Annotated in this window: 103 protein-coding genes, 1 tRNA gene, 1 other RNA gene and 2 pseudogenes (2 of these 107 running past the window's edge); 48 read left to right on the plus strand and 59 right to left on the minus strand. The window is 60.9% G+C overall.

Annotated features, from left to right (window positions below):
* Positions 1-1,834: the 5' portion of an HWE histidine kinase domain-containing protein gene (locus tag ABDX79_RS02910; RefSeq protein WP_346218743.1), read on the minus strand. The gene continues 455 nt to the left of window position 1, outside the view; only the first 1,834 of its 2,289 coding nucleotides appear in the window; its start codon is at positions 1,832-1,834; its stop codon lies beyond the left edge, outside the window.
* A gap of 43 nt (positions 1,835-1,877) precedes the next feature.
* Complete coding sequence (locus ABDX79_RS02915; protein WP_346218892.1) at positions 1,878-2,333, minus strand: response regulator; 456 nt, start codon at positions 2,331-2,333, stop codon at positions 1,878-1,880.
* Between the two features lie 411 nt (positions 2,334-2,744).
* On the opposite strand from ABDX79_RS02915, the gene ABDX79_RS02920 reads away from it, so the two are divergent.
* Together ABDX79_RS02920 and mfd are read left to right on the plus strand one after the other, a co-directional pair.
* Positions 2,745-3,065, plus strand: coding sequence for an FAD assembly factor SdhE (locus tag ABDX79_RS02920; RefSeq protein ID WP_346218744.1), 321 nt, complete (start codon positions 2,745-2,747; stop codon positions 3,063-3,065).
* Positions 3,066-3,301: 236 nt separating this feature from the next.
* Positions 3,302-6,820: a transcription-repair coupling factor gene (gene mfd, locus ABDX79_RS02925; RefSeq protein ID WP_346218745.1), complete on the plus strand. Its 3,519-nt coding sequence runs from the start codon at positions 3,302-3,304 to the stop codon at positions 6,818-6,820.
* A 147-nt stretch (positions 6,821-6,967) separates the two neighbouring features.
* Here mfd and ABDX79_RS02930 read toward each other — a convergent pair whose 3' ends face one another.
* Positions 6,968-8,524, minus strand: coding sequence for an ABC transporter substrate-binding protein (locus tag ABDX79_RS02930; protein ID WP_346218746.1), 1,557 nt, complete (start codon positions 8,522-8,524; stop codon positions 6,968-6,970).
* 169 nt (positions 8,525-8,693) lie between these two features.
* Between ABDX79_RS02930 and ABDX79_RS02935 the strand changes: the two genes are divergently transcribed.
* The 3 genes from ABDX79_RS02935 to ABDX79_RS02945 all read left to right on the plus strand — a co-directional run bounded on the left by ABDX79_RS02935 (position 8,694) and on the right by ABDX79_RS02945 (position 11,552).
* Complete coding sequence (locus ABDX79_RS02935) at positions 8,694-9,941, plus strand: allantoate amidohydrolase (RefSeq protein WP_463671097.1); 1,248 nt, start codon at positions 8,694-8,696, stop codon at positions 9,939-9,941.
* A 159-nt stretch (positions 9,942-10,100) separates the two neighbouring features.
* Complete coding sequence (locus tag ABDX79_RS02940; RefSeq protein WP_346218747.1) at positions 10,101-11,012, plus strand: class I fructose-bisphosphate aldolase; 912 nt, start codon at positions 10,101-10,103, stop codon at positions 11,010-11,012.
* A gap of 144 nt (positions 11,013-11,156) precedes the next feature.
* A complete protein-coding gene (locus tag ABDX79_RS02945) occupies positions 11,157-11,552 on the plus strand; it encodes a thioredoxin fold domain-containing protein (RefSeq protein ID WP_346218748.1) in 396 nt (131 codons plus the stop codon).
* 89 nt (positions 11,553-11,641) lie between these two features.
* On the opposite strand, the gene ABDX79_RS02950 is transcribed toward ABDX79_RS02945, so the two are convergent.
* The 3 genes from ABDX79_RS02950 to ABDX79_RS02960 form a co-directional block, all read right to left on the minus strand.
* Complete coding sequence (locus ABDX79_RS02950; protein WP_346218749.1) at positions 11,642-12,046, minus strand: c-type cytochrome; 405 nt, start codon at positions 12,044-12,046, stop codon at positions 11,642-11,644.
* A 150-nt stretch (positions 12,047-12,196) separates the two neighbouring features.
* Entirely contained in the window at positions 12,197-13,147 is a 951-nt protein-coding gene (locus ABDX79_RS02955) for a carbohydrate kinase family protein (RefSeq protein WP_346218750.1), read from the minus strand.
* 137 nt (positions 13,148-13,284) lie between these two features.
* Positions 13,285-14,025, minus strand: a complete 741-nt coding sequence (locus tag ABDX79_RS02960) for a DUF3750 domain-containing protein (protein ID WP_346218751.1) — start codon at positions 14,023-14,025, stop codon at positions 13,285-13,287.
* Between the two features lie 189 nt (positions 14,026-14,214).
* Here ABDX79_RS02960 and ABDX79_RS02965 point away from each other — a divergent pair, with 189 nt between their 5' ends.
* Both ABDX79_RS02965 and hisN read left to right on the plus strand, forming a co-directional pair.
* Positions 14,215-15,222, plus strand: coding sequence for an asparaginase (locus ABDX79_RS02965; protein WP_346218752.1), 1,008 nt, complete (start codon positions 14,215-14,217; stop codon positions 15,220-15,222).
* A gap of 69 nt (positions 15,223-15,291) precedes the next feature.
* Positions 15,292-16,071 (plus strand): histidinol-phosphatase, encoded by a 780-nt coding sequence (hisN, locus tag ABDX79_RS02970; RefSeq protein ID WP_346218753.1) that lies wholly within the window; start codon positions 15,292-15,294, stop codon positions 16,069-16,071.
* A gap of 196 nt (positions 16,072-16,267) precedes the next feature.
* On the opposite strand, the gene secA is transcribed toward hisN, so the two are convergent.
* Positions 16,268-19,006, minus strand: a complete 2,739-nt coding sequence (secA, locus tag ABDX79_RS02975) for a preprotein translocase subunit SecA (protein ID WP_346218754.1) — start codon at positions 19,004-19,006, stop codon at positions 16,268-16,270.
* 313 nt (positions 19,007-19,319) lie between these two features.
* Between secA and ABDX79_RS02980 the strand changes: the two genes are divergently transcribed.
* The 6 genes from ABDX79_RS02980 to ABDX79_RS03005 all read left to right on the plus strand — a co-directional run bounded on the left by ABDX79_RS02980 (position 19,320) and on the right by ABDX79_RS03005 (position 23,581).
* Positions 19,320-20,207, plus strand: a complete 888-nt coding sequence (locus ABDX79_RS02980) for a peptidylprolyl isomerase (RefSeq protein WP_346218755.1) — start codon at positions 19,320-19,322, stop codon at positions 20,205-20,207.
* A 118-nt stretch (positions 20,208-20,325) separates the two neighbouring features.
* Entirely contained in the window at positions 20,326-21,591 is a 1,266-nt protein-coding gene (argJ, locus tag ABDX79_RS02985) for a bifunctional glutamate N-acetyltransferase/amino-acid acetyltransferase ArgJ (protein ID WP_346218756.1), read from the plus strand.
* Positions 21,572-22,360 carry a GNAT family N-acetyltransferase gene (locus tag ABDX79_RS02990; protein ID WP_346218757.1) on the plus strand — a complete coding sequence of 263 codons (789 nt, stop codon included), beginning with the start codon at positions 21,572-21,574 and terminating at the stop codon, positions 22,358-22,360. The genes argJ and ABDX79_RS02990 overlap by 20 nt, the downstream gene beginning before the upstream one ends.
* Positions 22,357-22,776, plus strand: a complete 420-nt coding sequence (mutT, locus tag ABDX79_RS02995; protein WP_346218758.1) for an 8-oxo-dGTP diphosphatase MutT — start codon at positions 22,357-22,359, stop codon at positions 22,774-22,776. The genes ABDX79_RS02990 and mutT overlap by 4 nt, the downstream gene beginning before the upstream one ends.
* A gap of 269 nt (positions 22,777-23,045) precedes the next feature.
* Positions 23,046-23,372: a hypothetical protein gene (locus ABDX79_RS03000; RefSeq protein WP_346218759.1), complete on the plus strand. Its 327-nt coding sequence runs from the start codon at positions 23,046-23,048 to the stop codon at positions 23,370-23,372.
* 17 nt (positions 23,373-23,389) lie between these two features.
* Entirely contained in the window at positions 23,390-23,581 is a 192-nt protein-coding gene (locus tag ABDX79_RS03005) for a Flp family type IVb pilin (RefSeq protein WP_346218760.1), read from the plus strand.
* Between the two features lie 108 nt (positions 23,582-23,689).
* Here the strand turns inward: ABDX79_RS03005 and ABDX79_RS03010 are convergent, their stop codons facing one another.
* On the minus strand, positions 23,690-24,583 hold the full coding sequence (locus ABDX79_RS03010) for a methyltransferase domain-containing protein (RefSeq protein WP_346218894.1): 894 nt from the start codon (positions 24,581-24,583) through the stop codon (positions 23,690-23,692).
* A 130-nt stretch (positions 24,584-24,713) separates the two neighbouring features.
* Here ABDX79_RS03010 and ABDX79_RS03015 point away from each other — a divergent pair, with 130 nt between their 5' ends.
* The 5 genes from ABDX79_RS03015 to ABDX79_RS03035 are packed head-to-tail and all read left to right on the plus strand — an operon-like array spanning position 24,714 to position 27,689.
* The gene (locus tag ABDX79_RS03015; protein ID WP_346218761.1) at positions 24,714-25,463 is read left to right on the plus strand and encodes a ComF family protein; all 750 of its coding nucleotides are present in this window, start codon (positions 24,714-24,716) and stop codon (positions 25,461-25,463) included.
* Positions 25,464-25,511: 48 nt separating this feature from the next.
* The gene (gene grxC / locus ABDX79_RS03020; protein ID WP_346218762.1) at positions 25,512-25,769 is read left to right on the plus strand and encodes a glutaredoxin 3; all 258 of its coding nucleotides are present in this window, start codon (positions 25,512-25,514) and stop codon (positions 25,767-25,769) included.
* Positions 25,770-25,805: 36 nt separating this feature from the next.
* The gene (locus tag ABDX79_RS03025; protein WP_346218763.1) at positions 25,806-26,723 is read left to right on the plus strand and encodes a carbon-nitrogen hydrolase family protein; all 918 of its coding nucleotides are present in this window, start codon (positions 25,806-25,808) and stop codon (positions 26,721-26,723) included.
* On the plus strand, positions 26,720-27,205 hold the full coding sequence (locus ABDX79_RS03030; RefSeq protein WP_346218764.1) for a DUF1178 family protein: 486 nt from the start codon (positions 26,720-26,722) through the stop codon (positions 27,203-27,205). Before ABDX79_RS03025 ends, ABDX79_RS03030 begins: the two co-directional genes overlap by 4 nt.
* A gap of 43 nt (positions 27,206-27,248) precedes the next feature.
* Entirely contained in the window at positions 27,249-27,689 is a 441-nt protein-coding gene (locus ABDX79_RS03035; RefSeq protein WP_346218765.1) for a hypothetical protein, read from the plus strand.
* A gap of 254 nt (positions 27,690-27,943) precedes the next feature.
* On the opposite strand, the gene ubiG is transcribed toward ABDX79_RS03035, so the two are convergent.
* On the minus strand, positions 27,944-28,693 hold the full coding sequence (gene ubiG / locus ABDX79_RS03040) for a bifunctional 2-polyprenyl-6-hydroxyphenol methylase/3-demethylubiquinol 3-O-methyltransferase UbiG (RefSeq protein ID WP_346218766.1): 750 nt from the start codon (positions 28,691-28,693) through the stop codon (positions 27,944-27,946).
* A 289-nt stretch (positions 28,694-28,982) separates the two neighbouring features.
* Between ubiG and ABDX79_RS03045 the strand changes: the two genes are divergently transcribed.
* The 13 genes and pseudogenes from ABDX79_RS03045 to ABDX79_RS03105 all read left to right on the plus strand — a co-directional run bounded on the left by ABDX79_RS03045 (position 28,983) and on the right by ABDX79_RS03105 (position 43,683).
* Complete coding sequence (locus ABDX79_RS03045) at positions 28,983-30,236, plus strand: aspartate kinase (RefSeq protein WP_346218767.1); 1,254 nt, start codon at positions 28,983-28,985, stop codon at positions 30,234-30,236.
* 350 nt (positions 30,237-30,586) lie between these two features.
* Entirely contained in the window at positions 30,587-32,794 is a 2,208-nt protein-coding gene (gene ptsP / locus ABDX79_RS03050; RefSeq protein WP_346218768.1) for a phosphoenolpyruvate--protein phosphotransferase, read from the plus strand.
* A gap of 175 nt (positions 32,795-32,969) precedes the next feature.
* Positions 32,970-34,049, plus strand: a complete 1,080-nt coding sequence (gene prfA, locus ABDX79_RS03055; protein WP_346218769.1) for a peptide chain release factor 1 — start codon at positions 32,970-32,972, stop codon at positions 34,047-34,049.
* On the plus strand, positions 34,042-34,908 hold the full coding sequence (gene prmC, locus ABDX79_RS03060; protein ID WP_346218770.1) for a peptide chain release factor N(5)-glutamine methyltransferase: 867 nt from the start codon (positions 34,042-34,044) through the stop codon (positions 34,906-34,908). Before prfA ends, prmC begins: the two co-directional genes overlap by 8 nt.
* Positions 34,909-35,300: 392 nt before the next feature.
* Positions 35,301-35,456 (plus strand): annotated as a pseudogene (locus tag ABDX79_RS03065) (DUF4167 domain-containing protein); the annotation flags it as partial.
* Positions 35,457-35,640: 184 nt separating this feature from the next.
* Complete coding sequence (locus ABDX79_RS03070; protein ID WP_346218899.1) at positions 35,641-35,877, plus strand: hypothetical protein; 237 nt, start codon at positions 35,641-35,643, stop codon at positions 35,875-35,877.
* Positions 35,878-35,942: 65 nt separating this feature from the next.
* Positions 35,943-36,266, plus strand: a complete 324-nt coding sequence (locus ABDX79_RS03075) for a hypothetical protein (protein WP_346218900.1) — start codon at positions 35,943-35,945, stop codon at positions 36,264-36,266.
* Positions 36,267-36,686: 420 nt separating this feature from the next.
* Positions 36,687-37,064: a hypothetical protein gene (locus ABDX79_RS03080; RefSeq protein WP_346218771.1), complete on the plus strand. Its 378-nt coding sequence runs from the start codon at positions 36,687-36,689 to the stop codon at positions 37,062-37,064.
* A gap of 207 nt (positions 37,065-37,271) precedes the next feature.
* Complete coding sequence (gene clpB, locus ABDX79_RS03085) at positions 37,272-39,890, plus strand: ATP-dependent chaperone ClpB (protein WP_346218895.1); 2,619 nt, start codon at positions 37,272-37,274, stop codon at positions 39,888-39,890.
* A gap of 142 nt (positions 39,891-40,032) precedes the next feature.
* Positions 40,033-40,869 (plus strand): aldo/keto reductase, encoded by an 837-nt coding sequence (locus ABDX79_RS03090; RefSeq protein WP_346218772.1) that lies wholly within the window; start codon positions 40,033-40,035, stop codon positions 40,867-40,869.
* Positions 40,870-41,102: 233 nt separating this feature from the next.
* Positions 41,103-41,720, plus strand: coding sequence for a 30S ribosomal protein S4 (rpsD, locus tag ABDX79_RS03095; protein ID WP_346218773.1), 618 nt, complete (start codon positions 41,103-41,105; stop codon positions 41,718-41,720).
* Between the two features lie 220 nt (positions 41,721-41,940).
* A complete protein-coding gene (gene ttcA, locus ABDX79_RS03100) occupies positions 41,941-42,822 on the plus strand; it encodes a tRNA 2-thiocytidine(32) synthetase TtcA (protein WP_346218774.1) in 882 nt (293 codons plus the stop codon).
* A gap of 18 nt (positions 42,823-42,840) precedes the next feature.
* Complete coding sequence (locus ABDX79_RS03105) at positions 42,841-43,683, plus strand: inositol monophosphatase family protein (RefSeq protein WP_346218775.1); 843 nt, start codon at positions 42,841-42,843, stop codon at positions 43,681-43,683.
* A 222-nt stretch (positions 43,684-43,905) separates the two neighbouring features.
* On the opposite strand, the gene ABDX79_RS03110 is transcribed toward ABDX79_RS03105, so the two are convergent.
* From ABDX79_RS03110 to ABDX79_RS03160, 11 genes are all read right to left on the minus strand, one after another.
* Positions 43,906-46,584: an MGH1-like glycoside hydrolase domain-containing protein gene (locus ABDX79_RS03110; RefSeq protein ID WP_346218776.1), complete on the minus strand. Its 2,679-nt coding sequence runs from the start codon at positions 46,582-46,584 to the stop codon at positions 43,906-43,908.
* 77 nt (positions 46,585-46,661) lie between these two features.
* Positions 46,662-47,492 (minus strand): VOC family protein, encoded by an 831-nt coding sequence (locus ABDX79_RS03115; protein ID WP_346218777.1) that lies wholly within the window; start codon positions 47,490-47,492, stop codon positions 46,662-46,664.
* Entirely contained in the window at positions 47,489-48,415 is a 927-nt protein-coding gene (locus tag ABDX79_RS03120; RefSeq protein WP_346218778.1) for an SMP-30/gluconolactonase/LRE family protein, read from the minus strand. The genes ABDX79_RS03115 and ABDX79_RS03120 overlap by 4 nt, the downstream gene beginning before the upstream one ends.
* A 16-nt stretch (positions 48,416-48,431) precedes the next feature.
* Complete coding sequence (locus ABDX79_RS03125) at positions 48,432-48,881, minus strand: cupin domain-containing protein (protein WP_346218779.1); 450 nt, start codon at positions 48,879-48,881, stop codon at positions 48,432-48,434.
* Positions 48,878-49,336 (minus strand): DoxX family membrane protein, encoded by a 459-nt coding sequence (locus tag ABDX79_RS03130; protein ID WP_346218780.1) that lies wholly within the window; start codon positions 49,334-49,336, stop codon positions 48,878-48,880. Before ABDX79_RS03130 ends, ABDX79_RS03125 begins: the two co-directional genes overlap by 4 nt.
* Positions 49,337-49,561: 225 nt before the next feature.
* Positions 49,562-50,527, minus strand: coding sequence for a Gfo/Idh/MocA family protein (locus ABDX79_RS03135; RefSeq protein WP_346218781.1), 966 nt, complete (start codon positions 50,525-50,527; stop codon positions 49,562-49,564).
* 41 nt (positions 50,528-50,568) lie between these two features.
* Entirely contained in the window at positions 50,569-51,372 is an 804-nt protein-coding gene (locus ABDX79_RS03140; protein ID WP_346218782.1) for a HesA/MoeB/ThiF family protein, read from the minus strand.
* 4 nt (positions 51,373-51,376) lie between these two features.
* The gene (gene recF / locus ABDX79_RS03145) at positions 51,377-52,534 is read right to left on the minus strand and encodes a DNA replication/repair protein RecF (protein ID WP_346218783.1); all 1,158 of its coding nucleotides are present in this window, start codon (positions 52,532-52,534) and stop codon (positions 51,377-51,379) included.
* Between the two features lie 31 nt (positions 52,535-52,565).
* Positions 52,566-53,690 (minus strand): DNA polymerase III subunit beta, encoded by a 1,125-nt coding sequence (dnaN, locus tag ABDX79_RS03150; protein ID WP_346218784.1) that lies wholly within the window; start codon positions 53,688-53,690, stop codon positions 52,566-52,568.
* Between the two features lie 164 nt (positions 53,691-53,854).
* Complete coding sequence (dnaA, locus tag ABDX79_RS03155; RefSeq protein WP_346218785.1) at positions 53,855-55,432, minus strand: chromosomal replication initiator protein DnaA; 1,578 nt, start codon at positions 55,430-55,432, stop codon at positions 53,855-53,857.
* A gap of 25 nt (positions 55,433-55,457) precedes the next feature.
* The gene (locus tag ABDX79_RS03160; RefSeq protein WP_346218786.1) at positions 55,458-55,892 is read right to left on the minus strand and encodes a rhodanese-like domain-containing protein; all 435 of its coding nucleotides are present in this window, start codon (positions 55,890-55,892) and stop codon (positions 55,458-55,460) included.
* 1,138 nt (positions 55,893-57,030) lie between these two features.
* Here ABDX79_RS03160 and ABDX79_RS19665 point away from each other — a divergent pair.
* From ABDX79_RS19665 to ABDX79_RS03185, 5 genes are all read left to right on the plus strand, one after another.
* Positions 57,031-58,560 carry a glycoside hydrolase family 25 protein gene (locus ABDX79_RS19665; protein ID WP_463671098.1) on the plus strand — a complete coding sequence of 510 codons (1,530 nt, stop codon included), beginning with the start codon at positions 57,031-57,033 and terminating at the stop codon, positions 58,558-58,560.
* A gap of 105 nt (positions 58,561-58,665) precedes the next feature.
* The gene (locus tag ABDX79_RS03170; protein WP_346218787.1) at positions 58,666-58,938 is read left to right on the plus strand and encodes a hypothetical protein; all 273 of its coding nucleotides are present in this window, start codon (positions 58,666-58,668) and stop codon (positions 58,936-58,938) included.
* 94 nt (positions 58,939-59,032) lie between these two features.
* Complete coding sequence (locus tag ABDX79_RS03175; protein WP_346218788.1) at positions 59,033-60,013, plus strand: L-threonylcarbamoyladenylate synthase; 981 nt, start codon at positions 59,033-59,035, stop codon at positions 60,011-60,013.
* Positions 60,014-60,090: 77 nt separating this feature from the next.
* Positions 60,091-61,524: an FAD-binding oxidoreductase gene (locus ABDX79_RS03180; protein WP_346218789.1), complete on the plus strand. Its 1,434-nt coding sequence runs from the start codon at positions 60,091-60,093 to the stop codon at positions 61,522-61,524.
* 162 nt (positions 61,525-61,686) lie between these two features.
* Entirely contained in the window at positions 61,687-62,274 is a 588-nt protein-coding gene (locus ABDX79_RS03185) for a DUF6101 family protein (protein WP_346218790.1), read from the plus strand.
* 15 nt (positions 62,275-62,289) lie between these two features.
* Here the strand turns inward: ABDX79_RS03185 and radC are convergent, their stop codons facing one another.
* Genes radC through sfsA form a run of 3 tightly spaced genes read right to left on the minus strand, consistent with a single transcriptional unit; the run spans position 62,290 to position 64,665 of the window.
* Positions 62,290-63,054, minus strand: a complete 765-nt coding sequence (gene radC, locus ABDX79_RS03190; RefSeq protein ID WP_346218791.1) for a RadC family protein — start codon at positions 63,052-63,054, stop codon at positions 62,290-62,292.
* A gap of 13 nt (positions 63,055-63,067) precedes the next feature.
* Positions 63,068-63,916, minus strand: coding sequence for a type I methionyl aminopeptidase (gene map / locus ABDX79_RS03195; protein ID WP_346218792.1), 849 nt, complete (start codon positions 63,914-63,916; stop codon positions 63,068-63,070).
* Positions 63,913-64,665 (minus strand): DNA/RNA nuclease SfsA, encoded by a 753-nt coding sequence (gene sfsA, locus ABDX79_RS03200; protein WP_346218793.1) that lies wholly within the window; start codon positions 64,663-64,665, stop codon positions 63,913-63,915. The genes map and sfsA overlap by 4 nt, the downstream gene beginning before the upstream one ends.
* 210 nt (positions 64,666-64,875) lie before the next feature.
* On the opposite strand from sfsA, the gene ABDX79_RS03205 reads away from it, so the two are divergent.
* Positions 64,876-65,691, plus strand: a complete 816-nt coding sequence (locus ABDX79_RS03205) for a quinoprotein dehydrogenase-associated SoxYZ-like carrier (RefSeq protein ID WP_346218794.1) — start codon at positions 64,876-64,878, stop codon at positions 65,689-65,691.
* Positions 65,692-66,122: 431 nt separating this feature from the next.
* Here the strand turns inward: ABDX79_RS03205 and ABDX79_RS19670 are convergent.
* The 14 genes and pseudogenes from ABDX79_RS19670 to ABDX79_RS03280 all read right to left on the minus strand — a co-directional run.
* Positions 66,123-66,760, minus strand: a pseudogene (locus ABDX79_RS19670) (IS5 family transposase); the annotation flags it as partial.
* A 67-nt stretch (positions 66,761-66,827) separates the two neighbouring features.
* Positions 66,828-67,292, minus strand: a complete 465-nt coding sequence (locus ABDX79_RS03220; RefSeq protein WP_346218797.1) for a hypothetical protein — start codon at positions 67,290-67,292, stop codon at positions 66,828-66,830.
* A gap of 160 nt (positions 67,293-67,452) precedes the next feature.
* Entirely contained in the window at positions 67,453-67,698 is a 246-nt protein-coding gene (locus ABDX79_RS03225; protein WP_346218798.1) for a hypothetical protein, read from the minus strand.
* Between the two features lie 136 nt (positions 67,699-67,834).
* Positions 67,835-67,910, minus strand: a tRNA-Lys gene (locus tag ABDX79_RS03230).
* A 101-nt stretch (positions 67,911-68,011) separates the two neighbouring features.
* Positions 68,012-68,470: a PilZ domain-containing protein gene (locus ABDX79_RS03235; protein WP_346218799.1), complete on the minus strand. Its 459-nt coding sequence runs from the start codon at positions 68,468-68,470 to the stop codon at positions 68,012-68,014.
* Positions 68,471-68,745: 275 nt separating this feature from the next.
* A complete protein-coding gene (ilvC, locus tag ABDX79_RS03240; RefSeq protein ID WP_346218800.1) occupies positions 68,746-69,765 on the minus strand; it encodes a ketol-acid reductoisomerase in 1,020 nt (339 codons plus the stop codon).
* 51 nt (positions 69,766-69,816) lie between these two features.
* Positions 69,817-70,461 (minus strand): TetR/AcrR family transcriptional regulator, encoded by a 645-nt coding sequence (locus ABDX79_RS03245; protein WP_346218801.1) that lies wholly within the window; start codon positions 70,459-70,461, stop codon positions 69,817-69,819.
* Positions 70,462-70,779: 318 nt separating this feature from the next.
* Positions 70,780-71,694, minus strand: a complete 915-nt coding sequence (gene mazG / locus ABDX79_RS03250) for a nucleoside triphosphate pyrophosphohydrolase (RefSeq protein ID WP_346218896.1) — start codon at positions 71,692-71,694, stop codon at positions 70,780-70,782.
* Positions 71,695-72,236: 542 nt separating this feature from the next.
* On the minus strand, positions 72,237-73,064 hold the full coding sequence (locus tag ABDX79_RS03255; RefSeq protein WP_346218802.1) for an MBL fold metallo-hydrolase: 828 nt from the start codon (positions 73,062-73,064) through the stop codon (positions 72,237-72,239).
* A 6-nt stretch (positions 73,065-73,070) separates the two neighbouring features.
* A complete protein-coding gene (locus ABDX79_RS03260) occupies positions 73,071-73,868 on the minus strand; it encodes a TatD family hydrolase (protein WP_346218803.1) in 798 nt (265 codons plus the stop codon).
* A complete protein-coding gene (metG, locus tag ABDX79_RS03265; RefSeq protein ID WP_346218804.1) occupies positions 73,868-75,424 on the minus strand; it encodes a methionine--tRNA ligase in 1,557 nt (518 codons plus the stop codon). The genes ABDX79_RS03260 and metG overlap by 1 nt, the downstream gene beginning before the upstream one ends.
* Positions 75,425-75,528: 104 nt before the next feature.
* Positions 75,529-76,584, minus strand: a complete 1,056-nt coding sequence (locus ABDX79_RS03270) for a DNA polymerase III subunit delta' (protein WP_346218805.1) — start codon at positions 76,582-76,584, stop codon at positions 75,529-75,531.
* Between the two features lie 2 nt (positions 76,585-76,586).
* Positions 76,587-77,267, minus strand: a complete 681-nt coding sequence (gene tmk, locus ABDX79_RS03275) for a dTMP kinase (RefSeq protein ID WP_346218806.1) — start codon at positions 77,265-77,267, stop codon at positions 76,587-76,589.
* Positions 77,268-77,291: 24 nt separating this feature from the next.
* Complete coding sequence (locus ABDX79_RS03280) at positions 77,292-78,443, minus strand: D-alanyl-D-alanine carboxypeptidase family protein (RefSeq protein ID WP_346218897.1); 1,152 nt, start codon at positions 78,441-78,443, stop codon at positions 77,292-77,294.
* Between ABDX79_RS03280 and ABDX79_RS03285 the strand changes: the two genes are divergently transcribed.
* Entirely contained in the window at positions 78,328-78,630 is a 303-nt protein-coding gene (locus ABDX79_RS03285; protein WP_346218901.1) for a hypothetical protein, read from the plus strand. The genes ABDX79_RS03280 and ABDX79_RS03285 overlap by 116 nt on opposite strands.
* A 94-nt stretch (positions 78,631-78,724) precedes the next feature.
* Here ABDX79_RS03285 and ABDX79_RS19675 read toward each other — a convergent pair whose 3' ends face one another.
* From ABDX79_RS19675 to ABDX79_RS03360, 15 genes are all read right to left on the minus strand, one after another.
* On the minus strand, positions 78,725-79,813 hold the full coding sequence (locus tag ABDX79_RS19675) for a septal ring lytic transglycosylase RlpA family protein (protein ID WP_463671099.1): 1,089 nt from the start codon (positions 79,811-79,813) through the stop codon (positions 78,725-78,727).
* Positions 79,814-80,562: 749 nt separating this feature from the next.
* Positions 80,563-80,970: a universal stress protein gene (locus tag ABDX79_RS03295; protein ID WP_346218807.1), complete on the minus strand. Its 408-nt coding sequence runs from the start codon at positions 80,968-80,970 to the stop codon at positions 80,563-80,565.
* Between the two features lie 52 nt (positions 80,971-81,022).
* Positions 81,023-81,205, minus strand: coding sequence for a hypothetical protein (locus ABDX79_RS03300; RefSeq protein ID WP_346218808.1), 183 nt, complete (start codon positions 81,203-81,205; stop codon positions 81,023-81,025).
* An 832-nt stretch (positions 81,206-82,037) separates the two neighbouring features.
* Positions 82,038-83,327 (minus strand): UDP-N-acetylglucosamine 1-carboxyvinyltransferase, encoded by a 1,290-nt coding sequence (gene murA, locus ABDX79_RS03305; RefSeq protein WP_346218809.1) that lies wholly within the window; start codon positions 83,325-83,327, stop codon positions 82,038-82,040.
* Positions 83,328-83,422: 95 nt separating this feature from the next.
* Complete coding sequence (locus ABDX79_RS03310) at positions 83,423-83,578, minus strand: hypothetical protein (protein ID WP_346218810.1); 156 nt, start codon at positions 83,576-83,578, stop codon at positions 83,423-83,425.
* An 11-nt stretch (positions 83,579-83,589) separates the two neighbouring features.
* Positions 83,590-84,924 (minus strand): bifunctional folylpolyglutamate synthase/dihydrofolate synthase, encoded by a 1,335-nt coding sequence (locus tag ABDX79_RS03315; protein WP_346218811.1) that lies wholly within the window; start codon positions 84,922-84,924, stop codon positions 83,590-83,592.
* 126 nt (positions 84,925-85,050) lie between these two features.
* Positions 85,051-86,007, minus strand: coding sequence for an acetyl-CoA carboxylase, carboxyltransferase subunit beta (gene accD / locus ABDX79_RS03320; RefSeq protein ID WP_346218812.1), 957 nt, complete (start codon positions 86,005-86,007; stop codon positions 85,051-85,053).
* A 64-nt stretch (positions 86,008-86,071) separates the two neighbouring features.
* Positions 86,072-86,896 carry a tryptophan synthase subunit alpha gene (trpA, locus tag ABDX79_RS03325; protein WP_346218813.1) on the minus strand — a complete coding sequence of 275 codons (825 nt, stop codon included), beginning with the start codon at positions 86,894-86,896 and terminating at the stop codon, positions 86,072-86,074.
* 150 nt (positions 86,897-87,046) lie between these two features.
* Positions 87,047-87,370, minus strand: coding sequence for a divalent-cation tolerance protein CutA (gene cutA, locus ABDX79_RS03330; protein ID WP_346218814.1), 324 nt, complete (start codon positions 87,368-87,370; stop codon positions 87,047-87,049).
* Between the two features lie 391 nt (positions 87,371-87,761).
* Positions 87,762-88,982: a tryptophan synthase subunit beta gene (gene trpB / locus ABDX79_RS03335; RefSeq protein ID WP_346218815.1), complete on the minus strand. Its 1,221-nt coding sequence runs from the start codon at positions 88,980-88,982 to the stop codon at positions 87,762-87,764.
* Between the two features lie 2 nt (positions 88,983-88,984).
* Entirely contained in the window at positions 88,985-89,656 is a 672-nt protein-coding gene (locus tag ABDX79_RS03340; protein WP_463671100.1) for a phosphoribosylanthranilate isomerase, read from the minus strand.
* A 95-nt stretch (positions 89,657-89,751) separates the two neighbouring features.
* On the minus strand, positions 89,752-92,214 hold the full coding sequence (hrpB, locus tag ABDX79_RS03345) for an ATP-dependent helicase HrpB (protein ID WP_346218817.1): 2,463 nt from the start codon (positions 92,212-92,214) through the stop codon (positions 89,752-89,754).
* A 5-nt stretch (positions 92,215-92,219) separates the two neighbouring features.
* A complete protein-coding gene (locus ABDX79_RS03350) occupies positions 92,220-92,885 on the minus strand; it encodes an ATP-binding cassette domain-containing protein (protein WP_346218818.1) in 666 nt (221 codons plus the stop codon).
* Complete coding sequence (locus tag ABDX79_RS03355; protein WP_346218819.1) at positions 92,882-94,582, minus strand: ABC transporter permease; 1,701 nt, start codon at positions 94,580-94,582, stop codon at positions 92,882-92,884. The genes ABDX79_RS03350 and ABDX79_RS03355 overlap by 4 nt, the downstream gene beginning before the upstream one ends.
* Positions 94,583-94,895: 313 nt before the next feature.
* Positions 94,896-96,116: an ABC transporter substrate-binding protein gene (locus tag ABDX79_RS03360; RefSeq protein ID WP_346218820.1), complete on the minus strand. Its 1,221-nt coding sequence runs from the start codon at positions 96,114-96,116 to the stop codon at positions 94,896-94,898.
* Positions 96,117-96,353: 237 nt separating this feature from the next.
* Between ABDX79_RS03360 and ABDX79_RS03365 the strand changes: the two genes are divergently transcribed.
* Complete coding sequence (locus ABDX79_RS03365) at positions 96,354-97,109, plus strand: SDR family NAD(P)-dependent oxidoreductase (RefSeq protein WP_346218821.1); 756 nt, start codon at positions 96,354-96,356, stop codon at positions 97,107-97,109.
* Positions 97,110-97,207: 98 nt separating this feature from the next.
* On the opposite strand, the gene ABDX79_RS03370 is transcribed toward ABDX79_RS03365, so the two are convergent.
* The 5 genes from ABDX79_RS03370 to ffs form a co-directional block, all read right to left on the minus strand.
* On the minus strand, positions 97,208-97,852 hold the full coding sequence (locus tag ABDX79_RS03370; RefSeq protein ID WP_346218822.1) for a nucleoside/nucleotide kinase family protein: 645 nt from the start codon (positions 97,850-97,852) through the stop codon (positions 97,208-97,210).
* A gap of 15 nt (positions 97,853-97,867) precedes the next feature.
* The gene (gene recR / locus ABDX79_RS03375) at positions 97,868-98,473 is read right to left on the minus strand and encodes a recombination mediator RecR (protein ID WP_346218823.1); all 606 of its coding nucleotides are present in this window, start codon (positions 98,471-98,473) and stop codon (positions 97,868-97,870) included.
* A gap of 50 nt (positions 98,474-98,523) precedes the next feature.
* A complete protein-coding gene (locus ABDX79_RS03380) occupies positions 98,524-98,847 on the minus strand; it encodes a YbaB/EbfC family nucleoid-associated protein (RefSeq protein ID WP_346218824.1) in 324 nt (107 codons plus the stop codon).
* Positions 98,848-98,853: 6 nt separating this feature from the next.
* Positions 98,854-100,890: a DNA polymerase III subunit gamma/tau gene (locus tag ABDX79_RS03385; RefSeq protein WP_346218825.1), complete on the minus strand. Its 2,037-nt coding sequence runs from the start codon at positions 100,888-100,890 to the stop codon at positions 98,854-98,856.
* A gap of 478 nt (positions 100,891-101,368) precedes the next feature.
* Positions 101,369-101,466: signal recognition particle sRNA small type (ffs, locus tag ABDX79_RS03390), an RNA gene on the minus strand.
* 75 nt (positions 101,467-101,541) lie between these two features.
* Here ffs and ABDX79_RS03395 point away from each other — a divergent pair.
* Both ABDX79_RS03395 and nudC read left to right on the plus strand, forming a co-directional pair.
* The gene (locus tag ABDX79_RS03395) at positions 101,542-101,964 is read left to right on the plus strand and encodes an HIT family protein (protein WP_346218826.1); all 423 of its coding nucleotides are present in this window, start codon (positions 101,542-101,544) and stop codon (positions 101,962-101,964) included.
* Positions 101,961-102,908 (plus strand): NAD(+) diphosphatase, encoded by a 948-nt coding sequence (gene nudC, locus ABDX79_RS03400; protein ID WP_346218827.1) that lies wholly within the window; start codon positions 101,961-101,963, stop codon positions 102,906-102,908. Before ABDX79_RS03395 ends, nudC begins: the two co-directional genes overlap by 4 nt.
* Positions 102,909-102,920: 12 nt before the next feature.
* Here nudC and ABDX79_RS03405 read toward each other — a convergent pair whose 3' ends face one another.
* Both ABDX79_RS03405 and ABDX79_RS03410 read right to left on the minus strand, forming a co-directional pair.
* Positions 102,921-103,859 carry a prephenate dehydratase gene (locus tag ABDX79_RS03405; protein WP_346218828.1) on the minus strand — a complete coding sequence of 313 codons (939 nt, stop codon included), beginning with the start codon at positions 103,857-103,859 and terminating at the stop codon, positions 102,921-102,923.
* Entirely contained in the window at positions 103,856-104,590 is a 735-nt protein-coding gene (locus ABDX79_RS03410; protein WP_346218829.1) for a 3-deoxy-manno-octulosonate cytidylyltransferase, read from the minus strand. Before ABDX79_RS03410 ends, ABDX79_RS03405 begins: the two co-directional genes overlap by 4 nt.
* A 205-nt stretch (positions 104,591-104,795) precedes the next feature.
* On the opposite strand from ABDX79_RS03410, the gene ABDX79_RS03415 reads away from it, so the two are divergent.
* From ABDX79_RS03415 to ABDX79_RS03445, 7 genes are all read left to right on the plus strand, one after another.
* The gene (locus tag ABDX79_RS03415; protein WP_346218830.1) at positions 104,796-106,076 is read left to right on the plus strand and encodes a c-type cytochrome; all 1,281 of its coding nucleotides are present in this window, start codon (positions 104,796-104,798) and stop codon (positions 106,074-106,076) included.
* Positions 106,077-106,350: 274 nt separating this feature from the next.
* Positions 106,351-108,366 (plus strand): extracellular solute-binding protein, encoded by a 2,016-nt coding sequence (locus ABDX79_RS03420; RefSeq protein ID WP_346218831.1) that lies wholly within the window; start codon positions 106,351-106,353, stop codon positions 108,364-108,366.
* Complete coding sequence (locus tag ABDX79_RS03425; RefSeq protein ID WP_346218832.1) at positions 108,366-110,249, plus strand: extracellular solute-binding protein; 1,884 nt, start codon at positions 108,366-108,368, stop codon at positions 110,247-110,249. The genes ABDX79_RS03420 and ABDX79_RS03425 overlap by 1 nt, the downstream gene beginning before the upstream one ends.
* Positions 110,250-110,413: 164 nt before the next feature.
* On the plus strand, positions 110,414-111,547 hold the full coding sequence (locus tag ABDX79_RS03430) for a microcin C ABC transporter permease YejB (protein WP_346218833.1): 1,134 nt from the start codon (positions 110,414-110,416) through the stop codon (positions 111,545-111,547).
* 114 nt (positions 111,548-111,661) lie between these two features.
* On the plus strand, positions 111,662-112,786 hold the full coding sequence (locus ABDX79_RS03435; protein ID WP_346218898.1) for an ABC transporter permease: 1,125 nt from the start codon (positions 111,662-111,664) through the stop codon (positions 112,784-112,786).
* Positions 112,786-113,820: a cation diffusion facilitator family transporter gene (locus tag ABDX79_RS03440; protein WP_346218834.1), complete on the plus strand. Its 1,035-nt coding sequence runs from the start codon at positions 112,786-112,788 to the stop codon at positions 113,818-113,820. The genes ABDX79_RS03435 and ABDX79_RS03440 overlap by 1 nt, the downstream gene beginning before the upstream one ends.
* A gap of 31 nt (positions 113,821-113,851) precedes the next feature.
* Positions 113,852-114,697, plus strand: partial view of an ABC transporter ATP-binding protein gene (locus ABDX79_RS03445; protein ID WP_346218835.1) — the 5' portion only. 810 nt of this gene lie beyond the right edge of the window; only the first 846 of its 1,656 coding nucleotides appear in the window; its start codon is at positions 113,852-113,854; its stop codon lies beyond the right edge, outside the window.

Raw genomic sequence — 114,697 nt, forward strand, 5'->3', positions numbered from 1 at the left:
GCATTCCCTCCGTCAGGATCGTATGTGTGGCGGCGAGTGAGGACAGGCGATTGACGAACGTCTCCGTAAAGGACGAGACATCCGAGGCCGAGCGTGAGGAGAGTTTCAGCACCGCCTTGATTGTCGCGAGCATATTCTTCACGCGGTGATTGAGCTCGTCGATCAGGACGCGTTGTTCGCTTTCCGCTGCTTGGCGCGCGGCGATCTCGTTCTGGGCTTCCTCAAAGAGTGCGGCATTGTCGAGGGCGATGGCGCCCTGGGCGGTAAGGCCGCGGATCAGATCCTCATGTCGCTGGCTGAAGCGACCGATCTCGGGGTGACCGAGAAGCACCGCGCCATGCGCCTTACCTTCCCAATTGACGACGGGGACGCTCAGATAGCTGCGCACCGGCAGGTGGCCGGGCGGCATGCCGCCGGGATAATCGGCGCTCCGCGCCCCGCCAGCCGGATCTCGGTCGCCGTCGTCGACACCGCGCCCATAGCGCGGATCTTTAGTGATGTCGTCCGAGCGAATGACGCGATGGTCAGCGAATGTCGGAGCGAAAACGGCCGTCTCCCGGGGATCGGCGAAGCGGGCGAAGTCGTCTTTCTTCGCTCCCGAGAGAACATGAAGGCGCAGACGTTCGCCGCCCGGCTGGCTCTTCAGATAGAAGAACGCGCCATAGCGAGCGCCCGACAGCGCGGTGGCCGTATCGATGACCATCTGCACGATGCCAGCCTGATCGAGCTTGGCGCTGAGCGACAGGCCGGATTGGTTGAGAGTGTCGAGAAGCCGTGTTTCGGCGCGCAACTCCGATGTGCGTTTGCGCACTTCATCGTCGAGCTGCCGTCGGGTTCCCTCGGCAGACAGCGCCATACGCCATGCGACAGCCATCAGCGCGAGAAGAGCCAGAAGGCCGAGACCGGCAAACAGGACAAGCGGGCGAAACCGCTCCCAGAACTCTCTGGACAGCGCGTCAACGGACTGCGTGACCCGCACGTAGACCGGCAGGTCGCCGACCCGTTGATAAGCACCGAACCGCAGATCGTCGGCTTCGGCGAACTGCAGTTCGCCGGCTCTGTCGAATTCGCGCATGTCTTCGGAGAAGGATTGCAGCTTGGCCGCGCTCGGCGCCATCTCGGGCCAGGAGGTCAGAATATCCCGGTTCTCGGCGCGGAAAATTGACAGCCGCATCCCCTCGGAAAGCGTCAGTTGTTGCCAATACTCGTTGAAATAGCCAAGATCAACCGTAGCGATCGCCGTGCCGGCAAATTCGCCCGCCGCGTTCGTAATCCGGAGCGAAACCAGGAATGTGCCTTTCGAGGTGACGCGGCCGGTGATGAGTTCTCCGACATAAAGACCGGCATCGCTTTCGATCTGCGCCTCGAACGCGTCCCGATCGGCAGCTGTACTTTGCGGCGTCGGATATTTGAAGCTGGTCAGCCGCAGTGCGCCATTGGCGTCGTTAAGCCACAAATCGTCGATATAGGCGATCTCGTTTCGAAGGCCGACGAGCTTCTCATAGGCTGAACGTGAGTTGCCGACAGCATCCCAGTTGCCCTGGTCGGCGATCTCGACGGCCTCGTGCAAGGCGAGATCGGTGACGGTGAAAAGCTGATCGGCATGCTCCGACAGAAAAAACGCTGTCCTTCTCGCCTCGGCGTTTGCCCGGTCGATCGCCTGATCCCACTGGCTGCGCCAGATCTCGGCCCCAAGGCCTACCACGATGACAATGCCCAGGACGCTTGCGAGGAGGATCGAGCGGGCAAGCGACAGATCCCAGACATGCCGGGGTGGTTGACCTTCCGGTTGCGGTTTCTCCTCGGGCAGACCAGGCTCTCCCTGCATTTCCATATGCGACTATCTGGTCCCGGGTAGCTGCCGGCCCGACGCCATGTCAGTTCTGCGTCCTCATGACCGAGCGAAGTGCTTCATGAAGCTCCTCCGCGCGAAACGGCTTGGAAAGCATGGCGATCGGTTCGAGGTCGACAAGGCGTTCGCGGGTTGCCTTGTCGAGATTGCCGCTGATGAAGATCGACCGAACACCGAAGCGCTGGAGAATTTCTCGGGCCGCATCGCTGCCGTACGAACCGTCTGCGAGCTTCAGGTCCATCAGAACAACGTCGGGACGGCGTGCCTCGACAGCTTTGACCGCAGACCCCGCGGTCGTCTCGATACCCACGACGCGGTGTCCGGCGTCCTCAACCGACTGTTCGACATCCATGGCGATAAGAACCTCGTCTTCGACGATGAGGATATCAAGCGGACGGGGCTCGGCTCTGGTGGAATGGTCGCGCGCGCCTGCGACAAGCGGTGCGGTGTCGCCGTTCTCTCGATGGGCTGCGATAGTCATCTGCAATCATTCACATCTGTTAAGATAGGCAAGCTTATCTCGATTTTGGCAGCGCACGTAAAGACGCGTTCGAAACCACCGACTGGCATCGCATCGATCGCTTCCCGACGGAACGGGAAGCAGTTACTCCGAATGAGGCCGCGATACCATCACGGCTCGCCTTGTGCTTGCCGAAGCGTGTAACGTTCACGTGAGTTCCATAGTTGGGCTGGTCCGCATTTTTGTCCATCGCAAAGCCGGAGATGGTCGTCTGTTCGGAAAACATCTCACCGCATCCGCAGCGAGACGCGGGAGCACTGCTCGGATGTAGAGGTCCGGAAAATCTTGGACCGCGGCGGTATGCAGATTTGTGCTGGTCTTCGATCCTCTCTATCTGGATAGCCAGCGATACGAAGACGAAGGCAACCCTTTATGAAGACCGGTTCCAAACGCTCGTCCGAGGACCTCGATACGCGCCGGAAGAGGGCACTGTTTCGATCTTGGCACAGAGGCACGCGGGAAATGGACCTCGTGTTCGGCCGCTTCGCCGATGCGGAGATCGCCACGCTCTCCGACGACGATATGGACAGCTACGAGGCGCTGATGCTTGCGCCGGACCCTGACATTTTCAAGTGGGTCTCCGGCGAACGGCCAGTGCCGGACAATTACGACACGGCGGTTTTTCGGCGGATCAAGGAATTCTATACAAGCTTCGATGTGGAAGACCTGACGCCGGCCGAAAAGGGCGCATAGCTCGCGCTGTCAGGTTTGGTATTCGCCGCCATCAAGCCGGGAGCTTCCTTGGATATCATCGCCCATAAGCTCTAAGACGCGGTCGCGTTCCTGTGGAAGATGACGAATAAGGGGCGGCCCTTTCGGAAGCGTTGATGCACCGCATGGCCTCCGCCCTTGAACCGCGCGGCGCGAAGGGCCATTGAAGCGGCACGCATAAAAGCTTCCCTTAAGATCCGCTATAAAGACGCCAGCCGATGAACCTTCCCGAACCATTGAAGCGCGCCCTGAAAAAGGGTGGCGGGCTTGAAGTCGGCAATGTGCTCGACGGAACCGAGGCATTTCTCCTCGCTGATATCGCGCGCGACCGGGGTGGCAAGAAGCCGGTCGTCTTCGTGATGCGAGACGGAACGCGCATGGGCGAGGTGGAAGAAGCGCTGCGGTTCGTGCAGCCAGAGCTTCCGGTGCTGACCCTGCCAGCCTGGGATTGCCTACCGTACGACCGTGTCGGCCCCTCCGGTGAAGCTGCGGCGCGGCGGCTTTCGGCGATGGCTTCGCTCAACGCGCTCCGCCAGAACCCGCATCGCGCGGTGATCCTGACGACGGCAAACGCGCTTCTCCAGAAGATGCCGCCCGCTGATGTTCTGGCGCGCGAGGCGATCAAGGCCGAAGCCGGCGGCACGGCACGGATGGACGACATCGTCGAAGCGCTTTCGCGGGGCGGTTTCGAGCGGGTGGCCACCGTTCGCGAACGCGGCGAGTTCGCGGTGCGCGGCGGCATTCTCGATCTTTTCGCGCCGGGCTCGGAAGAGCCGGTGCGGCTCGACTTCTTCGGCGATACGCTTGAGACGATCCGGGCCTTCGATCCGGCGACCCAGCGAACGACCGAGCAGCGGAAGAGCTTCGAGCTCGCGCCGGTTTCGGAAGTGTCTCTGACCAAGGAGACGATCAGCCGGTTCCGCTCCAACTACGTCAAGCGCTTCGGCGCGGCCCAGCCGAGCGACGCGCTCTATGCCTCGATCTCCGAAGGCAAGCGTTTCGCGGGAATGGAGCATTGGCTGCCGTTCTTCTACGAGCGCGTGAACACCCTTTTCGACTACTGTGACGGCTTCCCGATCGTTCTCGACCACCTGACGCTGGAAAGCGTTGCCGAGCGCCGCACGGTGATCGAGGATCATTACGAGGCACGCAAGCGAACCAGCGGAGAGAACGCGGCTAAGAGTGCCGAGGGCATCGTCTACAATCCCGTCGAACCCGGTGAGCTCTATCTGACAGAGGATGAACTGAACGGCGCTCTCGCGATCACCGACCCGATCCGCTTTTCGGCCTATGGCGCAGCGGAGACCGGGGCCCGCGAGGTCTACAATCTCGATGTCTCGCGCGGGCGCAATTTTTCAGCCGAACGGCAGTCGGAGAACGCCAATGTCTTCCAGGCTGCGGTCGACCACATCTCCCACGAGCGCGCGAACGGCAAACGCGTCGTTCTCGCGGCCTGGACGGAGGGCTCCCGCGATCGCCTGACACAGGTTCTGGAAGAGCATGGCCTTGGCCAGATCAAGCCGGTTCAGAACCTGAAACAGGTGCGCGAAGCACCGAAGAATTTCGTCGTGACGGTGATTCTCGGCATCGAGGCCGGTTTCAAGACGCCGGACATGGTCGTGGTCGGCGAGCAGGATATTCTCGGCGATCGGTTGGTGCGGCGCTCCAAGCGCAAGCGGCGGGGCTCGGACTTCATCTCGGAAGTCTCGGGGCTCGACGAAGGCGATATCGTCGTCCACGTCGACCACGGGATCGGGCGCTTCGTCGGCCTGAAGCAGATCGAGGCGGCCGGGGCGCCTCATGATTGTCTGGAACTGCATTATGCAGGCGATGATCGACTGTTTCTGCCCGTCGAAAACATCGAGCTTCTCTCACGCTATGGCGGAGAGGGCACGGAAACCACGCTCGACAGGCTGGGCGGAGGAGCCTGGCAGGCGCGCAAGGCCAAGCTCAAGAAGCGCCTTCTTGATATGGCGGACGGGCTTATACGGGTCGCTGCCGAGCGGGCGATGCGAGGCGCACCGAAGCTGATCCCGCCCGAGGGTCTTTTCGACGAATTCGCCGCACGTTTTCCCTACGAAGAGACAGACGATCAGGCGAGCGCGATCGATGCGGTCGTGGACGATCTTGGCGCGGGCCGCCCAATGGACCGCCTGATCTGCGGCGATGTCGGCTTCGGCAAGACCGAGGTCGCGCTTCGCGCGGCCTTTGTCGCGGCCATGAGCGGCTTGCAGGTGGCGGTCGTCGTCCCGACGACATTGCTCGCGCGCCAACACTTCAAGACCTTCTCGGAGCGCTTTCGCGGCCTGCCGCTGAACGTCGCCCAGGCCTCCCGCCTCGTGACCGGCAAGGAGCTGGCTGCGACGAAGAAAGGCATCAAGGAGGGCACGGTCGATATCGTCGTCGGCACCCACGCGCTGCTCGGCAAAGGCGTCGACTTCAAAAGCCTCGGCCTCCTCATCATCGACGAGGAGCAGCATTTCGGCGTCAAGCACAAGGAGCGGCTGAAGGAGCTGAAGTCGGATGTTCACGTGCTGACCCTGTCGGCGACGCCCATCCCGCGCACCTTGCAGCTGGCGCTCACCGGTGTGCGCGAGCTTTCGCTGATTACCACGCCGCCGGTGGATCGCATGGCGGTGCGAACTTTCGTCGCGCCGTTCGATGCTCTGGTGGTGCGCGAGACCCTGCTGCGCGAGCGCTATCGCGGTGGCCAGAGCTTCTATGTCTGCCCGCGCGTGTCCGACATCGCCGGGGTGAAGGCATTCCTCGACGATCAGGTGCCCGAGCTGAAGGTCGCCGTCGCCCATGGTCAGATGCCCGCGAGCGAGCTCGACGACATCATGAATGCCTTCTACGAGGGGCAATACGACGTTCTGCTGTCGACGACGATCGTCGAGTCCGGTCTCGACGTGCCGACGGCGAACACGATGATCGTTCATCGCGCCGATATGTTCGGCCTTTCTCAGCTGTATCAGATCCGTGGACGCGTAGGACGCTCGAAACAGCGCGCCTATGCCCTGATGACGATCCCGGCGAACAAGACGCCGACAAAGGGCGCGGATCGGCGCCTCAAGGTTCTTCAGTCACTCGATACCCTCGGTGCAGGGTTCCAGCTTGCGACCCACGATCTCGACCAGCGCGGGGCGGGCAATCTTCTCGGCGACGAGCAGTCCGGCCATGTGAAGGAGGTCGGCTACGAGCTTTACCAGCAGATGCTGGAGGAAGCCGTCGCGGAAATGAAGGGAGCCGAACCGGAGACGGCTGGGCACTGGTCGCCGCAGATCGCGATCGGCACCGCGGTTATGATTCCGGAACGCTATGTGCCCGATCTTCAGCTGCGCATGACGCTCTATCGCCGTCTTGCCGAACTGACGGAGATCCGCGAGATCGACGCCTTCGGTGCCGAACTCATCGACCGGTTTGGGCCGATGCCCGACGAGGTGGAGCATCTCCTCAAGGTGATGGTCATCAAGGCGATGTGCCGCAAGGCGAATATCGAGAAGCTTGATGCCGGGCCGAAGGGTCTCGTCGTCCAGTTCCGCGAGAAGAACTTCGCTAATCCGGCCGCGCTCATCCGCTATATTTCGGAGCAGGGTGCAAGCGCCAAGATAAGGGCGGATCAGTCCATCGTGCTGATCCGTGACTGGCCGACGCCGCAGAAGCGGCTCAACGGCACCGCCACGATTGCCAGCCAGTTGGCGAAGATGGTGGACGAGGGCCAGAAGCAGGCGGCTTGACCGATACCCGATGCGCTTGACGTCATACGTGTTGTTTCAAAAGCGCTTCCTGACCTCGGCTCGCTCCCGAGGTCAGGAATTTCGAGACCGCGCCTCGGCCCGCAGGCTCTCGGCGCGCAGCCTCTTTCCAAGCGAATGAGCGCCAGATCACCCCTTGCTGACATCCTTGAGGATCAGCAGGAAGCTCGGCTCCAGTGAGAAGTTCTGAACGTCCGCACGGGTGACGGCATTCTGCTTCCAGTTCGCGACGAAGGCCCAGGGCGCATCGTCGTGCACGATCTGCTGGACCTGATTGTAATACTCGGCGCGCTCGTCCTGATCGGTCGTGCGGCGAGCCGCGTCCAGCAGCTTGTCGACCTTCGGATTGGAGTAATAGCCGGAGTTGAAGCCGCCTTCGGAGGGCAGTGCGTCGGAGCGCAGGGCGAGGAAGGGCAGGGTGTCCGGATCGTTCGTCATCCAGGCCATTTCAGCCATGTCGGCCTTGCCTTCGAGGCCCGGGTTCACGTTGGAGAGGAAGGTGTTCCACTCGTAGGTCTCGATATTGGCCTTGAGGCCAACCTCGGCGAGATCAGCCTGGATCGCCGTCGCCATCGCGACGGGATCGAGCATGCCGGAGCCGCCTTCCGCGACATAGAAGGTCAGCTCGGCGCCGTCAGCACCGGCTTCTGCGATCAGCTGCTTGGCTTTTTCCGGATCGTGCGGATAGGGCTCGACCGAGCCGTCGTTCGCCCATGCGAAGGCTGGTGGAATTGGTCCTGCGGCAACTTCCGCCGTGCCCTGAAGCACGTTCTCGACGATCGCTTCCTTGTCGATGGCGTAGTTCACCGCCTGTCGGACCTTCTTGTCGGCGAACGGCCCTTCCTTTGTATTGAGGATCAGGAACCAGAGGTGCGGGCCGGCTTCTTCATAAACCTTGAAGTTCGGATCGTCCTCGAAGGTCCGCAGGCTGTCGGGCGGAACCTCGACCATCAGATCGAGACCGCCGGAAAGCATTTCGGCAACCCGAGTATTGGCGTCTCCGACCGGGCGGAAGACCACGACTTCAAGGTCCGGCGCGCCTTCCCAGAAGTCAGGGAATTTGCTGACGACGACCCGCTGGTTCGCCTGCCATTCCTCGAACTTGAACGCGCCCGTGCCGACCGGATGCCGTCCGAAATCAGCGCCATACTGTTGGACGGCTGCCGGCGAAACGATGAGGCCGGTCGGATAGGCGAGATTGGAGAGGAACGGCGCGAAGGGCTCCTTCAGCTTGAATTCCACCGTGGTGTCGTCGATCGCGGTAACGGTGTCGACCGAGGAGAAGAAGAAGGCGAGGGGGAACGGGCCGGTGTCGTGAAAGGGGTGATCGTCCTTCAGCATCCGGTCGAAGGTGAACTTCACGGCCTCCGCGTTGAACGGCGTACCGTCCTGAAAGGTGACGCCTTCGCGCAGGTTGAACGTGTAGGTCGTTCCATCCGCGGAGATGGTCCAGTCTGTCGCGAGCGCCGGTTCGACTTCGAGCGTTCCCTTCTTGAAGCGAACGAGCCCATCATAGATGTTGACCAGAATCCGGAAATCGTTGACCGCCGTGACGGCTTGCGGATCAAGGGATTTCGGCTCGGCGATCTGACCGACGAGCAAGACGTTCGGATCGCTCTGCGCGTTGGCCGGTGCTGTCGTCATCAATCCGATTGCCGCTATGGCGGCAGCCAAGAGCCGTTTCATGGTCACTCCTCATTATGTCTGACGGGCAGTAGACAGGCTCGCCCGTGGGCTGACAACCGGTCGACACATTAAATCGCCCGGTCTTCACCCTTCGCCCTGAAGACGGCGCTGGCGTGACATTGGCTTCGCGAACAGGTTTTTCTAAGGGCGACCAATCGTGGAGGTGGTTTTGAAACCGGATATACGGATCAACGAAGAGCGTCTGAAAAGCCTTCTCGACGGCATCAACGGGTTCGGTCAAAATCCGGCGACCGGCGGCTATGATCGCATTGGGTTTTCCGATGCGGACATGGCCGTCCGCAAATGGTTCGCCGATCGCATGCGCTCGGAGGGATTGGTCGTTCGGATGGACGGCGCGGCCAATGTCTGGGGACGGCTTGGTCCGTGCGATGGAGCAGCGGTCGTCGCGGGCTCGCACCTCGATACCGTTCCCTCTGGCGGTGCGTACGACGGCGCGCTCGGCGTCGCCGCCGCGCTGGAGGCCGTGCTATCGCTTCGCGACTCTGGTTTCGTGCCTCGCCGTGCGATCGAAGTCCTCGCAACCTCGGAGGAAGAGGGGCGCTTCGGCGGCATGCTCGGTTCACAGGCGATTGCTGGGCTGTTGAATGAAGAATGGCTGGAAAACGCGCGGGATTCCGAGGGTGTCCTGCTGGCCGACGCCATGAGGCTGCTAGAGCTCGAGCCGCGCAAAGCGCTTGGCGCACGCCGAACGAAAGACGATATCGCCGCCTTCATCGAGCTTCACATCGAGCAGGGGCCGGTTTTGGAAGCCGGGGGCCTCGATATCGGTATCGTGCACACGATCTCGGGGATGGCGTCGCTGTCCGGCCAGCTGATCGGGCGCGCCAACCATTCCGGTACGACACCTATGGACATGCGGGCCGATGCCTTCGCGGGGCTCGCTGATTTCGCCGCCACCCTGCCGGCGCTCATTTCTTCTTTGGGCACCGAAGCCACCCGCATCACGATCGGCCATGTGGAACTAGAGCCCAACTTTCCGCACACCATTCCAGGTTCGGCGGGCTTCACGATCATCCTGCGCGATGCGGATGCGGCGTCCATGCAGCGGCTGGCGAGCGCGCTCGAAACTTCTCTATGCGAATCGGCCGCGCGGCATCGGCTAAAGCATCGTCTGGATGCCATCACCTGGCTCGATCCGGTCCGGCTCGATGCCGGGCTCGCCGATATTGTCCAGGCTGCCGCCGTGCGGCTATCCCTGTCCTATCGGCTGATGGAGTCTGGAGCCGGACATGACGCGCAGACCATGCAAACGCTCTGTCCGTCTGCCCTGATTTTCGTGCCGAGCGTCGACGGCATCTCCCATGCGCCGGAAGAACAGACCGAATGGCAGGCAATCATTAAAGGCGCAAATCTTTTGGCAGCGGCTCTTTTCGAGCTTTCCGGTGCACCGACTTAACGATCACCAAAGTTTTTCGGATAAGCTTCCCCGGTTTAACCGATTTATATTGGATAAGATCACGGCCGATGACTGGACCTCGTTGCGATCTATCGGCATGAAGGCCGGGACCGCTGGTGCAATGGCCTGCGTAGTGACCTGTTTTGAGGAGAGCATTTCATGCTGAGAACGGATACCGTCCGCAACATCCTATCCTGGTATGAGGGCGAGACGCCTGGGCTGAAAGCCAATCTTTCACGCCTCCTTATGCATGGACGGCTTGCCGGCACCGGCCGCCTCGTGATCCTCCCAGTCGACCAGGGTTTCGAGCATGGCCCCGCGCGCAGTTTTGCGCCGAACCCGGTCGCCTACGATCCACACTATCTCTACGAGCTGGCGATCGAATCGCAGGTTTCGGGCTATGCGGCCCCGCTCGGTCTTCTTGAGCAGGGCGCCGACACGTTCGCTGGCGAGGTTCCCCTGATCCTCAAGCTCAATTCCGGTAATTCGCTGGTTTCGGGCAACGATCAGGCCCTGACAGGCAAGGTGGAAGACGCAATGCGCCTCGGCTGTGTGGGCGTTGGCTTCACCATCTATCCGGGCTCGGAATCTTCCTACGAGATGCTCGAGGAATTGCGCGAGCTGAGCCTTCAGGCGAAGTCGCGCGGCCTGATGACGGTTGTGTGGTCCTATCCGCGTGGCGGCAAGGTGACGAAGGACGGCGAGACCGGCCTCGACATCATCGCCTATGCCGCTCACATGGCCGCGTTGATGGGCGCGACCATCATCAAGGTGAAGCTGCCGTCCGATCACATCGATCTCGATGCTGCGAAGTCGACCTATGAGAAATATCCCGTCGATACGAGCAATCCGGCCGAACGGGTCAAGCACGTGATGCAGTCGGCCTTCAACGGCAAGCGTCTCGTTGTGTTCTCGGGCGGTGGCCATAAGAATGAGGCCGAGCTTCTGGACGAGGTTCGCGCGATCCGCGACGGCGGCGGCAACGGCTCGATCATCGGCCGCAACTCCTTCCAGCGTTCGAAGGAAGAGGCGATCAAGCTTCTGAACAATGTGATGGACGTCTACGCCTGACGCTCACCCGTCGAATTGACGTGAGATCGAACGGTCGGCCCTCCCGGGCCGGCCGTTTTTCTTTGTGCCGTTACGGGGGCATTGGCCAGCGCGTCCCGCCGGTCGATCCGTGATAGTCTCCATATCGGAAGCGGAGGAGCGGAGATGAATTTCAGTGCGGCACTATCGGGGTTTGCCGGCGTGGCAGCGCTCTGCGCGGCAAGTTGGGTGTCACCCTCCCCGGCCGCCGAACTCCTGATGTTCGAACGGGACGGCTGCCCATACTGTGCGAGGTTCGACGCCGAGATCGCCCCGGATTATCCGCATAGCGAGGCGGGCCGCATTGCGCCTCTCAAGCGCGTCGACATCACGGACGATCGAAGAGGTGGCTACGAGGACATCGCGCCAGCAGTGTTCACGCCGACCTTTGTCCTGATGAACGATGCGGGCAAGGAGGTCGGTCGTCTCAAGGGGTATCCGGGCAAGAAATATTTCTACAGCGAAATCGAGCCGATGCTTGAAAAGCTGCGCCAGGACCATCCGCTTCGAAATTCGCAGTAGGCCACAAACCGGGCCTTGATTCGCTTAAACGCAACAAGGCGCGGGCATGAACCCGCGCCTTGTTGCATGTCATGCTTTGTCAAACGCGCTTACTGCGCGGTCGAGCCGTCCTCGTTGAAGGTCTTGAGGTAGGCGATGACGTTGTCGATGTCTTCCTGCTTCTTCAGACCGGCAAAAGCCATCTTCGTGCCTTTGACCGTTCCGCGCGGATCGGAAAGCCAGGTCGTCATCAGCTCTGGGGTCCACTCTTCCTTGTCGGCTGCCCACTTTTCGAAAGCAGACGAGAACTTGTACCCCTCGACGACGCCGGGCTTCTCGCCCATTACGCCGTTCAGTTCGGGTCCGATCCCGTTCTTTGCGCCTTCGCCGACCTTGTGGCAGGCCTGACAACGCTTGAAGATATTAGCTCCAGCTTCCGCATCCTGAGCCTGCGCCGGTGCGCCAAGCGCCAAGGCAAGTCCCGCGCTCGCGGCAAAAAGGGTAAGATAACGCATAATGTCCTCCCGATAGTGGTGGTGTGGTGCCCGCCGAAGCCAGTCATATGTGACAAGGCGGTCCGTTTACAATTGTTCCAGAGTAGAACCTAAGGAATTGTCACGGCAGCTGGCAACAGCATGCCATGCGGTGCCTTTCTGGCCTTGGTTTCAGAGAGGCGCGAGACCGAGATCGGACCTGCGCGGCAAATCAGCTCCCTGCCGGGAGCAGGTGACGGCCGCGGCCTTCATGGCAAAGCTGAGCATCGCATGCAGCTCTCCTTCGGAGCAGCCTGCAAGGCCTTCGCGTGAAAGCCGGTCATTCTCCATGAGCCAGACAATCAGCCCAGCCTGGAACGTGTCGCCCGCGCCGACCGTATCGACGACCGTGATCCGCTGGCTCTCCTCGAATGACTGAAGACCCGAGCGAGACGCGGCCTTGGCGCCTTTTCCACCGAGTGTGATCACGACGAGTTCCGGCCCCATGGTCAGCCAATCGGCTTGCACGTCCTCTATCGAGCGTCCGGGATAAAGCATTTCGAGGTCCTCCTCGCTTGCCTTCACCAGCGTAGCATGGGGAACGAGCTGCCGAACCTTCTCACGCCAGACCTCCACATCCGGTTCGATCGATAGCCGGATATTCGGATCGTAGGAAATGAATTTCGTCGTGCTTTCGCGTTCCGCGAGCGTGGAGAGAGCGGATGCGGTCGGCTCCGTGACGGTCGCATAGGACGCCAGGTGTATCCCGACGACATCGTCCAGGTTTTCAGGAAGTTCGGTCGGCTCGATCGAGCGATCCGCCGTGCCTTCGATATAGAAGTCGTAGACGGCCGTGCCGGTCACGTCGAGCGACACGATGGCGAGCGTCGTATGGCGATCCGTCGGGATCGAATAGCGCCGGTCGATCTTCTCCTGATCCATGAAGCCGGCAAGCCGCTTGCCGAAGACGTCGCTCGAGATCTTGGTGAAGAAGCCGGCGGAATGTCCGAGCCGCGCAATGCCGAGAGCAACGTTGAGAGGCGAGCCGCCCACCCGGCCGGAAAGATCGATCGCGGCAATATCTTCGCTTTCCTTCGCACCGAAGAGATCGAACAACGCGTCTCCGCAGGACAGGTACATCATGCCATTTCTCCCAACTCCGAACGCACATTATCTCAGCCGGCGCGATAGGCCAGACCGAGCGCCATGAAAAGACGGGGATTTCGAAAGACTTTCACTCTTCCCAAGCCAGGTCAGGATTTCCTCCGCACCCCGGTAGATCAGGAAAGCGAGTAGGTCCCGAAGGCCGGAATGGTGATCGCGTAATCGAGCGGGTTTAGTCCCGCAACGAGGCCGAAAAGATTGATTTCGAGGCCTGCCTCCGGCCCGACGACGAGTCCTGCGTAGCCGAAAAGCGAAACGCGAAATTCCGAACGATCCGCATCGAAGGAGGCGAGCGATCCGTCCACGGGAAAGTCACGTCCGACGGCCGCCGGCGGCAGCACCACGGGGAAGGACGGAACGTCCCGCAGCACGGTCGCGACGAAGGTATTCGAGTTGGGGCCCGGAAAAATCGTGTAATCGCCGCGATTGGAGAAACGATAGGCGCTGATCGCCTTGCGAAGCTGGGGGATCAACGCGGCCGCCTCGTCGCCATGAACTTCGGCCACGATCCGGGGGACATTCGAATACCAGCGTCCATCGGCATCATAAGCGTTCTGTCGGACGGGATTTCCCCACCCGACGACATCCCACCGTTCATAGCGTGATGCACCCGCATCCTTCAGCACGAGCCAGGAATGCTCCGAGACTGCGCCTTTCAGCCCGCCTGTCCGCGCGGCCATGACATAGACCGCTGCTTCGGCCGTTTCGGTCGCGACCGGCAGGATGCGGGCCGAGGACCAGTCCGCTTCCCGCCACGAGCGCGGATTGTCGCCCGCCCACCAGATCAGTGCAGAGAGGGCGGAAGGAAGGATGAAGACGATGAGGAACAGGAGGAAGAGGGCTCTGAGAATCTTCATGTCGCCGTGGAAGTGGCGGCGCAGGCGAGCGAAGTCGCCGGGCAGCCAGGAATATACGCGATGGAGCTCTTTCTGCTAGCTGAGGAGTGAGTTGCAAATAGGGCGTCGCGCACGCTAACGCATCGCGCATGTAAGGTGAGATGCGTGCAAAAAGCGCCAACGAGCCAGAAATGAAGGACGAAGAGACCCGTGACCAATCCCGTTCTCGTCGAAGCCACACGCGGCTCGCTGGCCGAATGCCTCTATCGTGGCGCTTTCGCTCTCGTCGACGGCGATGGCCGGGTCGTCCGCAGTGAGGGCGATATCGAACGCCTGGTCTTTCCGCGCTCGGCCATCAAGGTGTTTCAGGCCATTCCATTGATCGAGACCGGGGCGGCGGATCGGTTCGCCCTGAGTGATGCGGAACTGGCTCTCGCCTGCGCGTCCCATTCGGGCGAGCCGGGCCACGTCGTACGTGCCGAAGGGATGCTCGCAAAGGCCGGGCTCGATAGCTCGCGGCTCGAATGCGGTTGCCACTGGCCCTTCGACTTTCCCGTCGCTATCGATCTTGCCAAGACAGGTGAGAACCCGACGCCGCTTCACAACAACTGCTCGGGCAAGCACGCCGGCTTTCTCTGTACGGCCATCCACGAGGGCGAGGACCAGGCGGGCTATGTTGCGGCGGACCATCCGGTACAGCGAAGAGGTCGGCAGGTGATCGAAGACCTGACGGAAACCGAACTCGGTGCCGATGTGTGCGGCACGGATGGTTGTTCGATCCCGACCTATGCGGCGCCGCTCCGATCCTTCGCGCACGGCTTTGCCAAACTCCTGTCCGGCAAGGGCGTCGATGCGAACCGGGCGAAAGCCGGCCAGCGGCTGATCGCCGCCTGCATGGCACATCCCTGGGAGATGTCCGGCACCAAGCGCGCCTGCCTCCGGCTGATGGAAGCAGCGCCCGCCCGGGTCTTTGCCAAGACCGGTGCGGACGGCGTCTATTGCGGCGCAATCCCCGAACTCGGCCTGGGCTTTGCCCTCAAGATCGACGATGGCGCGACACGTGCGGCCGAGTCGCTGGCCGCAGCCGTGATCGCTGAGGCATTCCGTGCCTCGGACCCAGCCCTCGCGAAGGTCTATGACGGGCTCGCCCGCACGATTCTCAAGAACTGGGAGAAGATCGAGGTCGGCGAGGTTCGCCCTGTTGTTTCTGGGCGATGATCGGCCGGAAACTGAAAACGGCGGACCCGGATTCTCAATCCACGCCTAATGCACACGAAAGCTGACCTGATGACGACTGTCTCCGATCGCGATTTTCTTCTGGCCCTCGCCGATGCCGCCGATGCGGTGACGTTACCGCTGTTTCGGCGTCAGATCGGCATTGAAAACAAGCTCGAATCCGATTTTGATCCGGTAACGGAGGCCGATCGCGGCGCCGAGCGCGCGATCCGCGATCTGATCCAGCACACCTTTCCGGACGACGGGATTCTCGGGGAGGAATATGGCGAGGACCGCAGCGACGGCCGACGAAAATGGGTGATCGATCCCATCGACGGTACACGCCTCTTCATTACCGGCGTGCCGCTCTGGGGAACGCTGATCGGCCTCACTGAGAATGGCCGTGCGACAGCCGGTATCATGTCGCAGCCCTATACGGGCGAGCGCTATCTCGCGGGAGCCTGGGGTGCCCAGCACCTGAGAGGCGGCGGAACCACTTCGCTTGCCGTCAGGCAGACGCAGCGGATCGAAGACGCCGTGATGTTCTCGACGACGCCCCGTCATTTCACCGGAGACATCAAGGAGCGATACGAGGCACTGGAGGCTCGAACCAAGCTCACGCGTTTCGGCACCGATTGCTACGGCTTCTGCATGCTTGCGGCGGGTCACGCCGATCTCGTCGTCGAACGCGATCTGAAGCCATACGATATCGTCGCGCTGATCCCGATCATCGAGCGCGCAGGCGGGATCGTGACGAACTGGAGCGGTGGACGCATGGAGGAGGGCGGCGATCTCCTCGCCGCTGCCACGCCGGAACTCCATGCAGCGACGCTGGCCATGCTCAACGGCTAAGGGCGCTGAGCAAGCGAAGACAATCGCGTGCTGTTCGGCTGCCATGGCGATCTGAGCGGCCGCAATCGATCGGCAATCAGAAAAAAAGCACCGGGCGATCCATGGAGATCGCCCGGTGCTTTTTTATGTCTTGATGATGCGTGACATTCGCGGCCCGATGGCCGGGAATGACGACGGCTCGTCTGAAGTCGAAGCCTCAGGCGTAGGCGCCGTGGCAGTGCTTGAACTTCTTGCCCGAACCGCAGGGGCAAAGCTCGTTGCGGCCGACCCGGCCCCATTCGTCCGGATTTTCCGGATCGACCTGCAGGCCGTCGGCCTCCGTCGGCGTGAAATTCGCAGTCAGGAGATCGTCGCCATTGCCGAACTCGTCCTCGCCGGTGGTGGCATCGACGTGATGCGGTGCCATTTCTTGCGGCGGCTGAAGATTGCGCTCCGCCTCGTCCCGCTGGACAAGCTCGACCTGCATGACCTGGGTCGTGACACGCTCGCGCATGGTGGCAAGCATCTTCTGGAAGAGCTCGAACGCCTCCGATTTGTATTCGATCAGCGGGTCGCGTTGGGCATAGCCACGGAAGCCGACGACATTGCGCAGGTGATCCAGATTGACGAGGTGCTCACGCCAGAGACCGTCGATCGTCTGGAGAACCAGTGAACGCTGGACATAGGCCATCGTATCGACCCCGAAGCGCTCGGTCTTTTCGGCAATGTGCCGGTCGGCAGCTTCCACCATGCGCTCGCGAATATCGTCTTCCGCGACGCCTTCTTCCTGAGCCCACTCGACGACGGGCAGATCGAGGTTGAGGATCTCGCGGGTCTCGTCGCGAAGCTCCGTCATCGTCCACTGCTCCGGATAGCTCTTTTCCGGGATATGCAGTTTGACGAGACCTTCGACCGTCTCGTGGCGCATGTCGGTGGTCGTCTCGGCGACCTCCTCTGGGCTCGCCTCCATCAGCTCGACGCGCTGATCGAACACCACGCGGCGCTGATCGTTCATCACGTCATCGTATTTCAGGAGGTTCTTGCGGATATCGAAGTTGCGCGCCTCGACCTTCTTCTGGGCGCGCTCCAGCGCCTTGTTGATCCATGGATGGACGATCGACTCGCCCTCCTTGAGACCAAGCTTCTGCAGCATCCCGTCCATGCGATCGGAACCGAAGATCCGCATCAGATCATCCTGAAGGGACAGGTAGAACTTCGAGCGGCCGGGGTCGCCCTGACGACCGGAACGGCCACGCAGCTGGTTGTCGATGCGGCGAGATTCGTGGCGTTCCGTAGCGAGAACGTAGAGCCCGCCATTTTCGATCGCCTGCTTCTTGAGCAGAGCCACTTCGGCGCGGATCGCGGCTTCCGCCTTCTGGCGTTCCGGGCCGTCCGGCATGTCTCCAAGCTCGTTGTCGATGCGCATCTGCGGATTGCCGCCGAGCTGAATGTCAGTACCGCGACCGGCCATATTGGTCGCGATCGTCACCGCCCCCGGAACACCCGCCTGGGCGACGATGCCCGCTTCTTCCTCGTGATGGCGTGCGTTCAGAACCTTGAAGTTCTTGAGGCCGTCCCGCTTGAGGATCTCCGCGAGGTGCTCCGATTTCTCGATCGAGACCGTGCCGACCAGGATGGGCTGGCCCCGCGAATGGGCGTCCTGGATTTCCTGACTGATCGCCTTGAACTTTTCCTCGAACGTCCGGTAGACCTCGTCGTCTTCGTCGATACGCGCGATCGGGAGGTTCGTCGGGACTTCGATGACGTCGAGCCCGTAGATGTCGCCGAACTCTGCCGCTTCCGTCTGGGCGGTGCCGGTCATGCCGGACAGCTTGTCATACATACGGAAGTAGTTCTGGAAGGTGATGGACGCCAGCGTCTGATTCTCGGGCTGGATCGTCACGCCTTCCTTGGCTTCCAGCGCTTGGTGAAGACCTTCCGAGAAGCGCCGCCCCGGCATCATGCGGCCGGTGAACTCGTCGATGATGACGACGTCGTCACCGCGAACGATATAGTCCTTGTCGCGCTGGAAGAGCTGGTGGGCCTTGAGCGCGTTGTTCACGTGATGGACGATCGCGACATTCTCGATGTCGTAGAGCGAAGCGCCCTGAAGATGACCGGCTTCCTCGAGGAGCCGCTCAAGCTTCTCGGTTCCGTCCTCGGTAAATGTCGCGGTGCGCTGTTTCTCGTCGAGATCGTAATCCTCAGAGGTCAGCTGCGGGATGAAGGCGTCGATCGTCTTGTAGAGCTCGGAGCGGTCGTCGAGCGGGCCGGAGATGATCAGCGGGGTCCGCGCCTCGTCGATCAGGATCGAGTCGACCTCGTCGACGATGGCGTAATGATGCCCGCGCTGAACCATCTGCGCGCGCTCATACTTCATGTTGTCGCGAAGATAATCGAAGCCGAGTTCGTTGTTGGTGCCATAGGTCACGTCGCAGGCATAGGCATCGCGCCTCTGCGTATCGCTCATGCCGTGGACGATCACGCCGGTGGTCAGGCCGAGGAAGCCATAGAGCCGGCCCATCTCGGCGGCATCGCGGCTGGCAAGGTAGTCGTTCACCGTGACGACGTGGACGCCCTTGCCATCGAGTGCGTTCAGATAGACCGCCAGCGTCGCGACGAGGGTCTTGCCCTCACCGGTCTTCATCTCCGCGATATTGCCCTTGTGAAGAACGATACCGCCGATGAGCTGTACGTCGAAATGGCGCATGCCAAGAGTGCGCTTCGACGCCTCCCTGACGACCGCGAAGGCGGGGACGAGCAGGTCGTCGACCGTCTTTCCCTCGCCGATCTGCGCCTTGAACTCATCCGTCTTGGCACGCAATTCGGCGTCGCTAAGCTGGGAGTATTCGTCCTCCAGCGCGTTGATCGCATCGATTTGGTGCCGGTATCTTTTAACGAGCCTGTCGTTCGACGAACCAAGCAGTTTGCGGGCGATTCCGCCGAAACCCAGCATGAACCAGTCCTTCTCGACCTGTTGCGATTGACCGGCATGTCGCGCCGGACCGAGCCCGGCCGCCGCGCTCTCGTATCGACCCGCAAATGGCCACGGGGAGCCTTGGTAAAACTTAATCCGAAGGCGGCTGGACTTTCGGGACGGGCGAGAGATAAGAGGGCCCCCAACCGTTGTCAACGGCGCTCAGGCCTGCAATTTCAGAGCGTAGAGGCATCGAATGGCCATGTTTTTCCCGATCTTTCCAAGGTCGAGCGATGGAATCTGGCCCTCAGCGTTTCATCGAACCATCACATCTGCAAGGACGCTTTCCATCATGCTCTCCAGCAAACGTCTCGGCTTGATTTCCGCAACGACCGCCATCGCCCTCATGGTTGCAGGGCCGGCCCTTGCCCAATCGCCTGTCATCGCGACTGTCGGCGACGATGAGATCACCGAAGCCGATCTCAACGCCGCACAGCAGGAGATTGGCAGCGATTTCCAGCGTCTTCCCGCGGACCAGCAACGGATCGCGGTTCTCGCAGCGCTCATCGACATCAAGGCCCTCTCTCAGGAAGCCGATGCCGCCTCCATGCAGGATGACGCGGCGACCGCCGCAACGATCGGCTTCCTGCGCGACCGGACGCTTCACAACGCCTATTTCGCGAAGGAAGGCGTCGATAAGGTCACCGACGACGAACTTAAAGCGCGTTACGACAAGGAAATCGCAGCGATGGAGCCTGAAGAGGAGGTCCACGCCCGCCACATCCTTCTGGAGACCGAAGACGAAGCCAAGGCCGTCATCCAGGAACTTCAGAATGGCGCCGACTTCGTCGAACTCGCCAAGGAAAAGTCGACGGGGCCGACGGGGCCGAATGGCGGCGATCTCGGTTTCTTCGCAAAGGGTCAGATGGTGCCTCCCTTCGCAGAAGCCGCGTTCGCGCTCGAACCGGGCAGCATTACGACCGAGCCGGTGAAGACCGATTACGGTTGGCACGTGATCAAGGTCGAAGAGAAGCGTCAGGCCGAACCGCCGACGTTCGAACAGGTCAAGGACCAGATTCGCCGTGCGGTGCTTCAGGAAAAATATGTCGCCCTCGTTGGCGATGCGCGCCAGAAACTCGGCGTCACCTATGTCGATCCAGCCGTCAAACAGCAGATGGACGCGCTGAAGGCCAAGGCAGACGAAGCTGCCTCGCAGTTACGCGGCGGGTCCGAGAACTGACGGGTTGCTCTTTGCGTTGACCGAGATTTGAAAGCGCAATTGGCCGTCTTCGAAGGAGGCGGCCATTTTGTTATAGGAGACGGCACGCCTGTTTCCGGCCCTCTACGAGACTAAGACCATGTCGCATAATCCCAAGCCGAAAACGGCACCCCATGTTTCGCCGCTCGCTCCTGCCTCCATCCCGGACGTGCCGCCGATCGACGGACTGCGCATCGCGACGGCCGCGGCGGGCATCAAATATGCCGGCCGAACCGATCTGATGTTGATGGTCTTCGACGAGCCGGCAGCGGTCGCGGGCGTCTTCACGACATCGCGCTGCGCCTCGGCTCCGGTCGACGTTTGCCGACGCAATCTGGCGTTCGGCCGGGCAAGGGCGCTCGTCGTGAATTCCGGCAACGCCAACGCCTTCACCGGCAAGAAGGGCGAGGAGTCGACGCGGCTGACGAGCGAGGCTGCGGCCAAGGCTGTTGGCTGCGCGCCGGAAGAGATCTTTCTCGCCTCTACCGGCGTCATCGGTGAACCGCTCGATCAGACGAAGTTCGTCGGTCTTCTCGACGATCTTGCGGAAGAGGCAAAATCCGATCGCTGGAGGCAAGCCGCCGAAGCGATCATGACCACGGACACCTATCCCAAGCTCCTGTCGCGAACGGTATCGATCGATGGCGTGCCGGTGACGATCAACGGCATCGCGAAGGGTGCCGGCATGATCGCGCCCGACATGGCGACGATGCTGTCCTTCATCGCCACGGATGCGCCCATCTCCGCGCCTGCCTTGCAGTCGATGCTCGTCGATGCGGTCGCGCCGAGCTTCAACTCGACGACGGTCGACGGCGACACGTCCACATCCGATACGCTGCTTCTCTTTGCGACCGGTGCCGCCCAGGCAAGGGGCTGCACGCCCATCGCTGATGCGCTCGATCCCCGACTTGCCGAATTCAAGGACGCCCTCAGCGGTCTCTGCCTCGATCTTGCGCGCCAGATCGCGCGGGACGGGGAGGGCGCAAGAAAAGAGATTGTGGTGAACGTGACAGGTGCTGTCAGCGATCTGTCGGCCAAGCGCATCGCCATGTCGATTGCCAATTCGCCACTCGTCAAAACGGCGATCGCGGGCGAGGACGCCAATTGGGGGCGCGTCGTCATGGCCGTCGGAAAAGCCGGAGAGGAAGCGGACCGGGACCGATTGAAGATTTCATTTGGTGATGTGCAGGTCGCGGTCGACGGCGAACGCGATCCGAACTACGAGGAAAGCGTTGCCGCTGCCGTCATGAAGCACGATACGATCGAGCTTGGTGTGGATATTGGTCTGGGCGATGGCCGTTGGACGGTCTACACCTGCGATCTGACGAAGGAATATGTCGCGATCAATGGCGACTACAGAAGCTGATACCAGCAGCCGGCTCGCGAAGATCAGGCGCCTCGAAGCGCTTGGCTTTCGCGCGTTTCCTGCGACCTCGACCGAATTCGATGGTACATGGGCGATCCGGTTGACGCCGGCCTACCCGGCCAAACGCCTGAATTCCGTCAATCCGCTGGATCCGGGCGACAATGCGCGGATTGCCGAACGTATCGAACGGGCCTCGAAACGCTTCAGGGATGCGGGGAGACCGCTCACATTTCGCCTGTCGCCGCTTGCGCCGAAGGCTCTCATCGATCACCTCGATGGCGAGGGCTGGAAGCGCTTCGACGAAAGCTGCGTCCTGACCGCGGATTTGTCTGCGATCGACCTGTCGGGTTCGATCGACCGTCTGCCGTTCAAGGACGTCGAACGATACGTGGAGGCGAGCCTGGCTGTTCATGAGCGCTCGCCGAAACTCGCAAATGGCTTGAAACGCATCATCGAGGACATCGCGCCAGTCAAGACGATGTTCATCCGTGAAGATGCCGACGGCAGGCCGCTCGGTTGCGCGCTGGCCATCCACGAACGGGACATTTCCGGCGTTCTCGACGTCGCGGTTTCGAGCGCACGGCGGCGCGAGGGATTCGGGCGAGATCTCGTCAGCTCGGTCTTGAACCATGTCCGGCATCGGGGTGCCAAGACCGCCTGGGTGCAGGTCGAAGCGACGAACGATGCCGGTATCGCGCTCTACCGTAACTTCGGTTTTCAGGAAGCCTATCGCTATGAATACCGCGCTTTGAATGAGCCCGCATCATGAGCGAGGCAAAGGATAAACCCATCCTGCTCGTTGTCGCCTGTGCCCTGATCGACGCGGACGGGAGGGTTCTTCTGGCGCAGCGTCCCGAAGGAAAGAACCTCGCCGGCCTCTGGGAGTTTCCCGGCGGGAAGCTCGAACAGGGCGAAACGCCCGAGGAAACGCTCATCCGGGAACTTCGCGAGGAGCTCGGGATCGAGACCCAGTCTGCCTGTCTCGCGCCCCTGACCTTCGCCAGCCACACCTATGACGCGTTTCATCTTCTGATGCCGCTCTACGTCTGTCGGCGATATGAAGGAATTGCCCGAGGGCAGGAGGGGCAGGCCGTGAAGTGGGTTCGCGCGCGGGACCTCAGATCCTATCCCATGCCACCAGCGGACGAGCCGCTCATCGCGCCATTGATCGACCTCCTCGGATAGAGGCCTCTTCAAAAGCGATCAGGGCGACATACTTACTTAAAGTCATGAGCGTTCTTACTTCCTCAGGATATCCGTTCGATCGCTGGGCGATGACGGATTTCGAAAAGGGTCGTATGCCGCGCGAACATTGATACGCAGCCCGGCTGAACAGGCTCGGCATCGTATCAAGGGGATGATTTTCGTTTCGTTGGAAAAATGATTTTAAGCGAAAATTTATCTGTTTGGAGCAATGATTAACGCCTGTGCTTGAGGGCAGGAGCGGAAAATCGATGACCGAATTTGAAATCAGAAGTAAAGACATCGACGATTACGATCTGATTTCGCCCCTGAGCCGCTTCAGATCGGTCCTCATCCGGGGTTCAATTCTCTTCGGTCTCGCCGTCGGAGCCGTGACGATGATCGTGGCTCCGGCCATGAAAGACGGGCACAACAGCACATTGGCCTCCATGAACGGCGCGAATATAGATCCGATCATGACAGGCTCGACCGGCTCGCAGGGACAGTCGACGACCTATCGCGTCCAGCGCAGTATCCTTCAATCCGGTTCTGGCCCCTGTCTGATGTGGCCGGATGGCCGCCAGCAGGGTGCGTGTTGATGGAAGAAGAACCTGACGTGAATCCGGTCCCCGGCGGCAAAAACGCGAGGTCCCTCCTTGTCGATCGAAACGGAGCGACCGCGATCGAGTATTCAATCATTGCGGGCATTATCGGCGTGGGGTTGATCGCAGGTCTCGCAGCTCTCGACCTGCCAGCTGCCTATGCCGTCGTGTCGCAGAAGGTCGCCGATGCGCTCGGAAGCAGCTGACGAGCTCTTCGGTCTTCAATTCGGACAGCCAGTTTCGGTTCACGGCTGGCCCAGAAGGGGTTGAACCGAAAACGCTCATTACCTCCGATCTTCGAGCGTGACGGAAACCTATGATCCCCGCCGCTCCAATGCCTCTTTCATGCTGACCTTTGCGCTGCCACGACGCGCCGGTTTCTGCTGGCTTTCATGCGGCACCCATCCCGAGAGATAGACATAGTCGAAGGTCGCGCGGATGCGCCCGTCCGGGTCAGAGAACCGCTCAGCGTAGATTTCGGCAGCCCGAATGAAGAACGAGCGTGTCGTCGGTCGACGCGATCGTTGGACAAGGCTGTTCGAAAGTCCCATGGCGCGAAGATCCCGCATCAGATCGAACATCGTATCGTAGCGGACGGTCAGCCGATCCTGATCGGTGACCGGAAGAGAGAAACCGGCGCGCTGCAGAAGGCTGCCAAGGTCGCGTATATCGGGAAAGGGAACGACGCGGGGCGAGACGCCGCCTGCGGATTCAGCTTCTGCGGCAAGCAGGGATTGGCGCAATTCCGTCAGCGTATCCCCGCCGAACAGCGCGGCCGAGAACAGCCCGTCCGGCTTCAGGGCACGCCTGATCTGAACGAGCGTACCGGGTGTGTCGTTGGTCAGATGCAGCGTCAGGTTGGACAGGACGAGATCAAGCGTTCCCGCGGCGAAGGGCAGCGTTTCCTCATCCGCGACGACGCCGATGGGCGCATGCTTGAGAAGCGCGGCGTGGGGAGCGCTCGATATGAGGTTTTTGACGTTGGAGAGTCCGACGATTCGCTGTCGCAAAGCAGCATAGGCATCATCGATAAGAAGACAGTGTTCGAAGTCACGCTTGGTGACGCCGAGGCGCTCGGACAGTTCGTCCGCCGAAACCTCGTGGAGAAAGCTGGGTTGCTCCGCCGCCTCTTCTGCCGCGCGGCGGACGCGCCGCCGCGTCGTCAGGTCTCGATCGACGACCGTTCCGACGGATGTTTCCGGTGCAATCGACATGTCTGCCTTTCGATCTGGTGTCTTCCGTTCGCACGGGGATATAGTCGTGATTGTTCGGCAAGAAGCGGGGCATGCCGGAGCAAGTCTAGCATCCAAGCCCATTCGCACCGCGAGGTTTCGGAAATTGCACGCTCTCAAGCGCTGCGGCAATTCTCTGGCTAAGACGTTCGGGAATGTTCTGTTCCCACCGATCTGTGCCGGTTGCGGTATCGGCGTTGCTCAGCCCTCAGCCCTGTGCCCAGCCTGCTGGTCCAGTCTGCGCTTCATCGAACGGCCTTATTGCGACATTCTTTGTCTGCCGTTTTCGTATGATCAAGGCGCGGGCATCGTTTCGGTAGAAGCGATCGCCGACCCGCCACCCTTCGAGAAACTGCGTGCCGTCGCTCTATACGACGACATTGCCCGGCGTCTCGTGTCATCGCTGAAATATCGCGATCGGCTCGACCTCGTTCCGTTGATGGCGGCCTGGATGATGCGCGCCGGACGGGAAATCGTCGCTGAGAGCGAAATCGTCATTCCGGTCCCGCTTCACAGGAGACGGCTCTGGCAGCGGCAGTTCAACCAGTCCGCCGAAATCGCACGGTCGATCGCGAAAGCATCCGGGCTTCAATTCGCCCCGGCTGCGCTCGACCGGATCAAGCCGACGAAAAAGCAGGTCGGCCTCGGCCGCAACCAGCGGCGCGACAATGTTCGCGGCGCCTTCAAGGTGCGACCGGAACGACGCGATCAGGTGCTGGGGAAGACCGTTCTCCTCATCGACGACGTTTTCACCACCGGGTCGACCGTATCGAGCGCGACGAAAGCGCTGAAGCGGGCGGGCGCCGAAGCGGTGAACGTGCTCACCTTCGCGCGGGTTGCGGCATTTGATATGTGAGGCCATATCCTCGTGAAATTCGAACCGTTCCAGCCGCAAGAAGGTCCCATGCCCGATATCACCATCTACACTCGCCAGCTCTGCGGTTTTTGCGCGAGGGCCAAGCGGCTGCTCGACGAAAAGGGCGTTGCCTATGAAGAGAAGGATGCGACCGCATCGCCGGATCTGCGCCAGGAAATGCGCGAGCGCGCGAACGGCGGCTCGACCTTTCCGCAAATCTTCATCGGCGAGACCCATGTCGGCGGCTGCGACGATCTTTTTGCCTTGGAACGGGCGGGCAAGCTCGATCCGATGCTCAACGCCTGACAGGTAGCGGGCGACCACAGAAGGAAATTTGCAGGAATGACCGTTTTTCGCGCGGCTGTTCTCCAGATGCGGTCCGGGATCGAGCCCGCGAAGAACGCCGAGCGCTTCGCCGCGCTCGTCGAGGAGGCTGTGGCCGCTGGCGCCGACTACGTACAGTCGCCCGAAATGACCAATATGATCCAGCGGGACCGGGCGACGCTGCGGCAGAGTCTCTCTTCCGAAGCCGCCGACCCTGTCGCGCAGACGGCAGCATGGCTCGCGAAAGCCCATGCCATCCATATCCATGTCGGCTCCATTGCCGTCGCGCTTGAAGACGGACAGGTCGCCAACCGCGCTCTCCTCTTTGGCCCGGACGGAGGCAAGAGCGTCTCTTACGACAAGATCCACATGTTCGACGTCGATCTCGATGGCGGCGAAAGCTGGCGGGAATCGCGGACCTACCGCCCCGGTGAAGAGGCGATCGTCGCCGAGATCGAACCGAACGGCGCGTCGGCGAAGCTCGGGCTCGCCATCTGCTACGACATGCGCTTTCCCCATCTCTTTCGCGAACAAGCCATCGCCGGCGCGGACATCCTGACCGCGCCGGCAGCCTTCACGCGGCAGACCGGTGAGGCCCACTGGCATATCCTGTTGCAAGCGCGGGCGATCGAAAATGGCGCCTTCGTCATTGCCGCCGCCCAGGGCGGCATTCACGAGGATGGGCGCGACACCTACGGTCATTCCCTGATCGTCGATCCATGGGGCCGGGTGCTGGCGGAGGTTCAGGGCAACGAGCCGGGCATCGCCGTCGCGGATATCGATCTTGCTCTCGTCGGCGCGACACGGGCGAAAATTCCCAATCTCTCCAACGCCCGTGTTTTCCAGTCCGGCGGACGATCGATTGCGGTCTCGAGGTCGGTCGGCGCGGATAGTAACAGTGGAGCGCCCCGGCAATCCGCGGGCAACCAGACATGATCCATTTCGCGCTGAAATGCTGCAACGGCCATCGGTTCGATGGCTGGTTCAGGTCGACTTCGGATTTCGAAGCGCAGCTGGGCAGGGGGCTGGTCACCTGCTCATACTGCGGCGAAACGAACGTTGAAAAGGCGTTGATGCGGCCTGCGATTGGGTCGAATGCCAAGGGCGAGACTGCAGGCGAGGCCTCTTCCGGATCGGCGAACGAGAGCGCGACGACGGTCGCGACGGAGGCACCGTCCGATGAGACCATCGCAAAGGTGAAAGAACTTTGGTCGGCCTTGCAGACCGAGGTCCGCGCCTTGCGCAAGCAAGCGGACTATGTGGGCCCGAAATTTGCGGAAGAGGCGCGCCGCGTCCATTACGGGGAAAGCGCGAAGAAAGGCGTCTACGGCGAGGCGAGCCGTGAAGAGGTGAAGGCCCTCCACGAGGAGGGTATCCTGGCGTTTCCCTTGCCGGCACTACCCGAAGACAAGAACTGACCGCCATTCCCTTGAAGCTAGTGAGCTGTGGCGGTCCGTAACGATGTCAGGCCACGGCCCTTCGCGCCAGCGTGATTCCGCGTCGGCTGCGGGTCTTGGAAGCGGCTTCCTTTTTGAAATCGAGAGCCTGCTGCCGGAGCAGATCGCCCTTCGCGCCCGCGAACTGACGAAGATCTTTCATCTCGCACTGCAGGACCACATCGAAGGCGAGGCTTCTGAGGTGAACACGGCTGTAGCAGAAAAAACCGAGCGCTGCTCTGTCCTCTCCTGGAATATCCAGAATCAGCTCGTCTCGAACCTCGCCATCGGCGCGAATGAGCTGAGCCAGAAGATCCAGCGAAATCGGACAGGATTGTTCGCGGATCGCATTTTCCGAATTTTGCGCGGGCATAGTGGTCCTCACGTGCTGCGACCGGAAGACCAAACACAGTTGGTCGTCAGGGCTTGGCCGAATGGCGCTTCATGCGCGATTTTCAGACAATAAGCAGCATTGAGTTAATCGAAGCTTAACAGGCAGCTTTTTAACGATCAACTGAACCGAATAAGCCGCTCACGTTACCGGGAGGTAAACACGCGGAGATTTGATTGTCTTTTTCCGGAACCAAACACTGATAGCCCGCGCGGGCGGGCTTGCACACGGCAAGCCCGCCCGATCGCTTGGGGTTGGCGAATGGCAATGCCGCCCCTGCTCCAGTTCGGTGTTGCCACACCTTCCAGCGGTAAAAGCCGCACAGCGTGTCAGGCGGCGGGGCGACGCGCGATGGTCATGAAGTTTACCGAGGTATCGGAGGAGCGTTTCCAGGCGTCTTCGAGCGGATGGTAGACGACGCCCAGTTCCTCGATCACGCTCATGCCTGCCGCGCTGACCGGCCCCTCGATCTCTTCGGGGCGAACCAGTTTGGAATATTGGTGGGTCCCCTTGGGCAGCCAACCGAGAACGTATTCTGCACCAACGATCGCGAAGGCGAGGGCCTTGGCGGTTCTGTTGATCGTTGCGACGAAAAGGAGGCCTCCCGGCTTCACCATGTCCGCGCAGGTGGTCAGGAAGAAGGGAACGTCAGAGACATGCTCGACGATCTCAAGCGCCAGAACGACATCGAAGGTCTTGCCCTCGGCTGCGATCGCTTCGGCCGTCGTTGCCCGGTAGTTGATGTCGAGACCGGCTTCCATCGCGTGGAGCTTTGCGACCTCGATATTGGTCTCGGACGCATCCGCTGCCGTCACATCGAAACCAAGACGCCGCATTGGCTCGGAGATGAGGCCGCCGCCACAGCCGATATCGAGGAGCGACAGGCCGGCGAATGGCTTCGACTGTCCGAGGGGACGATCGAAATTGAGCGCGACCTGTTCACGTATCTCTTCGAGCCGGGTCGGATTGAACTTGTGGAGCGGCTTGAACTTTCCCTTGGGGTTCCACCACTCGGCAGCGAGCTTGGAGAACCGGTCGATCTCGTCCTGGTCGATCGTGTTGCCGTGTGCCTGGCTCATGGCGTTCTGTCCCGCAAGGTTTGACCATCTATCGTTCATCGAATTTCGTCGGTTGCCGACGAAGTCAAGGCAATTCGCATCAGGATGCGCCGCGATGCCGCGCGAGGCGCCTGCGTGAAGGCAGCGTCACCGCACCGATCTGTTCATTCACCGTTGTCAAATCAAATGGCCTCGGTTAGGGAACTCGCGCTTTTCGGTGCGACAGCGCCGGGCAAATATCCATTCCGTAACCCGAAGGACTTCGCGGCGGACATCTCAAACGTCTGGCTGCCGCCCTGCTCATATTTCCATGGCCCGTCTCGTTCTGAAATTCGGCGGCACTTCGGTTGCCGACCTCGACCGCATCCGGAATGTGGCCCGGCACGTCAAACGTGAGGTCGATGCCGGCCACGAAGTCGCCGTCGTCGTGTCCGCAATGGCCGGCAAGACCAATGAACTCGTCGGCTGGTGCCGCGAGGCCAGCCAGCTGCACGACGCCCGGGAATACGACACCGTCGTTGCGAGCGGCGAACAGGTGACAGCCGGTCTCCTTGCCATCGTGCTTCAGGACATGGGCGTCAACGCGCGCTCCTGGCTCGGCTGGCAAATTCCGCTCAAGACCGATGCTGCCCACGGTGCCGCGCGCATCGGCGATATCGATGGCTCGGAGATCGTTCGCCGCTTTGCGGACAAGCAAGTCGCTGTCGTCGCGGGCTTTCAGGGCATAGCGCCGGACAACCGGATTGCGACGCTCGGCCGGGGTGGGTCGGATACGTCGGCCGTTGCCCTCGCGGCAGCGCTTGGTGCGGATCGCTGCGATATCTATACGGATGTCGACGGCGTCTATACCACCGACCCGCGCATTGCGCCCAAGGCGCGCCGCATGAACAAGATCGCGTTCGAAGAGATGCTGGAAATGGCGTCGCTCGGCGCAAAGGTCCTTCAGGTTCGCTCGGTCGAGCTTGCAATGGTCCACAAGGTCCGCACCTTCGTGCGGTCTTCATTCGATGACCCCGATGCCCCGGAGATGGGAGATTTCGACAATCCCCCGGGTACGCTGATTTGTGACGAGGATGAGATCGTGGAACAGGAAGTCGTCTCCGGCATCGCCTATTCGAAGGACGAGGCGCAGATATCGCTGCGGCGAGTCGCGGACCGTCCCGGCGTCGCGGCCGCGATCTTTGGCCCGCTCGCCGATGCCGGCGTCAACGTCGACATGATCGTTCAGAACATCTCGGAATCGGGCGAATCGACCGACATGACCTTCACGGTGCCGGCGGCCGATCTGTCGAAGGCGGTAGACGTCCTCGAAAAGACGAAGGCGGACAGCGGCTACGACGCGATCCAGAGCGAGGCCGGGCTGACCAAGGTCTCCGTCATCGGCATCGGCATGCGCAGCCATACCGGCGTCGCCGCGACGGCCTTCAAGGAACTGGCGAAGATCCCGGTGAACATCCGGGCAATCACCACCTCGGAGATCAAGATCTCCATCCTGATCGACAGCGACTTCACCGAACTGGCGGTGCGCCGCCTCCATTCGGTCTACGGCCTGGACAAGGTTTGACACCCTCGTCTCAAATCGGGACGTGCCCTCGAACGTTCAGCGAGTGGCACCGCTTCCGATGATCGGTTATTCAGAGAAGGTGACATACATCTTCAGATAGCTGGTGATGGTTTCGACTCGAGGCTTGAAGCGACAAGGCGGCCCCGCTAAACAAACGCTTAGCCGGTGCGTGGGGATCGCATCGAGGTCGCGGAACGGGGTTCCGTTGCATATTGAAACGATCGAAGGTCAGGTATCGGTGGTTTAGGTCGCTGACGCCTGATCAGCCTCTGCTTTGGAAACGGACGTTACGCGTGATCGGAAGCGACATATCAGGTCCGCGCGTACTGATGCGCAGCATAAGAGCACTCATGGCCGAGTCGCTCGATCGGCAGGCGCGCCTCGACAGGATCGTCGAGCTGATCGCGAGCAATATGGTCGCGGAGGTTTGCTCCCTTTACGTTCTGCGCTCCGATTCCGTTCTCGAACTCTACGCCACACAGGGTCTCAACCCCGGTTCGGTGCATCTGGCACAGCTTCGTCTTGGTGAGGGCCTCGTCGGAACGATTGCGGCGACCGCCCGGCCGCTCAATCTGAAGCAGGCCCAGCATCATCCGGCCTTTACCTATATTCCGGAGACCGGCGAGGAAATTTACCGCTCCTTTCTCGGTGTGCCGATCCTGCGCGCGGGGCGGACGCTCGGCGTCCTGACGGTTCAGAACACGACCGAACGCCTTTACAGGGAAGAAGAGTCCGAAGCGCTTGAAACCGTCGCGATGGTTGTCGCCGAGATGATTGCGGCCGGTGGGCTGGAAGGATTGTCTCGCCCTGGCGTGACCCTCGATTTATCGCGTCCGGTCAGCTTCAACGGCGATGCGCTGTCCGATGGAATCGGCATTGGACGTGTGGTGCTTCATGAGCCACGGGTCGTCGTCACCAATCTCTTCAATGAGCATGTCGAAGACGAGGTCGAGCGGCTGAACGACGCCCTTGCCGAGCTTCGCACGTCGATCGAGGACATGATCTCTCGGCGCGATATTCCTGGCGAGGGTGAGCATAAGGCCGTACTCGAAGCCTACCGCATGTTCGCTTACGATCGCGGCTGGGTACGGCGGCTCGAGGAAGCCGTGCGGAACGGTCTGACCGCCGAAGGCGCGGTCGAGAAGGTCCAGTCGGACATGCGCGCCCGGATGATGCACCTCTCCGACGCCTATATTCGTGAGCGGCTGCACGATTTCGATGATCTTGCGAATCGGCTCCTGCGCCAGTTGATCGGCCATTCGACCTCCGCGACGGACGAGATCGACGATGCGATCCTTGTTGCGCGGAATATGGGCGCCGCGCAGCTCCTCGATTACCGCCGCAATCGGATCAAGGCTCTGGTGCTGGAGGAGGGGGCCGCGACCAGCCATGTGGTGATCGTCGCCCGTGCGCTCGGCATTCCGGTCGTCGGTCAGGCGCCCGGCATCGTGTCCATGGCCGAAAATGGCGATGTCGCGATTGTCGACGCAGAGGATGGGTGCGTTCATCTGCGTCCGATGCAGGACGTGGTCGAAACCTATAACGACAGGATAGCGTTCCGGACCAAGCGCAGGGAACGCTACGCGGGCATGCGCGACCGCCCGGCAGTGACCCGCGACGGTGTGAAGATCAGTCTTCAGATGAATGCGGGGCTCCTCGTCGATCTTCCGCATCTCGAAGAAGCGGGTGCCGAGGGTATCGGGCTTTTTCGGACCGAGCTGCAATTCATGATCGCCTCGACGATGCCGCGCACCAACGATCAGCAACGGCTTTACGAGGCCGTGCTCGATACCGCGGCCGGCAAGCCCGTCACTTTCCGGACCCTTGATGTCGGCGGCGACAAGGTGCTGCCCTATCTCGCGAAGATTTCGGAGGAAAACCCGGCGCTCGGATATCGGGCCGTTCGTCTGTCCCTGGATAGACCCGGCCTTTTGCGCACGCAGCTTCGCGCGCTTCTCAAGGCCGCCGCCGGCCGTGAATTGCGCTTCATGGTTCCGATGATCGCGGATTGTTATGAGATTTTGGCCGTCCGCGAGATCGTCGATCGCGAACTCGCCCATCTTGACCGCTTCGGCTACGCGCGGCCGAGCTGCCTGAAATTCGGTGCGATGCTGGAAGTGCCGAGCCTCATCTTCCAGCTCGATCAGATCATGCCGCATCTGGACTTCGTGTCCATCGGATCGAACGACCTGTTCCAGTTCTTCTATGCCGTCGACCGGGGTAATCCAAGGGTTGCCAGCCGATTCTCGGATCTGGCGCCGGGATTCCTGCGTGCGTTGAAAACGATCGTCGATGCCGGCCACCGACACGGCGTGCAGGTCACGCTTTGCGGTGAGATGGCGGCAAGGCCCGTGGCCGCCCTTGCGCTTATCGCCCTCGGTTTCCGATCGATTTCCATGGCACCACCCTCGATCGGGCCCGTGAAGGCGATGATTCTCGAGCTTGATGTCGCAAAAGCAACTGAGCTCGTCGAAGAACAGCTTGCGAACCCGCAGTCGCCCACCGATCTTCGGGCGGTGCTGACGGAATTTGCGAAGGCCAACGGCGTTCCATTGTAGCCGCTCCATGAGTGGCCTTCGATGCCGGGGCCTTTTCCAGCGGCAAGTGACGCAGTAGGAACGCCCTCAAACAGTCTGGCTCCCAAACCGACCATGTCTGAGGCACCACAGAATGCCGCGGCTGACGACGCAGCCGATGTGCGGCAGGAAGTCTTATCGAAAGCCTATTCTCGCTATGGCCAATCTGCCGACAGCAGCACTGAATGAAATCCTCTCTCGCTTCGAGCGCCTCGAAATGGATATGGCCAAGGGGCCGGAGCACGAGGTCTATTCAAAGCTGGCTGCGGAATATGCCTCGCTCGAGGAAGTCGTGTTCGCGATCCGCGAGTTTCGGGCTCTGGAGTCCGAGCTGGAGGACGCGGAAGCCCTTCTCAACGATCCCGAAGCAGATCGGGAGATGCGCGGCCTAGCCGAAGACGAAATCGAGAATCTAAAGGAGAGGCGCGAAGTCCTGCGCGGCCGTATTCAGGTTTTGCTCCTCCCGAAGGATGCTGCCGATGCCAAGGGCGCGATTCTGGAAATTCGCGCAGGAACCGGTGGCTCAGAGGCGGGGCTCTTCGCCGGCGATCTATACCGCATGTACCAGCGCTATGCGGAATTGAACCGGTGGAAGGTCGAAATTCTTTCCGCGAGCGAGGGGGAAATCGGTGGCTTCAAGGAAGTGATCGCTGCAATCAAGGGGGTCGGTGTCTTCTCGCGCCTCAAGTTCGAATCCGGCGTTCACCGGGTGCAGCGGGTTCCGGAGACGGAGTCCGGCGGACGCATCCACACCTCGGCAGCGACGGTGGCGGTTCTGCCGGAGGCCGAGGATATCGATGTCGATGTGCGAACCGAAGATATCCGCATCGATACCATGCGAGCCTCGGGCGCCGGCGGTCAGCACGTCAATACGACGGACTCCGCCGTTCGCATCACGCATCTGCCAACCGGCATCGTCGTGACCTCGTCAGAAAAGTCCCAGCACCAGAACCGAGCCCAGGCAATGCAGGTGCTCAAAGCCAAGCTCTATGACATGGAGCGCCAGAAATACGACGACGAGCGCTCAGCTGCCCGCAAGAGCCAGGTTGGCTCGGGCGACCGGTCCGAACGCATTCGCACCTATAATTTTCCGCAAGGCCGGGTGACGGACCACCGGATCAATCTTACGCTCTACAAGCTCGACAAGGTGATCGAGGGCGAAATGGAGGAGCTGGTCGACGCACTCGTCTCCGACCATCAGGCGAAGCTGCTCGCTGCTGTCGGCGCAGATGACTGACCGGACCGCATCGCCAACGATCGGCGACGTGCTTCGATCAGCCGTTCGGCAATTGAACGTTGCCGGGATCGCCGACGCCGAACTGGACGCCCGCTTCCTGATGGCCGGCGCGCTCGATATCGAGACGTCGACCTTGCTTGCGCGGCGCGAGCGGGCGATCGAACCGCAGGCAAAAGCGAACTTTTCAGGCTTTATCGCACGAAGGCTGGCCGGCGAACCCGTCCATCGCATTCTCGGCCGCAGAGGTTTCTACGGGCGCGATTTCGAACTCTCCTCAGGCACGCTCGAACCGAGACCCGACACGGAAATCGTCGTCGAGATGGGAATTGCGTTTCTGAAATCCCGCAAGCGCACGGGTCCACTTCGCTTCCTCGATATCGGTACCGGATCAGGCGTCATCGCGCTGTCGATCCTGGCAGAGCTTCCTGTCACCACAGGGGTCGCAACGGATATCAGCGAGGATGCGCTCGCCACGGCAAGGCGCAATGCGGAAAGGCTTCAGGTGGGCGATCGCTTCGAAGCATTCTTGGCAGAATATACCGCCGGGATCGCTGGACCCCTTGATCTGGTGGTCTCAAACCCTCCATATGTTCCCACAAGGGACATCGAAGGCTTGTCGTCGGAAGTGCGGGATTACGACCCCCGGGCTGCCCTCGACGGCGGTCAGGATGGTTTGGATGCCTATCGGGCGATCGCATCCGAAACGCGCGGTATCCTTGCCGAAGGCGGATCGGTCATCCTCGAAATCGGTTACGATCAGCAAGACACTGTTAGTCGCATTTTCGAAGGACAGGGTTTTACTTTGTCCGAATGGAAAATGGACTACGGCGGCGTCGTTCGTGCTCTCCGCTTCATCTGATGGCAGGAGGAGTGAACGATTTCGATAATTTTGCACAATATGGTCGGTCCTGTTGCCGGAAATCCAAGAAATAGGGCTTGTAGGTCGCGAAATTCCCGATTACGGTCTTCAGGACAGCGAACATGATTGGCGAGGAATTTCCTCGGGGCCGCCGAAATCGGCGACCGGGGAGTGAGTAGGCGCTAAGAAACCGCGTTCCTCGAATGCCGAATTACCATTTGGACGATCGGCTATCGAAACCATCAGATTGTCTTATTCTGCGGCGCAAAAGGTTGCGGCCGCACGCTCGGGCAAGATGTGCCCCTCCCACGCTAGAAGGACGATGGCCGAACACAGATCGGTCTTCGAGTAAGAATAGGAAAAGCATGAGGCCAGGACAGCAGAAGAACCGGATGCGCGGTCGCGGACGTAAAGGACCAAACCCGCTTTCCAGGAGCTATGAGTCAAACGGTCCCGACGTTAAGATCCGCGGCAACGCGCAGCACATCGCGGACAAGTACGCTCAGCTCGCGCGCGACGCATCGGCTTCCGGCGATCGGGTCATGGCTGAAAACTATCTGCAGCATGCCGAACATTATTATCGGATTATTGCGCAGGCCCAGCCGCAGAACCAAGGTCAGCGCGACGACCGCGATCAGCGCGACGACGACGACGACGATCAGTTCTCGGGCAATGATCGGTTCGACCGGCGTGAATTCGGGACCAGCGATCGCTCCGATCAAAACTCGAGCAATGATGGTGACCGCCAGGAACGCGGCGACCGGCAGGATCGAGGAGATCGGCAGGATCGAGGAGATCGGCAGGAGCGACAGGATCGTCAGGGCAGGGGTGAACGCCGGGATCGCGATGGCGGAGATCGAAACGAGCGCCGCAATCGCGACAACCGCGATCGCAACGGACGCGACGATCGCCAGAAACGAGACCGTAATTCAGAGAACGAACCCGCCGGAACAGGCCCCCAGCCTGTGATCGCCGAGCATGTGGCATCCTCAGATGCCGAAACCCCGAATTCGCGAGACCATAGCGAGTCGGAGGTGCGTAGCCGCCGAGCGCGCGAGCGGAATGCGCAGCGCGAATTCGACGAAACAGAAAACACGCCGGATGTTGTCGCCAGCGATAGCGACGATCAGGCAGAACAGGCTGAAAAGCCGCGCAGGCGTGGTCGCCCGCGCAAGGTGAAGGCGGAAGAGGGCGAAACCTCCGAGACCACGGCCTCGAACGAGGAAGCCGAAAGCAAGCCGAAGCGTAAACCGGGCCGTCCGCGCAAGGTCAAGGCCGCCGACGATGAGGCTCAGGCGGAAAAGAAGTCGGAAGAGCAAAGCGAGCTGCCCGACTTCCTGCTGGCCTCGAACGGGTAATCGTTCGCTTTGATAGCGACGGGCTGGTGAGCCGGTCGCCGGACGTGAAATGCCCTTCCGGGCAAATCTTCCGTCCGGCGGCTGATGCCGTGCTCATCTCGAATTTTCTCAATTCAAAGCCGGATATGCAAAGCGCCGCGCGACGGCGCCGTCCGGCTGGATCCTTGTTTTCGTAGCCGAAAAATAAGTTGTTTCAGGATCCGGTTAGAATTCTTGACTTCCTTAAAGCCGTCGGTAGTTGATTGGCCATGTGAGCGGGGTCGGAGACTGCTGGGTTCTCCCGGCCGAACGGACGGTCTCGATGATGAGTGCATGGTGCCGAAGAGTTGTATGACTTTACGGATCATATCATTTTGTAAAACAAAGAGTTAGAGCGAAATAGCGATCTCGGCTTGTCGCATTTTGCTCTTGGAGGGTCGAATGACATCCCGCATTATTCTGGGCATTATCCTTGGCGGCATCCTTGGCTGCATCGCGACAGGCGCAGCCGTTGCTTTCCTCGCGGGGGGTGACTTTTCCGCATTCGTAACAAATCTCGGAAAATACGGGGTTTCCATCGCAATCGCCGTGGTGCTTCCGGTGTTTTTCGTGAGCATGTCCATGGGATGGGCCGTTCTCGTCGGTATCGTTTGGTGCGACGTGGTTGCTGCGGTTCTCACCAAATTCGTTTTTGGCGGTGCGGAAGCGCCTTGGAGCATGCTTCTCGGCTTCAACCTCGTTTACGCGGTGGTGGCCGTTCTTATCTTCGCGGCTCTGGCTGGCGATCCTCTCCAGGCGAAGCGTCAGGTCCGCGCCTGACCAGCCGTTCCAGCCTCTGAACCAGGATAGGCTCCGATGTGATCGGGGCCTTTTTTGTGCGTGGCCGATTGCGTCTCAAAGTCTTTTCCGGAAGCTGCGCGATATCCATATACGTCTCGGACGGCTTGCCTGATGGTCAGGGAGCCGTGCTCCACAACATCTTCGAACGATGCCGAATGCGGGTCGTCTCGATAATGGGAGATGATGATGAATATCGAGAAATACACAGAACGGGTTCGCGGCTTCATCCAGGCCGCACAGACGATGGCCGTGTCCCGCGACCATCAACAGTTCACTGCGGAACACCTGCTGAAGGTTCTGATCGACGACGAGCAGGGCATGGCGGCTGGCCTGATCGAAAAGGCTGGAGGGCGCCCCAACGACGTGCGTCTCGCTGTGGATACCGCGCTGAACGCAATGCCGAAGGTGACCGGCGGCGGACAGATGTATCTTGCCCAGCCCCTCGCCAAGGTGTTCGCGACCGCCGAGGAAATCGCCAAGAAGGCCGGCGACAGTTTCGTCTCGGTCGAACGGCTTCTGCTCGCCATGACCATCGAGAAGTCGGCGAAGACGGCGGACATCTTGCGGAAGGCCGGCGTCACGGCCAACGGGCTCAACGATGCGATCAACGAATTGCGCAAGGGCCGGACGGCCGACACCGCGTCGGCCGAGAGCGGCTACGATGCGTTGAAGAAGTATGCTCGCGATCTCACGGCCGTTGCCCGCGAAGGCAAGCTCGACCCGGTGATCGGCCGCGACGACGAGATTCGCCGCACGGTTCAGGTCCTGTCTCGCCGCACCAAGAACAATCCGGTGCTGATCGGTGAGCCCGGTGTCGGCAAGACGGCGATCGCGGAAGGCCTTGCCCTTCGCATCGTGAACGGCGACGTGCCCGAGTCTCTCCGAGACAAGCAGCTTCTGGCGCTCGATATGGGGGCGCTGATCGCTGGTGCGAAATATCGTGGCGAGTTCGAGGAGCGGCTGAAGGCCGTTCTTTCGGAAGTCGCGGCCTCCGCCGGTGGCGTCGTCCTTTTCATCGACGAGATGCACACGCTGGTGGGAGCCGGGAAGGCGGATGGAGCGATGGACGCCTCCAATCTCCTGAAGCCGGCTCTCGCACGCGGTGAGCTTCACTGCGTCGGTGCGACCACCCTCGATGAATATCGCAAGCATGTGGAAAAGGATGCTGCGCTCGCGCGGCGCTTCCAGCCGGTCTTCGTGTCTGAACCGACGGTGGAGGATACGATATCGATTCTGCGCGGCCTGAAGGAGAAGTACGAGCAGCACCATCAGGTGCGGATCTCGGATTCGGCTCTTGTTGCAGCGGCTCAGCTGTCGAACCGGTACATCACCGATCGTTTCCTGCCAGACAAGGCGATCGACCTCGTGGACGAAGGGGCCGCGCGTCTTCGCATGCAGGTCGATTCCAAGCCCGAAGCTCTCGACGAGATCGACCGGCGCATCATGCAGCTGAAGATCGAGCGGGAGGCTCTCCGCAAGGAGACCGACGATGCCTCGAAGGATCGGCTGGAGCGCCTCGATAGCGAGCTTGCGAACCTCGAAGAGGAATCCGACCGGCTGACCCAGAGCTGGCAGGCCGAAAAGTCGAAGCTCGGAAAAGCGGCCGACCTCAAGCGGCAGCTCGACGAGGCACGGAATGCGCTCGCCATCGCCCAGCGTGGCGGCGAGTTCCAGCGCGCCGGGGAGCTCGCTTATGGCGAAATCCCGAGGCTCGAAGCCGAACTGAAAGAGGCGGAGAGCGTCGACCAGTCGGCGAGTACCCCCATGGTCGAGGAAACAGTGACCGCCGATCACGTCGCGCAGGTCGTTTCCCGCTGGACGGGCATTCCGGTCGATCGGATGCTGGAAGGCGAACGGGACAAGCTGTTGCGGATGGAAGATGCGCTTGCCAAGCGCGTCGTCGGGCAAGGTGAAGCGGTTCAGGCCGTAAGCCGCGCTGTGCGACGGGCACGGGCCGGCCTACAGGACCCGAACCGGCCGATCGGCTCGTTCATCTTCCTTGGCCCCACCGGTGTCGGCAAGACGGAACTGACCAAGGCGCTGGCACGCTTCCTGTTCGACGACGAGGCCGCGATGGTTCGGCTCGACATGTCGGAGTTCATGGAAAAGCACTCCGTCGCTCGTCTGATCGGCGCCCCTCCGGGCTATGTCGGTTATGAGGAAGGCGGTGCGCTGACCGAGGCTGTGCGCCGGCGACCCTATCAGGTCATCCTGTTCGACGAGATCGAGAAAGCCCATCCCGACGTCTTCAACGTTCTTCTCCAGGTTCTGGACGACGGACGTCTGACGGACGGACAGGGCAGAACGGTCGACTTCCGCAACACCATGATCATCATGACGTCGAACCTCGGCGCAGAATTCCTGACGGCGCTCGGTGAAGACGAAAACGCGGAAGCTGCACGCGATCGCGTGATGGCGGTCGTTCAGGCGACGTTCCGGCCGGAGTTCCTCAACCGTGTCGATGAGACGATCCTGTTCCATCGTCTCCACCGCTCCGAGATGGGAGCGATCGTCGACATCCAGATGGAGCGTCTCGAAAAGCTTCTGGCCGAGCGCAAGATCAGGATCGAGCTCGATAGTGAGGGCCGCGAGTGGCTTGCCAGAAAGGGCTACGATCCTGCCTATGGTGCGCGTCCTCTCAAGCGCGTCATCCAGCGCGAGGTGCAGGATCCGCTCGCCGAGGAAATCCTTCTCGGCAAGGTGAAGGACGAGGACACGGTGAAGATCACCGCCGGCTCCGACCGGTTGATCTTCCACGTCGTGGGCTCGAAACGCGCCGCCGAGGGTGATCGGGTTGCAGCTTAACCGACGTGTTTCTATCGAGATCTAGTAGAGGCGGGCCGCTTTCGAGTGGCCCGCTTTGTCTGTTTGGGAGAGCTCTTTGCCATCGCACTCGCCTACGCCAGATGGCGCCGTGTTGAGAGCGAGAAAAGACCGGAGAATCAGGATGCGAACGACAGAACTCATTGCCGGAGAGCCCGTACCTACTATCGGTCAGGGCACCTGGCATATGGGCGATGATCCCCAGAAGCGGGAACGGGAAATCGCGACGCTTCGCACCGGTATCGATCTCGGGATGACGCTTATCGATACGGCGGAGATGTACGGTTCGGGCCGGTCGGAACGGCTTGTCGGCGAGGCAATCGCATCGGTCCGCGACGATGTTTTTCTCGTCTCGAAAGTGCTTCCCGGCAATGCCTCGCGATCGGGCACCATTGCCGCATGCGAGGCTTCGCTGAAACGGCTCGGCACGGACCGGATCGATCTGTATCTGCTCCACTGGCGCGGGGCGGTGCCGTTCGGTGAAACGGTGGACGCTTTCGAAGCGCTTCAGAGCCAGGGCAAAATCCGCCATTGGGGCGTCTCGAACCTCGACCGTGACGACATGGATGAGCTCCTGTCCGTTGGCGCGAATGCAAGACCTGCCGTCAATCAGCTCTGTTACAGCGTCGCGGAACGCGGCATCGAGTTCGCGTTTCTGGATTGGCTCCGCTCGAAGGACATCGGCATTATGGCCTACACGCCGTTCGGGATCGATGGCGCAAAGAGGCTCTCCGGTCCATTGGGCGCGATCGCACAGCGCCACGATGCGACACCGGCGCAGATCGCACTGGCCTATCTGATCCGGCACGATGGCGTGATGGCCATCCCAAAGGCGTCGACACAAGCGCATGTTCGGGACAATGCCGCAGCAGCAGAAATCGAACTATCCGATGAGGATCTGGTCGAAATCGATGCGTCCTTCCCTCCGCCGACGAGAGCCCAGCCGCTCGCAATCATCTGAGCGGTGGCGAGAAAGTGCGGAAAGGCTTGACGCTGCGGTTCGCAGGCACTATTCACCCAACCAGCTGTTCGGACAGGCGTTCGAGCGGCTTTTCAACGTGTCCCGTGGACTTTGAACGAGCAGCGCCTCGCCAAGTCCTGTCAGCCACCGAAAGGTAGGCAGAGGAGGGCGCGTTTCCTTGAAGGCCCGGCGCCTTGTGCGGCCGGGCATGTTTGTTTGTCGAAGGAAATGCGATGACAAAGCGTACATCCGCTAAGTACAAGATCGATCGCCGCATGGGCGAAAACATCTGGGGGCGCCCGAAGTCTCCGGTGAATCGCCGCCAGTACGGCCCCGGCCAGCATGGCCAGCGCCGCAAGGGCAAGATGAGCGATTTCGGCGTGCAGCTGCGCGCCAAGCAGAAGCTCAAGGGCTATTACGGCGACATCCGCGAGAAGCAGTTCCGCAAGATCTACGAGGAAGCCGCCCGCCGCAAGGGTGACACCTCGGAGCACCTGATTGGCCTGCTCGAGAGCCGCCTCGATGCGATCGTCTATCGCGCGAAGTTCGTGCCGACGGTTTTCGCAGCCCGCCAGTTCGTCAACCATGGCCATGTCAACGTCAACGGCGTTCGCACCAACATCCAGTCGTACCGCTGCAAGCCGGGCGACGTGATCGAGGTTCGCGAGAAGTCCAAGCAGCTGACATTGGTTCTGGAATCGGTCGGCCTCGCCGAGCGCGACGTGCCGGACTACATCGAAGTCGATCACAACAAGATGGTTGCGACCTTCCAGCGCGTTCCTGGTCTGCACGACGTGCCGTACCCGGTTCAGATGGAACCGAACCTCGTCGTCGAGTTCTATTCGCGCTGATTGATTTCGATCTTCGCCGCAATTTCCAGAAAGCCGTCCGAAAGGGCGGCTTTTTTGTTTCCGGGCCATATGGCGCGGGGGCGGGGCGTCCTTCCCCTCGTGGGCAGTTTGCCGGACATGACGATTTATCACGTTTCGGATTGCCGTCTGGATATCGTGGTTTCTTCGCCGACTCCGATCCGCTAAACCGACCTTTATCGAGCGAAGAGAGTTAAGCCATATGCGCGACGACGCCATTATCGACGAAGCGAGCGGGACGCTCGAAACCGATGAATCGGGAGATGCCGGCTTTCATCCTCTCTTTGCGAACGCGCCCTCGTCCACATCCTTCAAGAAACTTCGTAAGCGTCTCATCCGGGAAGTTCGCGAGACCATATCCGCGAATGCCATGGCGAGACCGGGCGCGCGCTGGCTGGTGGCCGTTTCGGGGGGCAAGGATTCCTATGGGCTTCTGGCTCTGCTACTCGACCTCAAATGGCGCGGGCTTCTGCCGGTCGATCTCCTCGCCTGCAACCTCGATCAGGGACAGCCAAATTTTCCCAAGCATATCCTGCCGGACTGGCTGACGAAACACGAGATCGCGCACCGGATTGAATACCGGGACACCTATTCGATCGTCACCGACAAGCTGCCGGACAACGCGACCTATTGCTCCCTGTGCTCCCGGTTGAGGCGCGGGCATCTTTACCGGATCGCTCGGGAGGAGGGATGCGAGGCGTTGGTTCTCGGCCATCACCGCGACGATTGCCTGGAGACGTTCTTCCTCAACCTCTTCCATGGCGGCAAGCTCTCGGCGATGCCGGCCAAGCTGTTGAACGACGAGGGTGATCTTCTCGTCCTCAGGCCACTGATCAATTCCGCGGAGGAGGATCTTGCCCGTTTCGCCGAAGCGATGGCTTTTCCAATCATCCCCTGTGATCTATGTGGCAGCCAGGACGGTCTGCAGCGGAACGTGACGAAAGCGATGCTGAACGATCTGGAAGCCCGGTTTCCAGGACGCAAGGCGGTGATGATGCGGGCCCTCGCAAATGCTAAGCCCAGCCATCTTCTTGACGCGTCACTTTTCGATTTTGCCGGGCTGGATCCATCAAAGACCGCATAAGACATGGAGTGACTGGACGTGGCTGAAAATCCGATCGATCTCGATAGCTTGACCGACATCTTGAAGCGGGCGGGCGTGGAAAAGGTCATGCCGTATTTCCGTAATCTCGGCGAGGAGAATGTTCGCGAGAAAAGTTCCGCGATCGATCTGGTGACCGATGCCGATGTCGAGACCGAGGACTTCATCCGCAAGGAAATCGAGACCATCGCGCCGCACGCCTTGTTCGTGGGCGAGGAGTCTGTGTCGAAAGATGCCAGCACGCTAAAGAAGCTTGCCGACGCCGATGTCGCGGTCATCGTCGATCCGATCGATGGGACGGCGAACTTCGCAGCGGGCTTGCCGCTGTTTTCCATCATGGCTGCCGTCGCGGTGAACGGCGAGGTCGTCTGCTCTGCAATCCACGATCCGGTCAGCGGCGACACCATCCGCGCCGAGAAGGGTTCGGGTGCCTTCTGGCATTTCAAGAATGGCGATCAGCGCAGGGTCAAGGTGGCCTGGCCGGTGCCGCTCGATGAAGCGATCGGAATCATCTCCGCGACCCATTTCGAGCCGAAGCAGCGCACGCACCTCTTTCGCAGCCTCGATCAGGTGAAAGTCGTTGCGAACTATCGCAATGCCGGTCACGAATACCGGATGCTCGCAACGGGCGGCTCGCACTTCAACCTCTATTCGAACATCATGCCCTGGGACCATGCGCCCGGCACGCTCATTACATCCGAGGCCGGCGGTTACGTGGCGTTCTCCGACGGCGAGCCGTACAAGGTTTCGCGCCAAAACGGCGTCCTCGTCAGCGCCTGCAGCGAGCGAACATTCCGATCTGTTACATCGAAGCTTCTGGGTGTCGTGCGACACGCCCACTGAACGGAAAGCTCGCAGCCTCTCAGTCTCGAATCCCCCTGACCGCTCGTTGGAACGCCAGTTTCGATACGTCGCACGGGAGCATCGTCCCCGTGTGACGCTCACGATTCAAGGGCAGCGCCCGCGGCGTAGAGCGCGGAGGCCGTGAGTCACCGTCGCCACCATTCTCACGACGCCGATCGGCTGGGTAGGCAATTTTACCCTTACAGCGCTTTGTTCAGGACCTTACAGCGCTTTGTTCAGGAGCAGGGCGACGAGGGCCGTCCAGCCGGTTTGGTGGGAGGCACCGAGGCCCTGGCCGGTGTCGCCATGGAAATACTCGTTGAAGACAATGAGTTCGGTGCCGTCCGCCGTCCTCGGAGCTGGGCCGCCGAGGGCAGGGCGATCGCCATTTGCATCTTTCAGGAAAAGCGCGGTGAGGCGGCGTGAGAGTTCGTCCGCGACCTCCGAGAGCGTCGCCATCTCGCCGGAGCCGGTCGGGCATTCGACGGTCAATCCCTCGCCGTAGAAGCGATCGAATTCGGCGAGCGCCTCGACGATCATCACGTTGAGCGGCATCCAGACTGGGCCGCGCCAGTTGGAATTGCCACCAAAAATGCCCGAGGTCGAGGTGCCGGGCTCGTAGTCGACACTTGCTTGAATGCCGTCGCAATCCAGGGTGAAGGGCGCCTTGGCATGAGCCTTGGAGAGCGAGCGTACGCCGTAGGGCGATAGGAACTCCGTCTCGTCCAGCATCCGTGTCAGGATTGCGCGCATGCGGTGAGCGCGAAGGAGCGAGAGCAGGAGACGCTCTTCCTGGCCCCGGTCCTGATAGTGGGAAACCTGATCGGTGAGGTCGGGTCGATGGCGAAGCATCCAGTCGAGCCGGCGGGCGAAATCCGGGTGGCGTTCAGCGAGCCCCGGATCGAGCACCTCGACGGCGCAGAGCGGTATAAGGCCAACGAGCGAGCGTACGCGCAAGCGCTTCTCGGTTCCGTCAAACAGAACGAGAGCGTCGTAGAAGAAGCCGTCGGCTTCATCCCAGAGCCCGTCTTCGTTCCTGCCGCCCGAAGCCTCGCCATCCCCATCCTTGCATCCGACATTCGCCATGGCGGAGGCAATCACCAGGAAATGCTCGAAGAACTTGGTCGCGAGGTCCTCATAGACCGGATTGCGTGTCGCAAGCTCCAGCGCCATCCGCATGAGATTGAGGGCATACATGGCCATCCAGGCCGTGCCGTCCGACTGTTCCAGCGTTCCGCCGCCGGGGATCGGGGCTGAACGGTCGAAGACGCCGATATTGTCGAGGCCCAGAAAGCCGCCCTGAAAGAGATTGCGCCCGCGCGAATCCTTTCGGTTCACCCACCAGGTGAAGTTGATCGTCAGCTTGTGAAAGAGGCGTTCGAGGAAGTCGTGATCGGCTTTTCCTGTCGCCGCCTTATCCATTCTGAAGACCCGGAGGGCGGCAAAGGCTTGGATCGGCGGATTGGCATCGCCGAACTTCCACTCATAGGCCGGGATCTGGCCGCTTGGATGCATGTACCATTCGCGCGTGAGAAGCAGCAGTTGCTCCTTGGCGAATGTCGGATCGACAAGCGCCACGGCCAAAGCATGAAAGGCGAGATCCCAGGATGCGTACCAGGGATATTCCCAGGTGTCCGGCATCAGGATCACTTCGGTATTGTCGAGGTTGGTCCAGTCCGCATTGCGGCCATGGAGGCGTTCTTGCGGCGGCTCCGGCTGGGCCGGGTCGCCGTCGAGCCAGCGTTTCACATTGTAGCGGTAGGTCTGTTTCGACCAGAGGAGGCCGGCAAGCGCCCGGCGCTGGACGAGCCGGGCATCCTCCGCCTGCATGTCCTGCTGCAGGGCTGCGTAGAAGCTGTCGGCCTCACCTTGGCGCATGGCCGCGATTTTGTCGAAGCCCAGAACGTCGATCGGTTCGGCCGTCGGCGGCGCGAAGCGATAGCGCAGGGTGATGCTGGCGCCGGGCTCGATCTCGTGAACCGAGAGCGCCGCGCATTTCGTTCCCGATGAAGGCAGCGCGGAGGCGCCACCACCGACGATACGATCGTTAATCGCGTCCTTGAAAGCGCCCTCCACCTGCTCGCCATAGAGGCGGCGGACATTGGTCTCGTTCTCGCAAAAGAGCCATGTGGCCGGCTGCAGCGCTTCGAGGCGCATTTCGGGGACGTTTGGGTGAACGGCACTGACCGCTTCAGCCGATGCCGGGCTAATTTGCGGTTTCGGTATGCCTTCGCGCCAGCTCCAGATATTGCGCGCGACGAGCTGGGGCAGGACGTGGATCGACCTCACCTCCGGCCCGCGATTGACGACGGTCAGCCGCATCAGGATTTCGTCCGGCGTGCCCTTGGCGTAGTCCACCGTGACGTCGAAGAAGCGGTTCTCAGAGAGGATACACGTGTCTTCCAGCTCGTATTCCGGCTGATCCTTGCCTTTGCGCCGGGCGTTCTCCGCGATCAGATCCGCATAAGGAAAGGGCCCTTGCGGATAGCGGTAGAGCATGCGCTGCCAGGAATGGCTGGGCACGGCATCGAGATGCCACCACAGCTCTTTCACGTCCTCGCCGTGATTGCCCTCCGCATTGGCGAGGCCGAACAGGCGCTCCTTCAGGATTGGATCGGCGCCGTTCCATAAACCCAATGACAGGCACCAGCGCTGGCCTTCGTCCGAGAAGCCGGCAATGCCGTCCTCGCCCCACCGGTAGGCGCGCGAGCGAGCCTGATCATGGGGCAGATAGGACCACGCATCGCCGTCGGCGCTGTAGTCCTCGCGCACCGTGCCCCATTGGCGCTCGGAAAGATAAGGCCCCCAGCGCCGCCAGCCGTCTTCCGACGCCCGCGCAACGCGTTTGCCCTCGAGCGTGTCGAAGATCGGCGAATGTGGGCGCTCGGACGTCTCACTCATCATTTCTTCCTGTCCATGAAGTCGCCGAGAGTCCATGCCGTCGCTGGACGTAACTCAAAGCGCATCGGTGATGGCAATCACTTGCCTCCTGAGGCGAGCATCGAAAGCCGATGTCCGTCCGGGTCTCGAAGCTTTTCGCCCGAGCGGCCGATACCGGCGAGGAGCAGCGTCGTCGCAAGGGGCGAGCCGTCCGCGACCTCAGTCTGGATGACCCCGGGCCCTTGGTAGCCGAGAAGCTCCAGATGAGGCGCCGTGTCGCCGGGGGGTGTCAGGGTCACCACATCGCAGACGGCAAAGGCCCCGAGCCCGTCCATACGACCCTGTTCGGGGCCCGCATTGCGCTGCCGCCCGGCGAGGCTGAAACCAAGGTCCTCATAGAAGGCGATCGAGCGATCGACATCGGCCACGGTGATGGCGCTGTGGTCGATGCCAAGGCAGGGGTGGGTCTGAACCGCATCGCGCCATCGCTGTGGGATCGCGTTCGGCGAAAATTGCAGAAATTCCAGCGGATGGCCGTCGGGATCGCGGAACTTGAAGGCGGTCGCTCCGCCGGAAGCCTGCGGCAGGCGCTCAGGCCCCGCCGAGGAGACTGCCGTCCAGCCGCCAACCGCGGCCAGCCTCTCCATCGCCTCGTTCATCCGCGAAACGATGATCGCGCAGTGCTGAAAGGTCGAAGCGTTGGAGGGGGCTTCCTCGCCGGGCTCTTCGGCCGGGCGGAGATCTTCAGTCTCGGCCGTCGTGGGAACGAGATGGAGGCGCTGTGCCCCCAGGCCGATCACCATTTCGTCCGCCATATCCGGCTTTGCCGCCTCTACGGGGAGGCAGCCGAAAGCGTCCTGGTAAAATTGGGCGCTGCGGGCGACATCCCGGCAAACCAGCCTGATGGCCGCAATGCGCAGATCGCTCATGGCCAGCGCGCTCCTCGCCGATCGAGGAAGACCGCATAGAGCGCGTGGCTGACGCCGATGAACAGGCGGTTGAGATGGGGCGCGCCGCCGAAGCAAAGATTGGAGACGGTGGCGGGCAAACGGATCTTGCCGAGGCATTCGCCCTCAGGCGAAATGCAATGCACCCCGTCTCCGGCGCTCGACCAGATATTACCGTCCTCGTCGATCGCCATGCCGTCCGTATAGCCGGGCGAGACCTTGAAGAAGTCGCGCGTGGGGCCGAGCGACGCGCCGTCCGGCGCAACGTCGCAGACCCTCAACACCTGCACCGGATCGGGCCCGGTCTGGTCGCCGGTCTCGGCGATATAGAGCTTGGTCTCGTCGGGCGAGAAGGCGAGGCCGTTGGGGCCATCGAAAGCATCGGTGACGCAGGTGAGGGCGCGCGTTTCGGGATCGAGCCGGTACACCGCTGGTGTTATCTCGGAGGTCTGACGGGTGCCCTCATAGTCGTTGGAGATGCCGTAGACCGGGTCGGTGAACCAGATCGTGCCATCACTCTTCACCACCACATCGTTCGGGGAGTTGAGGCGCTTGCCCTCGAAGCGGTCGGCGAGGATCGTCACCCTGCCGTCATGCTCGACACGGCCGATGGCGCGGTCGCGGTTGGAACAGAAGATCACGCGGCCTTCGCGGTCGCGGGCTTGGCCATTGGCGTTGCCCGACGGCGTGCGCCAGACATTGAGGCCGGCGGCCTCACTCCAGGCCATGGTGCGATCGCGCGGCAGGTCCTGGAAGAGGAGGGTGTTCCAGTCGCCCATCCAGACGAGGCCCTCGATCCAGCGAAAGCCTTCGGCGAGCTTCTCGATCGGTGCGTTGCCGAGCACATAGCGGGCAAAGCGGGGATCGAGAGCCTCGAAGCCGGTTGTGTCGGATCCGTCGTCCATGGGAAGTCTCGTCTGTTCAGGCAAATCGGCAGGGGGTCTTCTTGTCGCGTGCCGTGTCGAACTGGATCACCATCAACACCGCCGGCTCGTCGCCGATGGTGCCGGACTTGTGGCCCTTTTTCCCGTCGGTTTCGCGTGTGTCCTGATCCTCGCCGAAAGAAATCTCCCCGGGACCCATTTCGATGCGCTTGCCGTCCATGGACTCCACGAACCAACGCCCCGAAAGCGGCACGATCCACTGGGGCGCGGGGTTCTCGTGCCAGGTGCCTTCCCAATGGGGCGGCTGCACGGTGACCATCACGGTCATCCCGTCATGATGCTTCTTGCTTTGCCATTGGGGCGCCGCCGGCGGCTGCATGGATTTTTTTTCGAACTCGGTCATGTAGCATCGCACCTGCCGGCTCACGCCGGTCTCGTCGGTGTAGAGATGCCAATAGGGAACGGTTGGCTTGTCGTCGTCGCTCATGGCTTTGTTCCGATCGTATAGGGCTGGGTGGAGGAGAGGGGATTGGCGAAGAAGTCGTCCACCGTGCCGGCGCTCGTTCCAAAGGTAATGAGAAGGAAACCGCCAGCGACCGCGAAATTCTTCAGGAAATCCCAGAACATTTCGCGTCCCTCGGAGGCCCCGATCAGGCGGAAGTCAGACGTCCGCCAGAACTGCTTGAAGAGGATCGCCGTCGCCGCGCAGTATCCGGCAAGAATGAAGGCTGCGAGACGATCGGCAATGCCGGTGAGAACGCCCAGCGACATCACCACCTCGACGAAAATGCCGGTGAGGATCAGCGCGCGTGCCAGCATCGGGCTCGAGAACGCTTGCCCTGCCTGACCGGTGGCAGCCTTGAAATTGGCGATCTTGTCGAAGGCGCTGAAGGGGAAGAACAGAAGGACGAGGGAAAGCCGCGTCAGGAAAGTGATCAGCATTTCCAAAGTCATCGAACGTCAAACACCTCGTCTCGCTTGAAACCAAAAGCCGGCGGCCTGCGGGACGTTCCGGCCTTACGCGAATTTCAGATTCGCCATGTCTTGCACGCACCAATCTTCATAGAGCGAGTGAATAACGCTGACCAGTTTCCGCAATAAGGGCGTGTCACTCCCTGCAACCCATTCCTGCAAAACCGAAAACTCAGAAAACCGAAACACCCCCAATCAATCAAAGTGATCGGATTCCTTTACGGGCGACACCTGAGCCAGAATGCGCACGGTCTCGACCGCCTCGTCTGCTCCGGTTTCCGGCGTCGTACGGTCCTTGACGCAATCTATGAAGTGCAACAGCTCATTGGTGAGAGGAAGACCGGCTTCGTAGTCGATGTGTTCGACAGGCGCATTGGCGAAGTCGAAGCCTTTCGTGCTTGGCCAGACCTTGTGGCCGTAAAAGCCGAGCTTTTCGTTCTCGGGCGCGAGGTCGTCGAACACCAGCATGCCTTCCGTGCCGATCGCGACGAAACGCCGATCGCGATAGGGTGACACTCGCGAAACATGGACATCCGCGGTCACACCATTCTTGAAGGTGAAGGACATATCACCGATATCGGCCTCGTCGCTGAGCACCGTTCTCCGCTTGCAGCGGATCGTATCGGGATGGTCGCCGGCGAGATGCAGGATCAGCGACAGATCATGGGGAGCCAGATCCCAGATCGCATCCATGCCGAGAAACCGTCCAAGGCCGAGCCGGTTGGCGATGAGATGCCTTACCGTACCGATCTTGCCCGACGAGACGAGTTCGCTGAGACGTCGGAAGACCGGATGAAAACGCAGGACATGGCCGACCATGAGAAGGCGTCCGTGCTCCTCGGCAGTTTTCGCCGTCAGCTTGGCATCCTCGTAATCGAGCGCGATCGGCTTTTCGATGAGCACGTCCTTTCCGGCCGCGAAGGCTCGCCGCGCGGTCGGTCCGTGGAGGCGCGCAGGGAGTGCCAGCACCAGCGCTTCGATCTCGTCGCTTTCGATCGCTTCATCCAGGCTCAGTGCCCGAACGTTGTGCTTTTCGGCAAAGCCGGCTGCACGGCTTGCATCCTGATCGGCAACACCGCCGAGGCATCGAAGCTCGGCGAGCGTGCGAACATGGTTCTGGCCCCACTGGCCACAACCGACGACGGCGATGTTCGGTGCCATTTCGGCTCCTTTGAAGACGTCTTTGTTGGTCGACTGCGGGGTTAGGCCGTGCTGCCGGCGGCTGCAAGCCCAGTGGCATCAGCTTTGGTCCGCATGCGCTTGTAACGGATCGTTTCGAACCGCATGGCAAGGAGATCGATCATCAGGAAGCGGCCATAGAGTGGCTCGCCGGTTCCACAGATCACCTTGATCGCCTCCGATGCAGCCAGCGTACCGAGGACGCCGGTCGTCGTCCCGAGGATACCCGCTTCGGCGCAACTCGGTACGGTGCCGGCCTCGGGGGCTTCGGGAAAGAGGTCCCGGTAGCGCGGAAGAAGAACGCCGTCGGGTCCGTCGCGATAGGGTTCAAGAACTGTCAGGGAGCCTGAAAATCGCTGAACGGCAGCCGTCACCAGCGGCACCTTGGCGTTTTCGCAGAGATCGGCCATCCCATAGCGTGTTGCGAAATTGTCCGAACCGTCGATTGCGAGATCGCAGGACGCGACAAGATCGGCTCCATTCTCCGGTATGAGGCGGATGGGGTGGGATTCGAACCGCACATGCGGATTGACGCGCTTCAAAGCGTCTGCCGCGCTGTCGAGCTTTGACCGGCCGATATCCGCCGTTCCGTGCAGAACCTGACGCTGAAGATTGGACAGTGAAACCGTGTCATCGTCGCAGCAGACGATGGTGCCGACGCCGGCAGCCGCAAGATAGAGAGCGACCGGCGAGCCGATTCCGCCCGCACCGATGACCAGAACGCGTGCGGCCTTCAGCTTCTGTTGGCCGGCACCGCCAATCTCCGGAAGCACGATGTGGCGCGCGTAGCGCTCAAGCTCATCTCCATTGAGAGCGGCTTCGCTCATGGCGTCATGTCTCCTTCATCCTGCTCACCGCTCCGTCGACGATGGTGATGATCTGGGCCCGGTCGCCCAGCGCTTCAAACAGGCTTTCGTCCGTGCCGGTCATGAAGGTCTGGCCGCCCAGTTCGCCAATCAGGTCGAACAGGCTCCGGCGCCGCCCGGCATCGAGATGGGCCGCGATCTCGTCGAGAAGAAGGATCGGTGCCATGCCGGAGAGCGCCGAGGTGAGGCGGGCATGGGCGAGCACCAGTCCCACGAGCAGGGCTTTCTGTTCTCCGGTTGACGAAAGCCCAGCCGGCATTTGTTTGGCCAGATGAGTGACCTGCAGATCGGCGCGGTGCGGTCCTTCGAGAGTTCGGCCTGTGCTTGCATCGCGGTATCGGTCACCGGCAAGCCGTTCGCGGTATCGATCCTCGACCTGAACCGCGGGCCCTTCGAATTCGCCCTCTTCGAGCCCCGAGAAAAGTTCGAGACCGGCTTTGGGAAACGGCAGCGAGGGATCGGCAAGGGCGATTGCGCTCGATAGATTGGCGACCAGTTCGCTCCGCGCGAACGCCATCGCAATGCCGAGTTCCGCCATCTGGGTTTCGATGCCCGACAGCCAGCGATCATCCATGCGGTTGTCGGATAAAAGCTTGTTTCGCGAGCGCATGGCCCGTTCGAAATCGCTGGCGCGGCGTCCGTGGGCAGGGTCGATGGAGAGGACCATCCTGTCGAGAAAGCGCCGCCTGTCGCCGGCAGGTCCGGTGAAAAGGCCATCCATCGCCGGTGTCAGCCAGACAATGCGCGCGATGTCCAGAAGCTCTTCGGCGGACTTCGCCTGCGTTTCGCCGATGCGGACCTGTCGTGAGGCCGGCCCCTCGCCATCGAGCCGAACGCTGGTCATGACAGTCGTTTCATCTTCGCCAGTGCTGATTTCGGCGCGGACAGAGAAGCCGGAAGCCGTGCCCTGTCGAGCCATTTCGCCATAGACCGACCGACGCAGGCCGCGCCCTGGTGACAGGAGGGACAGCGCTTCGAGAAGATTGGTCTTACCCGCACCATTGGCACCGGCAAACACGATAAAGCGCTTGTCGAAACCAAGGTCCAGCGAGGCGTAGTTGCGGAAGTCGAACAGCTTGAGCGACGTCACCGTGCGCGGCGCGCCCGCAATGGTCTCGCTCATCGACATATGCTCTTGAAGGCCGATTGTGGCCTCACACCCGCATCGGCATCAGGACGTAGAGGGTCGAGGTATCGCCGCCATCCCTGATCAGTGTCGGAGAGCCTGGGTCGGCCAGCACGAAGACCGCTTCTTCGCCGGAAAGCTGGCTCGTCACGTCAAGCAGGTAACGGGCGTTGAAGCCGATCTCCAGATCATCAGAATCGTAGCCGACGGGCAGTTCTTCGGTTGCTGTTCCGGCGTCCGGTGAATTGACGGTCAGGGTCAGTTGGGAATCGGCAAGCGTCAGCTTCACCGCCCGCCCGCGCTCGGAAGAGATCGTCGAGACGCGATCGACCGCCGAGGAGAAGGTGGCCCGATCGAGCGTCAGCTCCTTGTCGTTGTTCTGCGGGATCACGCGCTGATAATCCGGGAAGGTCCCGTCGATCAGCTTGGATGTCATGACGACCGGCCCGATCGTGAAACGGATCTTGGAGTCCGAAAGATCGACGCGGATTTTCTGGTCGTCGTCGCAATCGCCGAGCAGTTTCTGGATTTCGCCCACGGTTTTTCGCGGCACGATGATGCCGGGCATGCCTTCCGAACCACTGGGAGCCGCCATTTCGGCGCGCGCCAGGCGGTGGCCGTCGGTCGCGACAGCCCGCAGCATGAGATCACCCTCCGTATCGATCGTATGGAGGTAGATGCCGTTCAGATAATAGCGTGTTTCTTCGGTCGAGATCGCGAACTGCGTGCGTTCGATCAGGCGGGCGAGGGCGGCGGCTTCCATGGTAAAGCCGTGGCTGAGTTCACCGGCAGTGATATCCGGAAAATCGGTCTCCGGCAGGCATTGCAGGCGGAAATTCGACCGGCCCGCAGACACCGTCATCTGCGTGTTTTCGCCGTTGAGTTCGAGTTTGACCTCGGCCCCATCGGGAAGCTTGCGAACGATGTCATAGAGAAGATGGGCCGGCACCGTGGTCGCACCGTCCTGTTCGCCCTGCGCCTTCACTTCCTCGGTGATCTCGATGTCGAGATCGGTCGCCTTCAGGCCAAGCGCCTCTGAACTCGCACGCAGGAGAACGTTCGACAGGATCGGGATCGTGTTGCGTCGTTCCACCACGCGATGAACGTGTGCCAGCGACTTCAGAAGGTTCGATCTCTCGATGATGATACGCATAAGACAGGACCATTCGCGAAAAAAGCGGACGAGGGCGGCTGAAGGCGCCGCCTAAGCGTTGGAATGCCGGTCTTAAAGAAAGAAGCGCGGGTTTGGAAGCGTTCGAGCGATCGAAGAATGTGGACGACCATTGCCCGTCAGCTTTGGCCGCCCATTCGGTCGGCTTATTCCTCGATCATTCTGCGAATGACGTCGAGTTCTTCAGAAAAGGCCTCGTCCTTGCCGCGCTCCGCTTCGATCTTGCGGACGGCGTGCAGAACCGTCGTGTGATCGCGCCCGCCGAACCTGCGGCCGATCTCGGGAAGAGAGCGCGGCGTCATCGTCTTGGCGAGATACATGGCGATCTGCCTTGGACGGACGATCGTGCGCGTGCGGCGGGCCGACAGAATGTCCGTGCGCGAAATGTTGTAGTGGCGCGAGACGAATTTCAGAATGTCCTCGATCCGCACGCGGCGCTCTGCGCTGGTCCGCGAAAACTGCGAAAGAAGATCGCCGATCGCGTCCGGCGTCAGGGGTTGTCCAAGCGAGTGCCGAAACGCGATCTGATTGAAGGCGCCTTCGAGATCGCGGCCGGTCCCATCCACCCGCCGGGCGATCGCATCGATGGTTTCTTCCGGCAGAACGAAAGTCGGGTCTTCGACGGCGAGCGCCCGAATGCGCATTTCGACGATTTCGCGGCGCATCGCATAATCCGGCGTCGCGAGTTCCAGCGTGATGCCGTTGGAAAGGCGCGAGCGGACGCGCGGATCAAGGCTTTCCAGATCCTTCGCCGGCCTGTCCGCAGCGCAGATCACGTGCTTGGCCGAATCGATCAGGGCGTTAAGCAGGTGGCAGAACTCCTGCTGGATCGATTTGCCCTGCAGGAACTGGACGTCGTCGATGATCAACACATCAATGCCGCGCAGGGTCTCTTTCAGATCCAGCGCCTTGTTATCGCGGATCGCGGACGCGAAACGCCACATGAAATATTCCGCCGTCAGGTAGACGACACGCGGTGCATCATCGCGCGCTGCTGCCGCATTGGCGATCGCCTGCAGAAGATGAGTCTTTCCCAGGCCGACACCTGCGTGGACGAAGAGCGGATTGAAGCGGAAGGATTGCGGACCATTTTCGGCGATCGCTCGGCCAGCGGCGAGAGCAACGCGGTTGGCCGTTCCTTCGACGAAGGTTTCGAAGACATAGCGAGGGTCGAGCGGCGAGCCGATTTCGCAGCCATTGGCGATGCCGGCAGTCCTCGGCTGTGCCGGGCGCGGTTCGGCAGAGGGCGTGTCACGGCCGGAAAACTGCACCGTATTGGCCGCCTGTTGAGCGGTTTTCTGGACGGTCGAGGCGGTCGCACCATCCGCATCATGGCCATTCTTGCGAATCTTGACGCCGCCGCCACGAACGGCGCTTCTGACGACGATATCGACGCGGAGCGTGCCCGGCACTTCGGCTTTGAATGCCTCGGTCAGCATATCCTGGTAATGGCCGCGAATCCACGACCGCAGGAATGCGGTCGGGACAGACACCTGACAAACGCCCTTTCCGGCATGATCGAGATGCATGCGCTGAAACCAGCTGGCGAAGATTTCGGGGCCAAGCTGCGCTTTCAGCCGCGCGCTTACCCGACCCATCACCTGGTCGTTTCCACGAGGCTGACCCGCGCCGGCTTGATCGTCAGTGGATACCGCCATCATTGTACCGCCCTTCATTATTCCATAGGAAAACCGGCCAGCTTCTCGCCGGCTTCCACTTTTCATGCGATTTTCAGTTCAAATTGCTGTGTCAGCCCTGCTGCCAAGGCAGCGATTCCGCTTTCCAGCCGCTTCGCTTGCCACGGTGGCCATTGTCATCCGGTGGGCCTTCGAAGCCGCCGGAAATGTTGAAGCAGTTGGCAAAGCCGTGAGCCGTCAGGGCTGCGGCAGCCGATGCCGATCGCTGACCGGACCTGCAAAGGAAATAAACCTCCGCGTCCCGGTCTCCGCCGGCACTTTCGATGGCTTGGGAAACATGCGAGGCAAAATTCGGGTCGATCGCCATGCTCGGATAGGTCTGCCATTCCGCCAGAAGCGGTTTCTTGCCCGCTTCATCGAGCTGTGGAATCCCGACGAAAGTCCATTCCGGCCGCGTTCTGACATCGACGAGATACGCGTTCTCGTTCTCCTTGAGACGCGTCCAGCATTCCGACGGTGTAACGTCGGCTTTGTAGTCACCCTGCATGTCGCACTTTCCCCGTTCCCCCGGAAACCATGGTCCGGAAGGCGCACACGCCTCACAGGCGCGCGCTATGTTCTCGATTCAAAGACTAAGGGAGCCTGGATTGCCTGCCTAGAGAACACCCGGATTCAAGCCGATCTTGTGCAAAAGTCTGCTTGCGTTCCATCCTGGTTCAGCTGGGGTATCAACCACGTCGTTTCGCTCCAACCTTTCGTCGTCGTCAGAACGTTACGGCCCCCTTCGAACCGTGGCAAGGCGAGTCTCGGCGGATTTCGAATCCAGTCATATCCAGTGTGGCCAACCAGGCATGACCGGTCCCAAAACCGCTCGCAAGAATCCCTTAGAGTCAGGGCTTCCACAGAAAAGTTCTGTTGATAGCCGACCGTCCGAATATTTTTTTTCGCTGCTTTGCGGCGGTCCGCTTGACTCAAGGGATGCACGAATTGCGCTTTTTCGCCAAATGATAATTGCTCAGTGACCTTTTGTAAGCCTTTGAATCAAAAGGACTTTTATGGACATCTTCAGGCTGAACTCAATTTAGGTCGATTTTTTGCGGTCTTGTCTGAAGAATCGACGACATTTCGGGCAGCGTGCCGATTCTATAGAGCCACTGATTCCGCGGTCTGCCATGCGCGGCTGGCACAGGAGATGCAGAGCGGCTTGAGCGCGTGATCCCAGCGACATCGACAAGGCACATGCACCGGCATCCTGAACCGGAGCTGACTTCACCGTGTGGCGCTGGTCCGCCTCATCGGTTGTCAGCGTGTTCGACGATCCCAAAACCGACGTTTTTCGCTCCCAACGTCGTTTGAGCAATTTATTCAAAAGCGATGATCGATTTTAACCATTTCTTAAAGAATGCTTTTGGATTTCTGGTCAATACGGTCACACTCGCTTTCGTATCGGCGCGCTGGCTCGTCGCTGACGGTCAATCAGTAAACTGCTTGTTAATATTTCGTGATCGTCGCTGCCCGGAACTCGACAGATTTCCGATGCAGAGATGTCGGCAAGCTACACAAGTCGTGTCGTGACCGGCGTTCGCTTGGGGAAGTTTAAGCGTCGGACAGGCAGAATGGCATAGTTTTCAAGGATGGCGGGCGCATCGAACGCCGTCCGACCTCAGCGAGGGGAACCAGACAATATGACGAACACGCACGCCGCTTTCGCGACGCGCCTGAAGCGCGGATTGGTCCTATCGCTCTGTGTGATGGGTCTGTCTGCCACGGCATTACCAGCAGCAGCCGAATGGAAGGCGCCCTGGAAGGACCCGGAACGCGCGCTCGTCATCGATGCCTACGAGTTCAATCCCATCGATTGGGAGAAGATGACCGCAGACGAGCGGATTGCCGGTTTCATCAACAAGGCCTCGGACGGCATGCCGCCGCAATATCGATGCGGCTCTAAGCGAGACGACGCCTGGAAGCTTTGCAAGAACCGGTGGTGGAAATATTCCGTCACCAAAGAACTCTATATGACCCGCCGCCAGATCGCCGACTCTCTTGGTCTGCTCTGGGGCGCGTATCATCTGGCGCGTCCGGGTAATCCGCGAGCTCAGGCCGATCATTTCATCGATTTCGCGGAGCCACGCGAGAACGATCTGATCGCGCTTGATATTGAAGATCTGAGCGATGAGTTCATGAGCCTGGAGGATGCGGAGATCTTCGCAGATCAGGTCAAGATCCGCACCGGCCGCTATCCGGTTCTCTACACAAACGGAAACACGGCCAAGCACATCTCGAAAAACCGCGAAGACTACCCGCTGCTGTCGCGCCTGCCGCTCTGGTATGCCCGCTATACCGGCGATATCACTGGCAAGTTCCCGGAGGAAACCTGGGACCGCTATGCGTTGTGGCAGTTCTCATCCATGCACAACTGCAATTCCCGGTCCTGCCCCTACCGGGTGAACGGAACGCGGGACGATATCGACGTCAATGTCTCGCATCTGACCATCGACGGCTTGAAGGCCGCCTGGCCGTTCGACGAGCTTCTGCCCGAACACAAGCCCGCAATCGATCCGGGAATGCTGGTCGCTTCGCTTGACGAAGACGCCGGTCAGGACGGCGCTGAAGCCAAGACCGCGTCTGCAGAAAAATCCGGGACCGCCGATGGCATGCTGGCCGCTTATGGCCCGATGGCCGATCGTCCGAGCCGCATCGATCCGCTGAAGCTCCTCAATCAGGCGGCCAGCAAACAGCCTCAGCACGCGCAGAGTCGTGTTCAGATGACCCTGGGCGAAGCAAAAATGGCAGCTGAGGCTCTCGAAGAAGAAGCCGTGGCCATCACGGGCGATCCGGCCCCCGGAATGCCGATCCCGACGCCAAACCCCTTGCGTGCGGAAGCGGTAAAGCCTGCCAATACGCAGACGAGTGAGGCAGAGGGCGCTCTGGAGAACGAAGCCAGCAAGAATGCTGATACCGACGAGCAAGCCTCACTCAGGTCCGAGACGTCCGGCGTGGCGAGCGTTTCAGAGACGGCTATGGCCCTCACCGGCGGCGCCAAGCTTTCCAGGTCGGCCGCGGCCCTGTCTCGGCTCGCCGAAGCATCGAGGGGTGTTTCGCCTGCTTCGATCGCTCGATCAGCGGATGGCGCAGCGGTCGCACGCGAAAATGCCTATACTGTTTTGACGCATGCAGATTCCCGCGTCTCCTCCGCCTTCGACCTGACGAACTGAGCCGGCTTCTCTTCTCAACCCGCGTTTGTCCGAAGCCGAACGGAACACTTTGCGCGCTGCTACATTTGACTCTGACAAGATGAAACATGTGTTGGAGTTTGGTGAATGGGTAAGGCAATTGGTGCGATCGTCGCGGTCATTGTCGTTGTCGTTGCAGCGTATTTTCTGTTTTTCTTCGTCGATGTCGATCAGACGCAGGAAGCTCAGCTTCCCGAGGTCACCGTCGAAGGCGGTCAGATGCCTGAAGCCGACGTTCAGACTGGTGACGTTGAGGTTGGCTCCGAAGAAGTCACGGTCGACGTGCCGACGGTGGACGTAGAGCCGGCGCCGGAAGACGGCGCTGCAACCAACGAGCAGCAGCCTGCGACGAACAACTGACGCTATAGTCTTGCCGACAAAGGCCAGTCATGCATGAAGGGTGCCCCTATGGGGGTGCCCTTTTTGTTTGTGTTCGGCCCAAGCGGAAATTTGAATGTCTGATGATCTGAACGACGACCTTATCAGGGCGGTCGAAAACCCCGAGGCGATTGAAAAGGCTTCAGAGCTGCTCGGCAGAGGGGAATGTATCGTTGCACCGACCGAAACGGTTTACGGACTTGCTGCGGACGCGACCAATGGGGAAGCGGTTGCAAAGATTTTCTCCATCAAGGGGCGTCCAGCCTTCAATCCGTTGATTTGCCACGTCCATGGCATGCCCCTCGCGGATCGTCTGGCCCGTCTCGGCGAGGTCGAGCGGAAGCTCTCAAAAGCCTTTTGGCCCGGGCCGTTGACGATCGTCGCTCCTAAGCGAGCTGATTGTCCGGTTCATCCGCTTGCCATGGCAGGTCTCGACACCGTGGCTCTTCGTCAGCCCGTTGGCGTCATGGCAGAACTCTCCGCAATGTTGGACCGCCCGCTCGCAGCGCCAAGCGCCAATCTTTCGGGAAAAGTCAGCCCGACATCCGCCGGGCATGTCGCTGCAAGCCTTGGCGATCGAGTCTCGCTTATCCTCGACGGAGGCGCGACGACCATTGGAGTGGAGTCGACGATCATCACCGTCGATAGCGATCGTATCGTTCTTTTGCGGCCGGGCGGCATTTCACGTGAGGCCCTTGCGCGCGTTTCGGGAATGCCGGTCGAGACGCGAGGGGAGGCGGCGGCGATCAGCGCGCCGGGGCAGATGACATCCCATTATGCTCCGTTTGGCCGAGTGCGACTTGGTGCGACACATGTCGAGCCGAAAGAATGGCTCATCGCCTTCGGTCCTCAGCGATTGCGGGGCGAGGAGAACGCTGCAGGTGTCGTTAATCTGAGTGTCTCCGCCAATCTGGAGGAGGCCGCGGCAAACCTCTTCGGCGTTCTGGCGCGGCTTGATCGGCCGGACGTTCCGGCGATAGCGGTCGCCCCCATTCCGAGGGAAGGGATTGGCGAAGCGATCAACGATCGACTGGCGCGCGCGGCCGCGCCTCGCTGATTTAAGAAAATGCGGCTGCTGATGTCTGCGGCCAGTCGGCTGCTCTAAAAACTGCCTCCTTGCGGTAGGGCCATGAAATGATTGATGGGATAGACGAAATCGATACAAAAGTACTGGACCGGTTCGCGGCCCTTGTCGGCCGCGCCAACGCCTTGAGCCGGGAAGATGCAGGGCCCGGCTATTTCTCCGAGCCACGCGGCCTCTTTCACGGCAAGGCTGCCCTCGTACTTCGCCCCGGATCGGTGGAAGAGGTGTCCGAGATCGTCAGGCTGGCGAACGCGACGGGAACTCCTGTCGTTCCCCAGGGAGGCAATACGGGGCTCGTTGGCGGCCAGCAGCCGCGATCCAATCGGGAAATCCTGATCAACCTCTCCCGCCTCAACCAGATTCGCGAGATCGACACCGTGGGGCGCACGATGACGGTGGGGGCGGGGGTCGTGCTCCAGACAATCCAGGAAAAGGCAGATGAAGCCGGACTCTTCTTTCCGCTGTCGCTCGGTGCCAAGGGCTCCTGCCAGATCGGCGGAAATCTCTCTTCCAATGCTGGCGGCACCGGCGCGCTTGCCTACGGTGTTGCGCGCGATCTTTGTCTTGGCATTGAGGCCGTGCTGCCGAACGGCGACATCATCCATGGCCTCCGCCGGCTCAAGAAGGATAATCGCGGTTACGATCTCCGCCACCTGCTGATTGGCGCCGAGGGCACCCTCGGCATCATTACCGGCGCGGTCCTGAAGCTCTTTCCTAAACCCATAGGTCGGGAAATCGCCTATGCCGGCCTCAAGACGCCGGATGACATGCTGAAGCTGCTCGGCATCGCCGAACGTCACGCCGGTGCCCATATCACCGCCTTCGAATTCCTGCCGCGCATCGGGATCGATTTTTCGCTCAAGCACACGGAAGGTGCCCGCGATCCGCTTGCCACACCCCATGAATGGTACGTTCTCGTCGAAGTCACCTCTCAGCGATCGCGGGATGAAGCCTCCGAAACACTGGAAGCGCTCCTGAGCGAAGGCTTCGAAACAGGCGTCGTACAGGATGCGGTGATCGCCCAATCGCAGGCCCAGACGGACGCCTTCTGGACCATGCGTGAGGAAATGAGCTGGGCCCAGAAGCCGGAAGGCGGCTCGATCAAGCATGATGTATCGGTGCCGGTCGCAACCATCCCAGAGTTTCTTGAGAAGGCGGGAAAGGCCGTCCTCTCCGCAATTCCGGATGCGCGTATCGTTGCCTTCGGCCATCTCGGCGATGGCAATGTTCATTACAACATCGCGCAGCCGATCGGCGCCGACAAACAGGCATTTCTTGCCCGCTGGGACGAAATCAGCCGGCTCGTGCATGCGGTCGTTAAGGAGCTGGACGGCAGCTTTTCGGCCGAACATGGTATCGGAGTGATGAAGGCCGAAGAGCTCTCAACCACCAAGGCCGGCGCCGAATATGGCGCGATGATTGCGATCAAGCGGGCGCTGGACCCAAAGAACATCATGAATCCGGGCAAGGTCATTCAGATTTGATTCAGGTTTTCTTCTTGCTAACCCTCTGATCTGTCAAAATTCTTTAACCCCGTTTCTTAGCCTGAGTGCAACAGCCGGCGGCTAGGTTGGTCTCATCAGAAGGCCGGACCAAACCGGCCGCAAGAGAAGCCGAAAACGGCTCTCAGGAGAGGCAGAGGCGTCATGACCACCAGTGTTGCACATTCCCTCGATGCGCTGAAACCAGAATGGGCCTGCGGGCCAGTCCGCATCGACCCCACCATCCCGGTCGCATCCCAGTCGATCGAAATTCCCGCCGCCGACGGTGAAACGGTTCGCTATCAGGTCAGCCCGCGCGGTGCCGTTATCCATCGCAAGCTGGAGCGCGCGGGCCTGCCGGTCTCGATCGCTCTGTCGGCCCGCGCCTTCAAGGGTGTCGCCGCCCGTGCCATCGAGCACGAAGACGGTTCGGTGACCGTCACCCTCGAACTGCACCATCATAGTGATCCGGCCCTTTGCGTGCCGCTGCTCGTGGCTTCGGACCTATACGATGTCGCTGCGGACTGGCGGTCATGGTCGGATTTCTTCAGCCTTCCGATGTTGATGGTCGAGGCCGATGGATCCGTCGTCGCGCTCGAAGATACGGTCGGAACCGTCAAGACGGGTGAACCCGCACCGCGTCGCCGTTCGTCGAACCGGACGCGCCGTCCGCGTTTCCTTGCTCGCCGCAAGCCCGGCGGTCTCGGCATGAGGATGATCGTAGACGGCGAAGAGATCATCGCGCGCACCTGAGAAAAGCGCGCTGCCTTAGATCAGCTTGAGGCCACGCAGACTGGCGTGGCCATTCTTCCCGATGATGACATGGTCGTGAAGCGAAATGCCAAGTGGCTTCGCGGTCGTCTCGATCGTGCGGGTCATTTCGATGTCTGCACGAGACGGCGTCGGATCACCGGACGGGTGATTATGGACCAAGATCAGCGCGGTTGAGTTGAGCTCAAGCGCCCGGCGGACGACCTCACGCGGATAGACTGGCGTGTGATCGACGGTACCATGGCCTTGGACCTCGTCAGCGATCAGGGCATTTTTCTTGTCGAGAAACAAAATGCGGAACTGCTCGCGCGGCTCGTGGGCCATCACCGCCGTGCAGTAATCCAGGACGGCGGACCATGACGAAAGAACTTCACGCTTCTTCACGGCCGAACGCATGGCGCGCTGGTTGATCGCCGAGACGATCGACAGATCAAGTGCGACTGCATCCTTGACGCCTTCGACCTCAGTCAGAAGCCGGCGTGGCGCGTTCAAAACCTCGCCCAGAGAGCCAAAGCGCGCGATCAGCGCCTTGGCAATCGGCTTGACGTCCTTGCGTGGAATGGAGCGAAAGAGAATGAGTTCGAGAAGCTCGTAATCGGCAAGGGCGTCCGGCCCCTGCTCGGCGAATCGTCCCTTCAGCCGCTCCCGGTGACCATCGTGATGCTTCAGGGCGGGAGATGCTCCACTTACATTCCGCTCGTCAAAACCTGACGAAGCCGGCGCATCTTCGCGGAATGCGGCGTGCTTTTTCTTGCCCGCCATAGCGAAGCCCGTCTCAGGCCGCTTCGACAAGGGGAGGGACCGTGATTCCCGGCGTGTCGAGGCCCTTCAGGGAATAGGTGAACACCTCGCAGCCATCTTCCGTGACGCCAAGCGAGTGCTCGTATTGCGCCGAAAGCGTGCGGTCACGGGTCACAGCGGTCCAGCCATCGGCCAGGACCTTCACATGAGGGCGCCCGATATTGATCATCGGTTCAATGGTGAAGATCATGCCAGGCTTCATCTCCGGGCCTTCGCCGCGCGAGCCGTAGTGCAGGATGTTCGGTGCATCGTGGAACAGACGTCCTACGCCATGACCGCAGAAATCGCGGACAACAGAGCATCGCTCGGCCTGGGCATATTCCTGAATTGCCGCGCCGATATCGCCGATATGTCCGCCCGGCTTCACCGCCTCGATGCCCTTGAGGAGCGCGCGGTAGGTGACCTCGCAAAGCCGTTCGCTCGCGCGCTTGACCTGACCAACCGGATACATGCGGGAGGAATCGCCATGGTAGCCGTCGACCACAAAGGTGACGTCGATATTGACGATGTCGCCTTCTTTCAGCGGCTTGTTGTTCGGAATGCCATGGCAAACCACGTGATTGATCGAGGTGCAGACGCTCTTGGTATAGCCCCGATAGTTCAGTGTCGCGGGCGCGACGTTCCGAGCGACGGCGAAATCCCAGACGAAATCGTCGATCGCCTGGGTCGTGACCCCCGGCTTCACGATATCGACCAACGCATCCAGGCATTCGGCGGTCATGCGCGAGGCGCGGCGCATTCCCTCGAAGCCGTCAGGCCCGTAAAGCCTGATGACGCCAGTGTTGCGCTGGGGATTTGCTTCGGCTTCGAGGTAAGTGGTCATGAGCGTCGAATGGGTTCGATAAAGGGCTTAACGGGCTGCGGCGGGTCCAGAACTGGGATCGCGGTCCTCGGATATATGCCGTTCAAAGTGATGTCGCACCGAACGCCATAAGCTTCAACCCCTCTCTCCCGCGCCTCGGCGAATGCCGCCATATATCCGGGATCGAGATCGCCGGCGAGCGCCACTCGGTCGCAATCACCTCGCTGGATGACATAGAGCATCACCGCCCTGTGCCCGGCTTGGACCTGATCGCCGAGTTCGCGCAGGTGCTTGGCCCCGCGCGTCGTCACGCAGTCGGGAAATTCTGCAAGCCCCGCCTCGCGCATCAGATGGACGTTCTTGACCTCGATATAGACGAGGCGACCGTCGGTCTGTTCGCCCAGAAGATCGATGCGCGAGTTGATACCATATTTCACCTCCCGGCGCAGGAGACCCAACCCGGAAAGGGCTGGAAGGATCTCATCGCCGATAGCCTGTTCGGCGAGTCGATTGGGAAGACCCGTGTTGATGCCCACCAGCGTTCCGTCCGCCTCGACGATTTCGAGGGTCAGCGGAAGCTTTCGAGCCTTATTGGTCGAACGCGAGAGCCAGACCCTGGAGCCAGGCTCCTTCAGACCCATCATCGCGCCGGGGTTCGGGCAATGGACGGTGGTTTCCTCGCCGGTTTCGTCGATAACGACATCCGCGAGAAAGCGTTTGTAGCGCCTGAGAAGACGCGCCTGCAAAAGAGGTGAGGGGAAGTCGACCATGGGGTTTGCGGTACCCGCCGCATGAAAACCCGTCAACGACGGAGCCGAAACAATCGATCATTCGGCAAGGCCATTCGCCATGGATCGGCCAGAACAGCAAGGTCCGACGAAAGGACTGCTGGCTTCTAAATTCGGATCTCTGTATACTTCACGCGCGCACTATATCCGACATGGAAGATGCGCGACGATCGAGATGGTTGGGAGGCCTCGATGATCCGGACTTCACGGACAATTGCCGTTGCGGCGCTTGCTCTTTTGTCGGCAACTCCGGCGCTTGCTTCGGATGATGCCAGGACGCTGGATGCCTGGTCCGAGATCCGCGCCGACATCTACGGCGATCGTCAGATCATGGCGGACAGTCCCCTCATCGAGCTTGTCACGCCCTACCGCGCCGAGAACGATCTGCGCGTTCCCATCCGGGCGAATGTCGATCTCCCCGAGGGTGAGGAAATCAAGAAACTCACGCTGATCCTCGACGAGAACCCGATGCCGGTATCGGCCGATTTCGAGATGGCGACGGACAGCGATGACTTCTCGGTTGAAGTCGCCATGCGCCTCAACGGCCCGACAAAAGTGCGTGCCATCGTCGAGACGAAAGCCGGCGAGCTTCTGATGAAAGAGGCGATGGTGAAGACCTCTGGTACCGGCGCATGCGCCGCCCCGCCAACCACCGGCGTCGAAGCGGCGCTCGCCACGCTCGGCGAGATGGATCTCTCCGCGCCGACGACTCTTGAACGCGCATCGGGCGATCACGACGAAGTCGCTCTCCACATCAGCCACCCCCAGCATTCAGGAATGCAAATGGATCAGGTGACGCTGCACTACATTCTCGCCCGTTATGTCGAGAGCGTCGAAAGCTGGGCGGACGACGAGAAGCTATTCACGATGACGGGCAGCATTTCGCTCAGCGAGAACCCTGAAATCAAATTCAGCATTCCGGAAAAGGACGCCTCAAGACTCCGCGTTCGGATGACCGACACCGAGGGTGCAGTCTTCCAGAAAGCCTTCAGCCTGGGCGGCAGCTGAGGCAAGGGGCGGGCCTTTCGCGGGCGCTCCCCCAAGCTGCACGCTCGACCAGCCCCCAAGATCTCTGTCGAACAGAAAATGCCCGGCAAGTGATCCCCGGGAGTCTATTCGTGAGAGCGATGGGTCCAATCGGCATGGGCTGCGGAGCAATCGAAGCTGTCGAGGATCTAACACGCGAAATAAACAAACGGCGAGACGAGCTGCGTTCGATGCGCCGACGACCGCGATGGGTTCGAACGACTGCATCAGATCAGCCGGCAACTCGCCTTCGTCTGAAGGCGGCGGAAACTGAACAGCGACCCCACCGACGACTAGGGGTTCAGTCCCATACTGTGTTGGTAGCTTATCGCGAAAGCAGAGGAATGCGCGATGGGACGAGTTCTTCACGGGTGCGCCACGACCACTCACGCCGTCCGAGCAGCAGCAATACGGCGATCGCGGTAGGCGGTCCTGTCGTGCTCGAGCGATTTCTTACGGTGTGCTTTCGCGGGTATGACGGGCAATATGCCTTTCGGGACCAGGTCGGATCGGACGGTGTCGCCGTCGTAACCTTTGTCGGCCAGCATCAGACGGGGTTTGCCCACTGGCATGGCCAGAAGATCGGCGGCGCTCTTATAATCGGAGATCTCGCAGCCCGTCACGACGAAGCCGAGAGGGCGTCCCTGACCGTCCGTTCGGGCGTGGACTTTCGACGTAAAGCCGCCGCCGCTTCGACCAAAACCCTGCGGATAGGTCCCCCTTTTGAGTCAGCGGCCTGCGAATGGCCCCAAACCGCTGTGCTGTCGATCATATGCTGCCAGTCGTCGGTCAGACCCATCTCGACCGAGGTCTCAAAAGGGGCGTCCCAGACCCCTTGTTCGGCCCAGCGCCGGAAGAGGACATAGACGCAATTCCATTTCCCGTAGCGCTCGTGCATGTCGCGCCAGGGACATCCCGCCCGCAGGACGAACACCATCCCATCCAAAAAACACCGATTGTCATGGGCCGGACGTGCTTTGCGACCCCGTTCGCTCGGCAGAAGTTCCCCGATCACCGGCCATTCCTCCTCCGTCAGATCGCCTCGCACCAAAGCTGCCTCAAAAGGCAGCCTTGAATCAGACCTCAGAGGGTTTGAGAAGCAACTATCTCAACAGCGCCTAAAACCCGCAGACGATCCACTCATCAGAACCGGTGAAACTGTTCAGACAACCGGAGCCACCTCTTACCGACCGGAGGATATGCTCGGAGACGTCGAGGTCGACCGCTTTCGGCGTCGGCTGATCTGCGAAGGATGCGGGCGGCGTGATTGCGTCGAAGTCGACGGGCCGCTCCTGACGAGGGTCGAGCGTCAAGAGGTTATCGTTCGGCGTCTTGTGCGGATCGAGATACGGCGACGTGCGATCCGGCGGGCGGAACGTCTTGAGTCTTAAAGCATCCAGACGAAAACACCGCCCGAGACGACGAAGAGGGCGGCGACTCCGACGATCGACCGCCAGCTCGGCTCCGGTCCGCCATAGTCCGGAGATTTTTTGTAGCCTTTCAGGTAGCCCCTTTTTCCGACAAGAACGAAACGCGAGGACGCCGCGGGAATCGAGTGGGACTTTTTGCGCCGCCGATTGCATTTGGTCGCCGTTCGTTCCCATTGGTGTAGGCCCGTAACCGGCGTAAACCCTGGAATCTGGAGCGGGCGATGGCGATCGAATCCAAAACATCAAGCTTGGGAAGCTTGCGTACGTTTCGCTTTCGAAGGTGACAGTTAGGTGGTTTGGAGAGCAGCCGAAATTACTCGTCGCTCATCTCCTGCGGGAGATCTCCCTGTCGGAACAGAAACTCTGGCTCGTCCATCGTCTCGCCGGTCTCCTCATCGGCAACCTGGCTGAAGGCGACAACCCCGGCAAAACGCGCCGTATCCCGCTCGGCGCGAGACACCGCTTCTTGCGCTGATTTGCATTGCGTCGGTTGGGCCGGAACGAGACGACGCCCCTTCTTCTCGAAAGCCTGGACGATGAAATAGGTCTTCTCAGCCATCTTGTCGCTCGCACCATGGATTTGTCGTTCGATCCAAATAGCCATTTGGCGAGAACAAGAACAGAACCAGAATTGGAAACGGTTTCCAATAATTGGAAACCGCAGTCACCAGTTTTCGCGCGAAGTCCTTGAAAAATGGTGGGTGATGTAGGGTTCGAACCTACGACCCGCTGATTAAGAGTCAGCTGCTCTACCAACTGAGCTAATCACCCACGGCGAAGCGGCTATCGCGCTTCGTGACCCGCATATAAAGAGCGTATTTCCGGCTGTCCACCCGCTTTTTGATGCCATGCGGGAAATATTCTAAGCGCGTTCACAGTTTGTCGAACCACGGCATATTCCGCGTAACGATGCCGGGAAAAGTTTGCGGACGGATCTTCTCAATTCCGGGTCCCGCATCGGCAGGCGATCCGCTGGCAGCGGGTGTAGCGTGAGATGCATTCGCCGACGCGGCTGGCGAGGGGCGCTCAAGTCTGGCCCGCTCCTCATCCTCGTCCGGAATGTCCGCAAAGCGGATGCCGGCGAACATCGTGCGGCGATAGATGAGGCGGGCAGGGCGAACGGCATCTTCGCCGATCTTGATCTGAAATTCCCTCGGCACGTGCACCGCTTCGGCGAGCGTCAGCAGCGCCCCGGTCGCCGACACATTGCGGACGACGCAGTCGAGGGTGGAGAACCCATTGTTGAAGATGACCCGGGCCCGCTTCAGAACGCGCTGGCGTGGCGCGATCCGCCGCTCAGATCCATCGGTTTCTTGCTCGGGAAGTGCCATCGTTCAATCCGTCCCAGGCGTTCGAGGTTCGCACTGACTGTGTGGGAGATTGGTTACGACGCCGTAAACGCCGGAGTGATCCCGGCGTGTTTCGATCGAAACATCGAATATGCGGTGTGATTCTAACGGACCGGTAAATGCCAGGCAAAAAGAAAGCCGCGAATTGAAGTCGCGGCTCTCGGGTTTTCCTGCATGACGGTGTTCGAAACGTCATGCAGATTTGCGGCACCAAGCTCTCACGGATCGCAATCGACACTCGTGAGAGCAAAGGCTGCTTAGTTGCGCGCCTTGTCGACGAGGGCGTTCGACTTGATCCACGGCATCATGCCGCGAAGCTTCTCGCCGACTTCCTCGATCTGGTGCTTGTCGTTGACGCGGCGGATACCCTTGAAGCGGGCGGCGCCGGAATGCCACTCCTGCATCCATTCGGACGTAAACCGGCCGGTCTGGATGTCGGTGAGAACGCGCTTCATCTCGGCTTTCGTTTCGGCCGTGATGATGCGCGGACCCGAGACATATTCGCCCCATTCCGCCGTGTTGGAAATCGAGTAGTTCATGTTCGCGATGCCGCCCTCATAGATGAGGTCGACGATCAGCTTCACCTCGTGAAGGCACTCGAAATAGGCCATCTCGGGCGCATAACCGCCTTCGACCAGCGTCTCGAAGCCGGCGCGGATGAGTTCGACGAGACCGCCGCACAGAACGACCTGCTCGCCGAAAAGATCGGTCTCGCACTCTTCCTGGAAGGTCGTTTCGATGATGCCGGAACGACCGCCGCCGACGCCGCAAGCATAGGAGAGGGCGAGATCGAGCGCGTTGCCCGATGCATCCTGATGAACGGCGACGAGGCACGGCACACCGCCGCCCTTCTGGTATTCGCCGCGAACCGTGTGGCCGGGGCCCTTCGGCGCAATCATCACGACGTCGATCGAGCCCTTCGGCTCGATGAGACCGAAATGGACATTAAGGCCATGGGCAAAGGCGATCGCCGCGCCGTCGCGGATATTGTCCCTGATCTCTGAATTCCAGATGCCGGCCTGCAGCTCGTCAGGCGTTGCCATCATCAGGAGGTCGGCCCACTTGGCCGCATCGGCAACCGAGAGAACCTCAAGACCGTCGGCTTCCACCTTCTTGGCCGTTGACGAACCCGGGCGGAGGGCGACCTTCAGCTCGGCAGCGCCGGAGTCCTTGAGGTTCAGCGCGTGGGCGCGGCCCTGGGAACCGTAGCCGACGATGGCAACCTTCTTGCCCTTGATGAGATTGAGATCGGCGTCGCGATCGTAATAGACGCGCATTGTCGTTTCCTTCCGTTTGATCCTGACCGTGACGGCGTGTCCGTCCGGCCGTTATTGCGACCCGAAAAGGGTCATGAAGCGCCGTGCAGCCTCGTCGGCCGCTCGGTCGATGTCGAATGTCCCGCCGGCCTCATCGCCCAGCAACAAGCGGATTTGCAAGTCGCCGACGACGAGGCCGAAAAAAGCCGAGAAGACGCCCGCCTCGCTGGAATAGGCGATGAGGCCGCTCGCCCGCGCGGCAACGAGGAGAGGCGCAATGCGCCGGGCCATTTCCACCGGCCCGTTCCGCAAGACGATCGCACCGAGATCGAGCGTTTCGGACCCCGCCTCGGCGATTGCCAGCCGGTTGAGGGCGATCGAGGTCGGACCGGTCAGTACGCGCAGCCAGTCGGAGGCAAAGCGGGCGAGGGCGGTTTGCAGGAACGCCGCGTCGATCGGCCCGTTCGGCAGTTCGATGCCGCGCACCTTGGCCGCCTGCCAGCGCACGGTCGCCGTCAAAAGCCCGTCCCGGTCCCCGAACCAGCGATAAAGCGTCTCCTTGGAACAGGATGCGGCGCGGGCCACCGCGATCATCGATAACGGCCGCTGGCCCTTGACGATCAGCTCGAGAACCGCTTCCAGCACATCGCGCTGGCGGTCGGTGAGGGTCTCGACCGTCCCGTCATTTGCCGCGATTTGGTGCTGTACAGCCTGCATTGATCGCCCACGTAAATCGAACCGTACCGTACGGTTCGATTGCAGAGCTGTTTAAGCGAAGATTTCGTGTCTCGCAAGCGGTGGTTCAGTGGGGGCTGTGCGAGCCATCCGCGGAACGGCTCTTCATCACAGGCAGGCGGTTGATGAGAGAACATGCCGACCCGCTCCGCTCGCCCAAGTCGATCTGGTTCAAGGGGTCGAGACGCCTGCCGCCCACCAATTCCGCCAGCCGTGTCCGGCCAGGACTCACAGCAAACAGCAGCGCAAGGCTCAGGTGCTGCACGCGCGGATCGTTCGATCGCCCATCTACCGCAAAGCTCAGCTCGGCAAGCTGAGGGTCTTCGCCGCCACCCAATGGGCCTCCATCTCGTCGAGGCTGGCCTCCCGAAGCGTTTTGCCATCCGAGGCGAGGGCGGTTTCGATGTGGTGGAAGCGATTGCGGAATTTGGTGACGCAACCGCGTAATGCCTTCTCTGGATCAACCTCGTAGAAACGCGCCAGATTGACCACAGAGAAGATCAGATCGCCAAGCTCTTCCTCTCGGCGCGACACCGAATGTTGCGTGGCCGTCGGCACAGCTGCCTCTCCGCCGCGATCAGGCGCCGTTTCATCCGGATCGCCCGCCTTCGCCTGTCTGGTTCCGACGACATCCCGAAACTCCTCAATCTCTTCCTCGATCTTGGCAAAGATTGGCTCCGGTTCGGCCCAATCGAAGCCAACCTTGGCCGCTTCCTTCTGGATTTTCAGGGCAAGCGTCAGGGCAGGGAAGGCGCTAGGAACTTTATCCAAAAACCCCTCGCCGGCTTGCCCGGCATTTTCTCCTAGGATTTTCGCCCTTTCTGCGGCTTTTTCTTCCTTTTCCTCGGCCTTTATGCGTTCCCATTGGCCTTTGGCGCTTCCGGCCGACCGGGCCACGGCATCGCCGAAGACGTGAGGATGGCGTCGGATCATCTTCTTCGTGATCGCCTCGACGACATCCTCGAAGGTGAACCAGTCAGCTTCCTGCGCCATCTGCGAATGATAGACGACCTGGAGCAACAGATCGCCGAGCTCTTCCTTGAGATCGATCCGGTCGTTGCGCTCGATAGCGTCGGATACCTCGTAGGCTTCCTCAATGGTGTACGGCGCGATCGTTGAGAAATCCTGTTCCAGATCCCATGGGCACCCACCGTTCGGATTGCGCAACGCAGCCATGATCTCGATCAGGCGGGAGATGTCGCGCGCGGGTTCCATGGCGTCGGCTCCAACGGTTTCGGTCTGACGACGACTACGCGGATGCGGAGCCGCATCAACCCAGCCAGTCACGCTTTCCACCGAAAAGCGCGGCGCATTGGCGGTCGACATGTGGGGTGCCGCCATCGGCTCGGCGATTTGGCGTAGGCGTTTGGGTGCTGGCCCACGTCATAGCGATGCTTGAAAGAGCCATGCAATCGCTTGGCGACACTGAGTTCTGAAATGCAACCCATCGCCATCATCGCCATCACGGTAACCGGATCTCAGCTTTCGAAAGGTAGGCCAGCCAATCGAGCGCAGCGGTGTGCGGGTTATGGTTAACACAGCGCCCGCGCCCGCTTTCCGCTAGGCCGTGTAGTTCCATAATCTATATTATGCAACTTTTGTATTTGGGTGTTCTGGCGCGTGTTGGCACGTAGCGCCCCTATCACCCTTTCCACAAGGCGCATTGACTGATCAGGATTTGTTGAACAGCCAGAGCATCGCTCTGGCTGCCGACGATTTTTGGAAGCGTTGCTTCCATATGTGCGGCAGGTTCACATTCAGTTCGTGATCGGACGTTCGATCATCAGGCCGTCATAGCCGGGCTCAACATGGTCCGGCGTTTCGCGGTGCACCGTCTCGTAATCGAGCGGCGTGTGCATATGGGTCAGCGTTGCAGCTTTCGGCGCAAGACGCGCGATCCAGCCGAGCGCCTGTCCGAGAGAGAAATGACTCGGATGGGTTTTGTATTGGAGCGCGCCGAGAACCAGATGGTCGAGATCCTGAAGCTGTGCCTCGGTCTCCGTCGGAATGTCGCTGACATCGGTGCAATAGGCTATCGCACCAAAGCGGAAGGCGAGCGAGGTGATCGGGCCATGGATCTGCAGAAGCGGCAAGATCGACAAGGCGCCCCCCGGGCCATCGATTTCGAATGCCCTGCCTGGCTCGATGACGCGCGTTTCGCCGATCGGCGGATAGGCGCTGCCGCGCGGCGTCTTGAAGATATAGCCGAAGGCATCCTGCACGCGGGTCAGTGTTTCCGCGTCTCCATAGACCGGAATGCGATTGCCCTGGATCTGCGCATAGACGCGCATATCGTCGATCCCGTGGATATGGTCCGCATGGGCGTGCGTGAGGATGATTGCGTCGAGGCGATCGACTTCGGCGGCCAGCATCTGCTGACGAAAATCCGGGCCGCAATCGATGGCGACACGGGTAATGCCGAGATGTGAGACACGCTCGATCAGCGCTGCCGTCCGCGTGCGCCGGTTCTTCGGATTCCGAGGGTCGCAATTGCCCCAGTCACCGGAAACGCGCGGCACGCCGGGCGATGACGAACAGCCCAGAATCGTGAGGCGTAACCGCGTGTCTGTATCGGCGTCCGGCATGATCGGTCAGATCGAGGGCCGGGGATCCGGCACCTTGGTGAACAGCTTGAAGAAGTTGTCGGAGGTCGCCTTCGCAATTTCATCGAGCGAGATGTTCTTGACGCCCGCAAGCACCTCGGCGGTGTGGCGCGTGTAGCCCGGTTCGTTGCGCTTTCCGCGATAGGGTGTTGGAGCGAGATAGGGCGCGTCCGTTTCGACGAGCAGCCGGTCCATCGGCACATCTGCAGCGATCGCCCTCAGCTCATCCGACCTCTTAAAGGTCAGGATACCGGAAAACGACACATAGCCGCCAAGCTCGATCCCGGCCTCGGCCAACGCCCGGCCGGACGAAAAGCAGTGCAGAATGAAGGGGAAAGCCCCCTTCCCGTTTTCGTCACGCAGGATTGCCGCAACGTCATCGTCAGCGTCCCGCGCATGGATGACGAGCGGTAGCTGCGTCTTGCGCGCCGCCGCGATATGTCGGCGGAAGACGGCCTCCTGTATCTCGCGCGGAGCCCGGTCGTAGTGATAGTCCAGCCCGGCCTCGCCGATTGCGACGATCTTGTCGTGTTTGCCGGCAATGTCGACGAGCGTTTCGGTCGCAACATCCGGCTCCTCGCCGGCGGAGTTCGGATGGGTGCCGACTGAGGCGAACACGCTGTCATAGCGGCGTGTCAGATCGATGAGCCGCTCGATCTTCGCGACCTTCGTCGAAATCGTGACGAAGAGGCGGACGTCATTGGCGTTCGCCCGCTCGATGAGCGCGTCGCGGTCTTCCTCAAAATCCGGGAAATCCAGATGGCAGTGGCTATCGACGATGAACATCAGTTCGTGGCTGCACTTTCTTCTTCGACGAAACGCGGGAAAATCGGCTTCGGCGCCGGCAGGTCCGCACCCGGCGCAAGGCGCGCATTATTGGTCAGCTCGTCGAACCCGCGATCGTTCTCATGAACGCCGAGAATGTCGAGAAGTTTCCCGGCGCTTTCCGGTGTGAAAGGCTGAAGCAGGATGGCGACCGTCCTCAGGACCTCGGCGGTCACGTAAAGCACCGTCTGCATCCGGTCGAAGTCGCTCTTGCGAAGTGCCCAGGGCTCCTCGCCCGCAAAGTATCGGTTCGTCTGGCTGACCACCGCGATGATTGCAGCGAGAATTTGATGCAGCTGCTGCTTGTCCGCAGCTTCGCGGCATTGCTGAAGAAGGCTCGATGCCGCGTTCAGGATTGTTTCGTCGGCTTCCGTGAAGGCGCCCGGTTGCGGCACCCTGCCCTCGCAATGCTTGGCGACCATTGACAGCGAGCGCTGGGCAAGATTGCCGAGATCGTTGGCAAGCTCGGAATTCGTGCGGTTCACGATTCCATCATGCGAATAATTGCCATCCTGGCCGAACGGCACTTCGCGCAGCAGGAAATAGCGCAGGCGATCGAGCCCATAGGTATCGACGAGTGCGAACGGATCGATCACGTTGCCCACCGACTTCGACATCTTCTCTCCGCGATTGAAGAGAAAGCCGTGGGCATAGACGCGCTTGGGCAGCGGGAGCTTCGCCGACATCAAAAATGCCGGCCAGTACACCGTGTGAAAGCGCGTAATATCCTTTCCGATGACGTGGAGGTCCGCCGGCCAGAAACCGGCCCGCTCGCCGTTCTCATCCTCGAGATAGCCGGTCGCCGTCAGATAGTTCGTCAGCGCATCGACCCAGACATACATCACGTGCTTTTCGTCGCCCGGAACAGGAATGCCCCAGTCGAACGTGGTGCGCGAGATCGAAAGATCGCGGAGGCCGGATTTGACGAAGGAGACGACTTCGTTGCGCCGCTCATTGGGGCCGATGAAATCCGGGTTCTCCTCGTAGAACTTCAGAAGCGGCTCCTGAAATTGGGAGAGGCGGAAGAAGTAGCTTTCCTCTTCGATCCATTCGACAGGCGTGCCCTGGGGGCCGATCCGCGTGCCGTCTTCCTTCAGTTCGGTTTCGTCCTCGCCGTAATAGGCTTCGTCACGCACCGAGTACCAGCCGGAATAGGCGTCCTTGTAGATGTCGCCCGCCGCTTCCATCCGCTTCCAGATCGCCTGACAGGTGATCTTGTGTCGCGCTTCGCTCGTGCGGATGAAGTCGTCGTTGGAGCCGCCGAGCGCGACCGACATGCGCTGGAATTCCGCCGAATTCGCATCGGCGAGTTCGCGTGCCGTCAGTCCTTGCGCCCGCGCGTTCTGCAGCATCTTGATGCCGTGCTCGTCGGTGCCGGTCAGGAAGAAGACGTCGTATCCGTCGAGACGCTTGAAGCGCGCCAGCGCATCGGTCGCGATCAGTTCATAGGCGTGTCCGATATGCGGCTTGCCGTTCGGATACGAGATCGCGGTGGTCAGATAGTACCGTTCGGCCATGACTCGGACTCGGTCTCATTTTGAAGTGACATTCGTTGCGCGCGGGATAGACCAAAAGCGCATGGTCCTCAATGAAGGGCCTTAAAATCTGCGATCAGGCGAAATCAGGCCGCCGATATGTGCGCGGATGTGCCAGCCTCGTGAAAGCGATCGTAGAGCGTGAAGAGCACCTGCTTGCGATCGAGATTATAGGCCGCCGCTTCACGAATACGATCCTTCTCGGTCTGCCAGAGCGCGGAGAGTTCGGCCGCTCGGCCGAGCGCCCCTGCCCGCAGCGCGTTTTCACTCGCCCTGGCGATGGTCGATGTGATCGCTTCGATTGCGAGTTCGTAGGATGCTTCGCGTCCCCTCTGGGCAAGCTGATCCGTCATCGCGCCGAAGGTGTTCCAGTCCGGCCGGTCCGCCATGAGCAACGGCTCGAGCGCCTTCAGGATTTCAACACCGCCATATTCGGCGATCTGCAGCGCCCGGCGCACCGATCCTTCTGCAGCTTCGACCAGCACATCGGCATTGTCGTCCGAAAGGTCCGGCTTCACCGCCTTGATCGCGGAAAGAAGGGCGTGGGAGTCGAGTTCCGAAAAGCGCAGGAACCTGCAGCGGGAACGGATGGTCGGAAGAAGCCGACCCGGCGCGTGGTTGATGATGAAGAACATCGCGCGGCGCGGTGGTTCTTCCAGCATCTTCAATAGCGCATTCGCAGCGTTGCGATTCATTTCGTCGGCGGGATCGATGATCGCGATGCGATAGCTGTTCTCGGCGCCCGTTGCATGAAAGAACCGCGCGAGCCGCCTCACCTCGTCGACGGTGATCTGGCTTCGAAATCCGATGCCGCGCTCCTGCGCGGCGCGCGTCACATGGATGACGCCGGGATGCGCGTCCGTCGCGATCTGACGCGTGACCGAACCCTCCTGCGGAAATGAAATTCCCTCCTCCGCCGTAGCGGGCTCCGCGCCGAGCAGCATGCGCGCGAAGGCGAACGCCGCCGTCGCCTTACCGACGCCGCGCGGCCCCTGCAGCAGCCAGGCGTGGTGCAATCTACCCGCATCGAATGCGCTGCGGAATTCTTCGAACGGTCCGTTCTGACCGATCAGACGTGTCTGGGCTTTCGGTGGCGGAATGCCATCGAGATCGTCGTGCTCGGCCTGAGTGGTGAGATCCATCGTCAGCCGGTAACCGTCTCGCCGGATCGCACGTCTACACCATCGGCATCTTTCAGGCCCAATCGATCCGCGACCGCGGCCAGAACGTCCTCGGCGATTTCGTCTTCATCCCCTCGCCCGTCGATGACGACGCAGCGTTCCGGCTCATCCTCGGCAATCGCCAGAAATCGCTCCCGGCGTTCCGCATGAATTTCGATTTCTTCACCCTCGAAGCGGTCCGCGACGCCTTCGGACCGCCGCGCATTGGCGCGTTCGAAGCCGAGTTCGGCCGGAACATCGAGAATGATCGTCAGGTCCGGCGACACGCCGTCGAGTGTCGCAACCTCAAGCCTGTCGAGAAATCGAATATCGGTTTCGTCCGTCGCCGCCTGATAGACACGGGTCGAATCATGGAAGCGATCGCAGATCACGATCGAGCCCGCTTCGAGCGCCGGACGGATCACGCTGCTCAGATGGTCCGAGCGCGCCGCCGCGAAGAGAACGGCCTCCATATTCGGGCCGAGATCTTTCGCCGCGCCGGACAGAACGACGTGACGAACCGCATCGGCACCCGGGGTTCCGCCCGGCTCGCGGGTTGTCACCACGTCGTAGCCGCTTTTGCGTAGCGTTTCGGCGAGCCGCTTGACCTGGGTGGTCTTGCCGCTTCCGTCGCCACCTTCGAACGTGATGAATTTTCCGGCCACCAGAGCTCCCGTCTGTCGTTCAACTTAAAACGAACGTGTCCAGCCGAAGGCCAGTTCCGAAAGGGCACCGCTCGCGCGCTCCGCGAAGCTGCCCACCGGTGCTGGCGCAGCCGCAAAGATCTGCTGGCTATACACAGTCTCACCGGAAACCTGAATATCCACCACGCCCACCAGTTCGCCCTCCTCGACTGGTGCGATCACCGGCCCCTCGAAGCGCAGGCGTGCGCTCACCGCATCCAGCGAATCCTCCGGCAGGAGAACCGCGATGGGCTGGTCGATGCGCACCGGCACAGTTTCAACCACGCCGTTGAAAACGGGGACGTCGCCGACCTTTGCGCCTGCGGGAAGGACATCGGCTTCGATCAACCCGTCGAAGCCGAATTCCAGGAGGCGCTGCGCTTCCTTTTCGCGCGCGGCGCTGCTTTCCAGCCCCGACAGCGCGAGCAGCAGGGTGCGGCCATCCTTGGCGGCGACCCCCATCAGCGAATAGCCGCTTTTATCCGTAAAGCCGGTTCCGACGCCCTCCCCGCCGAGATCACCCCCCAGCACGGGATTCCGGTTGCGCTGGAAGATCTTGTTCCACTCGAAGGCGGGTTCGGCATAGATCTTATAGAGTTCGGGATGCGCCGAGCGCAGATGCCGGGTCAGGGTCACGAGGTCGCGCGCCGTCGTCTGCTGCTCGCCATCCTCGGAGGGCAGACCGGTCGGATTGGCGTAATGGGTGTCCTTGAGGCCGAGCTCCTCGGCGCGCGCATTCATTCGGGCGGTGAACTCGTCTTCAGAGCCAGCGAGACCTTCGGCAAGGATGATCGCGCCGTCGTTCGCACCCTGAACGATCGTGCCGCGAATGAGATCGGCGACCGGAATGGACGACTTTATCGCCGCGAACATGGTCGCAGCCCCTGACGGCGCACCGCCCGTGCGCCAGGCATGCTCCGAAACGGTATATTCGGTGGAAAGCGAGATTTCGCCCTCGTCGAGCGCCTCAAAGACGATTTCCATCGTCATCAGCTTGGCGAGCGATGCCGGCTCGAAGGGTTGGGACGCGTTTTTGACGAGAATGACCGTTCCCGTTCGATCTTCAATGAGAAGTGCGCGCGGGGCTTCGGTTTCGACCCCGAAACCGCTCTTCGCCGGTTCCTGTGCCGAAGATGTGTCGACAGGAAGAAATGTCAGTGCCAGCGCCGCCAGGAGCGCTCTAGAGCATGACGCCGAAAAGCTGCATGACTTTTTGGATAATATCCTGCGTGAAAACGTGCTTTTAGAGCGAGTTGTCGACACCGGTTCAACGTATTTCGCTCGGATCATAGGCTTGGGAGACGGCATCATCTGCGCAGCATTGGAGAAGATGGAAAAGCTATAGACCGTCTTATCGCCCCTTGCATCCGCAGGAAAGCGCGGAATGCCAATATTCCTTATGAAACCCGCCTCACAGATCGGTCAGGTCTCTCAAACCCTCAGTCGCGGACCGGAAATGCGTCGGTGAAACCGGCGGACCACAGCTTCTTAAGCAGCCGGTCCTTGTCGACACTCGGAGATGCGGTCACCGTCGCCGATACGAGATCCCTGCGGTTCGTCGCTTCCGCCTGTGCCGTCGAGCCAACGCCGATGACGCTTCCAACCTTCGCCATCAGGTTACGATCAATCGTACCGAGATTGATGGTTTCCGTCTTCGGTGCATTCGCCGTCCCAAGCGCTTCCAGTGCTTTCGTCGCTCCTGAGCGATTGTCCTCGCCCCGGAAAGAGCTCAGATTGTCGATCATCCTGCTCGTACGCGACGGCTGGTTCTGAAACAGGCTCTGCATCGGACGCAGTCCGGGAACAGGGGCATTGGCCGAGCCATCGTAGGCAGCGGCGCTTGCAATGCCGTTTCGCCGATCGCCGGAATCGGCCACCATCACGTCCTGAACGGTATTTCCACCCTGCGAATAGCTCGCCAGCAGCATCTGGGTGTCGTCGCCCTCGAGCGGCGCGCGCCCCAGATATTCGACCTTAACCTCTGCGGTGCCGCTGTGCTTGAAATCGAGGAGCTCGGCCGCTTTCTGGGAAAGATCGATCTCACGTCCGTGGGCAAACGGCCCGCGATCGTTGACGCGAACCTTCACGCGATTGCCGTTCTCGAGGTTCGTGACCATCGCATAGGAGGGAAGCGGAAAGGTCTTATGCGCCGCGGACAGATGGCGCATGTCGTAGGTTTCACCATTCGCCGTCAGGCGACCGTGGAAATTCGGTCCGTACCAGGAGGCCTGCCCCGAGGCGACGTAACCCGGCTCATCCTTCGGATAATACCATTCGCCCTTGATTTTGTAGGGCTTTCCGACTTGAGAGCGTCCCCCGCCCTTCTTGATCTGTCGTGCCGCCCGCTCCGCCATTCGCGGAGAGGCCGGAACACCGTAAGTTTTCTCGTCGAATTTCACGTCCGTCGCGATGTCGTCGAGCGTGCCGGTCGCGGCCTTGTCCTGGCATCCCGTCAATCCGAGACCCAATCCCAGAAGCGAGGCGAGCATGACCTGTCGGCGACGCGTCATCGCAACGTGTGAAACCATAAGAGCATTCCCTCTCAGCATTCTACGGTCACACCCTCAGATGAAAGTCCCCACTTTCGCAGGATGCCGACCGGAACACTTCCTTAACAAAGCGGACTATCGCCAATCAAGCCGTGAACCCACGACAAGATATTTTGCGGTGTTTTCTTCGTATATAAATTGGCAGCGCAAGCTTGCCGCTGTCTTCCCTGCCGCTCATTTGCGATCGCCTGAACTGACAAGCCGGGATATCCGACGCGCAGTCCCCGCCCCTTTGCACAAATCCATGATCCGGAACTGTTTTCGCTGCGCGAGGATTTGGTCGAATGGACGGGAAGGCATTCGCTTCGGCGATCCCTCGAAGGGGTCCGGAATCGCCGAGCTGGCGCGGGGCTTGCGCGCCATCCCGCCCCGCCGTTTTGCGTGAATTTGCTCAACAGCTGTGTTGAAGGGGCAACGCCCCACGCGTCAGCACCGGACACTGCCCTGACCAAAGCCTTTCGCCATCACAGCAAACGAGCATGACCGGCTTTTGTCGCGCCCTTCATTCTCAACATCCATTTAACCATAACCCTGCTCATGGATGGTCATGCTCTCACCAGAGCGACGGGCGATGATGCCCGACGCCGGTCCGAATGAATCGAAAAGGAACCGAAGGTCTCCGGACCCATCGCTCTCTTTCGTCTCGATATCGCTGGCATTCGATCTGACGGGCTTTTCAAGCGAATGCCGACGCGGCTTCGGGCTTCCATTTGCGGGTGGTGGTTCCGTTACCGCAAGATGTGGACTGCGCACGGCGTACTCCGCGTCACGCGTCCTGCCGTGGAGCCCAGGAACCAATCTCGTACACCCGGTTTATGGGAGCGGATGATGATGAGGTCGTACCGGCCTTCCTTCGCGGTCGAAATGATCTTGGCAGGCGGTTCGCCGATAACGGTAGAGATCTGGATATCTTTGTGGTCTTCCAGAATTTTGGCGAGCGCTTTTTTCGTCTTGTCGCTCGTGCGATCGTAAACCTCGCCCCCAACTTCAGCGACAACATAGTTTGGAATGCGGTTGATTATCGATATGACATGAATTTCGGCGCCTTCATTGGCAAGCGCGCGGGCGGCAACGATGGCCTCTTTCGCACCTTCGAGATGATCGGGCGCAATCGCAATGAGAATCTTTTTGTACATGCGGGGCTCCTTTTTCGCACTTAAATGTCCTCTCTGATTTGGGTCATCCCGGTCAAGCCGCAGTTTTTCTCCTTACCGCATCAGTTTGCCGATGAACCGCACAGCTTGCGATCTGATTCAGCGCCCGGCTGATTGAACCGGTCTCGGCATCAGAGGTTTTTTTCGCGGTCGCGGATGACGATTTTGCATCATCAGCGAGGACAGTGATCGGAAAGGTTCTCCCCTCCTTCATCATCCCGGCCTCCGAGCGCGCATAGCGCCTATTCCTCTGACTTCTCGGCGAGTATGGTGGTGCTTTCGCCACTCACATCAGGGAGGACGGACCGCAGGAATGGATCCTGGGCCAAGTCCGGGATGACGAAGCTCATTGAGCTTCGCGGCGGAGAAGCTCCATCCGCGTTTCAAGAACTATATCCTTGCGTTCCCATGTCTCGGTCAGACGATGGTCGATGTCGCTCCTCGCACGAAAAACGAGAGGAAGCGCCGTCCTCTTCTCGTCGTCATCCTCGTAAAAAATCTTATCCCCACCCGCGTCACCCCTCGCATAATCGCCCCGCCATGCAGCCCAGGGGGCACGGGTGATCGCCGGGATCGCTTCGGGTTGGGTGGCTTGCGGGTCTGCGGTGCGGCTTCTTCCGGAGGAGCTGCGCCCCGGACGCCTCGCGGCTCCGTTGGTCCCTCGCGTAATACGGCGCGGGTGCGGATCGGTCCGCTTGAACGGGAGGCCGTCAAGGCATCCCGTGAAGCACCAACAGCCGTCGATGGTTTGGGCTGCGCCCGAAGTCATACCTCGAACCGGCATCCCCCGCCTCTTCAAACGAGGCCGGCGTGTCGGCGAGGTGGGCATCGGGCAAGGCTGGAGCGATCGGCGAAGCGAGAGCGACAAATCCCGTGCGGAGCGCCGGAGGTGAGCCGCATAGACTAAAGTTTCGGAGGGCTCGCCTCCGGCGCTTCGCCGCCCACATTGGACGGCGCCAGAATGAAGACATCCGCAAACCCCGGCCGCTCGAAAGCGGCGCGGGAACGAAAAACCGTGCCCTCAGCAAAACCCCGGACGAAAGACCAGTCTAACCGGAGACGCGATCGATATCGGCGCCGCAGGCGGTCAGCTTTTCTTCCAACCGCTCGAAGCCGCGATCAAGGTGATAAACCCGATGAACTTCCGTTTCGCCTTCGGCGACGAGGCCTGCAATGACGAGCGATACGGATGCGCGCAGATCGGTCGCCATGACCGGCGCGCCCTTCAGGGTCGGCACACCTTCGACGGTCGCCGTCTGACCGGAGAGCGAGATCTTGGCGCCGAGGCGAGCAAGCTCTTGGACATGCATGAAGCGATTCTCGAAGATCGTCTCGGTGATGTGCGAGGTGCCATCGGCCCGCGTCATCAGCCCCATGAATTGGGCCTGAAGGTCGGTCGGAAAGCCGGGATACGGATCAGTGACGACATCGACCGGATGAAGCCCGCCGCCATTACGCCGTACGCGGATACCTTCCGGCGTATCTTCGATGCTGGCACCGGTTTCCCGCAAGGCACCGAGTGCGGTGTCGAGGAGTTCAGAGCGGGTATTGGTTAGCGTCACGTCACCACCTGCCATCGCGACGGCCATGGCGTAGGTCCCCGTCTCGATCCGGTCGGGCAGCACCGAATGACGCGCACCGGACAGCTGGGCAACACCGTTGATCGTGATGGTGCGGCTACCGGCACCCTCGATCTTCGCGCCCATGGCGTTGAGGCAGTTGGCAAGATCGACCACTTCCGGCTCGCGCGCGGCGTTTTCCAGAACAGTCTCGCCTTTGGCAAGACTTGCCGCCATCATCAGCACATGGGTCGCACCGACCGAAACCTTCGGAAACACATAGCGGTTACCGACGAGACCACCGTCCGCCTTGGCGATCGCATAGCCACCCTCGATATCGATCGTCGCGCCGAGAGTGCGCAGGCCGTCGATGAAAAGATCGACCGGCCGCGTTCCGATCGCACAGCCGCCGGGGAGCGAAACCTTGGCACGGCCCATTCTGGCCAGAAGCGGACCAATGACCCAGAAGCTCGCGCGCATTTTGGAAACGAGTTCATAGGGCGCGTGGGTATCCACGATATTTCGGGCGCTGAAATGAATCGTGCGGCCCGTCGCCGCGTTCTGTCCGGCGCGCTTGCCCGCTACGGTGTAGTCGACGCCGTGATTGGTCAGGATACGGATCAGCTGCTCGACATCGGCGAGGTGCGGCACGTTTTCGAGCGTCAGCTGGTCGTCCGTCATCAGCGAGGCGATCATCAGCGGGAGGGCAGCATTCTTTGCGCCCGAAATGGGAATGGTCCCGTTGAGCGTGTTTCCGCCGCGTATACGAATTCGGTCCATGTGTCGGTTCAGCCCACGAATGTCGAGAAAGATCAAATCCCGCGGTTCCTACACCACCGCCGGAACGATCACAAACATTCACTCCTGCTATGGTTTCAGGGCCGGATCATGATGGTGAGGCTGAAGACCGCAAAGCCGACGAGTGCGATCTTCCAGAAATCACCGCGACGCCTGAGCCCCGGCAGGCCCAGCGGACGCCAGATATGGATGCCCATCAGAATGATGAAGAGGATCGAGAAGACCTTGCTCACAGTCGGGTCCTTCAGCGCGGGGCGAGCCCGCTTTTTTCGAGGGCCTCACCGACAAGATAGAGCGATCCGCAGACGAGAAAGCGCGGTGCGGGCTGGACTGCCCAGTGCTGGGAAACCAGCCTGATGGCGGCCTCGATGCTGTCGGTCGCCTCGGCGTCGAGCCCGCTATCGAGCGCGAAATCCACGAGCTCGTTCGGGTCGATCCCGGCATCGGACGTGGCAAGCGGCACCGCGATGACACGGCGGGCGATGCCGTGAAAGGCGTCGAAGAAACCGGTCGGATCCTTGGTGTTGAGCATGCCGCAAATCAGGAAGAGCGGCCGGGAAACCTTGTCTTCGAGATTGGCAAAGACCTCGGAGATTGCCGCGCCCGCACCCGGATTGTGACCGCCATCGAGCCAAAGCTCGCCGCCATCGACGACCGCTTCGTAAAGTGGACCAGAGGTGATCTTCTGAAGGCGGCCCGGCCATTCCACGCCGGTCATTCCGGCTTCGATCGCCCGTTCGCTCGGCTGGAAGCCGCCTCTTCGCAAGGCCGCGATCGCGGTTGCCGCATTCGAAATCTGATGGCGTCCGTATAGGCGAGGCAGCGGGAGGTCGAGAAGGCCGTCGTCGTCCTGATAGACAAGGCGACCATGTTCCTCGAAGGCGAAAAAATCCTGTCCATAGCGCGACATCGGCGCGTTGTTGCGATCCGCGATCCGTTCGATGACATCGAACGCTATCGACTCCTGCTGGGGGCCGACGATCAGCGGAACGCCTGGTTTGATGATGCCGGCCTTCTCTGCGGCGATCAGTTCCACGCTGTCGCCGAGATAGGACTGATGGTCGAGCGAGATCGGAGTAATGACGCTGACGGCCGGGTGTTCCAGAATGTTTGTCGCATCGAACCGCCCGCCGAGGCCGACTTCGACAACGGCCGCATCGGCCGGATGCTCGGAGAAGAGAAGAAACGTCACCGCAGTCAGGATCTCGAAGACCGTAATCGGCAGATCGCCGACGGCCTTTGCGGCGCGTGAGACCGCTTCGGCAAGAACCTCGTCCGGCACCAGGATGCCCTTCTCGTCTTTCCGGCCGAGCCGGTAGCGCTCATGCCAGGATACGAGATGGGGCGAAGTGTGGACGTGAACGCTCTTCCCGTCCGCCTCGAGAATCGCGCGGCAAAAGGCGGAGGTGGACCCTTTGCCATTGGTGCCCGCGACATGGATCGTCGGCGGCAGTTTAAGCTGTGGGTCACCAAGAGACGCAGCAAGCTTGCGCACGCGATCGAGAGACAGATCGTATCCCTTTGGCAATCGAGCCAGCAGGGCCTCGATTTCCGCCTGGGCCAGAGAGGTCGTGGTCATCGGGCTGCCCTATGATGCAGGCCGCAGAAGCGCTTAGAAAAGATTACCGCGCCGGGTGTTCGGCGCGCGGTATCGCGCCGTTGCGAGAGATGAGAATGCAGCGAAGATCGCCAAGATGCCGCCCGATCAGGCCGCATCGACATTTTCGTCTTCGGATCTGTTCGCCCCATCGTCTTGCGATTGGGTCTCATCTGTCGTTTCGCTCGCGGTGCGTTCGACTTTCTTCACAGTGGCAGGCTGTTTCGTCCAGATTTTCAGAAGCGAGGAGATCGTCGATTTCAGTTCGTGCCGGTGGACGACCATATCGACCATGCCGTGCTCGAGCAGGTATTCGGCGCGCTGGAACCCGTCGGGCAGTTTCTCGCGGATGGTCTGCTCGATCACGCGAGCCCCGGCAAAGCCGATGACTGCGCCGGGTTCTGCGATATGAACATCGCCCAGCATCGCATAGGAGGCCGAGACACCGCCGGCCGTCGGGTTGGTCAGGACGACGATATAGGGAAGACCTGCCTCTTTCAGCATTTCCAGGGCGGCTGTCGTCCGCGGAAGCTGCATGAGCGACAAGATGCCTTCCTGCATGCGGGCGCCGCCGGAGGCGGAGAACAGAACCAGTGGCTTCTTTTCGGCGAGCGCCGTCTCGAACCCTTTGATGATCGCTTCGCCGGCGGCCATGCCGAGCGAGCCGCCCATGAAGGCAAAATCCTGGACCGTCGCGATGATCGGCAAATCTTCGATGTCGCCGCGGGCGACGACGACTGCATCTTCCACGGCCGTCTTGGAGCGGTATTCCTTCAAACGATCCGTATACCGTTTCGAGTCGCGGAACTTCAGCGGGTCCGTTGCCACTTCCGGAAGATCGACCGTCTCGTAGAGGCCATCGTCGAAGAAGGCCTTTAGCCGGTCATGGGCGCGAATCTTCATGTGAAAGCCAGATGACGGCACCACCCACTGATTGGCTTCAAGATCCTTGTGGAAGACCATTTCTCCCGTCTCGGGACATTTGATCCATAGATTGTCTGGGACGGTTCGCGGTCCGAGCAGGCTCGAAAATTTCGGGCGAACGTAGTTGGTGATCCAGTTCATGACTTAAGCTTCGCGCTCGCTCTTAATGGTTTGCGGCCACATGTGGGCCAGGCCCGCCAACTTCTCAAGCTTTGGCGCTGCGGACGCCGCTGGCGATTTCGCGAACCACATCGGCCGCTGCGCCGACGGTCTTCTCGGTGGCAGCGCCGTTGTCGAGTGAATTTTCGATGGCGGAGACAATCGCCGAGCCAACGACCACACCGTTCGCGCCCTTGGCAATCTCGGCAGCCTGTTCTGCCGTCCGCACGCCGAAACCGACGCAGACTGGCAGATCCGTGTGGGTCTTGATCCGGCCGACGGCAGCCGCGACCTTGCCCGCATCGGGGGCCGCCGCCCCGGTGATGCCGGTGATCGAAACATAATAGACGAACCCGGAGGTGTTCTTCAGCACTGCGGGAAGCCGCTTGTCGTCGGTCGTCGGCGTTGCAAGCCGAATGAAGTTCAGGCCCGCGTTCAACGCCGGCAGACAGAGCTCGTCATCCATTTCGGGCGGCAGATCGACGACGATCAGACCGTCCACACCAGCCTCGAGCGCGGCGGGAATGAAGCGCTCGACACCGTAGATATAAATCGGGTTGAAATAGCCCATCAGAATGACCGGCGTTTGGCCGTCCGTTTCGCGGAACGCTTTCACCAGATCGAGCGTCTTCTGCAGGCTGGCGCCGCCTCTGAGAGCCCTGAGACCAGCCTTTTGGATTGCGGGCCCATCTGCCATCGGATCCGAAAACGGCATACCGAGTTCGATGATGTCGGCACCCGCTTCCGGAAGAGCCTTCATGATCTCGAGCGATGTCTCGTGATCGGGATCGCCGCCCATGACGAAGCTGACCAAAGCAGGACGGCCCTCATCCTTCAACTTTGCGAAACGGTCCTCGATACGTGTCGTCATGATGCGCTTTCGGAAAGGCTTGTGATCGGGCTGACGGCTTAAAGCGAAGAGAGCCATGTCGCCGGCTTGGTTCGAAGTCGCGCATCCTTACGCGATCGAACCCGCCGCTGCCAAGCGGTCATCGCTGGCCGCGTTGAACGCGTCTGATGCTCAGGCGCCGGTGCAGGTCTCGAAGATCCAGTCGCGCGTCGCATTATCAACGTATGGAACGGCGAAACCGAAGATAGCCGGCGTTTCGTAAGGGTGATGCTCTCGAAGCCGCTGTGCAATCCGCTCGAAAAAGTCGGACCGCGTTTTGATGGTCAGAGGCGTCTCGTCCCCACGATGCTGCTTGCCACCGTACCAATACCGGCTGTCGATTTCCCGTCCGATCTGACAGCAGGCCGCGAGCTTTTCGTCGAGCAGAATATGCACAAGCTGACGCGCGTCCTCGAGCGTCGGACAGGTCGTCTGAATTTCGATGATGTCAGTCATGCAGTCTCGCTCCGCCTCAGCTTTTCCAGCGCGGCAGCTCGTGGCCATCGATGTCACGAGCGGCCTTCGGTTCTTCAATCGGTGCGACGGTTTGTTTTGCGGGGGCCCCCGAAAGTGTCCCGCGTGGATTGCAAGGGTTCCGCGAACGATGGATGTTCGCGAGAGATCGCGGCAAATCCGCCACTTTCCGCCGCCCCGTCCCTGTCAATATGGGGCGCACCCAGACGTTTCGAAACCTCTTTGCTTTACCGGAAGCACGAACAAAGAGCAGCCCTTAACGAGAGCCTCTCCGCCAGCACTCGCGGTCGATGCATGAGCATCGACCGGGACGACAAATTCGATATGCCATCACGCCCGCAGCTCGAAGCCAGGCATAGACATCGCTGTCAGGCTACATCTCGACTCCGAGATGCTTTGCCGCCGTGTGCACATCCTTATCGCCGCGACCGCAGAGGTTCATCAGGATAATCTGATCCTTGTCCATCTTCGGTGCCCGCTTGACGACTTCTGCCAATGCGTGGGCTGGTTCGAGGGCCGGGATGATCCCTTCGGTGCGGGTCAGAAGCTGGAACGCATCGAGCGCTTCGGTGTCCATGATCGGCACATATTCCACGCGCCCGGAGTCCTTCAACCAGGAATGCTCAGGTCCAATCCCCGGATAGTCGAGCCCTGCGGAGATCGAATGGCCTTCCTTGATCTGCCCATCGGAATTCTGAAGCAGATAGGTCCGGTTTCCGTGAAGGACGCCCGGCGAGCCGGCCGTGAGCGAGGCACAGTGCTCCTCGCCGTCGAGCCCCTTGCCGCCGGCCTCGACACCGACCATTGCAACATCCTTGTCATCAAGGAACGGGTGAAACAGGCCAATCGCGTTGGAGCCGCCGCCGACAGCTGCAACCAACAGGTCCGGCAGCCGTCCCTCAGTGGCCTGCATCTGCTCTTTCGCTTCCTTCCCGATAACCGACTGGAATTCCCGAACGAGTTCCGGATAGGGATGCGGCCCGGCTGCGGTCCCGATCAGGTAATAGGTCGAATCGACATTCGTAACCCAGTCACGCAGCGCCTCGTTCATGGCATCTTTCAGCGTGCCATGGCCGGACGTTACCGGGATCACCTCCGCTCCGAGAAGCTTCATCCGGAAGACGTTCGGCGCCTGCCGCTCGACATCGGTCGCGCCCATATAGACAACGCATGGCAGGCCAAAGCGCGCGCAGACGGTGGCGGTCGCGACGCCGTGCTGGCCCGCGCCGGTCTCCGCGATGATCCGCGTCTTGCCCATCTTGCGCGCGAGCAGGATCTGTCCGAGGCAATTGTTGATCTTGTGCGAGCCCGTGTGGTTCAGCTCATCGCGCTTGAAATAGATCTTCGCGCCGCCGAGTTTTTCCGTGAGGCGCTCGGCGAAATAGAGCGGCGACGGGCGGCCTGTGTAAGTCGCGTTCAGGCCATCGAGCTCGCGCTTGAATTCCGGGTCGGTTTTCGCGACCTCCCAGTGCTGCTGCAAATCGAGAATCAGCGGCATCAGGGTTTCGGCGACGAAACGGCCGCCGAACATGCCGAACCGTCCCTCTTCGTCCGGGCCGGCGCGAAACGAATTAGGCGTTAAAGGCTGGTTCATCGTCACAATTCTCCCTGCAACTCGTCTTCTCCGATCCGATCGAGCGCGTCGAAGAAACGCTGGATGCGGCCGATGTCCTTGATACCGGGAGCGCTTTCCACCCCCGAAGATATGTCGAGACCCGATGGACGCGCAACGCGGACCGCCTCTTCGACATTGTCGGCGTCAAGACCTCCGGAGAGCATGAAGGGGATACTCCGGTCAAGCGCGGCCAGAAGCCGCCAGTCGAAGGAGACGCCATTGCCGCCCGGCAGGTTCGAGCCCCTCGGCCGCTTGGAGTCGAGCAACATGCGATCGGCGACGCCGAGATAGGGCGTGATCCGATCGAGATCATCGATTTCGGCGACGGGAAGCGCCTTCATGACGGACAGACCGGTCGCGCTCTTGATCTCCAGAACGCGCTCCGGGCTCTCGCGGCCATGAAGCTGTAACCAATCCGGCGCGACCTGCGTGACCAGCCGATCGATTGCGGCATCATCCGGATCGACGGTCACGACGACGGTCTGAGCCCGGCCGCCGACATGGCGCGCCAGCTCGGCCATGTGCTCAATCTCCACATGGCGCGGGCTCTTCTCGAAGGAGACGAAGCCGACATGGCTCGCGCCGCGCGCAATTGCAGCGTCGATCGTTTCAGGCGTGGAAAGGCCGCAGATCTTGATGTCGAATTTGCTCATCCAGGTCATCCCATCATGTATGCGTCGCCGGTAGCACCTTGGTTGGCGTCTTTGCAAAGGTCGCTCAAAATGACGCGAACGAACGCAATTTTGAATTAGCCGGATTTTCGCTTTGCTCTTGCCGTTGGTGCCGCATTCGCAGGGTCCTCCGGCCACTCATGTTTAGGGTAGCGGCCGCGCAGATCGGCGCGCACGTCCGACCACGAACCTGACCAGAAGCCCGGAAGATCGCGGGTGATCTGGATGGGGCGATGGGCCGGCGACAAGAGTTCGATGGTCAACGGCAAGCGGCCCTCCGCGATCGCCGGATGGCTTTTCAGGCCGAAGAGTTCCTGCACGCGGATCGAGAGAACCGGCGCATTCTCTTCGTAGCGGATCGGATGGCGATTGCCCGTCGGCGCTTCGAAATGGCTGGGCGCGAGATCGCTCAGTCGGCCCTGCATCTGCGGCGGCATCAGCGCGGTCAAAGCCTGAAACAGTTGGCTTTCGGTGATGTCACTGAGAGCGGACGCTCCCGGAACGAAGGGAGCCAGCCAGTCGTCCAGCGAAGTGTGAAGCGCGATGTCGGACAGATCCGGCCATCCGTCCGCGTCGGCTGCGGCAAGGAACCGCAGGCGGCGGAGCAGGCGCTCGCCCTCCTTTCCGAAGGGCAGCGTGTGAAACGGCAAAGTCTTGAGGCCATCCATCAGGGCGCTCGTTGCGTCCGCACCGCTGGGGCTCGGAAGCGGTTTCTCCGACAGGATAATCCGGCCAAGCCGTTCGATGCGCCGCGCACGAACCGCCCTCGCCTGCCTGTCGAAGATCAGCACATCCTCGGTCTCGCCGCGTTTCCTGAACGCGTCTGAGAGGGCTTCCTCCGAAAGCGGAGCTGCCGATAGAATGCGACCCGCCCGTCCCCCGCCTTGCAGCTCGGCGACGACGAGCGCGCGGCTCTTCGCCAGCGCTTCGACGGGATCAATCTGTCCGCCGCGACCATTGGCAAGAACATAGGAACCGGGTGCGCCGCGCTGGACCGCGACGCGATCTGGATAGGCGAGCGCAAGGAGTGCGCCCGGTTCATCGTGCACGTCCTCGGAAGCGGTCTCGTGCCTTGGTGCATTGTCGGCGATACGGCGCGCGAGATGGTCGGCGCCCTTTGCGCGGGGACCTTTCTCTCGCGCGAAACGGCGCAGCCTCTCCGAGAGGTCTGCGTCATTGCCGCCGAGACCCCGCTCGGTGAGGAGAATGGCAAGTCGAGCTGCCGTCAGCCGGGCATGGCAGGGCGCAGCTGCGACCATGCGCGCGAGACGCGGTGGCAGGGGCAGAAAGCGCATCGCATCGCCGGTTGCCGTCAAGCGGCCATCCTCATCGAGCGCGCCGAGTTCTTCCAGGAGCTTCCTTGCCTCGGCCAAGGCGGGCGCTGGCGGCGGATCGAGAAAACCGAGTTCGGAAGGATCGGCAACGCCCCAGGCCGCGCAATCGAGAACCAGACCCGATAAATCCGTCCCGAGAATCTCAGGCGGATCGTACGCTTCAAGCGACGCGGTTTGCTCGGCCCGCCACAGGCGAATCGCGATGCCGGGCTCAGTCCGCCCCGCCCTGCCCGCGCGTTGATCGGCCGAAGCCTTGGAGACACGCACGGTTTCGAGGCGTGAGAGCCCAGTCGCCGGTTCGAAGCGCGGCCTGCGGGCAAGTCCCGAATCGATGATGACGCGGACGCCTTCGATCGTCAGCGATGTCTCGGCGATCGAGGTCGCGAGCACGATCTTGCGGCACCCATCCGGTGCCGGCCGCACGGCCCGATCCTGCGCGGCGCCTTCCATCGCACCAAAGAGAGGCGCGACAACTACGTGCTCCGGAACGTGTCCCTCCAGCCGCTCCGCCACGCGTTCGATCTCGCGCTGGCCGGGAAGGAATGCGAGGATACTGCCGATTTCGCCCGCAAGCGCTTCACGGATCGCGGATGCCACGGCATCCTCGATTCGTTCGGTGCCCGGATGCTCGCGATAACGAATAACCACAGGGAATGCCCTGCCCGCGCTCTCGATCACTGGTGCATCGCCGAGCATACTCGCAACGCGCGCGCCATCGAGGGTCGCCGACATGACGAGAAGCTTCAGATCCTCACGCAACGCCCCTTGGACATCGAGGGCGAGGGCAAGGCCGAAGTCGCCGTCGAGGGAGCGTTCGTGAAACTCGTCGAAAACGACGCAGGCAATCCCCGACAGTTCGGGATCGCCGAGGATCATGCGGGTGAAAACCCCCTCCGTAACGACCTCGATCCGGGTTCGCGTTGTGACTTTGGTGTCGAGGCGCATGCGCCAGCCGACGGTTTGCCCCACCTCTTCGCCCAGAATGTCCGCCATGCGTCTTGCGGCGGCGCGGGCAGCGAGGCGGCGCGGCTGGACGAGAATGATCTTGCCGCCCGCAGGAATGATCCGATCGAGAAGAAAGAGGGGCGCGAGTGTCGTCTTGCCGGCACCGGGAGGGGCAACGAGAACCGCCGCGCCTTTTTCTCCAAGCGCTGCCGTTAGTTCCGGCAGAATTTCGGTGACGGGAAGATTTGGAAGATCTCGCACAGGTTCTATTGCCTCGCAGGCGCGATCTCGACCAGAGGGCCGCCTGCCGCCTCGGCGTCCTCGCGATCATGGGTCACGAGAAGCGCCGGAATCTCCCGCTCCCGCACAAGACCGAAGACGAGATCACGCATGGATTTGCGCAAGGGCGCATCTAGGCGCGAAAAGGGCTCGTCGAGAAGCATTGCCTTTGGTTCGGCAAGAAGTGTGCGCGCAAGCGCGACGCGGGCGGCCTGCCCGCCCGACAGCGTTGCCGGATCACGGTCGAACAAACCTTCGAGGCCGACGCGGGTAAGCATTTCCTCGGCTTTCTCCCTCCGTTTTCGTCGTCCTGCCAGCCCTCCCGGCAGGGCAAAGAGAAGGTTCGAACCGACAGACATATGCGGGTAGAGCAATGCGTCCTGAAAGAGGAGCCCGACCGAACGCTGCTCCGGCCGTTTCCCTTCAATCGGGGTGCCGTCGAGAACGACACGCCCCTGCGCTTCGAAGGCCGGGTCGAGGAAGCCAGCGATATAGGCAAACAGCGTCGACTTGCCGGAACCCGACGGGCCCATGACGGTCAGGACTTCGCCGGGTGCAATCAGCCGATTGATGTCGAGCAGGGTTCGTCCGTCGAGACGAATGCAGACATTGGCAAGGCCAAGGCCCCGGTGGCTTTTCGTGATTTCACTCATGCGCCCTCCATGCCCCGTCTTCCGCGAAAGACCAAGCCGGGTAGAAGGCTGGCGGCAAGGAAGACCAGCGCCGGAATGATGGTCTGCAGGAGCGCGTAGACCCCGATCACTCGGCGGTTGCCGCCGGAGGCAAGCGCCACGGCTTCGGTGGTGATCGTCGTCAGACGTCCCGCCCCGATCAGAACGGTGGGCAGATACTGGCCGACCGAGACGGCGAAACCGATCGCGAAGGAGGTCAGGATCGATGCGAGCAGAAGCGGAATCCGGACGCGAAAAAGTGCCCCGAGGGCCCCATGTCCGAGACTGGACGCGACGACATCATAACGAGGGTCCAGCGCGTACCAGGGCCCGACCAGGGCAAGGGCGACGTATGGGGCAACGAAGATAAGATGAACCGCTGTCAGAAGTGTCAACGACGGCTGGATGCCTGACGCCACGACGAGAATTTGCAGACCGAAGACGAACGCGATCTGCGGAACGATCAGCGGCAGGTAGAGAAGCCCCGCAATGAGCGACGGCAAGACAGGCCGTTCACTCGCAAGGCGTGGCACAGCGCGGCGATGCGCTTCGAGCATGATGACGACGGCGATAAGTGCGATGATGCCGGAGAGGCCTGCCACGATCGCAGTCGTGGTCAACGGATCTTCCACGCGCGGCAGCGCCCGTTGCCAGGTATTGAACGAATAGGATGGTGGCAAAGGGTCCGGAAATCCCCAGAAGCCGGCAAAGGACCACAGGCAAAGCATTGCCAGCCCGAGAACCAACGAAAGACCTGCCAGCACGACCGGAACGGAAGCGACTGCGCGAAGCCCAAGATCGCTGGCATGCCGGCTTCCGCGTGCCGCGATGATCTCGCGAAGTCTGGCGCCGAGACGTTCGAGAACGATCCAGCTGATGAGCGCTGCAGCCGTCACGACCAGCTGAAGGATTGCACCAGCGGAGGCGAGGAAGCGCATGGAAAGATCGGGATCGCCCATCCATTGAAGGAGCCGGACCGCAAGCGTCGGGGGGACCGACGGTCCGAGGATCAGAGCGACATCGATGACCGAGGAGGCAAAGGCGACGACGGCAAGCACCGGAAGCCTGATCTGACGATAGATCGCCGGCCAGACCGTGAGAAGGAACGCGGCCATCCGTCCATAGCCGAGAGAGCGGGCCAGAACCGTGCGCCGTTCCGGGTCGGCCTGCGGCAGGGCGGCGAAGGCGACGAGAAGAAGAAACGGCACCTCCTTGGCGATGAGGCCGGCCATCATGGATAGGCCGAGCGGATCGCCGACAACGAGAAGATCCGGTGGCGTCGTCAAGCCAAGTGGCAGCGCCACCAGCCGGAAGATCAGGCCGGACGGGGCAATCAGAAAGACAATGCCAAAGGCAGCTGCCGCATGGGGAATGGCAAGAAGCGGGCCGAGGCTGCGGCGCGCGATCCGCATCGGTTTCGTGCCCGCGAATGCCGCCAGAAAGAGCGCAACCGAGATGACCGAGGCGAGAGTCGTGACAAGCGCTGTCGCAAAAGACAGCATGCTGGAGCCGAGGAGACCGTTTCGGGACAGGAGATCCCGAAAAGGATCAAGAGTGAGCTCATTTCCGCCGAGCGCCGGGAGGTAGCCGAACGCCGGCAGGACGACGCCAGCTATGCCGATGAAGACCGGCAAGGCCAGAAGCGTGGCGATCAGCCAGGGGATAAGGCGAACAAACAAAGGGCAAGCTTCCAGGGCACCAAGAATGGCGCGCGGCTATTTCGGGGCTCGTAAGCCGCCATGAACGAGATCGGACAAGAGCTTTGGAGACCTTGGAAAGAAGAAAGGCACGATGATCGCCGGTGTCTTCGAGGCGAAGACAATGTGCGCCCTCCCCGGCCTGACATGGATCCCGTCACTCAATCCGGTAATCGTGTCGAGGCCTATCGAGACGAAGCGGCGTACAAGCGAGCGGCCTTTCGGGTCGTGCTCCTCAACAGCAAAAATGCGGAACTCGTCAGGTGACGAGTTCCGCATTTGCCACGCGCTCGCGTCAGCTGCCGTAGCGCTTAAGCCACTGGTCCTCGATGCGCGTCATCCATGACGGGTGCGGTTCGGGAAGCACAGGACCAAGCTCGTCGGGCCCGAGGGTCGCGACGCCGCGATCGATCGCCTCAAATTCCTGACGCTGCTCGTCGGTCAGCTTCTCGACATCGAGGATCGTCGGGTCACCCCAGATTTCCGGGCGTTCTTTGCGGATCTGCGCTTCGGGCGACATCAGGAAATTGGCCACGACCTTGGCTGCTTCTTTCGAGCCCGAATTGTAGGGGATCGCGACAAAGTGCGTGTTACCAAGCGTGCCGCCGGAAAAGACGAAGGACCGCACAGTGTCGGGCAATTCGAAATTGGCGATCGCGTTTGACGCTTCTGCGGGGTTAAACGCGAAAATGATGCCGAGCTCGCCATCGGCCAGAAGCTGTTTCATTGCCGGATAGTTTTGCGGGTAGTCGCGGCCCGAGCGCCAAAGAACCGGCTGAAGTTCGTCGAGATAATCCCAAAGGGGCTTCGAAACCTCATCGAAGTTCACTTCGTCGACGGGCTTCTCCAGAACACCTCGGTCTTCGATGGTGTCCAGAAGCACCTGTTTCAGGAAGCTCGACCCCATGAAATCAGGCGGAGCCGGGTAGGAGAAGTGACCAGGATTAGCCTTTGACCATTTCAGGAGTTCCGCCGTCGAATCCGGCATGGTGTCGAGATCACCGAAGCGGGCGGGATCGGTGAAGAAGACGAACTTCGCGCCGCCCCAGGGGCTTTCCTTGCCATCGGTCGGCACCGTGAAATCGGTGGTGACACTCGGATTGTCCTGATCGACGAGGGACCAGTTCGGCAATTCGGTCGCAAAACCGTCGGCAAGCAGGCCCTGCTCCTTCATCGAGGCGAAATTCTCGCCATTGATCCAGATGAGATCGATGCCGCCATCATCATCACGGCCGGCGGCCTTTTCGGCAACGACCTGGGCCACGGCATTCGCCGTATCGTCGAGCTTCACGTGTTCGAGCGAAATATCGTATCGCTCCTCCACCTGAGTGCCGACCCAATCGATGTAGTCGTTGATATTCTGCGAGCCGCCCCAGGCGTTGAAATAGACCGTCTGGCCCTTGGCCGCTTCGAGCGTTTTCTGCCACTCACCGCTCTCGTCGGATTGAGCATACGCGTTTGCGCTAAGTGCGCCAAGCAAAACCGCCCCAAGAAGGGCTGCCTTCAAGATCTTCATTCGATTCCGTCCCCTTTCATCCAGCGAGACGCGCACGCAAGCGCCCTGCTGATGTCTTCGTAATCCTCATGTCCGACATTACATACGTAGCGGAATATGTCGCGGACGCTCTTTCATCCGCAATTCGGTCGTCTTCGGTTCTCGCCATCCATGCGCGGAAGGAGTATCGACGACGAGGGCCGGTCGACCGTGCCGGACGATCGAGTGAAATCCACAGTCCTTCCAGGAGATTGCGCCATGTCGCAAACGCCGCGTGATGAACGTAAAACGCTTGTCCTCACCGGCGCGTCGCGTGGCATTGGCCATGCAACCGTCAAGCGGTTCTCCCGGGAAGGCTGGCGGGTCATCACCTGTTCGCGCCAGGAGTTCGCGGACAACTGCCCTTGGCCTGCTGGACCGGAGGATCACATCCGCGTCGATCTCTCGGACCCGGAAGACGTCGGCTTCGCTGTTTCGGAAATTCGTCAGCGATTGAGCGCAAATGGTTCGGCGCTGAATGCCCTCGTGAACAATGCGGCGATTTCTCCGAAAATGGAGGGTGGCGCGCGAATGGATTCCTTCAAGACGCCCATGCACACATGGCGTGACGTCTTTCAGGTAAACTTCTTCGCGCCGATCATGCTCGCTCGTGGGCTGTTCAAGGAACTTGAGAACGGCAAAGGTTCGATCGTCAATGTGACCTCGATCGTCGGTAGCCGGGTGCATCCATTCGCCGGCACCGCCTACGCCACCTCGAAAGCCGCGCTCAATTCGCTGACGCGCGAGATGGCGGCCGATTTCGGTCCCGCCGGCATCCGGGTAAATGCGATCGCGCCGGGCGAGATTGAGACCGCCATCTTGTCACCTGGCACCGAGAACATGATCGGCGACATTCCCCTGCGCCGGCTCGGCCAGACCTCGGAGGTGGCGGACGTGATCTATTTCCTGTGCTCCGATCAATCGTCTTATGTGACCGGCTCGGAATTGCACATCAATGGCGGCCAGCACGTGTGACCGATGCGGCCGGGACGCTTATCAAAACCTGCGCAGACCGAACTTGTGTTTGAAATTCTTCATCGCGAAACCATCGAACAAGTTTCGCTGGATCGGGATCAAGCCTCGGTAGGCCTGATGATGAACGTCTCCTCATCGCCCCTCCCGTCCTTCAGAACGAGCCTCACATTCGGCAGATCGTTGTCTTCCATCTTCGCCCGGAAGGCCTCACCCTCCAGCCCAAGTCCGACCCATCTGGCGGTCAATCGCTCCTTTAGAACGGTCTCCGGTTCATCAAGATAGGCCGATAGATCGAAAAGTTCGCGCAGCGGGGTCCAGTCGGGATTGTCGAGCAACAGGTAATTGCCTTCGACCACGATAATCGGTGTCGTCTTCTCGATGATCCGGGCCCCTGCGCGGGCAATCTCGATGGAGCGATCGAAGACGGGTGATGCGACGAAAGCTTCGTCGTTACGCTTGAGCCGTTCGAGCGCGGACCGAAACCCTCCGATATCGAACGTATGCGGTGCGCCCTTGCGCGGGCGATGACCACGCTCTTCGAGCACGATGTCGTCGAAATGGAAGCCATCCATGGGCAGGACGGCAGCGCTTCCGGCCTGGTCGCGGTTGAGCGTCTCGACAAGCATCTCGGCGAAGGTGCTTTTGCCGGAGCCCGGAGCCCCGGCGATCGCGACGATGGTGCGATGCGAGCGATCCAGATTGCGAATCATCTCGATGAATTCGTCGGGCGAGATCGTCGTCATCCGATATCCCTCCGGTTAAAGCGCTGTACGAGAGCGCATGGCTGCGGATAGAGTGCCTTCATCGAGATAATCGAGTTCGCCGCCGACGGGCACGCCATGGGCAAGGCGCGTCGCGCGCACGTCGAGACCTTCGAGCTGGTCCATCAGATAGTGTGCCGTCGTTTGTCCCTCCACGGTGGCATTCACCGCGATGACCAATTCCTTCACCGCGCCCTTCGAGACACGGTCGACGAGCTGGCGGATGGTCAGATCCTCCGGCCCGACGCCTTCCAGGGGCGAGAGGACGCCGCCGAGCACGTGATAGGCTGCGTTCAGGGCCTTCGCGCGTTCCAGAGCCCACAGGTCCGATACGTCTTCCACGACAACGACGACCGACTGATCGCGGGTCGGATCACAGCAGATCGTGCAGGGATCACTTGTATCGATATTGCCGCAAACAGAACACTCGCCGACCTTGTCCAGCGCATCAGCCATGGCGGCGGTGAGCGGCCGCAAGATCGGCTCCCGTTTTTTCACGAGATGAAGCGCCGCTCGCCGCGCGGATCTGGGTCCAAGCCCGGGGAGCTTTGCGAGAAGCTGGATCAGCCGCTCGATCTCCGGCCCGGCAATCGTCTTTGCCATCAGATGCGGGCCTGCCGTTGGCGTGTGTGGTCGAAAATCGGGGACAAGGCTTAGAACGGAAGCTTCATGCCCGCGGGTAGCCCGAGGCCAGACGTCATCGCCTGGGTTTTTTCCTGAAGCGCAGCATCGAGCTTCGTCTTGGCGTCGGTATAGGCCGCAACAACGAGATCCTCGACGATGTCCCCTTCATCTTCCTTCAGAAGAGAACGGTCGATCGACAGGCCGGTCATTTCGCCTTTGCCGGTGAGCGTCACCGAAACGACACCGCCGCCCGACTGGCCCGTAACGGCCATTTCGGCCATTTCTTCCTGAAGGCCTGCCATCTTCTCCTGCATGGCTTTCGCCTGCTTCATGATGTTCAGCATGTCTTTCATCGAAACTCACCTGTCTTCGCTGTCGTCGTCATGATCGGAGTAGGCTCCGTCGCTTTCGCCGATATCGTCGCCGTTTCCCCGATAGTCCAGCCCCGGCTCAAAATCATTCATGTCCGCGAGATCGTCGGGCGCAGGCTCCAGGCCTTCAGAGAGATCGGCGACCGCCTCCTCCGCCACCATGTCGCCGCGCAACCGGACATCGGCAATCTTGGCCCCGGGAAACGCCTTGAGGACCGCCGCAACCGCCGGGTCCTGCTCCGCGTCGCGCAACAGGGCCAGGCGTTTTTCTACCCGCGTCTCTTCAAGCGTCTGTCCAGCGACCCCTCCATTCACTGTCACAGTCCAGCGCGCGCCGGTCCACTCGTGGAGCTTGCGCATGAGTTCGCCGGCAAGCGCTTCCGGCGCCTCGTCCGTGACGCCGATTTCGAGGCGGCGCGAGCCAATGGATTTCAGCCGGACATAGCGGCGGATCCATGCCTCCACACGGGAATCGCGATTGGACTTTGCAAGCTCGGCAAGCGCCGCGAGATCTGCAATTTCGATCTCAGGCGCGTTTGGCTGGCTCATCGGCTGTTGCTGGGGAGCGGGTGCGGGCGCCGAACTGGTTGCGAGCGAGAGCGGGGCCCGGGCGGGGCGTGTGGCCACCGCAGCTGTGCGGCTCGGGCTGGAATTCGGGGCCGACATCGATTGCGCCGTGGGCGCTGCTTCGGCGCGAACCGGTTGCGCTACTCGAGCGATCGTTGGATCGGATGCCGGGGAGCCGTTAGAATGCGGTTGGGCAGATGATCCGGCTGCGGATGTCTCGGCGGAAGATCCGGCCTCTGACCTTTGCGATTTTGGTGACGGCAGACCCTCGGCGCTTCCGCTCTTCAAGAGGCGCAGTAGGTCGTCCGGCGACGGCAAGTCGGCAGCATGGGCGATGCGGATCAACGCCATCTCCGCCGCCTGACGCGGCGAATCGGCATTGCGGGTTTCTTCGAGCGCCTTCAGCAGCATCTGCCAGACTTGGCCGAGGGTGCGCGCGGACAAGCTCTTGGAATAGGCAAGCCCGCGCTCGGCCTCGTCGGGAGACAGAACGGCATCTTGCGCCGCTTCCGGCGCGTATCTGAGCGTCGTGACCAGATGGGTGAAGTCGGCAAGATCGCCCAGAACGATCGCCGGATCGGCGCCCACGGTGTATTGATCGCGAAGTTCGGCGAGCGCCAACGCCGCATCGCCTTTCATGACAAATTCGAAGAGGTCGATCACGCGGACCCGATCGGCGAGGCCCAGCATGTCGCGCACGGCCTCCGCCGTGACGGCCCCTGCCCCGTGGGCAATCGCCTGATCCGTCAGCGAAAGCGAATCGCGAACAGAGCCCTCGGCGGCACGGGCGATGAGCCGAAGCGCATCGTCCTCGATCTCGACATTTTCCTTGCCCGCGATCTGCTTCAGGTGTCCGATCAGCGTTGCCGGCTCGACGCGGCGCAGATCGAACCTCTGGCAGCGGGACAGGACAGTGATCGGGACCTTGCGGATCTCCGTCGTCGCGAACACGAACTTCACGTGCTCGGGCGGTTCCTCGAGCGTCTTCAGCAGGCCGTTGAAGGCCTGCGTCGAAAGCATGTGGACCTCATCAATGATATAGACTTTGTAGCGCGCCGAAATCGGGCGATAGCGGACCTGCGCGATGATCTCCCGAATGTCGTCGATGCCGGTATGGGACGCGGCGTCCATCTCGACGACGTCCACATGGCGGCCTTCCATGATCGCCTGACAGTGGATGCCTGGTTCCTGCATGTGGATCGTCGGCTGATCGATCTCCTCGGTCTCGTAGTTGAGAGCACGAGCGAGGATGCGGGCCGTCGTCGTCTTGCCGACACCGCGAACACCCGTAAGCATCCAGGCCTGGGCGATCCGGCCTGTTTCGAACGCATTGGTGAGCGTCCGAACCATCGGCTCCTGCCCGATGAGGTCGTCGAAGGAGTGCGGCCGGTATTTTCGAGCGAGAACGCGGTAGGCGGCGGCCGGCTCAGCGGCTTCGGTGACAGACGTGTCGCTCATATTTTGCCCTGTCCGCGAAATTTATGAAGTGCCGACCGCATATGGAAGACTGTGCCATTGGGAACCGGGTCGCGGCCCTGAAGCACCGGTTTCGGTTCGGCGCAGGCCATGCCCCGCATCATCCCGGATGTATCAAGATCGCAGCCTAATCTCAAATCCAGCCAAACCGTAATCCTGCTGCTTCGCCCAGGCCAGAGGCTTAGCTGGCGGGCGTTCCTCATCGCTTGTCACACTGAAACTATTTCTCCGCTGCGGGCCTGCTCAAGCCAGTCGAAATCAATCACGAAATGGTCGAAGCCGATGATCAGAGTTTCATCGTCCTGGGCGCGCCGAACCGACCTGCTGCCTGTGTCAAAGGGGTGTCGGAGAGATGCGTGAGATCGCCGATAAGATCCGCGCGACCACGCGGTCGGCACCGCACAACGCCTTCCCTGTCTTAATGACAGGCAGGCGATCGTCATTCAGCTGATGTGATGAGGTGGGAGGCTGGCACGGTGACCCGTGCCGAATCTCGTTGGGGCTGCTTCCTTCCGGACCTGACCCGGTTGGCGAATGGCTCGTCCACCACCAACCTCCCGACCTCCATATCGCTGATGAGTGCCCTAATTGCAAGGAGGGTCGGGCAAAAGTTGGCGCGGTTGCGGGGATAAAATGACAGCGACGAAACGGTTCGAACTGCATCCTCGATTGGAGGCAGACAGCTATCCGATCAAGAAGTTGGGCCTTTGCGAGCTGCGGCTCATGGACGACAGCCGCTGGCCGTGGCTGCTGCTCATACCGCGCAGACCGGATATCGTCGAATTCTTCGATATGACGAACCTCGATCAGACCATGCTGAGCTTCGAACACGGTCTCGTCGCGGAGCCCTTCAAGAAACTCACAGGCTGCGACAAGTTGAATCTCGGCATCTTGGGCAATGTCGTCCCGCAGTTCCATTCTCATATAATCGCCCGGTCCGAAGGCGATTCGAACTGGCCTGGCCCCGTATGGGGCTATGGCGAGCGGGTACCCTACGAGCCGAACGTGGCAAAAGCCTTTGTCAGCGATATCGTGAAAGCCATACTGCCCGCATGACGACACCCATCGACGACCGGACCGATGCGCGCGACGTGCCGATCGGCTTTACCGGCAATACGCTCGACCGGCGCACGGAAGAACGCTGGAACGGTGAGCTCGAAGCAGCGATCGTCCATCCATCGGCGCGCTTTTTTTTGCATTCGGCTTCGGGCTTTCTGAGCGACATCAGCGGCGAACGCCCCGATCCGGCCTTCAGGCGCGAGGTGGCGGAAACGCTCGGCAAGCTGGCCCATCCGAACACCGTCCTTCTCGGATATGATGCTGCACAACACCCGGTTCTCGCCGTACCGATCTTGGATTGCATCGCGCTTCCGGAAACGGTCAAGACGATCGATCTGCGCTCGTATGCTTCGCAAGGCGTGCTGGACCCGGAGACTGAAGGCCGCCTTGCACAGGCTCAGCATTTGCTTCTCTGGCATGGCGACAACCGGTTCTGCTCCAAATGTGGCGGAGAAACCGAAGCCCGTCTCGCCGGTGCCAATCGACAATGCACCCGGTGCAACACGATCGTCTTCCCCCGGATCAACCCGGTGTCGATCATGCTGATCCACGACGATGCAGGTCGGTGCATCCTTGGGCGCCAGCCGCATTTTCCTGCCAGTTCGTGGTCATGCCTCGCCGGTTTCGTCGAAGCGGGTGAGACGCTGGAGGGCGCCGTTCGCCGGGAGACCGTGGAAGAAGCCGGCATCGAAGTTGGCAAGGTTCGATATCGCTTTAGCCAGCCCTGGCCCTTTCCCGGTAATCTGATGCTCGGCTTCACGGCCCGGGCGCTGAGCGGAGACGTTCGCTTTGATTCGAACGAACTCGAAGCCTGCCGCTGGTTCGAGCGGGATGAAGTCGCGCTGATGCTGGAACGCCGGCACCCGGAAGGGCTGGTCGTGCCGCCCCCGCTTGCCATTGCGCATCATCTGATCCGCGTCTTCGTGGAAGAGACGGGATAGGTCGTGCTTGCCCTACCCGTCGATCGCGACCATCGCCTCGCGGTTGGTCGCGGCCGGGTAAACACCGAGATTGCGATATTCGGCTGTAAAAAAGCGAAGCTCCTCAAGCGCTCGGGCAAGGGCCGGATCGTGCGGATGGCCTTCGACATCGGCGTAAAAAAGCGTTGCCGAGAACGTGCCGCCGAGCTGGTAGGACTCCAGCTTGGTCATGTTGATGCCGTTCGTCGCGAAACCGCCGAGCGCTTTATAGAGCGCTGCCGGGATGTTCTTCACGCGGAAGACGAAGGTGGTGACCACGTTGCGGCTGATATAATTGCGCCCGCCTGCATCCAGGGTGGCATCACGTGGCGCCCAGAGGCTGAGGCGGCTTTCCTCTATATCAGCCAGGCCCTGATTGGCCGGGTTGGCGAGAACGACGAAGCGCGTCACATTGCTTGCTTCGTCCTCGACATTCTTCTCGATGATGTCGAGGCCGTAATATTTGGCTGCGAGAGACGGCGCGAGGGCAGCCTGATGGCGATTGCCTGATTCCGAGACCTCGCGGGCCGCACCCGCCGTGTCGCCTGAGACCAGAGGCTTCCAACCGTTGCGCCGCAGGTATTTGCGACATTGGCCAAGGGCATGGATGTGGCTTTTGACCTCCCGGATGTCCTCGCGTGCAACGCCCGGCAGGGCCATCAGCTGAAAATGGATCGGCATGAAATATTCGCCGACGATCTGAAGCTCCGAATCGGGCATCAGGAGGTGAATGTCGGCAACGCGGCCCGCCAGCGTGTTCTCGATCGGAATCATGCCGAGCTTGGCTTCACCGCTGCGCACCGCGGCGAAGGCATCGTCGAAGGACGGGCACGGCAGCGGGGTCATCGCATCGCCATAGACCGTCTGGCAGGCCATGTCGGAATTGGCGCCCGGTTCACCCTGGAAGGCGATTTTCGGCTTGGTGTCGCTCATGATTGGACGTCCAAAATTTTGCGCGCCTTCTCCAGATGGTCGTGGGTATCGACGCCGAGCGGAACGGTGCTGACGATTTCGGCATCGATTCGCATGCCGGCCTCGAGCGCGCGCAGCTGTTCCAGTTTCTCACGCAGCTCCAGGGTCGAGGCACCGAGCGCGACGAATCGCTCAAGGCTCGAACGACGATAGGCGTAGATTCCGATATGATGGTAAAGCGGTCCATCGCCCCATGGGGCGGTGGCACGTGTAAAATAGAGGGCCCGAAGCCGTGAGGCGAGGATCGGTGTTCCGACGATCTTCACCACATTGGGATCGGTTTTTTCCGGCACGTCAGTAATTTTCACGCCGATGGTTGCGATGTCGCAACCCGGATCTTCGAATGGAGCAATCACGGCCTTGATGGTCGAGGTCTCGATCGTCGGGAGATCGCCCTGGAGATTGACCACCGTTTGGACTTCGGCCTTCGGGTCGAGCGAGCGAAGGGCTTCGTGGATGCGGTCGGAGCCGGACGGATGATCCGCGCTGGTCATGACGGCTTCGAAGCCGGCCAAGCGCACCACCTGAGCGATTTCGGCGTCATCGGTCGCCACGGCGATCCGGCCAATATCGGCCTCACGAGCGCGTTCCGCCACGTGCACAATCATCGGTTTGCCCGCGATATCGGCCAGCGCCTTTCGCGGGAGCCGCGTCGAGCCGATGCGGGCGGGAATGAGAACAAGTGTCGTCATGATCAGAGCTGTTCGTAAAATTACCAAACGAGTTTAAAAGTCGAACGCTTCTAAGCTTGATGAAACCGAAGCGTGGTGACAAAAGGTCCGAGCCGCAGCGCCACATAGCGCTGTTGCCTGTAGTTAGCAAAACCCATAGGTTCCGCGAAAATTTCGTGGGCTTTGCCGGGAACCACCGGCAGACTGAGGAGGGATCGTCCCGCCAATGGATTCGTGGCAATTCAACAAGATCGCCGGCGCCGTGCTCGGCACAGTCTTCCTGATGTTTGGCGGAAGCCTTATCGCGGAAGGTATTTTCCACTCGGAAGCTCCCGAGACGCCCGGCTACGAAATCGTGGTGGAAGACGGTGGGGACGGTGGAGATGCCGCCGCCGAGGCGCCGTCCGTGACCCCGATCGCGGTTCGCATGCAGGAAGCGGACGTGGCCGCTGGCGAGAACGATTTTAAAAAGTGCGCTGCCTGCCATTCGGCCGATGAGAGCGGGGAAAACAAGATTGGTCCAGGTCTCTGGGGAGTGGTGAACCGCCCGATTGCATCGCATGAAGGCTTTTCCTATTCGCAGGCCATGAGCGCGTTCTCCGAAGAGGGTTCGGTGCTCTGGGATTACGACCACCTCGACCACTTCCTCGCCAATCCGAAGGGCTACATCGACGGCACGGCCATGGGCTTCGCTGGCATTCGGGACCCGCAGGATCGCGCCGACACGATTGCCTATCTGCGCTCCCTCTCCAATGATCCGGCCGCTCTGCCAGAGCCGCCTGCCGAAGGTGAAGAAGCCGCGCAGGCCGAAGAAGGCACGGACGGCACCGAGGTGGAGGCAAGTGCTGCTGAGACACAGCCCAGCTCCGCCGGCGAGGACACGGATGTGCAGGCGGCGGGAACGACCGACCCCGACACCGCCTCGTCCATGCCCGGACAGGACCAGGCGCCGGTCATGAGCGAGGAACAGCAACCTGAGACCCGCGCGAACGAGGTTCAGGAAAGCGACGACACGTCGTCCGCCACTTCGGGTGAAGAGGCGAGTGCCGCCTCCAGTGATGGTGAAGAGCAGGTGGCCGCAGCCGACAAGTCTGCTTCAAGCGAGGGCAGCGATTCCGGCGAACAGGCTGCCGCTTCACAGTCCGCCGGCGAGGCCGTTGAGGTCGCTGGCGATCCGGAAGCCGGCAAGGGCATTTTCCGTCGTTGCCAGGCTTGCCACAAGATCGGCGAAGGCGCGAAGAACGGGATTGGGCCCGAGCTCAACGGTGTAATGAGCGAAAAGCCCGGTGTCGTCGAAGGCTATAGCTTCTCGTCTGCGTTCCAGGATTGGGCTGCAGACAAGGAGAAGTGGACCCACGAGCTGATGACGACGTGGCTCTCCGATCCGCGCGGAACGGTGCCGGGCACGAAGATGGCCTTTGCAGGACTCAAGAGCCAGGAAGACATCGACAACGTGATCGCCTATCTGTCGCAGTTCTCGGAAGATGGCTCACAAAGCGGCAACTGATCCACGTTTCAGATCGACGCATTGAGAACAAGCCCCGGCCAGAAGCCGGGGCTTTTTTGTTGGTGGTCCCCCGCATGTCTCACTTTCGTCGATGGAGACATGACCGTTTCGTCACGTGACATTCTTGCCGCATCCGGGGCATAAAGAGCTGAAACGAAGACGCTTTATGCCATCCGCAATTCTCTAGAGGGTTCCCGACTTGCTCCTGACGCCCCGGTCTCGTTCTTTCTCCCGCAGCATTCTTTTTTCCGCCGCTTCAGCCCTCAGTCTCATCGTGGCGACTTCAGCATTCGCGCAGGACGGTGAAGGTCAGCCGACCACGAGCAAGCAAGCACCTGAAGCCTCTGACACAGGGTCTGCCGCTTCGACCGGCACTGGTGACGGGACTTCAGCCGGAAGCTCCACAAAGACGACCAAAGCCGATCAAGCCGGGTCGGACGGATCAGATGAAGCCGCAGCAAAGACCGATCACGGAAAGTGGCGAACCACCGTTTCGCTCATTGGCGAGTACAAATATCCGGACGACTTCAAGCACTTCGATTACGTCAACCCGGATGCACCGGTTGGCGGGACGCTCAATGAAATCGCGCTCGGCTCCTTCGACAGCTTCAACCCGTTCATCGTTCGCGGCACGCCTCCAGCGGGCCTGCCGAATTTCGGCGGCGGCTATCTCTACGACACGCTTTTCGAGCAGTCGCCGGACGAGGCTTCCACGTCGCACGCGATGATCGCCGAGGCCATGCGCTATCCGCCGGATTTCTCCTCCGTAACATACCGGCTCGATCCGGAGGCGCGCTGGCACGACGGAGAACCGATCACGGTCGAGGACGTGATCTGGAGCTTCAACAGGCTGAAGGAACTGCATCCTCAGTGGAACGCCTATTATCACAATATCGAAAAGGCGGAGAAAACGGGCGAGCGCGAAGTGACGTTCACCTTCGACCAGACAGGCAATCGGGAATTGCCTCAGATCGTGGGCGACATGACGGTGCTTCCCAAACACTACTGGGAAGGCACGGACGAGAACGGGAAAAAGCGCGACATCAGCCAACCGACGAGCGTTCCGCCGCTCGGCTCGGGTCCCTACCGAATCGCGGGCTTCCAGCCCGGTCAGTCGATCGATTGGGAACGGGTGCCGGACTATTGGGGCTGGGATAAACCGACGCGCGTCGGGCGATACAATTTCGAGCGCATCGACTACACCTATTTCCGCGATGAGAGCGCCTCCTGGGAGGCGTTCAAGAAGGGCGGTCTCGAAGACTATCGACTGGAAAACTCCTCCCAGCGTTGGGCTGAAGGCTATAATTTTCCAGCTGCCGAGAACGGTGACGTCATCCAGAAGGTCGTTCCCGACGGTCAGGTGTCGTCCATGCAGGCCTATGTTCTGAACAACCGGCTGGAGAAGTTTCAGGATCGCCGCGTCCGCGAGGCGCTGACGCTGATCTACAATTTTCAGGAAATGAACCGGACGCTGTTCTACGACCTCTATCAGCGGCAGGACAGCTACTTCGACAACAGCGAGCTCGCGGCGACCGGTTTGCCGAGCGAGCGCGAGCTGAAATTCCTGGAACCGCTTCGTGGCGAAATTGCAGACGAAGTCTTCACCGAGGAATTCACCCTTCCCGACTATACCGATCGGAGCCAATCTCGCATCTATCTGCGCGAAGCCCTGAACCTCTTCCAGGAGGCCGGCTACGAGCTCAAGGGCAACAGGTTGATCGACAGCAAGACGGGCGAGCAGTTCTCGATCGAGATGCTGGGCAACGACCCGCGCGACACGCGGACATTGGAGCCCTATGCCCGCGATCTGCGCAGACTGGGTATCGACGTGAATATTCGCATCGTCGACTCCAACCAGTATGTGGAACGCATGCGCAATTTCGACTTTGAGATGGTTGGCATGCGCTATTATCCGCAGTCGCTCTCACCCGGAAACGAGCAGCGCGACTTCTTTTCAAGCGAGGCGGCGGACTCCCCCGGCAGCCGCAATTATGCGGGCATCAAGAACAAGGCGGTGGATCAGCTGATCAACAACATCGTCTATGCCGAGAACCGCAAGGATCTGGTGGCGGCGACGCGGGCGATGGATCGCGTCATGAAGTGGGAATATTACGTCGTTCCCCAGTGGAACAAGCCTGAGATCTGGCTCGCCTATTGGGACAAATTCGTCATCCCCGAGGACAGCCCGGACTATGCCGGCATCGATCCGTTCTCCTGGTGGACGAAATCGGCGGCCGAACAGCAGGCATCGAGAGCCGAAGCGAGCGAAGCGCAAGGGACGGCGAACTGATGGCGGGAGCGTTGACGCATCTGACCCGTCGGCGGTTTGGACAGCTGGTCATGGGCTCGGCGGCAACGCTCGCCCTGCCGCTTCGCGAAGCGCTTGCCGAGGTGGAGACAGGTGTTCCGTTGCACGGGTTGTCGGCGTTCGGCGAGCTGAAATACGCCAAGGATTTTGACCATTTCGACTATGCCAACCCCGATGCACCACAAGGTGGCACATTCGCGTTTTCCGCGCCGAACTGGGCATTTAACCAATCCGTCCTGACGTTCGATACGCTGAACACGCTGGTGCTGAAGGGGAACGCCCCTCCACGCATGAACCTTCTCTACGAAGGCTTGATGACCAGCAGCCTCGATGAGCCCGATGCTATCTATGGCGCGATCGCGGAGACTGTCACCGTTTCGCAGAACCGCCTCGAATTCGACTTTGAATTGAGGCCTGAAGCGAGGTTTTCGACCGGTGACACCGTTACACCGGACGATGTCGTCTTTTCCTACGAGACGCTCGCCGAAAATGGTCATCCGTCGATCCAGATCGCACTGAGAGATTTCAAATCCGCCGAGGTTCTCGACGAGCGGAGGGTTCGGATCGCCTTTGGCGAAAACCAGAACTATCAGGATGCGATCGGTGTCCTGTCGCTGCCGATCCTTTCCAAGGCGTTTTTCGAAGGGCGGACACTTGACGATCTGACCGACGAGATCATTCCCGGCACTGGTCGTTACACGGTCGGTCGCTACGAATTCGGGCGATTTATTGAATACGAAAAGCGCGATGACTACTGGGCCAAGGACCATGGATTTGCCAAAGGGCTCGATCATTTCCAGACTTTGAGACTCGACTTCTTCCGTGAGCGCCAGACGGCTCTGGAAGCGTTCAAGAAGGGCCTCATCACGTTCCGCGAGGAGTTCACCTCGAAGAGTTGGGCAACGGAGTACAATTTCCCGGCGATCGCGAGCGGCGAGATCGTCAAGCGGGAGTTTCCAGCGGAACTGTTTCCGAAGTTTCAGTGCTGGGCTTTGAACCAGCGCCGGGAAAGGTTCTCCGATACGCGTGTCAGGCGCGCCATCAACCTGTGCTTCGACTTCGTCTGGACCAATCAAAACATGTTCTACGGCCTCTACGAGCACTCGGACTCCTGCTTCGAAAATTCAGACTTCAAAGCTGAAGGCATGCCGTCTCAGGCCGAACTCGCCCTACTCGAACCTTTGCGCGGCGAAATTCCTGAGGAAGTGTTTGGCGAACCCTGGACCCAGCCGGTCTCCGACGGGTCGGGCCGCGATCGCGAGCATTTGCGAGCAGCGCTGGCTTTGCTCCAGGAGGCAGGATACGAGCGGCAGGGTGGGCGGATCCTCGACAAGAGCGGACAGCCTTTCCGTCTCGAATATCTCGTGGACGATCCCGGATTTGCCCGCGTCTACGGCAAATTCGTTCAAACCTGCCAGGCGATCGGGATTGATGCGTCGATCCGCGTGGTCGATGCAGCGCAATATACCGACCGCACGAATCGGTTCGATTTTGACATGATCGGCCATGCGGCCGGGATATCCCCGACCCCAACCACTAACGGTCTGCGCTCTCTCTTCGGCAGCGAGACGGCGGACCGGCAAGGCTCGTCGAACTATCCCGGCATGAAGAGCGAGGCGGTGGACAGGTTGATCGAGCATGTCGGACGGGTGACCAGCCGCAAGGACCTGGTCACCGCGATGCGCGCACTCGACAGGGTCCTGCGCTGGCGCCTCGACTGGATTCCCAACATTCACTCCGATGCGCACCGCGTCGCCTACTGGGATATGTTCGGATTCGATACGCCTAAGCCCGACTATGGCTGGCCGGTCGAAAGCCTCTGGTGGTTCGACAAGGAGAAGGCTGCCGCGATCGGCAAGGCCTGAGCCAGCGTCGCAACCCTATTGTCTTCTCGCGGGGCGCCGCCATTATCGCTCCGTTTTGCCCTTTGGCGCCAGCCTGCTAGTGAGGGCGAACCGACACAGTTTGGAACGCTTCGCCGCCCATTCGTCGGTTCCATGGCGTAACCGTTCAGGAGAATGACCCCCGCATGGGTGCCTATGTCCTCCGCCGTCTGCTTTTGATGATACCGACGCTGGTCGGCATCATGGCGATTTCCTTCATCGTCATACAGTTCGCGCCGGGAGGACCGATCGAGCAGGTCATCGCGACGCTTCAGGGCGACGCAGGTAGCGCGACCGACCGTGTGTCCGGCGGTGGCGGCGGCGATTTTGGCGGCGGCGGACAGGGCGGCGACAGCTCCAGCTATCGTGGCGCTCAAGGCCTCGATCCGGAATTCATCCAGCGTCTCGAGCAGCAGTTCGGCTTCGACCGCCCTCCCCTCGAACGCTTTGGCAAAATGCTCTGGGATTACGCCCGCTTTGATTTCGGCGAGAGTTATTTCCGCTCGATCTCGGTTTGGGAGCTGATCCTCGAAAAGATGCCGGTGTCGATCTCGCTCGGTATCTGGATCACGCTTCTCTCCTATCTGATCTCGATCCCGCTCGGGATCCGCAAGGCGCTGCACGACGGGTCGAGTTTCGATATCTGGACCTCGGGAATCGTGATCGTCGCCTATGCAATTCCCGGCTTTCTGTTCGCCGTTCTGCTCATCGTGCTCTTTGCCGGCGGTTCATTCTTCGACTGGTTCCCGCTACGAGGCCTGCTCTCCGACGGAATCGACGGACGATGGTGCGCGCCCTGGTCGCCGGTGTTTGATCTGCCGAATTGCGCGACCCGCGTCGTACCGGACTATTTCTGGCATCTGACACTGCCGCTGATCGCGCTCGCGCTTTCGGCCTTCGCGACGACGACGCTGCTGACCAAGAACTCGTTCCTCGACGAGATCCGCAAGCAGTATGTGACGACGGCGCGCGCAAAGGGGCTCACCGAGCGGCGCGTTCTCTACGGCCACGTCTTTCGCAATGCGATGCTCATCATCGTCGCCGGCTTTCCGGGCGCCTTCATTGCCGCCTTCTTTTCCGGCTCGCTGCTGATCGAGACGATCTTCTCTCTCGACGGACTTGGATATCTTGGTTTCCAGTCGATCTATCAGCGCGACTATCCGGTGGTTTTCGGTACGCTCTACATCTTCTCGCTGATCGGCCTCGTGACGACGCTGATCTCCGATCTCACCTATACCTGGATCGATCCGCGGATCGACTTCGAGAGCCGGGAGGTCTGAGCGATGGATGACGCCATGAAGGACCGCCTGAAGAACGATCCGTCACACAGGCAGGAGCATGACGACGAGCGCTCGGCCGAGATTGCGCGCGAGCAAACGAGCGGCATCGCGCAGATGGCGCCGGAATCCGAGTTCGTGAAGCGGCCGAAGCTCTCCCCGCTCAACAAGAGACGCTGGCAGAACTTCAAGGCGAACCGACGCGGATACTGGTCGCTCTGGATCTTCCTGATCCTCTTCATTCTGACCAGCTTTGCCGAACTGATCGCCAACGACAAACCTCTCCTCGTCTCCTACAAGGGTGAGTTCTACTATCCGATCGTCGTCGATTATCCGGAAGAGGTGTTTGGCGGCTTCCTGCCGGTGACCAACTATCGCGATCCGTTCGTGCAGGATGAGATCGACGCCAATGGCTGGGAAATCTGGCCGCCGATCCGGTACTCCTATCAGACGGTCAACAACGAAATCCCCTCGCCCGCGCCCTCGCCACCCGCATGGACGATGAGCGAGGAGGAAGCGTGCTCGCGTTACCCGGACGGGGTAAACGACAAGAACTGCACCTTCGGCAACATGAACTGGCTCGGCACCGACGATCAGGGCCGGGATGTGGTTGCGCGCCTGATCTACGGATTCCGAATCTCGGTGCTGTTCGGTCTGATCCTGACTGCAGCTTCAGCGGTGATCGGCGTCGCGGCCGGTGCGGTCCAGGGCTATTTCGGCGGCTGGACGGACCTGATCTTCCAGCGTTTCATCGAAATCTGGTCGTCGATCCCGGTGCTCTATCTCCTGCTGATCATCGCCGCTATCCTGCCTCCGGGCTTCTGGATTTTGCTCGGGATCATGCTCCTCTTCTCATGGGTCGCCTTCGTCGGGGTGGTACGTGCCGAATTCCTGCGCGCCCGAAACTTCGAATATGTCAGTGCGGCCCGCGCTCTCGGTGTCGGTGATCTGACGATCATGTGGCGGCATCTTCTGCCGAACGCCATGGTCGCGACGCTGACCTTCCTTCCCTTCATCCTCAACGGCTCGATCACGACGCTAACCTCGCTCGACTTCCTGGGCTTCGGTCTTCCGCCCGGTTCGCCATCGCTCGGAGAGCTTCTTGCCCAGGGCAAGAACAATCTTCAGGCTCCGTGGCTGGGCTTTTCCGGCTTCATCGTGATCAGCCTCATGCTATCGCTGCTGGTCTTTATCGGTGAAGCGGTTCGCGACGCCTTCGACCCACGCAAGAGCTTCGGCTGATGAGCGATCACAAACACGGCCACGGCTCGCACGATCACGGGCATGACCATTCCGGCCATTCGCATTCGCACGGCTTCAAGGGTCACGCCCATGGAGCCAATGAAAAGCGGATTGCGATCGCGGCGGTCCTGACCGGCACTTTCATGCTGGTGGAGGTGGTGGGCGGTCTCATCTCCGGCTCACTCGCCCTCCTCGCCGATGCCGGTCACATGCTGACCGATTTCGCTGCCCTGACGCTCGGCTATTTTGCGTTTCGCCTCTCCCGGAAACCAGGCGATGCGAAGCGCACCTATGGCTACGACCGGTTCGAGGTTCTGGTCGCCTTCGTCAACGGGCTCGCTCTTTTCATGATAGCCGGCTTTATCGCTTACGAGGCGATCGTCCGGCTGATGTCGCCGGACGAGATTCTGGGCGACACCATGATGGCCGTCGCCGTCGCCGGCCTAATCGTCAATATCGCGGTCTTCTTCATTCTCCACGGCGCTGATCGCGACAATCTCAATATTCGCGGCGCGGTCCTCCATGTTCTGGGAGACCTTCTTGGCTCCGTCGCCGCGATCGTTGCCGCTGGCATCATCATCTGGACCGGCTGGATGCCGATCGATCCGATTCTGTCGGTTCTCGTCTCGATCATCATCCTCGTTGCGGCCTATAGGCTCGTCCGCGATGCGGGGCATGTTCTGCTGGAAGGCACGCCGCAAGAAATCGACGTCAAGGCGCTGAAGACGGCACTCGTCTCTTCGGTGGACGGCCTGGTAGAGGTTCATCACGTGCACATCTGGTCGCTGACGCCGGAGCGCCCGATGGCAACGCTGCACGCCTGTATCGAAGAAAACGCCGATGGACCGAATATCATCCGCGCGATCAAGGCAAAGCTGAAAGAGCGTTTTTCGATCGAGCATGCGACCGTGGAGATCGAATACGAAAACTGCGCCGACCACACATTGCACGATGCGGGGCACAGCCACCGACCGCAAAGCGATCACGCGCCGGACTCAGACACAGTATTACCCACCTCCGCTCAGCCCGCCTGAAGCCGACCCAATCTTCCAAGGACATGCAGCCGTGAGCGAGACGCAAACGAAGATCAAGAGCGAGAAGCCGATCCTGACGGTCGAGGACTTGCAGGTGGCCTTCACCCAAGGCGGCAACACGCAGATCGCGGTCGGCGGCGTTTCGTTCTCGATCGCACCCGGCGAGACTCTCGCGCTGGTCGGTGAGTCGGGCTCGGGCAAATCGGTTTCGGCGATGTCGATCCTGAAGCTGCTGCCCTACCCTGCCGCAAGCCATCCCGGCGGCGCCATTCATTTCGACGGTCTGGACCTGTTGAATGCGTCGGACGAGAACCTGCGCAAGACGCGCGGCAACAGGATTTCGGTCATCTTCCAGGAGCCGATGAGCTCACTCAATCCGCTGCACTCGATCGAGAAGCAGGTGACGGAAGTTCTGCGGATCCATCGCGGCATGCGGGACGAACCGGCCCGAAAGCGCACTCTGGAACTCCTGCATCAGGTCGGCATTCGCGATCCCGAAAAGCGGCTGAACGCCTATCCGCATCAGCTCTCCGGCGGCCAGCGCCAGCGTGTGATGATCGCGATGGCGCTCGCCAACGAGCCGGATCTTCTCATTGCGGACGAGCCGACGACTGCGCTCGACGTGACGGTACAGGCGCAGATTCTCGAGCTCCTGAACAAGTTGCAACGCGAGAACGGCATGGCGATGCTGTTCATCACCCACGACCTCGGCATCGTGCGGAAGATCGCCGACCGGGTATGCGTGATGACGAAGGGCAGGATCGTCGAGGAAGGGCAGACGCGGGAAATCTTCGAGAACCCGCAGCATGACTATACCCGGCATCTGCTGGCTGCCGAGCCGAAAGGACGTCCGCCGGCGGCGAACGCCAACGCGGAA

The organism is Fulvimarina fulva (genome assembly GCF_039652615.1).
In the GTDB taxonomy this organism is placed as follows: domain Bacteria; phylum Pseudomonadota; class Alphaproteobacteria; order Rhizobiales; family Rhizobiaceae; genus Fulvimarina.

What these genes read in the sequence shown, in the direction of transcription:
- ABDX79_RS02915 (WP_346218892.1), bottom strand. Translation starts at nt 2,333, where the DNA reads ATGACTATCGCAGCCCATCGAGAGAACGGCGACACCGCACCGCTTGTC.
- ABDX79_RS02920 (WP_346218744.1), top strand. Translation starts at nt 2,745, where the DNA reads ATGAAGACCGGTTCCAAACGCTCGTCCGAGGACCTCGATACGCGCCGG.
- mfd (WP_346218745.1), top strand. Translation starts at nt 3,302, where the DNA reads ATGAACCTTCCCGAACCATTGAAGCGCGCCCTGAAAAAGGGTGGCGGG.
- ABDX79_RS02930 (WP_346218746.1), bottom strand. Translation starts at nt 8,524, where the DNA reads ATGAAACGGCTCTTGGCTGCCGCCATAGCGGCAATCGGATTGATGACG.
- ABDX79_RS02940 (WP_346218747.1), top strand. Translation starts at nt 10,101, where the DNA reads ATGCTGAGAACGGATACCGTCCGCAACATCCTATCCTGGTATGAGGGC.
- ABDX79_RS02945 (WP_346218748.1), top strand. Translation starts at nt 11,157, where the DNA reads ATGAATTTCAGTGCGGCACTATCGGGGTTTGCCGGCGTGGCAGCGCTC.
- ABDX79_RS02950 (WP_346218749.1), bottom strand. Translation starts at nt 12,046, where the DNA reads ATGCGTTATCTTACCCTTTTTGCCGCGAGCGCGGGACTTGCCTTGGCG.
- ABDX79_RS02955 (WP_346218750.1), bottom strand. Translation starts at nt 13,147, where the DNA reads ATGATGTACCTGTCCTGCGGAGACGCGTTGTTCGATCTCTTCGGTGCG.
- ABDX79_RS02960 (WP_346218751.1), bottom strand. Translation starts at nt 14,025, where the DNA reads ATGAAGATTCTCAGAGCCCTCTTCCTCCTGTTCCTCATCGTCTTCATC.
- hisN (WP_346218753.1), top strand. Translation starts at nt 15,292, where the DNA reads ATGACGACTGTCTCCGATCGCGATTTTCTTCTGGCCCTCGCCGATGCC.
- secA (WP_346218754.1), bottom strand. Translation starts at nt 19,006, where the DNA reads ATGCTGGGTTTCGGCGGAATCGCCCGCAAACTGCTTGGTTCGTCGAAC.
- ABDX79_RS02980 (WP_346218755.1), top strand. Translation starts at nt 19,320, where the DNA reads ATGCTCTCCAGCAAACGTCTCGGCTTGATTTCCGCAACGACCGCCATC.
- argJ (WP_346218756.1), top strand. Translation starts at nt 20,326, where the DNA reads ATGTCGCATAATCCCAAGCCGAAAACGGCACCCCATGTTTCGCCGCTC.
- ABDX79_RS02990 (WP_346218757.1), top strand. Translation starts at nt 21,572, where the DNA reads ATGGCGACTACAGAAGCTGATACCAGCAGCCGGCTCGCGAAGATCAGG.
- mutT (WP_346218758.1), top strand. Translation starts at nt 22,357, where the DNA reads ATGAGCGAGGCAAAGGATAAACCCATCCTGCTCGTTGTCGCCTGTGCC.
- ABDX79_RS03000 (WP_346218759.1), top strand. Translation starts at nt 23,046, where the DNA reads ATGACCGAATTTGAAATCAGAAGTAAAGACATCGACGATTACGATCTG.
- grxC (WP_346218762.1), top strand. Translation starts at nt 25,512, where the DNA reads ATGCCCGATATCACCATCTACACTCGCCAGCTCTGCGGTTTTTGCGCG.
- ABDX79_RS03025 (WP_346218763.1), top strand. Translation starts at nt 25,806, where the DNA reads ATGACCGTTTTTCGCGCGGCTGTTCTCCAGATGCGGTCCGGGATCGAG.
- ABDX79_RS03030 (WP_346218764.1), top strand. Translation starts at nt 26,720, where the DNA reads ATGATCCATTTCGCGCTGAAATGCTGCAACGGCCATCGGTTCGATGGC.
- ABDX79_RS03035 (WP_346218765.1), top strand. Translation starts at nt 27,249, where the DNA reads ATGTCAGGCCACGGCCCTTCGCGCCAGCGTGATTCCGCGTCGGCTGCG.
- ubiG (WP_346218766.1), bottom strand. Translation starts at nt 28,693, where the DNA reads ATGAGCCAGGCACACGGCAACACGATCGACCAGGACGAGATCGACCGG.
- ABDX79_RS03045 (WP_346218767.1), top strand. Translation starts at nt 28,983, where the DNA reads ATGGCCCGTCTCGTTCTGAAATTCGGCGGCACTTCGGTTGCCGACCTC.
- ptsP (WP_346218768.1), top strand. Translation starts at nt 30,587, where the DNA reads ATGGCCGAGTCGCTCGATCGGCAGGCGCGCCTCGACAGGATCGTCGAG.
- prfA (WP_346218769.1), top strand. Translation starts at nt 32,970, where the DNA reads ATGGCCAATCTGCCGACAGCAGCACTGAATGAAATCCTCTCTCGCTTC.
- prmC (WP_346218770.1), top strand. Translation starts at nt 34,042, where the DNA reads ATGACTGACCGGACCGCATCGCCAACGATCGGCGACGTGCTTCGATCA.
- ABDX79_RS03070 (WP_346218899.1), top strand. Translation starts at nt 35,641, where the DNA reads ATGATGGTGACCGCCAGGAACGCGGCGACCGGCAGGATCGAGGAGATC.
- ABDX79_RS03080 (WP_346218771.1), top strand. Translation starts at nt 36,687, where the DNA reads ATGACATCCCGCATTATTCTGGGCATTATCCTTGGCGGCATCCTTGGC.
- clpB (WP_346218895.1), top strand. Translation starts at nt 37,272, where the DNA reads ATGAATATCGAGAAATACACAGAACGGGTTCGCGGCTTCATCCAGGCC.
- ABDX79_RS03090 (WP_346218772.1), top strand. Translation starts at nt 40,033, where the DNA reads ATGCGAACGACAGAACTCATTGCCGGAGAGCCCGTACCTACTATCGGT.
- rpsD (WP_346218773.1), top strand. Translation starts at nt 41,103, where the DNA reads ATGACAAAGCGTACATCCGCTAAGTACAAGATCGATCGCCGCATGGGC.
- ttcA (WP_346218774.1), top strand. Translation starts at nt 41,941, where the DNA reads ATGCGCGACGACGCCATTATCGACGAAGCGAGCGGGACGCTCGAAACC.
- ABDX79_RS03110 (WP_346218776.1), bottom strand. Translation starts at nt 46,584, where the DNA reads ATGAGTGAGACGTCCGAGCGCCCACATTCGCCGATCTTCGACACGCTC.
- ABDX79_RS03115 (WP_346218777.1), bottom strand. Translation starts at nt 47,492, where the DNA reads ATGAGCGATCTGCGCATTGCGGCCATCAGGCTGGTTTGCCGGGATGTC.
- ABDX79_RS03120 (WP_346218778.1), bottom strand. Translation starts at nt 48,415, where the DNA reads ATGGACGACGGATCCGACACAACCGGCTTCGAGGCTCTCGATCCCCGC.
- ABDX79_RS03125 (WP_346218779.1), bottom strand. Translation starts at nt 48,881, where the DNA reads ATGAGCGACGACGACAAGCCAACCGTTCCCTATTGGCATCTCTACACC.
- ABDX79_RS03130 (WP_346218780.1), bottom strand. Translation starts at nt 49,336, where the DNA reads ATGCTGATCACTTTCCTGACGCGGCTTTCCCTCGTCCTTCTGTTCTTC.
- ABDX79_RS03135 (WP_346218781.1), bottom strand. Translation starts at nt 50,527, where the DNA reads ATGGCACCGAACATCGCCGTCGTCGGTTGTGGCCAGTGGGGCCAGAAC.
- ABDX79_RS03140 (WP_346218782.1), bottom strand. Translation starts at nt 51,372, where the DNA reads ATGAGCGAAGCCGCTCTCAATGGAGATGAGCTTGAGCGCTACGCGCGC.
- recF (WP_346218783.1), bottom strand. Translation starts at nt 52,534, where the DNA reads ATGAGCGAGACCATTGCGGGCGCGCCGCGCACGGTGACGTCGCTCAAG.
- dnaN (WP_346218784.1), bottom strand. Translation starts at nt 53,690, where the DNA reads ATGCGTATCATCATCGAGAGATCGAACCTTCTGAAGTCGCTGGCACAC.
- dnaA (WP_346218785.1), bottom strand. Translation starts at nt 55,432, where the DNA reads ATGAAAAGTGGAAGCCGGCGAGAAGCTGGCCGGTTTTCCTATGGAATA.
- ABDX79_RS03160 (WP_346218786.1), bottom strand. Translation starts at nt 55,892, where the DNA reads ATGCAGGGTGACTACAAAGCCGACGTTACACCGTCGGAATGCTGGACG.
- ABDX79_RS19665 (WP_463671098.1), top strand. Translation starts at nt 57,031, where the DNA reads ATGACGAACACGCACGCCGCTTTCGCGACGCGCCTGAAGCGCGGATTG.
- ABDX79_RS03170 (WP_346218787.1), top strand. Translation starts at nt 58,666, where the DNA reads ATGGGTAAGGCAATTGGTGCGATCGTCGCGGTCATTGTCGTTGTCGTT.
- ABDX79_RS03175 (WP_346218788.1), top strand. Translation starts at nt 59,033, where the DNA reads ATGTCTGATGATCTGAACGACGACCTTATCAGGGCGGTCGAAAACCCC.
- ABDX79_RS03180 (WP_346218789.1), top strand. Translation starts at nt 60,091, where the DNA reads ATGATTGATGGGATAGACGAAATCGATACAAAAGTACTGGACCGGTTC.
- ABDX79_RS03185 (WP_346218790.1), top strand. Translation starts at nt 61,687, where the DNA reads ATGACCACCAGTGTTGCACATTCCCTCGATGCGCTGAAACCAGAATGG.
- radC (WP_346218791.1), bottom strand. Translation starts at nt 63,054, where the DNA reads ATGGCGGGCAAGAAAAAGCACGCCGCATTCCGCGAAGATGCGCCGGCT.
- map (WP_346218792.1), bottom strand. Translation starts at nt 63,916, where the DNA reads ATGACCACTTACCTCGAAGCCGAAGCAAATCCCCAGCGCAACACTGGC.
- sfsA (WP_346218793.1), bottom strand. Translation starts at nt 64,665, where the DNA reads ATGGTCGACTTCCCCTCACCTCTTTTGCAGGCGCGTCTTCTCAGGCGC.
- ABDX79_RS03205 (WP_346218794.1), top strand. Translation starts at nt 64,876, where the DNA reads ATGATCCGGACTTCACGGACAATTGCCGTTGCGGCGCTTGCTCTTTTG.
- ABDX79_RS03220 (WP_346218797.1), bottom strand. Translation starts at nt 67,292, where the DNA reads ATGCAATCGGCGGCGCAAAAAGTCCCACTCGATTCCCGCGGCGTCCTC.
- ABDX79_RS03225 (WP_346218798.1), bottom strand. Translation starts at nt 67,698, where the DNA reads ATGGCTGAGAAGACCTATTTCATCGTCCAGGCTTTCGAGAAGAAGGGG.
- ABDX79_RS03235 (WP_346218799.1), bottom strand. Translation starts at nt 68,470, where the DNA reads ATGGCACTTCCCGAGCAAGAAACCGATGGATCTGAGCGGCGGATCGCG.
- ilvC (WP_346218800.1), bottom strand. Translation starts at nt 69,765, where the DNA reads ATGCGCGTCTATTACGATCGCGACGCCGATCTCAATCTCATCAAGGGC.
- ABDX79_RS03245 (WP_346218801.1), bottom strand. Translation starts at nt 70,461, where the DNA reads ATGCAGGCTGTACAGCACCAAATCGCGGCAAATGACGGGACGGTCGAG.
- mazG (WP_346218896.1), bottom strand. Translation starts at nt 71,694, where the DNA reads ATGGAACCCGCGCGCGACATCTCCCGCCTGATCGAGATCATGGCTGCG.
- ABDX79_RS03255 (WP_346218802.1), bottom strand. Translation starts at nt 73,064, where the DNA reads ATGCCGGACGCCGATACAGACACGCGGTTACGCCTCACGATTCTGGGC.
- ABDX79_RS03260 (WP_346218803.1), bottom strand. Translation starts at nt 73,868, where the DNA reads ATGTTCATCGTCGATAGCCACTGCCATCTGGATTTCCCGGATTTTGAG.
- metG (WP_346218804.1), bottom strand. Translation starts at nt 75,424, where the DNA reads ATGGCCGAACGGTACTATCTGACCACCGCGATCTCGTATCCGAACGGC.
- ABDX79_RS03270 (WP_346218805.1), bottom strand. Translation starts at nt 76,584, where the DNA reads ATGGATCTCACCACTCAGGCCGAGCACGACGATCTCGATGGCATTCCG.
- ABDX79_RS03285 (WP_346218901.1), top strand. Translation starts at nt 78,328, where the DNA reads ATGACCGTTCCCGTTCGATCTTCAATGAGAAGTGCGCGCGGGGCTTCG.
- ABDX79_RS19675 (WP_463671099.1), bottom strand. Translation starts at nt 79,813, where the DNA reads ATGGTTTCACACGTTGCGATGACGCGTCGCCGACAGGTCATGCTCGCC.
- ABDX79_RS03295 (WP_346218807.1), bottom strand. Translation starts at nt 80,970, where the DNA reads ATGTACAAAAAGATTCTCATTGCGATTGCGCCCGATCATCTCGAAGGT.
- ABDX79_RS03300 (WP_346218808.1), bottom strand. Translation starts at nt 81,205, where the DNA reads ATGATGAAGGAGGGGAGAACCTTTCCGATCACTGTCCTCGCTGATGAT.
- murA (WP_346218809.1), bottom strand. Translation starts at nt 83,327, where the DNA reads ATGGACCGAATTCGTATACGCGGCGGAAACACGCTCAACGGGACCATT.
- ABDX79_RS03315 (WP_346218811.1), bottom strand. Translation starts at nt 84,924, where the DNA reads ATGACCACGACCTCTCTGGCCCAGGCGGAAATCGAGGCCCTGCTGGCT.
- accD (WP_346218812.1), bottom strand. Translation starts at nt 86,007, where the DNA reads ATGAACTGGATCACCAACTACGTTCGCCCGAAATTTTCGAGCCTGCTC.
- trpA (WP_346218813.1), bottom strand. Translation starts at nt 86,896, where the DNA reads ATGACGACACGTATCGAGGACCGTTTCGCAAAGTTGAAGGATGAGGGC.
- cutA (WP_346218814.1), bottom strand. Translation starts at nt 87,370, where the DNA reads ATGACTGACATCATCGAAATTCAGACGACCTGTCCGACGCTCGAGGAC.
- trpB (WP_346218815.1), bottom strand. Translation starts at nt 88,982, where the DNA reads ATGAACCAGCCTTTAACGCCTAATTCGTTTCGCGCCGGCCCGGACGAA.
- ABDX79_RS03340 (WP_463671100.1), bottom strand. Translation starts at nt 89,656, where the DNA reads ATGAGCAAATTCGACATCAAGATCTGCGGCCTTTCCACGCCTGAAACG.
- ABDX79_RS03350 (WP_346218818.1), bottom strand. Translation starts at nt 92,885, where the DNA reads ATGAGTGAAATCACGAAAAGCCACCGGGGCCTTGGCCTTGCCAATGTC.
- ABDX79_RS03360 (WP_346218820.1), bottom strand. Translation starts at nt 96,116, where the DNA reads ATGAAGATCTTGAAGGCAGCCCTTCTTGGGGCGGTTTTGCTTGGCGCA.
- ABDX79_RS03365 (WP_346218821.1), top strand. Translation starts at nt 96,354, where the DNA reads ATGTCGCAAACGCCGCGTGATGAACGTAAAACGCTTGTCCTCACCGGC.
- ABDX79_RS03370 (WP_346218822.1), bottom strand. Translation starts at nt 97,852, where the DNA reads ATGACGACGATCTCGCCCGACGAATTCATCGAGATGATTCGCAATCTG.
- recR (WP_346218823.1), bottom strand. Translation starts at nt 98,473, where the DNA reads ATGGCAAAGACGATTGCCGGGCCGGAGATCGAGCGGCTGATCCAGCTT.
- ABDX79_RS03380 (WP_346218824.1), bottom strand. Translation starts at nt 98,847, where the DNA reads ATGAAAGACATGCTGAACATCATGAAGCAGGCGAAAGCCATGCAGGAG.
- ABDX79_RS03385 (WP_346218825.1), bottom strand. Translation starts at nt 100,890, where the DNA reads ATGAGCGACACGTCTGTCACCGAAGCCGCTGAGCCGGCCGCCGCCTAC.
- ABDX79_RS03395 (WP_346218826.1), top strand. Translation starts at nt 101,542, where the DNA reads ATGACAGCGACGAAACGGTTCGAACTGCATCCTCGATTGGAGGCAGAC.
- nudC (WP_346218827.1), top strand. Translation starts at nt 101,961, where the DNA reads ATGACGACACCCATCGACGACCGGACCGATGCGCGCGACGTGCCGATC.
- ABDX79_RS03405 (WP_346218828.1), bottom strand. Translation starts at nt 103,859, where the DNA reads ATGAGCGACACCAAGCCGAAAATCGCCTTCCAGGGTGAACCGGGCGCC.
- ABDX79_RS03410 (WP_346218829.1), bottom strand. Translation starts at nt 104,590, where the DNA reads ATGACGACACTTGTTCTCATTCCCGCCCGCATCGGCTCGACGCGGCTC.
- ABDX79_RS03415 (WP_346218830.1), top strand. Translation starts at nt 104,796, where the DNA reads ATGGATTCGTGGCAATTCAACAAGATCGCCGGCGCCGTGCTCGGCACA.
- ABDX79_RS03425 (WP_346218832.1), top strand. Translation starts at nt 108,366, where the DNA reads ATGGCGGGAGCGTTGACGCATCTGACCCGTCGGCGGTTTGGACAGCTG.
- ABDX79_RS03430 (WP_346218833.1), top strand. Translation starts at nt 110,414, where the DNA reads ATGGGTGCCTATGTCCTCCGCCGTCTGCTTTTGATGATACCGACGCTG.
- ABDX79_RS03435 (WP_346218898.1), top strand. Translation starts at nt 111,662, where the DNA reads ATGGCGCCGGAATCCGAGTTCGTGAAGCGGCCGAAGCTCTCCCCGCTC.
- ABDX79_RS03440 (WP_346218834.1), top strand. Translation starts at nt 112,786, where the DNA reads ATGAGCGATCACAAACACGGCCACGGCTCGCACGATCACGGGCATGAC.